Consider the following 111,580-nt stretch of genomic DNA (forward strand, 5'->3'; position numbering starts at 1 on the left):
CCCACGCTCGGCGTCTGCCACGACAACCCGACGTTCCGCCGCTACCACGCGAGCGTCGTCATCGGAGCCGACAGCCGTGCCGCCATGGACGACCTGCTCAAGTCCGAGCAGGTCGCCGGAATCGTGGCCGACCAGCAGACGGTGCTGACAGCCGTCCACGCCTACACCGTGGAGCGGAGTGTGCCGGTCATCCGCACCGGTTCCGCCCGGGGTACGGCCTAGAGCCCCGCACGACGAGCCTCCGCGCTGCCGGTCGGTCAGAGTCGTCTCGAGTTCCCCGATGCCATGCGCATGGCCGCCTCGTAGACCAGTTGCGCATGCAGTTCGAACATGGCCACCAGGTCGACGGCGTCGCCGCTGATCTCCCGCTGGACGAACAGCCCGTCGGCGCCGGCGACGGCATAGGTGGTGAGAGTGCGCACGGCGTCTTCGTCCAGGTCGGGAAGCAAGGTCCGGATGACTTCGGTGATCTTTTGGCTCGCGATCCCGCGGACCTGAAGGAACGCGGTCCGCCCCCGGGGCTCGGCGGGCCGCCGCTCCAGAGCGAGCATGAGGCCCAGGCGCAGGAAGTCGGGCGCGTCGACGAGGGACTTGGCCACGTTCGCTGCCATGGCCGTGACCCGCTCCAGGGGCGTACCGGTCTCCTCGTCGGGCAGCTCCACGGCCGTGAGCCAGGTCTCGAAGCTGCGCTCGATGACCGCGGCGATCAGGTCGTCCTTGTCCTTGAAGTGCCAGTAGATCGAGCTGGCGGGCAGTCCGCACTTGGCGCTGACCGCCGCGATGGACGTGCCCTCGTACCCGCGCTCGCCCGCGATCTCCACGGCTGCATCCAGGATCCGCTGCCGCGACTCCACCCCGTTCGCACGCTTCTTGCGCGTCGTCTGCGGCCTGGTCATGAAGGTGCCCTTCCTGTTGCTAACGGCACTTGACCGTATCTGCCCTTCAGCTTACCGTAGCGGCCATTCCAACTGGAATGAACGCTACAGCAAGAGTCGTCAGGGACGACGACAGTGAGGTGGCCTGGTGAGCGGTATCAGTGCCAAGGACAGAGCCGAGGGCAGCGAGAGCAATACGTACGACGTGGCGGTGATCGGCTACGGGCCGACGGGAGTGACCGCGGCAAACCTGCTCGGGGCGATGGGCCTCAGGGTCGTCGTGCTGGAGCGCGACGCCGAGGTGTTCGCCCGCGCCCGGGCGATCTCCACGGACGAGGAGGTCGTACGCGTCTGGCAGCGCGTCGGCCTGGCCGAACGGCTGAAGCGGGACATGCTGGCCGAGCGGCCGCTGGACTTCGTGGACGCGCGCGGCCGCGCCTTCATCAGCGCGCACCCCACCCCGCGCGGCCATGGCCATCCGCCGCAGATGTTCATCTACCAGCCGGCGTTGGAGCAGGTACTGCGTGAGGGAGTCGCCCGCTACCCGAACGTGGAGGTGCTGCTGCGGCATGAGTGCCTGCGGCTGCGCCAGGATGCCGACGGCGTCGAATTGACGGTGGTGGGCACCGCCGACGACTCGGTCCGACGGCTGCGTGCCGCGTACGTCATCGCGGCCGACGGCGGCTCCAGCCTCACCCGTGCGCAGCTGAACGTGGGCTACGAGGGACGGACGTACGAGGACCGGTGGGTGGTCATCGACACCAAGATGCTCAAGCCCTGGCCGGACCACGACCGGCTGCGCTTCCGCTGCGACCCGGACCGGCCCGCCGTGGACTGCCCGACGCCCCTCGGTCACCACCGCTTCGAGTTCCCGATCCTGTCGGGTGACGATGAGACGTATCTGACCACCGACGAGGCGATCTACTCGATGGTGGCGCGGTACGGGATCGGCCGGGACCAGATCAGGATCCTTCGGGCGACTGTCTACAGCCACCACGTCCGCTTCGCCGCCCGCTTCCGGGTGGGCCGGGTCTTCCTCGCCGGGGACGCAGCCCACGCGATGCCGCCGTGGATCGGCCAGGGCATGGCGGCCGGCGTGCGGGACGTGGCCAACCTGTGCTGGAAGCTGGATGCCGTGCTGCGCGGCGAGCTGCCAGAGAGCCTGCTGGACAGTTACGAGGCCGAACGCAAACCGCACGTCAAAGAGATCACCCAACGCGCGGTGTTCGTCGGGCGGATCATCACTGAACGACGCTCGGCCGTCGCCCGGGTCCGCGACTCCGTGCTGCCCGTCGTGAACCGAGTCCCACGCTTCAGCCAGTGGCTCCAGGACTCCAACTGGATCCCCATAGCCCACTACGCCGACGGCTTCCACGCCCGCCCTCGCACCAAGGCGACCGGGCACCAGATACCGCAGCCCTGGGTGACCACCCCCGACGGCAGCCGGGCCCGCCTGGACGACGCCCTGGATGGCCGGTGGATGCTCCTGCACGGGGGACTGCCCGCACCCCGGCCCGCATGGGAGCACCTCGGCATTCCCTCGCTCAGGGTCACTACCGCCGGCTCCCGCCCGGCCGGGGGCACCCTCGTCGACGATGACGGTGTCCTGCTGCCCTGGATGGCCAAACGCCGCGCCACCACCCTCGTCCTGCGCCCGGACGGCTACGTGTACGCCGCCGCGCCCGCGGGTGCCGAACTCCCTCCGCCTCCGGCCGGATTCACCCCCTCAGCGCGCAAATCCGCCTCGCTCACCCGGTAAGGACCGTCATGACCACGCACACCGAACTGCCGTCGATGCGGGAGTCCCTGCTCGACGTCGCAGGCAGGAAGATCTTCGTCGCGGAGACCGGGGACGGCCCTCCCGTCCTGCTGCTGCACGGCGGCGGCCCCGGCGCCTCCGGCGTCTCCAACTACAGCCGCAACATCACGGAGCTGGCCAAGGAACACCGGGTCATCGTCCCCGACCTGCCCGGCTACGGCCGCAGCTCCAAGGGCATCGACTCCGCCGACCCCTTCGGCAGCCTCGCCGCGGGCATCCGCGGCCTGCTCGACGAACTCGGTCTGGACAAGGCCCACCTGGTCGGCAACTCCTACGGCGGCGCCTGCGCCCTTCGCCTCGCCCTGGACACCCCGGACCGGGTCGACCGCATGGTCCTCATGGGCCCCGGAGGCATCGGAACCACCCGCGCCCTGCCCACCCCCGGCCTCAACAGCCTGCTCAACTACTACACCGGGGACGGGCCTTCGCGGCTCAAACTGGAGAAGTTCATCCGCCAGTACCTCGTCTTCAACGCCGCCGACCTCCCGGACAGCGTCATAGATACCCGCTACCGGGACAGTCTCGACCCGGAGGTCGTCGCCAACCCGCCGCTCAGGCGTCCGAAGTCGCTGCGGGCCCTGTGGAAGATGGACTTCACGCGCGACGCCCGCCTGTCCCGGCTGCCCGTGCCGACCCTGGTCCTGTGGGGTGCCGCCGACAAGGTCAACCGGCCCTCCGGCGCCCGGATGCTGGCCGATCGCCTGCCCAACTGCGACCTCTACATGGTCGCCAACACCGGCCACTGGGTGCAGTTCGAACGAGCCGACCTCTTCAACCGGCTGTGCGCCGACTTCCTGGCGGGCCGCCGATGAACACCGCTCCTTCTGTCTTCGGCGCCGTCCATCTCGGTTACATCGTCATCGAGAGCAACCGCTTCGCCGACTGGCGCCGCTTCGGAACCGACGCCATCGGCATGCACCATGACGCGGTGGACTCGCACCTGATGCGCTTCCGCCTCGACGACCAGGAGTGCCGATTCCTCGTTCGACGCGGCCCCGCCGAGGACGTCGTGGCCACCGGCTGGCACATCGACGACCACGCCGGTTTCGAGGAGATCGAGGCCCGGATACGAGCCCACGGCGTCCCCGTGGTCGAGGGCACGGCTGAGGAAGCGGCCCTGCGCGGCGTCGAACGCCTGCTGCGCTTCCCCGGCCCCAAGGGCATCACCCAGGAGATCTACACCACCCCGCGCATCGCCTCAGAACCGCTGCGCATGCTCGCATCCGGCTGGGTCACCGGCGACTCCGGCATGGGACACATCGCGATCACCTCCACCAAGCCGACGCAGCTGCGCGGCTACTTCGGTACCGTCTTCGACGCCCGTCTCTCCGACTACATCGACGAGGCCATCAGCGGCGTGAAACTCAAGGTCCGCTTCCTGCGGGTCAACGAACGCCACCATTCCATCGCGATCGCTGCCGTCCGCGGCCTGCCCATCGACCCGGTCCGCACCCGCGTTCAGCACCTCAACATCCAGGCCGCCTCGCTCGACGACCTGGCCCGCAGCTACGACCGCGTGCACGAACTCGGCTTCGACATGGCCCTGTCGGTGGGCCAGCATACGAACGACAAGGAACTGTCGTACTACGCCCGTACCCCGTCGGGCTTCGAGTGGGAGGTCGGCTGGAACCCCCTCGTCATCGACGAGGCCACCTGGCAGCCCAGCACCCACCAGGGCATCAGCATCTGGGGGCACACCCCGGTCGGTCGGACGATCATCGACAAGCTCGACCAGTTCCGGCTCGGAGGCCTCTCCCTCGCCCGCCGCGAGGACACCGTGCCCTCACTCAGCGGTGCAGGCACCCCCGACGACTGACCGGCCCCACGCGAAGGGCCCAATGCGGCGATCCGCATGGGGCCCTTCATCTGGTGCCAGATCACACCTCGGCGCGGGCGACCAGGTCCAGCGCAATGTCGGTGATCATGTCCTCCTGACCGCCGACCATGCCCCGACGGCCGACCTCGACGAGGATGCTGCGGGTGTCCAAACCGTAGCGGGCGGCAGCGGTCTCGGCGTGGCGGAGGAAGCTGGAGTACACGCCCGCGTAGCCGAGGCTGAGGGTCTCGCGGTCCACCCGTACCTCGCGGTCCTGCAGCGGTCGTACGAGATCGTCGGCGGCGTCCATAAGCGGGAACAGCTCGCTCGCGTGCTCCCAGCCCATCAGGTCGGCGACCGCGACGAACGCCTCCAGGGGACAGTTGCCCGCACCAGCGCCCTGGCCGGCGAGGGAGGCGTCGACGCGTACGGCGCCGCTCTCCACAGCGACCACGCTGTTGGCGACGCCGAGTCCGAGGTTGTGGTGGGCGTGGATGCCCAACTCCGTGGCCGGGTCGAGGATTTCGCGGTAGGCACGGAACCGGTCGCGGACGCCGTCCATGGTGAGCCGGCCGCCTGAGTCCGTGACGTAGACGCAGTGGGCGCCGTAGGACTCCATCAGCTTGGCCTGGCGGGCCAGTTCGGCCGGTTCGGCCATGTGGGACATCATCAGGAACCCGGCGACGTCCATGCCCAACTCCCGTGCCGCGGCGATGTGCTGGGCGGAGATGTCGGCCTCGGTGCAGTGCGTGGCGACGCGGACCGAGCGGATGCCAAGGCGGTGTGCCTGGCGGAGGTCGTACAGACTGCCGATGCCCGGCAGCAGGAGTGTGGTGGGTACGGCGTGGTGGGCGACGTCGGTGACGGCTTCGATCCACTCCCAGTCGGTGTGCGCGCCGATGCCGTAGTTGATGCTGGAGCCGGCCAGTCCGTCGCCGTGCGCGATCTCGATGGCGGCCACTCCCGCCGCGTCCAGGGCGGCGGCGATGGTGCGGGCCTGTTCGACGGTGTAGCGGTGCCGGACCGCGTGCATGCCGTCCCGCAGGGTGACGTCCTGGATGTACAGAGCGGTCACTTGGCCGCCTCCCTGCTGTGGGCGGCCATGCGCTCCGCGGTGCGCAGCGCGGCCGAGGTCATGATGTCGAGGTTTCCGGCGTAGGCGGGCAAGTAGTGGGCGGCGCCCTCGACTTCGAGGAAGACGGAGACCTTCAGCAGCTCGCCGGGGCCCAGGCCGCTCAGCGGGTCGTCCGCCGCCACCTTCTCGTACTGCACCTTCTGCTTGAGGCGGTAACCCGACACGTACGCCTGCACGCGCGCGACCATCTCCTCGACCGACGCCGTGACGGCCTCCGTGGCGCACTCGGAGACCAGGCAGTGCACGGTGTCCCGCATGATCAGCGGGGGTTCGGCCGGGTTGAGGACAATGATCGCCTTGCCGCGCGCGGCACCACCGACCCGCTCGATCGCGGAGGAGGTCGTCTCGGTGAACTCGTCGATGTTCGCCCGGGTACCCGGACCGGCGGAGCGGGAGGCGATGGACGCGACGATCTCGCCGTAGTGGACCTGCGATACGGCGTTGACCGCGGCGACGATCGGGATAGTGGCCTGGCCCCCGCAGGTGACCATGTTGACGTTGGGCGCGTCGAGGTGGGCGTCGCCGTTGACCGGCGGGACGACGTACGGGCCGAGCGCCGCCGGAGTGAGGTCGACCAGGGTGCGGCCGAGCGGGCGGAGCACCTCGTCGTGGTGGCGGTGGGCGCCGGCCGAGGTGGCGTCGAAGACGATGTCGATGTCGGCGAACTCGTCCAGCTTCACCAGGCCTTCGACACCCTCGTGGGTCGTGGCGACCTTGAGACGGCGGGCGCGGGCCAGGCCGTCGGAGTCCGGGTCGATACCGGCCATCGCGGTGATCTCCAGGCTCTCCGAGAGCCGCAGGACCTTGATCATGAGGTCGGTGCCGATGTTGCCGGAGCCGATGATGGCGACCTTGGTGGTCATGACTGCGCCCCTTCCTGGGCGAACCCGACCTGGACAGAGCCCAGGCCGAAGATATGGGCGTCGAAGACGTCACACGGGGCTGCGGGGGCCATCGGGCCCAGGGCCCCGGTCAGCACGAGGTCGCCGGCCCGCAGCGGGTCGCCGCGCTCCGCGAGGGCCTGGGCCAGCCAGACGGCCGCGTTGAGGGGGCTGCCGAGACAGTCGGCACCGGTGCCCTGGGAGACCGTCTCGCCGTTGCGGGTCATGGTCATCGACACCGAGCGCAGATCGAGCCCGCTGAGTGGCACGGGGGTGCCACCGAGGACGTACAGGCCGCAGGAGGCGTTGTCGGCGACGGTGTCGACGAGGGAGATGTCCCAGCCGGCGATCCGGCTGTCGACGATCTCCAGGGCGGGCAGAGCGAAGTCGACCGCGCGCAGCACGTCCACGACCGTGCACTCGCGGTGCGGCAGATCCTCGGCAAGAACGAGCGCGACCTCGGCCTCCACCTTCGGCTGGAGCAGCCGCCCGGCGGGCACCTCGCCGCCCTGCGGCACCGCCATGTCCGCGAACAACGCGCCGAAGTCGGGCTGGTCCACGCCTAGTTGCCGTTGCACGGCCGTGGAGGTCAGGCCGATCTTGCGGCCGACGATCCGGCGCCCGGCGTCCAGGGCACGGCGGACGTTGACCTGCTGCACGGCGTAAGCCGTCTCCAGGTCGCCGGCGTCGAACAGCGTCCGCACCGGCGGGCAGGCGGCCCGAGTGCGGGTGGCCTCCTCCAGTAGGTCGGCGGCCTTGACCACGGCCGGTGAGGCGGTGTGCGGCATGGATTCCTCCAGGGGTGCGAGTACTGCCATCGATATAGACACCTCTCCTCGGATGAGCCAAGCTTTGTTCCGTGTCACGGAATATTGCGAGCGGCAGCATGTTGGAAAAGGCCACTTTTATCTTGGAATGTTTCAGCCCAAGCGGTGGTCCGTTCCGTTTGTCAGAACTTTCGGAGCTCGCCGGACTGCCGAAGCCGACGGTCCACCGACTGGCCGCGGACCTCGTCCGGCTCGGCTGGCTGGAGCGGTCGGGCGCCCAGTACCGCCTCGGCGCGAAGCTGTTTGAGCTCGGCTCGCTGGTCCCGCACCGACTCGACCTGCGCGAGGCGGCCCTGCCGTTCCTCCAGGACCTGTTCGAGGCCACGCGGGAGACCGTCCATCTCGGCGTGCGCGACGGCATGGAGGTCGTCTACCTCGAACGCATCCACGGCCACGAGGCCCTCCAACTCCCCTCCCGCATCGGTGGCTCCCTCCCGCTGAGCTGCACCGGCGTCGGCAAGGCCCTGCTCGCCTTCTTGGGCGCCGAGCTCACCGAGGAGGTGCTGTCCCAGCCTCTGCCGAGCCTGACGCCGTACTCGATCACCGACCCGGTGCGGCTGCGGACGGCCCTGGAGAAGATCCGGGTCTCGGGGCTCGCCTACGAGGAGCAGGAGGCGGCGCTGGAGGTGAGTTGTATCGCGGCTCCCGTCTTCTCAGGTGGTACGGCAGTGGCGGCGCTCTCGGTGGCCGTACCGCGCTCCCGGTTCAGCCCCGCTCAGCTGGCTCCGGCGGTCCGGACGGCGGCGCTGGGGCTGTCGCGGGTGCTGCGCGCGGGCGCGTGAGACGTCATGTTGGCTGGACCAACTTGAAGACGAGCCGGGCAGCGGCCCGTTGGGCGGACTTCCGCAGTCCCGACCCGGACCTGGAAGGCGCGGAAGTCCCGCCGAAACGAGGGAAGAGCGCCTCGGCGTTGCCGCGGTCGACGGCCTTGAGCGACTCCGCATCGAGCGGGTGGCTGTCCAGGCCGTTAGCGAAGTACTGGCCCGCGGCAGTGGGGGCGAATGGCCAGTCGCTGCCGAACATGACGCGCCCGGGGCGGGCGAAGGCCAGCAGGGTGGGCAGGGCCGCCGGGCTGGAGGACAGGGCCGTGTCGAAGTAGAAGTCTCGGAAGTCGTCCAGGACGTCCAACGGGCTGCGCCCGGCATCAGCGGCGATGGCGACAGCCATCCGGTGCGAGGAGTAGGGGACGAAACCGCCGGCGTGACTGAGGATGAACCGGATGTTCGGATAGCGGCGCGGGATGCCGTTGCGAACGAGGAGATAGGCGGCCCGCGTGGTGTCGAGCAGGAAGTCGGCGGCGAACGGCGGGATGCCCTCGACCGGCGGCGCGGGAAGGTCGGCCGGGTGGACGAACACGACGGCCGCGTGCTCGTCGAGCGTCTGCCACAGGGAGTCCTGTCCCTCCGCGCCCAGATAGGTGCCCCGACTGTTGGCCAGCAGGGTGACCCCGTCGGCACCCAGCTCCGTCAGCGCCCGCCGGGCCTCGGCCGCGGAGGCGACGGCGTCCGGCATCGGCACGGTTGCGAACCAGCCGAACCGCCCCGCGTGACTTTCGGCCAGATCAGCGGAGAAGTCGTTGAGTCGCCGGGCCAGATGGGCGGCCTCGGCCGGATCGTCGAGGAATGCGGCGCCCGGCGTGGAGACGGAGACGATCCCCGTCTCTGTCCCCAGCAGGTCCATCAGCTCCAGCGCCGACTCGGGGTTCCAGTCCGGCAGCGCCCGGCCGCCGGCCTCGGCGATGCCCTCCTTGGCGAGGAGGTCCCGGTAGAAGGCGGGAATGAGGTGCTGGTGGACGTCGATACGGCGTGGGATGGCGGCCATGAGGTGACTTCCTTGCGGCTCTGACGCACGGTGACTGTAGCGGTCACTCCAATTGGAGTAAACGCTACAGCAGTGCTGGATCGCAAGAGAGTGTGCCGCCGGTCACCACCACGGATGGCCAGTACCGCATCCACCACGCGCGGCCACGGGGATCCGTATGGAAAGGTCAGGCGCGAACGCGCTTCAGACCTGGGTTCTGCCGCACGAGCGCAGGCAGCAGGAGGCACTGGGGAGCCCGACGACGGCGTAGGTGGTGATGGCACGCACCGCGCCCTCGTCCGGTTGGGATCAGAGTTCGGACGACTTCAGTGACCCGACCGAGGGTGTCCAGGCCAGGCCCTGCTGGGCCCCTGAGCCGGGGATCGCGAATGTGGCGTCGGTGTCCTCACCTTTTCTCCAAGCGTCAGGGCGATTTGGGCCGAGGGGGCCCGCCGCGCGGGTCCCCCAGAGAGCCGACGCGACCCGGTCAGGGGACAGAGAGCGCGCGGTCAGGCTGGCGAGGGTGAGAGCCGTGCGATCTGGGCCGTTTTCAGTACGGGCCGTTTCTCCCTCGCGCCGATCAACCTCGTCGACAACTGCATGATCCAGGCGAGCCCATCGCCACCACGCCGCACCGACTCCGTCCCCCCGGACGGCGCGAACGACTCGACCCCGAAATAGCCACCTCCGGTTTCCTCGCATCCAGCCAGCGTCCAGAATTCAGTGCCGAACTAGCCAGAGGAGCCATGTAGCGCAGCGTCACCCGCCATAAACTAGAACGTCCATGCAGGTCAGAGCCACGCGCACCACCGACGCCGGCAACGAGGCCGAACTCACGCGCAGCGGATTCAGTCCGTTCAGACAAAGTTGACGATCTGACAGGACAAATTGAAAGTTTCCGCAGGTCAGAGGCCTACAAACGTGGGGCGGGTGGGACTCGAACCCACGGCCGACGGATTATGAGTCCCTTGGGGATCTTGGCGGCCTTTGCCGATCAGCCCTCATCTTTGTCGTTTTCCCAGGTCAGATGTACTGATCAGTATCAGTCTCGCGTGGTGCTTGTCGGTCTGTTCCTGTCCTTGTGGCCCCTCGACGGCCCCTGAGGGCCTTCGAGACAGACGCTCGCCACAGAAGCCGCCGTGTCCGCCCGGTTCAGCCAAGAAGATGGAACCGTCGCGCAGCGGAGCCCCTTACCGGCGAGATGGTGCTCCACCCCTCGACCCGGGGCGGAGCACCATCCCGAGCCGAACACCGAGCCGTTGGCTCGACTGGAGGAGAAGGACGCGGAACTGGAGGCTGCCCGGCGTCCAACCGCGAGCCGACCCGAGGCCGGGCCAGAAAGAAGCCGCACACCGCCAGCCGGGGCCCGACCGGCCCGTCTTCCAGCTTCCAGTCGAGGTAGCCCGTGGCCGGGGAAGGTGCGCTCCGGCGGGGCGCCTCCCGCTTCGACCGCCGCCCCGAAGAGACCGACGCGACCATGACCGCTCTCGCCCAGCGCGAGCGACAGCAAATACTTGGCTAGCCACATGTTTGCTGTTACGGTAATTATGTGGCCAGCCACCTAAATGGGTGGGGGCACGAGAGGAGTCGTCATGAAAGCCATCCTGTTCGACCGTTTCGGAGGCACGGAAGTGCTGCACGGGGCGGACATCGAGGTCCCGCAGCCCGGCCCCGGGCAGGTCCGCGTCCGCGTCAAGGCGGCCGGGATGAACGCACTGGACGGCAAGATCCGCTCCGGGGCGCTGGAGGCCGTGTTCCCCACGCCGCTGCCCTCCGTCCCCGGTCACGAGCTCGCCGGCGTGGTGGATGCCCTGGGTGAGGGGGTGCAGGACGTGCAGGTGGATGACGAGGTGCTGGGCTGGTCGGACACCGGCTCGTACGCCGAGTACGCGCTGGCCACCACCGTGGCCCACAAGCCCGCCGGTCTCGACTGGCAGCACGCGGTCGCGCTGCCGGTGGCGGGCGAGACGGCCGAGCGGGTCCTGAACCTGCTGGGCGTCACCGCAGGGGAGACGGTGCTGATGCACGGCGCGGCCGGAGCGGTCGGAACCCTGGCGGTCCAGCTCGCCACGGCCCGCGGAGCGCGTGTCATCGGCACCGCCGGCCCCGCCAACCAGGACTACCTCACCTCGCTCGGCGCCACCGCGACTGTTTACGGCGAGGGCCTGGTCGAGCGGGTCCGTGCGCTCGCCCCCGACGGCGTGGACGCGGTGTTCGACCTGGCCGGGAAGGGAGCCCTGGAAGACTCCATCGCCCTGCGCGGCGGCACCGAGCGCATCGTCACCATCGCCGACTTCCGCGCGCACCAGCTCGGCATCACTTTCGCCAACGGTCCCCACGAACGCTCGGCCGCCCGCCTGGCCGCCCTGGCGCAGGATGCCGCGACCGGCAAGCTCGTCACCACCGTCACCGCCTACCCGCTCGACCAGGCCGCCACGGCCCAGCAGGTCAGCGACGCCGGGCATGTCCGGGGCAAGCTCGTCCTCACCCTCGACTGATCACGCCCCTCCTTCCGCCACGCCCTCCCGCTTGACCGATCACCACCTGTTCATCACCGCACTGAAGGACCCATTCATGCTGAACGCCCTGTGGACACCGACCACCGTCGGTGACATCTCCCTCCCGCACCGCCTGGTCATGGCGCCCATGACCCGTGACCGCTCCACCCCTGAAGGCGTCCCCACCGAGCTGAACGCCGAGTACTACGCCCAGCGGGCCTCGCACGCGCTCATCATCACCGAGGGCACCCAGCCAAACGCCGACGGCCAGGGCTATCTCCTCACTCCCGGCATCCACAATGACGAGCAGATCGCCGGGTGGCGCAAGGTCACCGACGCCGTGCACGCCGCCGACGGCCGGATCGTCATCCAGCTGATGCACACCGGACGCATCGCCCACCCCGACAACACCCCCCACGGGCGCCGGCCGGTCGCCCCTTCGCCGATCCGGCCGCAGGGCGCGATGTTCACCGCGTCCGGGCCCCAGGAGATGCCGACGCCCCGGGCTCTGTCGACGCAGGAGGTCGCAGCGACCGTCGACGACTTCCGCCGCGCCGCAGCGGCCGCGGTCGCGGCAGGCGCCGACGGCGTGGAGATCCACGGCGCCAACGGCTACCTGGTGCACCAGTTCCTGTCCGACAACACCAACCAGCGCACCGACCGCTACGGCGGTTCCCTCGAGGGCCGCATCCGCTTCGCCGCCGAGGTAGCCGCCGCGGTGGCCGAGGAGATCGGCGCCGAGCGCACCGGCCTGCGCATCTCCCCCGGCAATCCGTACAACGACATGGCCGAGTCCGACACCGCCGAGCTGTATCAGGCGCTCCTGCGCGCACTCAGCCCACTCGGTCTGGCCTACCTCCACGTGATGCACGCGGGCGACGAGGAACTGCTGGGCACCCTGCGTGAGCTGTGGCCGACCACGCTGATCCTCAACCGGGCCGGCGCCGACCTACCCACCCGCGCCAAGGACGTCGACCACGGCACGGCCGACCTCGTCTCCGTCGGCGCCCTCGCGCTCGCCAACCCGGACCTGGTCGAGCGGCTACGCTCTGACGCGCCGCTGAACACCCCCGACCCGGCGACCTTCTACGGCGGCGGAGTGGCCGGCTACACCGACTACCCCACCTACACCGTCTGAGGAACCGCATGTCCGTCCCCACACCCCGCATCCCCAGCACGGCCAGCGAGGGGCCGATGAGCTACGCGATCTTCCAGCTCGCCCGTGCTCACCGGGCCCGCGCCGCCGCCATGCTCCGCGAGATGGACCTGCATCCCGGACAGGAACTGCTGCTGATGCAACTGCTGGACCGGGACGGCCAGACCCAGTCCGAGCTGCTCGAAAGCGTCGGCCTGGACCACTCCACGGTCTCGAAGTCCCTGCGCCGCATGCAGGACGCCGGCCTGCTCGTCCGCGAGCCGGCCGAACACGACCGGCGCGTCATGGTCGTCCACCTCACCGACAAGGGCCGTGCCATGCGCGAGCCCCTGGCAGCCATGTGGCGGGCCCTGGAGGAGACCTCCGCGCTGAACGTGTCGGCGCAGCAGGCGGAATCCTTCGTCCGCACCGCCTACGCCATCGCCGACGCGATCAACAGCCGCGCTGTTCCGCGGGAACAGTCTGAGTAACTGGCAAGCACGCCGGCTTCGGCCTCGAGTGCGAATCGCTTCCGGTGTTCCTGCGAAGTGGACAGTTGCTGCAAGCGTAGTTGGCTCACGAAGGCCCGTGCTGAGCGGAGCCAGGCTCCCCCAACTGCCGGAAGCCCGGTGAGTCAGCCGGCGTATGTGGCGGGCCCCCCGCTCCCCCCGTACGTCAGGCAGAACGGGCTGAGCGGGGCCTCAGCGGCAGGGGCAGGCGAGCCATCCGGTGCAGGCAGGCGGGACTCGTCCGGGGGAAAGGGCAACACCTCTCCCACGGAAATGCCGATCCCTTCCCTGTGGCTGGCAGACCGCACATCGAGGACGGCCGCATCACCCGCGTCCGGGTCACCGTCGACTGCCGCAAGCTCCTGCAGGCCAGCGATGACCCGCGCCGCGGATCCACCCATCACAGGCCCGCCCGCCCCTTGAGCAACCCCGGCCGACGGCGCCCACGTCCGCGGCCACCTGATCCCCCGCACCTGACCTGATGGAAAGTGAGACCCCCATGACCACCACCCGCCCCGTCCTCGTCGTCGGCGCGACCGGCTCCCTCGGCGGCAAGGTCGTCGACGAACTGCTGGGGCGCGGTAAGAACGTCCGCGCCCTGGTCCGGCCGACCACCGACGCGAGCAGGCTCGAAACCCGGGGTGTCGAGATCGCCCGCGGCGACATGCTCGACCTCGACTCGCTCGTCGCCGCCATGAACGGCGCAGATGCCGTCATCACCACCGCTGCCGGCTGCACCCGCGGCGGCAAGAACGCGCACGACATCGACACCGTCGGCAACGCCAACCTCGCCGAGGCCGCCCACCGCACCGGCATCCGGCGGTTCGTCCTGACCAGCATCCTCACCAGCGACCAGACCCCCCAAGTCCCGCACTTCTGGCACAAGAAGATTACCGAGGACAAGCTCGAACAACTCGGCGTCCCGTTCGTCGCACTGCGGCCGGGGGCCTTCCTCGACCAGATCGCGACCATGGCGGGCAACCCGATCAACAAGGGCCGCCTGACGTGGATCGGCAAGACCACCGTCCCGCTGACCTTCGTCCACACCTCCGACCTCGCGGCGTACCTGGCGGCCGCCGTCGACGCCGAGGCCGACAACGGTGAGCGCATCGACATCGGCTGGGACCGTCCGGTCAGCATGCGCGAGATGGCCGACCTGATGGGCAACCGGGCCGGAAAGAAGATCAAGGTACGGGCCGTCCCCTCCGCCGTCGCCCGCGCCGCAGGAGCCGTCGCCGGCCGCTTCATGCCCCTGGTCAAGGACATGGCCGCGATGTTCAGCTGGTTCGACACCGGCCGCTACGTCGCCGACCCCCGCGGGACACGTAGTCGCAGTGGATGCGGCTTACTCAGCCTCGGCCGGTCCCGCGCACGAGCCGACCGCAGCACTCGGGCACTCGGCACCGCTTCCCTGCACTGGCGCGGCGATCAGGCACACGGTGATGAGAGCCCCGCCCGATGGCCGGTTGGCCAGGCTCAACCGGCCGCCGTGCGCCGCGGCGATCATCGCGACGATGGCGAGGCCGAGCCCACCGGCACTCCTGTCGGCCGACGGGCCAGGCGGTGGCCCGGCGAGCATGGCGGGCGGGAAGCCCTGGCCCTCGTCACCTACGCACAACTTCACGGCACTGTCCGCTCGTTCGGCGCTCAGGACGATGTGGCCAGGCCCCGACGAGCCGGAGTGGCGCAGGGCGTTGTCGAGGACGTTGTGCAGAACTTGGCGCAGCCGTACCGGATCGGCGTCCGCGGTTGCTTCGGGGGCTCCGGACGTCTCCACGGTGATCGTCGCACCGTCGGCGGTCGCGCGGGCGCGGAACGCCTCGGCCGCATCGGTGAGCAGTCGTGGCAGGGACACTGGCTCGCGGCGCAGCGGGAGTCGGCCCTCTCGAGTGCGGGCGAGGACGAGGATGTCCTCGGCGAGTCCAACGAGCCGGTCGGTCTCGGCGGCGGCGGAACGTAGAGCGGCCTCGAGTTCGACGCGCTCGCGCGGGCGCGCCGTGGCCAGTTCGAGCTCGGCCCGCAGCAGGGCCAGCGGGGTGCGCAGCTCGTGTCCAGCCGTGTCGACAAAATGGTGCTCGCGCTCCAGTGCTTCCTGGAGGCGCGCGAGCATGGCATTGAGGGTGAGCGCGAGACGGGCCAGTTCGTCTCCGGTCGGCGGGACGGTCAGGCGCCGTTCAGGCTCGGTCTCGGAGATCGCGGCCGCCTCCCGGCGGATCCGCTCGACCGGTCGCAGGGCCGCGCCCGCCAGCAGCCAGCCCGCGTACGAGGACACCGACAGGGCGAGCGGCCCGCCGATGAGCAGCAGGAGCAGCAGCCGGTCCAGTGCCTCCGCACGGTCGCCCAGCGGTGCGCCGACGACGAGGACGGCGGGCTGTTCGACCTTCCCCGGCAGACGAACGGGCAGGGCGAGCAGCCGGGCGGGGTCGTTGACGCCCACGACATGGCGGCTGAGGAAGACCGGCTTGGTGACGGTTCGTGCGGTGCCCGGCGGCAGCATGGGCGCCGCTGCGACGGCCGGAGTCGTCTCGACGACGTCACCCTGCGGCGTGAGGATCTGGCCGAACGACTCGTCGGGGTCGATGAGTCCACTGCCCGCGTCCAGCGGAGCCCGTTCACGCTGGGCCAGCGAGCCGACGGTGGCCGCGGCCCGTGCGCGCAGGTCGAGGTCGACGGCGCGGGTCAGTTCGGTGCCCATCCGGGTGTAGAGGAAGGCGCCCAGCGCGGTGAGCACCATCGCCATCGCCAGACAGAAGGCGAGGGTCAGGCGGAGCCGGACGGGGAGCCTAGCCAACCGAGCGCGCATGATCCGCACCGTCCCTGCGGTCGTCTCTCAGCCAGTAGCCGGCGCCTCGGCTGGTACGCAGTGACCGCCGCCCGAAGGGCCGGTCGATCTTCTGTCGCAGGTAGCCCACGTACACCTCCACGACGTTCGAGTCCGCGTCGAAGGTGAAGTCCCAGACGTGTTCGATGAGTTCGGCCTTGGAGAGCACCTGTCCGGGCCGTCGCATCAGGCACTCCAGAAGCGCGAACTCCTTGGCCGTCAAGGTGATCGGCGCACCCCCGCGGGCCACGGAGCGGGTCGCCGGATCGAGGGTGAGGTCGCCGACGGTGAGCACTGCGGGCCGTTCGCGGGCGCCCCGGCGCATCAGCGCGCGTAGCCGGGACAATAGTTCGGCGAGTGCGAACGGCTTGACGAGGTAGTCGTCCGCGCCCAGGTCCAGACCGCGCACCCGGTCCTCGACGGCGTCCCGTGCGGTGAGCAGCAGGACGGGCGCCCACCGGCCGGCGGCGCGGATCTCACGCAGCACAGCAAACCCGTCGGTGCCCGGCAGCATCACGTCCAGGACGATCACGTCGTAGTCGGACTCCCCGGCGTACCAGAGGCCGTCCTCGCCGGTGGCGGCCACGTCGACCGCGAAGCCGTTCTCCGTCAGGCAGCGCCGCAGCAGCTGGGCCATGGGCGCTTCGTCCTCGACCACGAGAATCCGCATGGCGCCTCCTCCCGCAAGGCCCTGCTGGTGTCCAGCGTAGTGGGGGGGGCTAAGGAGACGCTGAGTCGATCCGAGCGGACCCCTCAGGGGCTCGAGGGGACCGTTTCAGGGTCCCCTTAGCCACTCGCGAGCAGGCTCGAAGCCACAGTTCGACGAGGGAGTCCCGATGATCAGCAAAGGCATGAAACGCAGCGCACTGGTCCTCACCGTCGCCGCCGGCTGCACGGCCACGGTCGTGCTGACGGCCTGTTCCTCGGGTTCAGGAAGCTCGAGCCACCAGTCCGCGGCACGGACGACGACCAGCCCCGCTCCCCGCAGCTTCTCGGCGGCCGTCGACAACCCGTGGTTCCCGCTGCCGCCCGGCCGGACACTGGTCTACAGCGGCATCAAGGACGGTGTGAAGACCACGGAGTACCTCACCGCCACCCGCGAGACCGAGAAAATCACCGGCATCCCCTGCCGTGTCGTCTCGGACCGCCTCTACACCGGACGCACCCTCCACGAGACCACCCGTGACTACTACGCCCAGGACGCCGCCGGAAACGTCTGGTACTTCGGCGAGGACACCGCCGAACTCGACGCCCACGGCAACATGCTCTCCACCGAGGGCACCTGGCGCGCCGGCCGTGACGGCGCCCGTCCAGGCATCTTCCTGCCCGCGCATCCCGTGCCCGGCGCCGCCGGACAGCAGGAGTACTACCCCGGCCAGGCCGAGGACCGCTTCCAGGTCCTGGACCTGACCTCCCGCGTGTCCGTCCCGTACAACACCTTCACCGGGGCCCTGCACACGAAGGAGTGGACGCCCCTGGAACCCGGGGTCGTGGACAACAAGTACTACGTGAAGGGCATCGGCACGGTGAAGGAGGTCACGGTCAAGGGCAGCCCCTTCGAGGAGAACGTGTTGACGGCGGTCAGGGGTTAGGAGGCGCTGGACCAGGCCAGGCACGGGTGGGTCGTCACGGTCTACGGCTGGTTCTGGCGGGAGCAATGGCCATGGCAGCACGCACACGGACGTACGCGGTCGTCGGACTGGCCTTCGTGGCAACGGTGGCTGCGGGCTGTTCCGGGACGGGTTCGGGGTCAGGCTCCGGCTCGACGACGTCCCCGGCCGCTCCCGCGGCCGGATCCTCCTCCGGAGGGGGCGGCAGCAGCGGCAGCGGGCAGAACAGCGCGGCGCCCACCGAGTCGAACCCTCCCGGCGACATCCCCGATAACCAGGCGTTCGTCGCCTACCGGCCGACCGGCGGTTCCTTCACCGGCTTCACGGTCAAGGTGCCCGAGGGCTGGGCCCGCACCGGCCAGGGCAGCACCACCGTGTTCACGGACAAGCTCAACACTGTGAACTGCATGCCGCCGCTGCCCCGCGCACCGTTCAGGTTGCGTTCATGCTCGAAGTGCGATCGTGCGGATCATGACCGCAGAGCCTGTCCTCGATGAACGCCCCCTCCTCCCCGTACGCCAACTGGCGAACAAGGTGCCGGAGGTGACCGTCTATTTCTGGATCATCAAGGTGCTGACCACCGGCATGGGCGAGACTGCGTCGGACCTCCTGGCCCGCACGCTCGGCCCCATCCCTGCGGTGGCGCTCGGCGGCCTCGCCCTGGTGGCGTCCCTAGCCGTGCAGTTCTCGCTCCGCCGGTATGTCGCGTGGGCCTACTGGACCGCCGTCGTCATGGTCAGCGTTTTCGGCACGATGGCCGCCGATGTCCTGCACGTCGGCCTCGGCGTGCCGTACGCCGTCTCGACCCCGGCGTTCCTCGTCGTACTGGCCGCGGTCTTCGCCCTCTGGTACGTGAGCGAGCAGACCCTCTCCATCCATACGATCCGGACCCGGCGCCGCGAGGCGTTCTACTGGGCGGCCGTCCTCGCCACCTTCGCCCTCGGCACCGCCACGGGCGACCTCACAGCCACCGTCGGCTTCGGCTACCTGGGCTCGGTCGCCCTCTTCGCAGCCGCCATCTGCGTACCAGCCCTGGCCCACCGCTTCGGGGCCCTCGGCGCGGTCACCGCCTTCTGGACCGCTTACGTCATCACCCGCCCCCTCGGAGCCTCCCTCGCCGACTGGATGGCCCTCCCCCACACCCGCGGCGGCCTCGCCCTCGGCCTGGCACCAGTCACCCTCGCCTGGACGGCGGCGATCATCGGATTCGTCTGCTACCTGGCCGTGTCACAACGCGAGAGGGGCGCGCACGCTGCGGCATGAGACAAGGACGCGCTGGGCCGTTTCCTGTACGGACCGTTATCCCAGCACCCACGTCGGCCACAGTCCCCTCGCAGGGACCGCCGCGCCCACACGCCGCCCCGGACAGAAGGCCGACTCCTCGATGTCGGTGCTGCGGCCGGCTGACATCCCGTGCTGAAGATCACCAGGCGGCACTTGCGATTCCTCGCGTCCAGCCAGCGTTTGGTCGACCAGGACCAGCCGGTCGAACGGCTCGACCCCCGACACGTCCTGGACGTCGACTTCCAGCTGCGCCCCGTCGGGCTCCTCGGGTACGAGTCCGAGGTGGCCTCGGACGAACTCGGCGAGCACCTGCGTCACCAGCGTCGACTTTCCGGAACCGAACACGCCCGTCACCGCCGTCAGTACGCAGAGCGGTACGTCCACGGACAGGTCACGCAGATTGTGGCGGGAGACGCCGCGCAGGTGCAGCCAGCCGTGCGGTGTGCGCGGGCGGTGATCGACAGGTTGGGCGCGCCCCAACAGGTACTGGCTCGTGGCCGACTCCCCGACCTGCTCAAGACCGGCGACGGGGCCGCTGTACAGCACGCGTCCGCCGCCCTCGCCCGCGTCGGGCCCGATGTCGACCACCCAGTCCGCCCGCCGTACGACGTCCATGTCGTGCTCCACGACGAACAGTGAGTTGCCGCCGACCTACGGCGGGTTGCACCTGTGCTTCCCCACCTGGACCGGGGGCATCCGGCGAAAGGTCCAGCACCGCCGCCGCGGTCACTCCCCCGCTTCCCCGGACGGCACGACGGTCGAGCCGTCTCCCAGCGGGCCGGCCAGGTCCGCTCCAGCCGTCTCAACCACAGCAGGTGCAGCATCTGGGCCCGAGCGAACGGTTCACGGCCCGTCGCCGCCGCAGCCTCCTCGAACCCCCGCCCCGCCGACGGCCCCAGCAAGCAGCACCGGCCACGGACCGACAGGTCGGTCCGCGGCAAGCGTCGCGAGGCCAGCGCCTTCAACCCGCCGAAAGCATGCTCGCGCCAGCGGGCAGCGGTCGAGGGCATCGGGGGATCGGTTCCAGGTCAGTCCACCGTGGGCGGTGTCTTCGGTGCGCGCAGCAGGGCACCGATCGCCGCAGCGAGGACGACGGCGCAGACGGCGATCAGGGAGGCGGACAGGCCGTCCATGAACGCCGATTTGACGCCGTCGGCGAGGGCCGCGCCCTGTGCGCCGAGATGGTCGGCGACGTAGAGGCCGGAGGCTGCGGAGTCGCGTACGGACTCGGCGGCGTCGGAGGGGAGTTGGGCGACAGAATCGGGGAGGGAGGAGCGGTAGTGACTGCCGTAGATCGAGCCCATGAGGGCGATGCCGACCGCGGAGCCGACCTCCCGGGTGGTGTCGTTCATGGCGGAGGCGACGCCCTGCTGGCCCTGCCCGAGCGAGCCGGTGATGGCAGAGGTGCCGACCGCGCCGCTGAGACCGATGCCGAAGCCCGCCAGGACGAGACCGCCAAGGAAGGGCAAGTAGCCGGAGTCGACGTCGAGCAGGGAGATGACGAACAGTCCGGCACCGAGCAGCAGCAGGCCGACGCCCATCGTCACCTTCATGCCGACCCGGCGCACCAGGTTGGGGGTGATCGCGGAGACGGGCATGACCACCACGGCCACCGGAAGCAGGGCGACGGCGGCCTTCAACGGGCTGTAGCCCAGGATGAGTTGCAGATACTGCAGACCGACGAAGAAGAACCCGAAGACGGCCATGAACTGCACCAGAACCGTGATGGCACCCGCCCGGAAGCCGCGGATGCCGAACAGGGCGGGATCGAGCAGCGGGTGTTCGGTACGCCGGCCGAGGTAGGCGTAGACAGCGAAGGACAGCACGGTGACGACGAAGGAGCCGATCACCACAGGCTCCGTCCATCCCTTCTCGTTGCCCTCGATGATCCCGAACACGAGGGTGCCGATGCCCAGGGCAGTACTGATGGCTCCGGCCACATCGGGCCGGTGCGGGTGTGCGTCCTTGGTGTTGGGCGCCAGCAGTACCGCGGCGAGCGCGGCCACCAGAGCGACGGCGGCGCTGCTGACGAAGAGCGAGCGCCAGCTGAACCACTCCAGCAATACGCCCGCGGCCAGCATGCCGATGATGGCGCCTGCGGCCGCGAACCCCGACCACGTGGCCACCCCCTTGGCCCGCTGGTCCGGCGGGAAGGCCGCGGTGATCGTCGACAGTGTGCCCGGCATGATCATGGCGGCGCCGAGCCCCATGACCGCCCGCCAGGCGATCAGCGTGCTGGTCGAGTCGGCGAAGGAGGCGGCCAGGGACGCGGCACCGAAGACCACGGTGCCCACGACGAGGACGTTACGGCGCCCGACGCGGTCGCCGATCGCACCGAGCGGGAGCACGAGGGCCGCCAGCACCACGGTGTAGGCGTCGGCGATCCAGGTCAGTGCGCTGTTGGAAGCCGACAGGTCGATGGCCAGGTCGGGCAGGGCGAGATTCAGTGCGGAGACGGACGCAACGACCAAAACGAGTGCCAGGCACATCGCGAACAGCACGCCGCGGGTTCCGGCGCGACCGGTGGCGACGGACGGTGTCGTCTCCGTGTGGGGGGTGGTGGTCATGGGGCCTCAGTGTGCTGGGTCGGATGGCGTGCCCACGCGGGCACTCTGAGGAAAGTATCAAGTTTGACGCATCTGAGGTCAAGCGTCGGCGCAGCCGTCGCCCCTACACGAAGGCGGGGCTCGTGAATCCCGCGGAGTCGGTCAGCTCGGCCCACGCCGTCTTGCTGTGTCAGGCGTGGCGCGTGCCCCAGTGCTCGGCGAGTCGGGCGACGAGCAACAGACCGCGCCCGTCCTCGTCAAAGACACGGGCGCGGCGCAAGCGCGGAGTGGTGTTGCTGTCGTCACAGACCTCGACGAGGAGCAGGATGCGATCGTGGATGAGGCGGAGCCGGATGAGCGGGCAGCCGTAGCGGATGGCTTTGGTGACCAGTTCACTGACGACCAGTTCCGCGGAGAAGCCGAGTTCCTCCGAGCCCCAGGTGCTCAGTTGCTCGCAGACCTCGGCCCGAGCCGTCCGAACCACCCGGCGACCACACGCTCGGAGACGTTCTCCGACGTCATCCGTACGCTCCCTGCGTGTCCGCCTCGGGCCTCAGACCCCTTTCACCGAGTCGAGTGGCTCTCGGCCGAGGAGCAGCGTGGTCTGTGTCTCGGCATAGCGGTCCTGGCCGACGTGGGAGCGCCGGCCCAGCAGGCTGCCCGCCCAGCCGAGGAGGAACCCGACCGGGACGGATGCCAGAGCGATGTTCTGCAACGGGAACCAGTGGAAGTCCCGTGCGGGGAAGAGGGCGAGGGGGCCGCCGGAGACAGCGGGACCCAGGGCTTCCAGGACGGAGCACCACACGAGCGAGCCGTAGAGCGTCCAGAGCATTCCGGTCCTCGTGAAGCCCTTCCAGAACAGGCTGTACACGAGTGCGGGCAACACCGCCGAAGCGGTCAGGGCGGCGGCGAACGAGCTCAGGGCCACGATGCTCCAGTCATGCAGCATCACCGCCAGGCACACACAGGCCACGCCGAAGACCAGCACGGCTGCACGCGCCACGTTCACTTCGCGCGTTTCGCGGCCGGCCCCGCGACGGCCCACCTTGGCGTAGAGGTCGTGCGCCAGTGCCGCCGAGGAGGCGAGGGTGAGTCCGGCCACCGTGCTGAGGACGGTGATGAAGGCGGCGCAGGCGACCATGGTGAACAGCAGTCCGGTGCCGCCTCCCGCGAGGGTGCGGGCGAGGAGGAACAGCGCCGAGTTCCCCTGCGCGTCGTCCGAGGCGATGACGCCGGCGCCCAGCGTCGCCGCGGCGCCCAGTCCCGTGAGAACCATGGCACCGTGGAACAGCGTGATCATGACGACGGCGGCACCGGAGGCTCGTCTGGCCGCCGGCCCGCTGCGGGAAGCGCTCACCCGCAGGAGGATGTGCGGGAACACGGCAGACCCCGCGCCGCACATCGATACAGCTCCGCGCCCCTTCAGGGGGCTGCCGAACCGCAGCAGCCTCCTCCCGACCCGCTCAGCCGTGCCTCTGAGCCCGGCGTTCGGCGCCGAGGCGGGCATAGTGGTCGATCAGGTCCGGGTCGTCCACCGAGGCCGGGTTGACGACCTGGTCGGCGGAGGCGCCCTGGAGGAGGCGCTTGACGGGGACTTCGAGCTTCTTGCCGGTGCGGGTGTGCGGAATGGCCGGCACTTCGAGGATCTCGTCGGGGACGTGACGGGGCGAGGCACTGGTGCGGATGGCCTCCCGGATGCGGTCGCGCAGGGCGTCGTCCAGGTCGGCACCGGCCGCGAGCCCCACGAACAGCGGCATCCAGTAGCCGCCGTCCGGCTCCTCCGCGCCGATGACCAGGGCCTCGGTGATCTCGGGAAGGCGTTCGACGGCGTCGTGGATGTCGGCACTGCCCAGACGCACACCGTTGCGGTTCAGCGTGCTGTCGGAGCGGCCGTGGACGATTACCGAGCCGTGACCCGTGACGGTGATCCAGTCGCCGTGCCGCCAGACGCCGGGGTAGGAGGAGAAGTAGGCGTCGCGGTAGCGGCTGCCGTCGGGGTCGTTCCAGAAGAACAGCGGCATCGACGGCATCGGGCGGGTGACGACGAGCTCGCCGACCTGGTCCACCACCGCCGAGGCGTCGGCGTCGTACGCGGCCAGGGCCACGCCCAGGTGCGGTGCGGACAACTCCCCCGCCCAGACAGGGGTGTTGGGCGCGCTCCCGGCAAAGCCGGAGACGATGTCGGTGCCGCCGCTGATGGACGCGAGCAGGACATGGTCGCCGACGTTCGCGCGGACCCAGGGATAGGCGGAGGCCGGCAGCGCGGAGCCGGTGCAGCCGACCACACGGACACACGACAGGTCGTGCCCGGACGGGTCGATGCCGAACTTGGCCATGCCCAGCAGGTATTGAGGACTGGTGCCGAAGACGGTGACGCGGTGGCGCGCGGCCAGCTCCCACAGGACGTCGAGCTTGGCGAACGGCGCCGGGCTGCCGTCGTACGTGCACGTCGTGGCCCCGGTCAGCAGCGTCGAGGCGACCAGGTTCCACATCATCCAGTGGGTGGTGGTGTACCACAGGAGTCGGTCGCCGGGGCCGAGGTCGGACTGCAGGCCGAGGGTCTTCAGGTGTTCCAGGAGCACGCCGCCGTGGCCGTGGACGATGCCTTTGGGCAGGCCGGTGGTGCCGGAGGAGAAAACGACCCACAGGGGGTGGTCGAACGGTACCGCCGTGCAGGCGAGTTCCTCGGCGCGGGTGGCCGCGTCCTCCCACGGGACCACCAGGGAGGGGTAGTTGTCCGAAAGCCGGGGCAGGCCCACGTGGTCCACCAGCAGCGTGGCCTTCAGCGTGGGCAGCGCGCGGGCCAGTTCGAGTACGGCCTCGCGACGGTCATGCGTGGTGGCGTTGAAGAGGTAGCCGTCGGCGGCGATCAGCACGGTGGGTTCGAGCTGCGCGAACCGGTCGGCGGCAGCCTTGGGCGCGTAGTCCTGCCCGCACACCGACCACACGGCGCCCATGCTCGCGGCGGCGAGGAAGGAGACGATGGCGTGCGGGGTGTTGGGCAGATAGCCCACCACCCGGTCGCCCTCCCCCACCCCCAGATCGCGCAGGGTCGCGGCGACGGAGGCCACCTGGGCGCGCAGCCGCCCGCCGGTCACCTCGTACCCGGATCCGGTCTCGTCGAGGGCGATGATCGCCACGTCGTCGTCCGCGAGGTTGCGCAGCGCGTGGTGGGCGTAGTTGAGGGTCGCGCCCGGGAACCAGCGGGCACCCGGCATGGTCTCCTCGGCCAGGACCCGTTCGTAGGGGGTGTCCGCATCGATCGCGAAGTGCTCCCACACCGCGCCCCAGAAGCCTTCCAGGTCGGTGACCGACCAGCGGTGCAGAGCGGCGTAGTCGGTGAGGTCCGCCTCGACGCCCCAGTGCTGGGCGGCCCAGCGGCCGAACTTGACGATCCTGCTGTGCGCGGCGGATTGCGGGTCCGGCATCCAGAAGGGGGTGGCGTACGGCGTGGTCATCGAGCGGTGCTCCTCGACAGGGGGGCGGATACGGGGTGTTCGACGGGGCCGCAGGTGGTGCACAACAGAGGGGCCCAGGCGGCGGTGTCGGTGAAGTCGGCGCCACCGGCCGGGACGACGTCCAGGACGACGCGGTCGGGGCGCAGCAGGACGGCGTCGGCACGGCCCGCGCGCAGCCAGGCGGCGAGGGTGCCGTCGTCACCGGACTCGTGTACGTCGATGACGCGGGCGCCGAGTCCGTCGGTGAGCGCCAGCAGGGAAGGCGCCAGCGGCACCGCCGTCAGCACGGCCAAGGAATCTCCGAGCAGGTCGTCGAAACGGGCCGGTGGTGCGCCCTCGGTCGTCACCTGGGGCTGCGGGCAGAAGGTGCCGCCCAGCCGGCTGCGTCGTACCAGTGGGCCGACGGGAAGCGGGCGGGTGAGGCCCCGGCTCGCCAGACCTGTCACCCCGGGTATGCGGCAGGCCGCGGCGAGGCCGGCGCGGCGCAGGGCTGCCGCGCGGTCCTGGCCGCCGGTCATGGCCCAGCCGGTGATGACCGCGAGACGGATCACGTGCCGGGCGTGCGGCCTGCGTTCGCTCTCGTAGGTGTCCAGCAGACGCTCGTCGCCGCCCTGCTTCAGGACCCTGGCGAGCTTCCAGGCCAGGTTGTAGGCGTCCCGCAGTCCCGAGCACAGGCCCTGCCCGACGAACGGCGGGGTGAGATGGGCGGCGTCGCCGAGGAGGAAGACCCGGCCCTGGCGCCAGCGGTCGGCGATGCGGGCCCGGAAGGTGTACTGGGCCTGCCGTATGACATGGAAGTCGTCGACGTGGGAGATGTCCACCCAGGGGGCGACCAGCTCGCGCAGCCGTTCGTCGTCGGGGGTCTCCCCCTCACCCAGCCGGAACTCCCACCGGTAGCGGTCCTCGCCGATACGCATGAAGGTCGCCGGGTGGCGCGGGTCGCAGACCTGGTCGACGCCTTCCCAGCAGCGAACGGCCGCTTTCGTCGTCGCGTCGATGACCGTCCAGTGCTCCTCAAAGCGCAGGTCCTCCCAGCGCGCGCCGATCGCGTCGCGGGTGAGGCTGCCCGCGCCGTCGCAGCCGAGGACGGCCTCCGCGAGCAGCACATGCTCGCCGTCAACGTCCCGGTAGGCGACGCGGACCGGGCCGTCGGCTCGCTGTTCGACCGCGGTCACCTCCGCCCCGCCCCGCAGCTCGCACTCCGGGTGGCGGGCGAGTGCCTCGCGCAGCAGCCGCTCCAGTTCCGGCTGGTCGAACATGCTGGTCTGCGGGAAGCCGTGGTGACCCTGCTCCGACCGCCGGAACTCGGCCATCACGCGGTGCCGGGCGTCCAGCAGCCTGAGTCCGCGCGCGGGACGGGCGACGGCGGCGAACTCGTCGGCGATTTTGGCGGCTTGGAGGATCCTGCGGACCTCGTCGTCGGTGGCGACGGCGCGGGGCAGGGGGTAGACGTCGTGGTGGCGTTCGAGGACGACGCTCCGCACGCCATGGCGGGCCAGCAGGAGGGCGGCGGTCACTCCCACGGGCCCGGCACCGACGATCACCACGGGTACATCTGCCGAGTTGGGCTCGACGGTCATATGCGGCTCACTTCGGGTCTCAGTTCGCGTCGGCCACAGGCGTGCGCTGCTCGCCCAGGTCGATCCGGTCGTCCGGGGTGGCTATGGTCGCGGTGACGACGTCGCCCTGACGCAGGTAGTGCGGGTTCTTGGCCTGGCTCTTGAAGAACGCCTTCCACTTCACCGCGGGCGGCAGCAGCGCGCCGATCTTCTCGACGGCCTTCGGCGGGGCCTTCAGGGCCGTGCCACCGGGGGTTCCGGTCAGTAGCAGGTCGCCGGCGTCCAGGGTCTGGAACCGCGCGAGCAGGGTGAGCGCCTGCGCCGGGCGGACGATCATGTCGGCGAGGGTGCGGTCCTGCCGCAGCTCGCCGTTGACGCTCAGCTTCAGCCGCAGGTTGAGAAGATGGGCGAAGTCCTCCGGCTCCAGCAGGGCCAGGTACGGGCCGGTGGGCGTGAAGGTCGGATACGACTTGCTCTCGTAGAACTGCGTCTTGGTCAGCTGTACCTCACGGGCGCTGACGTCATTGGTGATCACGAGCCCGGCGACGTACGACGGCAGGTCCCGCTCCTCCACGACGGTGCCGACGCGGAGGGCCGCGCCCATGACCAGGCCGAGTTCGATCTCGTAGTCGAGGAACTTCACGTGCGCGGGTCGGACGATGGCCTCGCCGGGGCCGCTGATCGAGCCGGACGCCTTACGGAAGAAGGCGGGCGGGATATCACCCTTGAAGCCCGAATCACGGGCGTGGCTACGGTAGTTGACCATCTGGGCGACCACCCGGCAGGGGGTGGTCACCGGGGAGAGGGCGACCAGGTCGGCCACGGGGATGCCCGCCTCGCTCGAGGAGGCGGCCTCCGAGACCGCGGCCCGGTCAGCGAGCAACTCGGCGGTGGTGATCGCCTTGGTGTCGACGGCGACGGCGCGCTCGCCGCGCACCACCCACCAGCCGTCAGTAGTGCGTAGGACGTTGGTGCTCATGAGTTCATCGCTTTCATCAGGCCCAGCAGACGTGCGGGGTCGAGTTCGTTGTCGCCGCGCAGCGCGCGCAGCACCTCGCGGATCTTGGCGGGGGACGGGCTCGCGCCGAGGAAGTCACGGGTGGCGGGCGGCCCCCACTGGGCCAGGCCGCTCGCCGACATGGGCGCCCAGCCGGGTTCGACGTCACAGGAGAACAGGTCGCCGTCGGCGAAGTGCTCCAGCATGAAGTGGTCGGGGTCACGCCAGTAGTCGAAGAGCTGGCTGCCGTGGATGTGCCTGCCGATGCCCCAACTGCGCTGGTATCCCCGCTCGTTCAGATACTCGCCGCCGGCCGCGATCGAGTCGAGATCGGTCACCTGGTACGCCGAGTGGACATAGCCGTTGCCCGGTCCCAGGTGCATGGCGACGGTGTGATGGTCGACATACACGCTGCCGAGATCGCAGCGGAGGAACGCCATCGTCGGACCGCGACCGCGCTGCCCGTCCAGGAACAGGAAGTCGGACACGATCATGCCGAGCGTGTCCAGGTACCAGTCCAGAGCGCGGGCGAACACACGGGTCTCCAGCACCACATGACCCAGCCGCTGGATCCGGGACGGCTCTCGCGGCGGACGCTGCGTGGCGTTCGTACGGCGGTGATCGGTGCCGAAGTTCAGCAGCAGCGGCTGCTGCTCGGGCAGCGCGGTCAACTGTTCGGCGCCGTACACGACCCGCACCGGGAAGCCTGACGGGTCGAGCAGGCCGACCGCCTTGCCGCCGCCGGGGACGTCCGACTCCCCTACGGCCGTCCCCGTCGCCCGCGCCAGCCGGTCCAGGTCGGCCCGCTCGGCCGCCCGGAACGCCGGACCGATGAAGCGAGAGGTTCGCCCCCGCCGGATCACCATGCAGGGCAAGCCCGCGAAGGTGCCCCGCAGCCACAGTTCCTTCTCCGTGCGGGCGACGACGCCGAATCCGAAGTCACGGGCGAACACCTCCGCCCGGTCCAGGTCGGGCTTCTCGAACTCCAGCCAGGCCAGGTCCGCCACCTTGATCACAGGATTCCGGGACCGGCCCGAGTGCTCGCCACGCAGGGCGCCCTGTTCGCTGTGGAGATCCTGGTGGGGCGTCGTGACGGCAGCTGCGGCCACGCGTGATTCAGACATGGTGTGCCTCCGAGCAACATTGCCGTAATGAGGAAATCATCATCTTTGACAGTTGCATCGTCAATAGGTCGGCCGACACACGATGAGGTTTCCATCAAAACTGCGATGGTCATGGACACCCGGTTAGACTCGGCCCATGCCCACCTCAGCCCCGCCCAGCAACCGGTTCGAGCGACGCCGCGCCGAGACCCGCAGGGCGCTCGTCCGCGCCGCCCGGCAGATACTGGCCGAGACCGGTGACACCAGCGCCAGCATCCAGGCGATCGCCGAGCGCGCGGATGTCGGCTTCGGCTCCTTCTACAACCACTTCGAGTCCAAGACGGAGCTGTTCGAGGCAGCGGTGGTGGACGCTCTGGAGGAGTTCGGCGAGACCTTCGACGAGCGGCTCCACGGAATCGACGACCCCGCGGAACTCGTCGCGGCCGGCTTCCGGCTCAGCGCCCGGATGGCCACGTCCCACCCAGAGCTCATGCAGGTACTGCGCCGCCGCGGCCTGGGCCACCTCCACTCGGACAACGGCCTGACCTCCCGGGCGCTGCGCGATCTTCAGGTGGGCATCGGCTCCGGCCGCTTCACCACGATCGAGCCGGTCGTCGCCCTCACCGCACTGGGCGGGACCCTGCTCTCCCTGGTGGAGCTGCGGTTCGCTCGCCCCGATCTGGACGGCGACGAGGCAGCCTCGAACCTCGCCGAGATGGTCCTGCGCATGCTGGGCGTCCCGTCGAAGGAGGCCCACGAGGTCGCCCGGCGCCCGCTGCCCGACCTGGGCTGAGGAGTCGACACCAAAGGAAGGCACCTCTCACCTCCCATGCCCCAGCCGCAGACCACGCGCACCAAGCGCGCGAACCCGTGGGGCGCGACGGCGCATCCTCGACGCCATGGTGGAGATCGCGGTTACGAGAGCACGTCCCTCGCGGCGGTCAGCGCCAAGTGCGGCCTGCCCGCCGGCTCCTGACGCCTCAAGCGCTCCGGGCCGCGGCGTTGGACCCTGCGGCGTCGTCGGGCCGGAAGGTAACCCTCCGGCCCGAGAAGCGGGCCGTGAGACCGTCGGCCGTGGTGGTGACCGAGCGCAGCTGCAGACCGTCGGGGATGTTCCGCAGCTGGATCGGCTGGTTGAAGACCTTGTCGAGCAACGCACTCCCGGCGGCAGGCAGTGCACCGCCCGTGACCTCGAAGTCCCTGAAGGCGATGCGGTTGCCGGAGGCGGCCGTGACGGTTGTCGTCACAGTGGCCTGTTTCCCGAGGGGGAGGAGGAGCGCCGCGCTCACCTCACCCGGGCTGTTGCCCTGGGAGACCTCCAGGCCCAGAGCGCTCGACACGTCCGTGTACGACAGGAAGGCGGACGCCTCAGCGCTGCGCGCACGAGCCTCGCTGTCGTCGTCGGACTTCGTCAACCCTTTGAGCTGGAGGGAGAGTTCGGTCACCGGCAGCGGACGGTCGGTCCCGTGGGCCGGTATGTCGTGCGCGGTGATGTCCACGTGGCGCAGGGTGCCTGAGGCAGCCTGGGTCAGGACGGGGAAGCCACGGACATGGACCTGCGGTGGCAGGGGCGTGTCCATGCCCTCCTGGAACGCCTTGGCCGTGCGGGACTCGATGCGCGCCGCCACCACCCGGTCGACCGCGACGGGAACGAGGGCCAGCGCGACAAGGGCGGCGGCGAAGGAGCCATGTGCCCGCATGCCTCGATGATTTCGGTGCGCGTCGGCCGGACCAGGTCGCGCGCTCGGTCGAACCCGCTGATGGGGGTGACCTGGTCCTCGGTTCCCCACGCCAGCAGGATCGGAATGCCGAGGCTGCCGGTCCGCCGGTAGAGATCCTCGCGGCCGGAGATCGGGTAGTTCTGCAACGTGGAGAAGAAGCAGTACATCGACCCCTCGAACCGGTAGCAGTCCGAGATCATGCTGGTCAGGGGTTCGACGAGGGCGGGATCGGAGACATTGCGCCCGAGGTGGCCGAGCAGGATCTTGCGGCCGAAGCGCCGTGCGGCGAAGGAGGCGATCGGGTTGGCCTTCAGTGCACGCTGCTGCAGCGCGGTGTCGGTGGACAGGCCCGCCGGCCCGATGAGCGTGAGCGTCCGGACCGTCTCGGAACGGTCCAGGAGGTAGGCCATCGCGCCCAGCGCACCCATCGAGGTCCCCACCAGGTTCACGGGCGTGTCGATGCCGAGGAACGAGAGCAGCTCGCGGAGCTGGCGCACGAACATCGCCTCGTCGTACTGGCCCTGCGCGCGGTCGGAGTAGCCGCGACCGTATGCGCTGAAGGACATTGTCCGAAGCCCCGCGCATGCAGCGTCGGCGCCACGCCGTCCCAGTAGAACAGCGGAATGGTCAGTCCCGGCACCAGGACGGCGAGCTCGCCGGTCTCGGGACCGCGCAACTCGTAGTGCGTGTACCCGTCAGACAGCTCGGCGAAGTCGCCGCGCAGCGATTTCCGGGCGTTCGCGTCGAGTTGGAGAGTCTCGTCCGGCATCACGAAATACTTCATCGGGGTGTCTTTCCTTCGAATGTCTGGAGGGAGCCGGTCGGCAGCCCGACGCCCCGGTCGGGCTGCTCTGTGGAAGGAGGCGCCTGCGTTCGGCTTTGGTGCGGGTCGTCTCCGGACGAACTGCGCGGAACACCGGGATGGCGCGCGGGTGCGCGATGCGACCGCCCCGGTCGGCATGCGCCTGGTCGATGACTGCGGATCTGGATCCGGACGGACACCACCTGCGGCGAACTCGGCCCGACATGGCCCTTTCGACCGTCGTCAAGAACTGGTCGGCCGCGAACATGCAGTCGGATCGAGGTCAGTCCGGATTCATAACGGTTACAGTGTTACCGTTATCTGGCTCGTGTCAAGCGGGCATACTTTTCGGGTGCCAACATCACGAGATCAGACGCGAGGAGATGGGGCGCCGGTGCGACGCTCTCCAGGCCGTCCGCCCGTTCCGCTCGAGCGGATCGTCGACGCGGCGGTGCAGATCGTCGACGAGGAAGGGGCCGATGCCCTGTCGATGCGCACGCTCGCCCAGCGCCTGGGCTCCGGCACGGCCACGCTCTACCGGCACTTCGACAGCCGGGCCGCTCTGGTGGCCCACGTCGTGGACCGCATGTTCGGCGCGATCGAGATCAGCGACGACGAGCTCGCCGCCATGGGCTGGCGGGACGCCTGCCGCACCGTAGTGCAGGCCATGTTCGACGCCGTGAGCCGGCACGAGAACGTGGCACCCCTGCTCGTCGAGGGGATCCCCGTCGGCCCGAACGCGATGGCCGTTCGGGAGCGCTGCGTCGCCGTCCTGCTCGCCGACGGATTCGCGCCCCAGGTGGCGGCGCAGGCCTACGCCACCCTGTCCCGCTTTGTGCTCGGCTTCGCGATACAGATCCGGGGGCACCACGGCGCGGAACAGCCCTCCAGCGACGCCCAGGCGTCCGCCGTCCTCCACGCCGCGGATCCCTCCCTGTATCCCGCCACCGCGGCGGTCGCCGACTGGATGCCGGTGCCGCTGGAGGACGAGTTCCGCTTCGGACTGGACCTCGTCCTCGACGGGCTCAGTCGGCTGCGCGAGGCCGCCTGACCGTCAGTGAGACATGCGGCCGAAGCCGCCAGGGCCAGCGGTGAAGCCGACATAGGTGAGTCCTTCAGCCGCCACCGCCCCGGCAACTGGATGCTGTCGTCGGTGCCCGCCCTCGCAGTCGGAGAGCCAGGCACCGCCATCTCATCCGAGCTCGCGCTTAAGGATCTTGCCCGTCGCCGTCAGCGGGAGCACGTCGGCGAACTCGACGATGCGCGGGTACTTGTAGGCGGCGAGCCGCTCCTTCCCCCAGGCGATGAGTTCGCCTTCGGTGGCGGTGGCGCCGGCCATGGTGACGATCACGGCCTTGATCTCCTCACCGTGCGACTCGTGGGGAACTCCGATCACGGCGATCAGGGAGACAGCCGGATGCTCCATGAAGAGCTCCTCGATCTCGCGCGGGTAGACGTTGAAGCCGCCACGGATGATCATGTCCTTGGCCCGGTCGACGATGCAGTAGAAACCGTCGTCATCCCTCCGGGCCAGGTCGCCGGTGCGGAACCAGCCGTCGCGCAGGACTTCGGCGGTCGCCTCGGGCCGCTTGCAGTAGCCCTTCATCACATTGTGGCCCTTGATCGCTATCTCACCGATCGCGTCCGGGTGACTCTTCACATCGGACCAGTCCTCGTTGACCAGCTTCATCTCCACACCCGGTATGGGCACCCCGATCGACCCGACGCGCGGCAACTCGCCGAACACGGAGAACGCGGCCACCGGAGAGGTCTCCGACAGCCCGCAGCCCTCCAGGATCGTCACACCGAACCGCTCCTGGAAGTCCCGGTGCACCTCGCCCGGGAGGGCTGACCCACCGGCTAGGGCGACCCGGAGGTCGCCCGGCCAGGGCGGCGACGTCGACCGACTCGTCCAGTGCGCCGAGCAGCGCCCAGTACATCGTGGGGACGCCACCGAAGAGCGTCACCCGCTCCTCGGTCATGAGGCGTAGTGCCGCGCGGGGCTCGAACCGCGGCAGCATCACGATGGTGCCGCCGAAGGCGAGGGCGGCGTTCTGGAACACCGTCTGGCCGTAGGAGTGGAACAGCGGCAGCGCGCACAGATAGGTGTCCGGGCGATCCGCCGACGCGTCGAACAGCATCTCGTCGATGAGGGCGTTGTCCCGCATGTTCCGGTGCCGCAACTCCGCACCCTTGGGTACACCGGTAGTGCCGGACGTGTACAGGATGACGGCCGTGTCGTCCTCGTCCGTGAGCACCGTGTCGAATGTGGGCGGCTGTTCGGCCCAGGGCACCTCCCGTGCGGGATCGACGACGTACAGGCCGACCTCCGTCTCCTCGGTCGCCGCGCGCGCGGTGCCGCCAATGGGCAGGCCTGCGGTGAACTGCGGGTGCGGGTCGGTCAGCATCGTCCGGTCAGGTCCTGGATCGTGCCGACGAGCTCGGTCTCACGGGAGTTGTCCATGTGGGTGGCACCGCCGCGGCCGACTTCGCCGGTGTTGATCGCCGCGCCGATGCCGGCCATCACGCCGCAGCCCACTCCGGCGAAGACCATTTGTGACGACGACGTCCATCCAGAAGGCCGGCCTCAAGGGGTGACCGACCGCCCGGCCCGTCCATCCGATCAGTGGCCATGCTGAAGGCGCTCAGTGGATCCGGTCAGGTGGACTCCCTCACCACCAACCGGCACGGCACCGTGTGTACCCCCGGCGCCGCCTCCTCCGCGTCGATCGCCTCCAGCAGGCGCAGTGCCGCGATGCGGCCGATCTCGGCGAGGTTCATGTCGATCGTGGTGAGGGGCGGACGGGAGGCCAGTGCCATGGTGTCCCAGTTGTCGTAGCCGACGACGGCGATGTCGCCGGGGACGTTCACGCCGCGCTCACGCAGGGCGTCCGCGACGCCTCGGGCGATCTGGTCGTTGCCGCAGAAAAAGGCGTCCGTGTCGGGTGCCGTGCGCAGTACCGCGTCGGCGGCACGACGGCCCCACGCCTCGCTCCACTCGCCGAAGTGGACCCGGCCGGTCGAGAACCGCAGAGACGCTGCCTCCAGGTGTTCCACCGCGTGGCGGGCCCGGTCGCGGGCCGCCGCGTGGTGTTCCGGCCCGGTGACATGGGCGATCCGGGTGCGACCGCCGGCCAGCAGATGCTCGATCGCGAGCTCCGCGCCGCCCTGGTCGTCCGAGACGACCGACGTGTCCGTGGGGTCACCGGACGGGGAGAGGGCGTAGACCACGGGTATCGACTCCAGGCCGGTGATGCCCGTGAGCGGTGGACGCGGGTCCGTGCGTCGTCCGGTGACGATGATGCCGTCGACCCGGCGGTCCATGAGGTTGCGCAGGTGGTGCTGCTCGCGGATGGCGTCGCCGCGGGTGTCGCACAGCAGGACGGAGATCTTGCCTGCGCCGAGCGCGTCCTCGGCGCCCAGCAGCACCGGTGTGCTGAAGCGGCCGATGCCGTCGGTCGTCATCAGGCCGACGGTCCAGCTGCGGCCGGTGTGCAGGCTCTGGGCATGCTGGTTGGGGCGGAAACCCAGGGTCGCCACGGCGTCCATGACCCGCTGGCGGGTCTCCGGGCGCATCCGCCCGCCGCCGTTCAGCGCCTTCGACGCCGTGCCCACGCTGACGCCCGCCATTGCGGCCACGTCGGCGAGCCGGGCCCGGCCGGCGGGGAGGGAGTCTGGAGCACCTGCGGCTTGGGTCACGAGAAAACCTTTTTTCTAGGCGAGAGCGGCGCCCACCATCGTGGCAGCCTGCGCACTTGAGTTCCAGCCCAAGAGCAACTTGAAAAATCTCTTGTCGCATCTATTGACCGGACCAAGCCGCTCCCCTCTACTTTCGGGCAGGAAAACGGTTGCTCAAACACGCTTCCCACACCTTCGGAGAGCCATGCCCCGCCCCACCCCCGTCGCCCCTGTGGGCCCCGTCCACCCGGGACCCACCGCCCGCACCGCCCTGCGCCCCGCCACCGCCGGCATCACCGCGGGCTTCTGGCACACCCGGCGCGAGGTCAACGCCCGAACCTCCATCCCGCAGGGCCCGGCCCTGCTGGAGTCGGCCGGAAACCTGCACAATCTGCGGCTCGCGGCAGGCACGGCCGAGGGCGAGTTCGTGGGCGCCTACCCCTTCGTGGACACGGACGTCTACAAGTGGCTGGAGGCCGCCTCCTGGCAACTCGCCCAGGGCCCCGAAGAGGACCTCACCGCCCACGTCGACCGCATCATCGGCCTCGTCGCCGCCGCCCAGCAGCCGGACGGCTATCTCAACACCTGGTTCCAGCTCCGCGAAAAGGGCAAGCGCTACGAGGACCTGCGCTGGGGGCACGAGCTGTACTGCGCCGGCCATCTGATCCAGGCCGCCGTCGCCCACCACCGGGCCACCGGACGCGGCGAACTCCTCGATGTGGCCCGGCGGTTCGCCGATCACCTCGACACCGTCTTCGGCCTGCCGGACAGCGGAAAGCCCCTCGACGGCATCGACGGCCACCCCGAGGTCGAAACCGCACTGGTCGAGCTGTACCGGGAGACCGGCGAGCGCCGCTATCTCGACCTCGCCGAGTACTTCGTCGACCGGCACGGTCACGGCCTGCTCGGCGGTGAGGCCTACTGCCAGGACCGCGTCCCGGTGCGCGAGGCGGAGAACGTCGAGGGTCACGCCGTACGGCAGCTGTACCTGCTGGCCGCCGCGGCCGACCTCGCCACCGAGACCGGGGACGCCGAACTGCGCTCCGCCGCCGAGCGGTTGTGGCACGCCATGACCACCACGAAGACCCATGTCACCGGCGGGCTCGGCGCCCACCACGACGAGGAGGACTTCGGCGACCCCTACGAGCTGCCCAACGAGCGCGCCTACTGCGAGACCTGCGCGGCCATCGCCTCGATCCAGTGGAGCTGGCGCATGGCCCTGCTCACCGGCGAGGCCCACTACTCCGACCTGATCGAACGCACCCTGTTCAACGGCTTCCTCGCCGGGGTGTCGCTGGACGGCGAACGCTGGCTGTACGTCAACCCTCTCCAGGTCCGTGACGGCCACACCGACCCCGGCGGCGACCAGTCGGCCCGCCGCACCAACTGGTTCCGCTGCGCCTGCTGCCCGCCCAACGTCATGCGGCTGCTGGCCAGCCTGGAGCACTACCTGGCCAGCAGTGACGACGAGGGCCTACAGATCCACCAGTACGTCTCCGGCAGTTACAGCGGAGCGGGCGGCACCGTCCGCTGCGAGACCGACTACCCCTGGCACGGCACGATCGCCCTCACCGTCGAGGAAGTCCCGGACGACCGTCCCTGGACGCTGTCCCTGCGGATCCCGCAGTGGTGCCGTGAGTTCCGCGTCCGGTGCGAGGAGCAGACCTACGACCACACGGACGCCCTCGTCACCACGAACGGCTGGCTGCGGCTCACCCGCACCTGGGCCCCCGGCGACCAGGTCGTCCTCGAACTCGGCCTGGAGCCGCGGCTGATCGCGGCCGACCCGCGAGTGGACGCCGTACGCGGCTGTGTGGCGATCGAGCGCGGGCCGCTCGTGCACTGCCTGGAGGGGGTCGACCATCCCGGCGGCGGGCTGGACGACATCGTGCTCGACCTCACCCGCCCACTCGCCGTCAAGCACCGCCCGGACCTGCTCGGCGGGGTCACCACGGTGGTCGCCGCGGGCCACAGGCGCCGTATCCCCGACGCGGGCTGGTGGCCGTACGTCCCCGCCACCGACGCCACTGACAGCGCGCAGTCGGACGGCGATCCCATCGAGCTGACCGCCGTCCCCTACTACGCCTGGGCCAACCGCGACGACGGCAGCATGCGCGTCTGGCTGCCCACCTCCTGAGACTCCCTCCCCCCGTACGACCCGTACGACCCGTACGACCCCTCTACGACAACGAGGTCACCCCGTGATACCCACCCGCCGCACACTTGTCGCCGCCCTCGCCGCCGTCGGCACCCTCGCCTCCCTCACCGCATGCGGAGGCGGCTCCTCCGACTCATCCTCGTCCGGCGCGCCCAAGGGGACGTACACCTTCTGGGACCCGTACCCGCAGTTCGACGCGTCCTCGCCGTGGGGCAAGCGGGTCACCGCGTGCGGCAAGGAGGCCGGGGTCACGGTCAAGCGCACCGGCATGGACACCACGGACCTGGGCAACAAGGCGCTGCTCGCCGCCCAGCAGGGCAACGCGCCGGACGTCATGCTGGTGGACAACCCGGTCGTCTCCACCCTCGTCGAGGCGGGCATCCTCAACAAGACGAGCGACCTCGGCCTCGACACCAAGTCGATCCAGAAGAACATCATCGGCGCGGGCACCCTCGACGGATCGCCCTACGGGGTGCCGATCGGGGCCAACACCCTGGCCCTCTACTACAACAAGAAGGTCCTGGACGCGGCCAAGGTCGACCCCGCATCGATCAAGGACTGGGCCTCCCTCACCGAGGCCCTGAAGAAGGTCAAGTCGGCCGGGAAGAAGGGCATCACCTTCTCCGCGATCAACACCGAGGAGGGCAGCTTCCAGTTCCTGCCGTGGTTCTGGGGCGCGGGCGGGGATCTCACCGAGCTCAACTCGGCGAAGGGCGTGGCCGCCCTCGACCTGTGGAAGCAGTGGGTCGACTCGGGGTACGCACCCAAGGACGTGCTCCAGAACACGCAGACCACCAGCTGGCAGGAGTTCGCCACCGGGGACTACGCCTTCGGTGAGAACGGCACCTGGCAGCTCGGCAACGCCGAGAAGGCCGGCTTCGACTACGGCATCATCAACATCCCCGGGCAGAACGGCGGTTCGGCACCGGTGCCGACGGGCGGCGAGTTCGTCACCGTGCCCGTGCAGAAGGACACCGCGCGCTACGACGTCAGCAAGAAGATCGTCACCTGTCTGACCAGCGACGCGAACCTGCTGCCCACGGACACGGCCCTGACCTACGTCGCACCGACCGCCACGGTCCAGGCCGAGCAGGTGAAGGCCAACCCGAAGCTGAAGCCCTGGGTGAGTGCGGTCGCCGCGGCCCGCGGACGTACGAGCAACGGCCTGGGCACCAAGTACCCGACCATCTCCCAGCCGATGTGGACCGCCGTCCAGGCCGCTCTCTCGGGCGGCAAGAGCCCGCAGGACGCCATGGACACGGCGCAGGCGAGTGCGCAGAAGGGCTGACGCCTCCATGACCATCGCCCGCGTCGACCGTCCACGGCGAACCCAGGCGGTGTCGAAGGCGAGCGGTTCCGGTTCCGTGCCGTCGCGACAGCGACAGCGACGTCGGAGCCGGCTGACCGCATTCGCCTTCGTAGCACCGCTCATCGTCTATCTCGCCGCCTTCTACCTCTATCCCCTCTACCGCAACCTCGACCTGAGCCTGCGCGACTACACGGTCCGGTCGTTCGTGTCGGGGGACGCGCCCTTCAGCGGCTGGGACAACTTCCACAAGGTCCTGGACGACCCGACGTTCGGGCCGGCGATGCGGCACACGATGGTCTTCACCGCCGTGTCGATCGTGTTCCAATACGCCATCGGGCTCGCCCTCGCGGTCTTCTTCAACCGGCACTTCCGGCTGTCGACGGTGCTGCGCGCCCTGTTCCTGATCCCGTGGCTGCTGCCGCTGATCGTGTCGTCGTCGACGTGGTCGTGGATGTTCAACAGCGAGTCCGGGGTGGTGAACTACTTCCTGCACTTCTTCGGCGTCGACCCGGTCGGCTGGCTCACTTCGCCCGACTGGGCCCTGACCTCGGTCATCGTCGCCAACATCTGGATCGGCATCCCGTTCAACCTGGTCATCCTCTACAGCGGCCTGCAAAACATCCCGGCCGAACTGTACGAGGCCGCCTCCCTGGACGGAGCGAGCGCCTGGCAGCAGTTCCGCCGCATCACCTTTCCGCTGCTGCGGCCGGTGTCGGCGATCACGATCCTGCTCGGCCTCGTCTACACCCTCAAGGTGTTCGACCTGATCTGGATCATGACCAAGGGCGGCCCCGGCGACGCCTCCTCCACCCTGGCGACCTGGTCCTACCAACTCAGTTTCGGCACCCTCCTGCCCAAGTTCGGCCCGGGCGCCGCGGTCGGCAACATCCTCATCCTCATCGCCCTGCTCTTCGGCCTGCTGTACGTCCGCGTCCAAAGGAGGCAGGAAGCGTGAAGTCCCGTACGAGCGGCCGACGGCACACCGTCATCGGACTTGTCCTCACCGCGCTGATGCTGTTCCCGGTGTACTGGATGCTGAACGTGTCCCTCACCCCGCAGCAGAACATGCGCAAGAGCCCGCCCGACCTGTTCCCGCTGCACCCCACGTTCGAGGGCTACCGGGCCGTCCTCGACGACCAGTTGCCGTACCTCGGCACAAGTCTGCTGATCGGCCTCGGCACGGTCGCCCTCACCCTCGTCCTCGCCGCCCCCGCCGGCTACTCCCTGGCCAAGCTCCGCCCGCGCGGCGGCGGTGTGCTCAGTCTGGGCCTGCTGATCGCGCAGATGGTCCCCGGCATTGTCATGGCGATGGGCTTCTACGGCATCTTCCTCGACGTCGGCCTGCTCAACTCCTGGTGGGGGCTGATCATCGCCGACTCGACCATCGCCGTGCCGTTCGGCGTCATGATCTTCACGGCGTTCATGTCGGGCATCCCGGGCGAGTTGACAGCCGCCGCCCGCATCGACGGCGCGGGAACCTTCCGCACCTTCTGGTCCGTCGTGCTGCCGGTGAGCCGCAACGCCGTCGTCACCGTCTCACTCTTCAGCTTTCTGTGGGCCTGGTCCGACTTCGTCTTCGCCAACACCCTCGACGGAGGCGGCGACTGGAAGCCGATCACCCTCGGCATCTACCGCTACATCGGCAACAACAACCAGGAGTGGAACGCGATCATGGCCACCGCCGTCATCGCGTCGATCCCCGCAGCCGTCCTGCTGGTCCTCGCTCAGCGCTACGTGGCCGCGGGTGTGACCGCGGGCGCGGTGAAGGACTGAGGCGCCTGTAAAAGGACCTTCGCAAGCAGGCCGCCTCCGGCAGGACACCCCCACCCATCCCCTCTCTTCCGAGGAGAACCCCCTGTCATGAGCCGCACAAGACGCCCCCGAGCCGGGCGCCTCACCGCCGCGCTGGGTGCGACCGCCCTCACGGCCGCCGCACTGGCCACCGCGGTCCCGGCCGAAGCCGCCCCCACGTCCTCGACCACCCTGGTGGTGAACGCCAACCAGGTCCTGCGCCCCGTCACCCACGTGGCGACCGGCAGCCTCTACGGCCTCGCGGACAACAGCACGCCGTCCGACAGCCTGACCAACGCCCTCAAGCCGAACACCTTCGTACAGATGGCTCCGGGCGGCTCCCAGCTCCCCAACGGTGAGCCGAAGCCCGCCGGCGACGCACTCGTGGTCGCCGCCAAGGCGGCTCGCGCAGGCGCCAAGGTGGTCGTCCGCATGCCCGACTGGTACCCAAACTTCCCCTACAAGTGGGTGAGTTGGGGTGACTGGCTGTCGGCGGTCGACAAGCAGGTCGCGTCCGTGCAGTCCTCGGGTGCGACCAACATCTCCGCGTACGAGCTGTGGAACGAGCCCGACTGGACGTGGGACACCACCAACGCGGGCGCCTTCAACGCGGGTTGGGCACGGACGTACAAGGAAGTCAGGTCCAAGGACACGAAGACGCCGATCCAGGGCCCGAGCTACTCGGCGTGGAACCAGTCCTGGATGAGCTCCTTCCTCACCGACGCCAAGGCCAGCGGCACCGTTCCCAACATCATTGCCTGGCACGAACTACAGGGTTCGAAGGACATCGCGGCCCACGTCTCGGCGTACCGCGCACTGGAGTCGAGCCTCGGCATCAGCCCGCGCCCGATCGCGATCGAGGAGTACGGCACCCCCGACGAGATGGGCAACTCCGGCGCCCTCATCGGCTACGCCGCCAAGTTCGAGCGCACGGGAATCCAGGACGCCGAGCTCGCCTTCTGGAACCACTACGGCACCCTCGGCGACACCCTGACCGACACCGGCGGCTCGCCCAACGGCTCGTACTGGACGTACAAGTGGTACGGCGACATGTCCGGGAACATGCTCGTCACCACGCCGCCCGCACAGACCGGCATCGACGGTCTCGCATCCCGCAACAGCGCCGGCAACCAGATCAGCGTCATAGCCGGCGGCTGCACCGGCTCCTGCGCCGTGACGGTCAACGGCCTCAACTCCCTGTCGGCGTTCGGCAGCACGGTGCACGTGAAGCTGGAGTACAGCCCTCACACGGGCCGTACGACCGCCTCTCCCGGCCCGATCACGATCTCGGAGGCCGATTACACGGTCTCGGGCGGCTCGATCACCGTGCCGGCGACGATGAACGCCACCGACGGCTACCACCTGGTGATCACCCCGAGCGGCACGAACACCTCGCTGGCGGGGCGCTACCAGATCACCAACAAGAACAGCGGGCTCGCCCTCGACACCCTGAACGCAGGCACCGCCCAGGGCACCACGGTCGTCCAAGCCACGTCCACCTCCGGCACCGACCAGAACTGGACCCTGGTCGCGGCGGGCTCGGGCCTCTACAAGATCGTCAACCAGAAGAGCGGTCTGGTTCTCGGCATCCAGGACATGAGCACGGCGGACGGCGGCAAGGCCCTGATCTGGGGTGACAGCGGAACCGCCGACCACCTCTGGCAGGCCATCCCGGCCCGCGACGGCTACTACAAGATCGCCAACTACAACAGCGGTCTGCTGCTCGGCGTCAACCAGATGAGCACGTCGTCCGGTGCGCAGGTCCTGCAATGGTCGGACAACGGCACCGCCGACCACCTCTGGAAGCTCACCGCGCGCTAGGGTCCGTCTTCGAAGATCATCGGATGGTGGATCAGGGTGGGGGTGATACCCCGTCATGAACTCACCGACCAGGAGTGGGAGTTACTCGCTCCGCTGATACCGCAGGCCTCGACGGGCCGGCCGCGGGTGTCGGACCGGCAGGTCACCAACGGGACGGTCTACCAGATCAGGACCGGAATCTCGCGGCGTGACCTGCCGGAACGCGACGGGCCGTGGAAGACGGCCTACACCCGCTTCCGCCGTTATGCCCTGGCCGACGTGTTCGCCCCGGTCCTGCAACAGATCCAGGCCCGTGTGACGCGGCCGGTGACATCGACCGGCTCGTCGAGTCCAACCCCACCATCGTCCGTGCCCACCAGCCCACAACGCAGCGGTAGTTACCGGCGCCGTCTGCCTCGAGCCGCGTGGAGTCGTCGACTTGGCCCTGCTGATGCCGGGTAACCGCTAACCCCACGACCAGCGCCAGGGTCGCGGCATCGTCAACCAGGTGCGCCAGGACGGGATCTCCCGGCCCTGCGCGTCCTTGGTCTTCCGGCGGAAGTACTCGCGGTGGCGGTCAGACTTGCCCACCTCCCACACGGCTTCTCAGCCCGGATACGGCGGAAAGGCAGGGAGCTTCTGTCGGATCAGGAACGCGCTGAGCCCGTGTCGATGACGATCATCTTCTCCAGTGTGTATCTGTCCAGGTCCGGATGGTGCTCTTGCTGGCCGGCGCGGACGCGGTGGAAGCGAAAGGTCCCATTGGTGGTCCCCGCGCTGACGATGCATCGGATCTGGAGTGGAGGTTCGGCTGAACGGCCGAGACGGCAGATGTGCAAGGCCAGCGTGAGGCCCTGAGTCAGCAGTAGCCTTTGGTCGGCCTCGGCGATGACGGGCTCACCATCATCCAGGATCTCGACTGCCACGGGCACGAAATCCTCCAGGTGGAAGCTGTTCACGCTGCACTCCCACGCGGTGAGGTCGATGAAGCCTCCGGATCCGGTGCCGCGCAGGCGACGGGCGGTATCGGCCAGTACCACGGCGTCCCCGTGAAGCGCGATGCCGTTGGCGGTGAGATCGCGGAGGCCGACTGTCAGTCCCTGCGATGGCTGTGCCGGAGCGAGTCCTGTCCATACGCTGAGGAGGGCCGCCGCCGCATCGTTCATCTGCACTGTAAGCACGTGGGCAAGGATCCTCCGGAGGCCCCGGAGGATGGGAAGCAGGGCCGCTTCCACGGTCTTGGGTAGTGGTGAGCACCCCGATTCGGCCACCACCGGTTCGCCGCGTCGTCCAGCCGGATGGTGACGCGAGGATCAAGAGCCCCTCTGCGGCTCCCTTCACCGGGCCGCGCTGCGCCTCCGGAGCCGCAGACGCCTTCGTGAGGCCACGTCAGGGCCCGCGGAACCACCGGGACAGGAGGTCAACAGCGTGCAGTAGCCGGTGTGTGTGCCCCACGTCCACCACAGGTCGCCCGGAGCGAGACGGGAGCGTACCCAGGCCGTCAGGTGCGGCTCCCACATGCCACTGGCCGTCGGCGCTTCGGCGTCATACGCTCTCTCGCCACGCCTAGGCGGTGTCCGGCGGATCATGTGGCCGTGATGGCACCAAGCTAGTTCTCGCGGGCCGGACTGCGCCCGGTTGCGAGGCGTTTCTGCCCCTCGGACATGGGCAGGACCGCCAGTGCGGTGTCTGCAATGTTCCGCAGCGTCTCCGGGTCCAGGCCGGCCTTGCCTACCGCCTCGATACCGCGGACCACCGTCAGCAGCAGTGCCGCCAACCGCTCCGGATCCGCAGCACTGTCGATGTCGCCGTGGCGCTGGGCGGCGCTGATCTCCGTCCGCAGCAGGGTCAGCAGTGCCGTCATGGTCTCGGCCGACCGTCCGGCGACCGTCGGATCGTGCTGGGCCAGTTCCGCCGCGCCCTTGGCCAACAGGCACCCGCGGCGCTCGGTGTCGGAGGCGGTGTTCTCCGCCATGAGGTGCACGTATCCCGACAGCCGGGCCAGGGCCTCCGAGTCCGGGCCACCCGCCAGCCGCTCTTCGGCCACCTCGACGACGGCGGTGCACCATTCGTCGAACACGCGGTGGAACAGCTTGCCCTTGTCGCCGAACGCGCCGTACAGACTGCCCTTGCCCAGACCGGTGACCTGGGCGATGTCGTCCATCCGGGTTCCTGCGTAGCCGGTCGCCCAGAACTGTTCCCGCGCCTGCTCCAGGACTCGGCGTTCGTCGAATGCGCGTGGTCTCGCCATGACCTCACCGTACCCATTCTTGACTCGATCGTCCATTACCGCCTACGTTATGGACGATCCATTCCACAACTGAAGGGGTTCGACATGCCAGGCGTGCTGCAGGACAAGGTGGCCGTGATCACCGGAGGGACCAGCGGGATCGGGCTGGCCATCGCCCACCGCTTCGTCCGGGAGGGCGCGCAGGTCTTCGTGACCGGCCGGGACACCGACCGCCTCGAAGCCGCAGTCAAGGAGATAGGCCCTGCGGCCACCGGCGTACGAGCTGACGTCTCGGCCCTGACCGACCTGGACGCGCTCTACACGCGAGTCCGCGAGGAGGCCGGACGCATCGACGTGTTGGTGGCCAACGCGGGAATCGTCGCGGACGCCGCACTCGGCGCCCACACCGAGGCGAACGTGGACCTGACGCTCGCCGTCAACGTCAAGGGCCCACTGTTCACCGTTCAGAAGGCGCTTCCGCTTCTGGCGGAGAACGCCTCCATCCTGGTCGTCGGCTCGAGCAACAGCCTGCGGCCCAATGAGCACCTAGAGGTCTACAGCGCCTCGAAGGCGGCGGTGAGCAACCTCGTGCACAACTGGGCCCGGCAGTCACGGGAGCGCCGATTCCGGGTCAACGTCCTCAGCCCGGGACCCACGCGGACCCCTGCCCTGCTGCGCGCCGCGGGGCCGGACGCCGACCGGTTCGCCGAGGCCGTCGTGCCACTGGGGCGGCTGGCCGACGCCGAGGAAATCGCCGAGGCCGCCCTCTTCCTGGCTTCGGACGCCTCGTCGTTCGTCACCGGCGCCGAACTCTTCGCCGACGGCGGCTACTCCCGGGCCTGAACGACGGCCGGTGGTGCGCATCCGGTTTCCTCGACGCGATGGGGCGCACTCCGGGCCGTGCGTGTGCGTCGTACGAGGCCCAGTGCGTCCGAAGCAACGAGATCGTGGCCGCGGCCTCTTTGGATGACGTCGGCCGCCACCCCGACTACCGCTCCGGCACCGCCAATCTCTGCTGGATGCTCATCCATTTCGTTGAGGAGACCGGACGGCACGCGGACATCGTGAGGGAGCTGCTTGACGGGGCGAATGGGTACTACTAGCTCTCTCCGGTGGGTCGCGACCGGAGCCAAAGTCGGATCGAGGCAACGGTGACAGTGCCGTAGAAGATGTAGGCGCGTTTGTCGAACCTCGTCGCCACAGCCCGGAAGCTCTTGAGGGCATTGATCGTCCGCTCCACCTCGTTCCTGCGTTTGTAGATCGTCTTGTCGAAGCCGGCGGGCCGACCGCCCCCGCTGCCTTTGTTCTGTCGGTTGGCCCGCGGGTTCTTCGGTTCGGGGATCGTGTGCTTGATCTGGCGTCGCCGCAGGTAGCGGCGGTTGCGACGGGATGAGTAAGCCTTGTCTCCGGCGAGATGGTCAGGCCGAGTCCGCGGTCGCCCGCCATCCCGGCGGGCGACACGGACACGCTCCATGACCGGGATGAGCTGCGGAGCGTCGCCCCACTGACCCGGGGTGATCAGCAAGGCAAGTGGGCGGCGTCCGCCCTCACCGGCAAGGTGGATCTTGCAGGTCAGGCCGCCCCGTGAGCGTCCCAGGCCCCATCGGGGCGGTGGTGCAGGGGCGTGTGTCTTTTCCCCGGGAGCCGCGGGGGTGTCTTACGTGCTCCCGCCGCGTGTTGGTGGGCCCGGCAGGAGGTGGAGTCCACGCCCACCATGGACCAGTCGACGCCGCCTTCCACGTCAGCATCGGCGAGGACAGCCGCGAAGAGCTTGTCCCATGTGCCGTCCGCTGACCAGCGCCGATGCCGCTCGTACACGGTCTTCCACCGACCGAAACACGCAGGCAGATCCCGCCACGGTACCCCGGTGCGCTGCCGGAACAGAATTCCGTTGATCACCCTGCGATGACTCTCCCAACGGCCCCCGCGCTGACCGGACTTCGGTAGGTGCGGCTTCAGCCGGGCCCATTCTTCATTTGTGAAATCTCCCCGCCCCATGAGCATGCCAACGAACCAAGGCTGGGGCGGTCACAAGATCCGCCGGACAGCACCTAGTAGTGCTTCGTTAGGTCTGTTCGTTGATGCTGATCAAGAGCATGTTGGTCGTGTGGATTCACATGAAGTGAGCCGATTACGGGCGGCGTTGGCGATGTTTGTGGCGGATGTCTTCGCCTCGGTGCCGCGTACGGATCAGCGGGCCAAGGGCGAGTGTTATCTACGAGGCCTGATGCTCGACGGTCGGCGCAAGTCGATCCAGCCGATGGCCGAGCGTCTGCCGGACGGGAACATGCAAGCCCTGCAGCAGTTCGTGAACCAGTCACCGTGGGATCCGCTGCCGGTCAGGTCGCCGCATCACGGACCAAACGCTCAGTCAGTTGGCGGTATTCGCCACCTCAAGCGCTCAGCGCGCGAACGCCCGCCACAAAGGTCGGGTCAAGCCGTCGGCATCGGCTCTGCCGGCGTCGACCAGTGCCCGCCGACCCATTCCTTGAGCGAGGTCAGAGGTGTCCGGCCGGCTCGCAGTCCGGAGAGGTCGGCGCGGAAACCCACCGTGTTGAACCAGTCGAACATTGCAGCCATCTCCTCGCTGTGGGCGCGGATCTGATCGATCGGCTGGGAGGCGAAGGGCACCGGGCGGCCGGCCGGGCGGGCGAAGAGCCGGGCGGAGACTCATGGGACATGGCCCTGCACCCGGCTCAGGTTCCGGGGAGGATGCGGCGTGTTTCGTAGGCCCACATCGCGATCTCGACTCGGTTGCGGGCGCCGAGTTTGGCCATCAGGCTGGCCAGATGCGTCTTCACCGTGCTGAGGCTGATGTGCAGTGCGTCGGCGATCTCGGTGTTGGTCAGCCCGCGGGCGACGGCGAGGAGCACCTGCTCCTCGCGGGCGGTGACGGGGGCGACCGGCTGGACCACGGGCCGGCCTGCGGGCAGGTCCGCGAATGCCTGGAGCAGACGGACGGTGACGCTGGGCGCGATGAGCGCTTCACCGCCGGACGCCGACCGTACGGCCTGGGCCAGAAGGTCTGGTCCCGTGTCCTTGAGGAGGAATCCGCGGGCGCCGGCACGCAGCGCGCCGTAGACGTACTCGTCGAGGTCGAACGTGGTGATGACGACCACGGCCAGCGGGTCGGCGACGCCCGGGCCGGCGATCAGCCGGGTGGCTTCGAGCCCGTCGATCACGGGCATGCGGATGTCGAACAGGCAGACGTCGGGGCGCAGTTGGCGGGCCAGGCGTACCGCTTCCTGTCCGTCGGCGGCCTCGCCGACCACCTCGATGCCGGGCTGGGCGTTCAGTATGATCCGCAGCCCGGTACGGATGATCGTCTGGTCGTCAGCGACGAGGACGCGAATGGACACCGCTCTCGCTCCTCGCTCTCGGCAGTTCGGCTTCGACCTGCCAGCCCTGGTCGGCGCCGGGGCCGGCTTGTAGTTTGCCGCCGAGCAGGGTCGCGCGCTCGCGCAGTCCGGTAAGTCCGTATCCGTCGCGACCCCGGCCGGTGCGTCGGCCGTTGTCGTGCACGCTCACCCGTACCGTGTGCCGTTCCGCGGCGACCCGAACGACGAGCTCGGTCGCGTCGACCGCATGGCGCATGGCGTTGGTCACCGACTCCTGCACGATCCGGTAGACGGCCGCGTCCACGGCCGGAGGCAGCGTGTCCAGTTCGCCGTCGAGCCCCAGGTCGACCCTGAGGCGACCACCCGGGGTACGCACCAGGCGCTCCAGGTCCGCTACTCCGGCAGGGGGCGCCAGCTCGGCGCCGACCCCGCGGTCGCGCAGCGCGGCGACCATGGCGCGCATTTCCTCCAGCGTGCGCGCCCCTTCCTCCTCGACCCCCTCCAGCGCCTCGACGGCGGCGGACGGGTCGGTGGCCGCGAGCACCCGGCCCGCCTGGGCGATGATCACCATGGCCGACACGTGGTGGGCCACCGTGTCGTGCAGTTCCCGGGCGAGCTGCTCGCGTTCGCGGGAGCGCACCTGCTCCGACTGCCGTTGGCGAGCGGTCACCCGGAACCGCATGGCAACTCCGACCACGCCGGGCAGCAGCAGGAAGACGAAGCCCGCGACGTTTTCGACGATCGGGGTCTCGTCCGTGACGGAACACAGCGCGCCGGTCGCGAGGATCACCGCACCGCCCAGCACGATCTCGCGTCCCGACCCCCACCGGGGCAGCGCGTACACCAGCACAAGCACGACCGCGCCGGTGTCCAGGCCGACGGGCCCGCGCGGTGCGGCGACGAGCGAGGCCAGCTGGAGCAGGATCACCGAGCCGAACGCCAGCGTGACCATCGTCAGTGGGCGGGTCCGGCGCCACAGGGGCAGCAGGCACAGCCATACGGCGAACACCACCGTCACCGGCCGCCACACGACGTTCTCGCGCAGGCCGGCCTCCAGCGCCACAGCGGTAAGGCCCGCGACGAGCAGCGCCCAGTCCCGCCGCACCCGGGCGGGCGCGTCGGGCGGCCGGGGTTCGGTCCACAGGGTTCGCAGGTCGTCTCGGAGCACGGTTCTCAGCCTAGGGACCGCGCCGTGCCGCGCATCGGCCGAAAGGACGGGTCGTCTCTCAGCCCCGGGGCTGACGGATCCGCGGCCCGCGGGCCGATGCCGCGGAGCGCCATGGCGACGAGCCTCGGCATCGGCGGCCGTACAAGGACGGCCGCCGAGGTGGTTGGAGGACCCGATGCTCTCGAAAGCCCTGTTGCGCCTGGGCGCAAGCGCCGCCCGCCATCCCTGGCGGGTGATCGCGGCATGGGTGATCGCCGCCACGCTTGCCGTCCTCGCAGCCGTCGCCTTCGGCGGGCGGACCGCGGACTCGATGACCGCTCCGGGACTGGACTCCCAAGGGGCCGCGGAACTGATCGAGCGGGCAGGCACCGGCCAGGAGGGGATGACCGCCCAAGTGGTCGTCACCCCCCTCGACGACGGTGCCACGTTCTTCGACGACGACGGCGCGCGCACCGCTCTCACGCGGCTGCGGGCCGAGGTGCAGCGGCTGCCGCATGTGCTCGGCGCGAGCGACCCGGCGGGGGCGCTCGACGCGGGCGGGGAAACCGCCGTGCGCGGCGGCCTCGTCTCGGCCGACGGGCGGATCGCGGTCGTGCGGGTGCAGTACCCCGACCAGAGCCGGCTGTCGGCCGCAGACCTCGACGCCCTCGTCGATCTCGGCGACCGGCTGCGCGCCGAGCTGCCGCTGCGCATCGAGATGGGCGGGAACCTCTTCTACGTCTTCTCCGACCCCGACGGGGGCGTGAGCGAGCTGATCGGCCTCCTCGCCGCGGCCGCGATCCTGTTCCTGGCGTTCGGTTCGCTCGTCGCCGCCGCGCTGCCGATCGGCATGGCGGTCTTCGGTCTGACCGTCGGGGTTGCCACGATGACGGTACTGGCGGGGGTGACGGACGTCCCGACCTTCGCCCCTGTCCTGGGCAGCATGGTCGGGCTCGGAGTGGGCATCGACTACGCGCTGTTCGTGCTCGCCAGGCACCGGGAGTACCTCGCGCGCGGGCTCGATCCCCGCGAGGCGGCGGGCCGGGCGGTGGCCACGGCGGGCAGGCCCGTGGTCTTCGCCGGCGGCACCGTCGTGGTATCGATCCTCGGCCTGGCGGTCGCGAACGTACCGTTCATGACGGTGGGCGGGCTCGCCGTCTCGATCGTCGTTCTGATCATGGTGGTCGCGTCGGTGACGCTGCTGCCGGCCTTCCTCGGCGTGGCCGGCCCACTCCTGGCCCGGGCCGGCCGGATCGGCCGGGCACTTCAGGCCGGGTGGTCGGGCCGAATCGGCCGACGGCGTGACACGGCGGCGGGCGCCGCCCGCACCGCCGGGTGGCGTCGCTGGATCGGGCACGTCAGCCGGCACCCGGTGCCGTACGCGGTCGGCGCGGCGGGGCTGCTGCTGATCGCGACGCTGCCCGTGCTCGGCCTGCGCGTCGGTCTGCCCGACGACGGCTCACTCCCCCGCAGCCGTACCGAGCGCCGGGCCTACGATCTCGTCGCCGAGGGGTTCGGCCCGGGCACCAACGGTCCCCTCGTCATCGCCGCGGACCCCGCCGGTGATCCGGGAGTGCTGGACCGACTCGTCGGGGCGGTCGCGGCGGATCCGGGCATCGCATCCGTCGCGCCTACGCACATCGATCGGGCGACCGGCATCGCGACCCTCGTGGTGTTCCCGACCACCAGCCCTCAGGACAAGGCCACGGCCGACACCATCGCCCGGCTGCGTACCGACGTGCTGCCCACGGCGATCGGGCACGGCCCGGCCAGGGCCCACGTCGGCGGCGCCGCCGCGAGCCTGTCCGATGTGGGCCGACGCACCAGCCAACGCCTGCCGGTGTTCGTCGCCGCCGTGCTGGCGATGTCGTTCCTGCTGCTGATGCTGGTCTTCCGCTCGATCGTCGTACCGCTCAAGGCGGTACTGCTGAATCTGCTGAGCATCGGCGCGGCCTACGGCATCATGGTCGCGGTCTTCCAGTGGGGCTGGGGAGGCGCACTCATCGGGCTGGAAGCGACGGTTCCGATCGTGTCGTTCATCCCGATGTTCCTCTTCGCCATCCTGTTCGGCCTGTCGATGGACTACGAGGTGTTCCTCCTCTCCCGCGTACGCGAGGAGTACCTGCGCACCGGCGACAACGGCACGGCGATCGTCGAGGGCGTTTCGCGCACCGCCCGGATCATCACCTCGGCCGCCCTCATCATGGTGGCGGTCTTCCTGTCCTTCGCCGTCGCCGACGACCCCTCCGCCAAAATGTTCGGGCTCGGCCTGGCCACCGCGATCTTCATCGACGCCACGGTCGTACGCATGGTGCTGGTACCGGCGACGATGACGCTCCTCGGCCGGGCCAACTGGTGGCTGCCGAAGTGGCTGGACCGGATGCTTCCCCGCGGCCCGGTCGGCACCGACGACACCGACGCGGAATCCTCGGGTGAGGCCCTGCGTCCACGGCTGGTTGACCGTTGACTCAACTCCTGCCCGCCCTTGGCGTCCGCCACCTCAGCGCGTCACCCAGCCGCATCGCTGCGGTCAATTGCGACTGTCGACACCAGGCGGCAGGGAATGCGACCTCACCGCCGGGGGGGCCGTCCGCCTGATCCGCCCGGATCGCAGGCACCCCGCCGGGCGTGTGCTTATCGCTCAAGGTGCTGTCCGGCCGGACGGGGGGCCTCACCGAGTGAGCTGCACGGTGACAGAGGCCTCGCGAGGTTGGGACGAACTCAGGGCTGGCGACACATCGCTCGAATCCGAGGGGGCCGATACCCAGGTCCTCACGCATGAGGCGACGCATCTGCGCCATAGGCCTTGCGTCGCCGCTCTATCAGGGGTGCGTCGTCGGCGGAACATCTATCAGGAGCTTCTTCCGTCTGTCAGGCCAACTGTCCACCCATTGCAGGAGGTTGGGAAAGGCGCAGTGCTCGTCGATCGCGCCCTGACGCGGCACGGCGGATGGGCGGTAGCCCGTGATGTTCGTGCCTTTGGGTTGTCAGCCCTCAGACCAGGCGGGACAACCTGGCCTAGCCTCACCAGTATCCGGGGGCAGGGTGATCATCGGATGAGGGTGCACAGGACGGGGACGCTGGCGCCGGTGCTGGTGAGTCCAACAGCAACCGCACCGGCCACGGGGGCGCCAGCGAGGCCAGCGAGAATGCCCATGACGACCCCGATGACGAAGGCGATGAGCAGGACGACGGCGGTGCGCAGGGGTAGGAACGGCTGACTGTTCTGAGGTGTGGTCATGCCTCAACTGTCAGCTGTTCAGGGCCCTGATTGCGCTGATCGAACAACCTCGGAGAACCCCGATCAACAGGCCGCCGACGCTGCACAGCAGGCGTGTACGGCGGAACAGTCTCCCGTATCCGTTACCGTTCAGGAACGTTCCGCGAAGTTCAGTGCTGTGCGTCCGATGCGCCCTAACCTGGCACGTGACAGCGCGACTTGGGGGGCGGGCAATGGCGCGGCGGCGCGAGATACAGAACAGCACGCGCACCTACGAGGAGATGTTGCAGGAACAGGCTGCGGAGCTGAACTCGATGAGGGTGCAGGCGGGCAGCCCGTCGTATCGGGCAATCGAGAAACGCGCCGCAGCACTGTTCGCCGACGAGAAGGCGTCCCTGCCGCCGTCTACTCTGAGCGGCCTGTTCTCTGGCGACTACGCGGGGCGTGACAGGCTGCTGTGGCTCGTACGCACTCTCATGTCCTGGGACAGGTACGGCCAGGAATGCGAGCCACCGGCCAACGGTGCGACCGAACTCGACGAATGGCACGACCGTTGGACGCTTACCACCAGGGCCAGACCACCACGCCAGCGCGCACGTGGCGGTGACGACGGGACGGTCCGGCTGAGGCAGCAGCTCGAGCCACAGCGCGATAAGCGCGCCAAAACCCTTGCTCAACGAGCCCTGGCGCGCGTTCTTGAAGAGGACTTGTCACTGGCATTACCTGCGCTCGTGGCGGAAGCTTCCGTCTTCGCGGTCGCGTTCTCACCTGACGGCGAATTCCTTGCCACCGGCGGCTCGCGCGGGACGGTCCAGCTGTGGAACGCGGTCACCCGTCTGCCCGTCGGCGGACCCCTCACCGGTCATCAAGGCCGGATCTACGGTGTGGCGTTTTCGCACGACGGCTCTCTCATCGCGACCGGCGGTACCGACAAGATGGTCCGGCTGTGGGACACGGCCACCCGCCAGTCGGCTAGCGGACCCCTCGGCCATCCGGACGAGGTGAAGGGTTTAGCGTTCTCGCACGACGGCACCCTGCTAGCCACCAGCAGCGACGATGGAATAGTCCGGCTGTGGGACACGGCCACCCGCCAGCCCGTCGGCAGTCCCCTCAAAGGTCATCAAGGTGCGGTCCTCATGGTGGCGTTCTCGCATGACGACACCCTCATCGCCACCGGCAGTGCCGACGGTACGGCCCGGCTGTGGGACACGGCCACCCGCCAGCCCGTCGGTGAGCCCCTTACTGGCCACCAAGGCGGGGTCTGGGCAGTGGCGTTCTCAGCCGACGGCAACCTGCTGGCTACTGGCACCGCACAGGTAGAGGCGCGCGGGACCGTACGACTGTGGAACCTGGCTACCCACCAACTCGTCGACGAGCCTTTCGGTTCTGACGACCAAGTCTGGGCAGTGGCCTTCTCACCGGACAACACACTGCTTGCCACCACCAGCGCCACGGGCACGGTTCAGCTGTGGGATACGGTCACCCGACGACCGGCCGCCAGACCTCTTACCGGCCACCACGGCGACGTCAACGGTGTGGTGTTCGCGCCAGACGGCAGCCTATTGGCCACCGGCGGCCAGGACGGGACGGTGCGGCTATGGACAACACCCGCAGCCCGAGGAACATCAACCACGGTCTCTGAATTGAGCATTCCTCGATCACGTGGATAAATGCGGGATCAGCGCCTCTGGGTTCTGTACCACATGGCGAACATAAGCCAGATCAGCACGCTGATAGCTACGCCTATCCAGGCCCTGGTGAAGCCGGTGGCAGCAGCAATGACCCCCAAGACCAGGCCGATCGCCAACAGTGCCGTGGCGAATTGGAAGTAGCGGCGGATCGCCGCTTTCTGCCCTATGTTCGGTTCAAGTCCCGACATGTGCTCCCTCGCCGGTGATCAGCTGGGGCGCAGGCTTGCGCCGTACGCCCCAGCCAGCGGTCATCCCGAGATTGCGTTGCTGGTGATTGTTCCTGTTGCCCATCCGGCGGCGAAACACTCCAGGGATGCACCCACGGACGCACCCAGAGCGGGAGGAGCTGCGGCGGTGAGCAACGCTTCACAGCCCAAGGGGCATGCGGGTCACCGCGCGCGTCAGCACAGGCAGGGGTTCGTCTCCCGGCCCAGGCTCACGATGTCCTTGTCCCGCAGGGCACCGGCGTAGGCCTGCACCTCGTCCACGTCGCCATGAAGGTACTCGCCCCAGCCGTCGCCGACCTTTCCCCTGCCGATCTGTAGCGCACCGGAGCTGTGCCAGCCGTCGGGGAGGTCGGCGGTGGCCGTGGCGCTGGTGTATCCGTCCAGGTAGAGCTTGATGGTGTCGGTGGCGTCGTCGTAGACCACGGTGAGCTGGTGCCCCTGGCCCTCGCCGCCGTCGGCGCCCGTGATCCGGGAGACGACCTTCTCAGGCGCGCCGGCCTCGTCCCGTTCGGGCATCACCAGCTGCCAGCTGTAGGTGGACGGGTCGTAGCGCACCTTGAAGGCGTCGGTGTGCTCCCCGGCCTGGGAGAGGACGGTCATCGGGTGGGCGGGGGCGGCGTCGGCGAGGCGGACGACGGCACCGACGGTGAAGCTGTCGCCGGTGTCCACGACGGGCCCCTCAGCGGTGGCGTAGCCGCTGTCGCCGTCGAGGGAAAGGTGCCCGTCGCCGACCAGCGGCGGCGGTACGTAGGTGCAGTCCGGGTCGATCTCCGGAATGCAGGAGTCGTCCGAAGCGTGGTAGATCGAGGCGCCGTCGGCGAGGTGCAGCGGCGATCCGTCCGACTGCTCGGGGCTGGCGCCGTCCGTGGCGTTCGACAGAGACCAGTGGCCGAGCAACGTCGGCTTGCGCCAGGCCAGTTCGCTGACCTCGTCCGGTACGACGACGCGGTCGTGGACCCGTAGGTCGCCGACGTCACCGTGCCAGCGGTCGCGGTAGCCGGTGGTGCCGCGCGCACGTCCGATCTGGAAGGCACCGGCGGCTTCGGCGGGCGTCGCCGCCACCGCGTCTCCCACCTCGTGACCGTTGACGTACAGGTGGGCCTTTCCGGTCTCGGCGTCGTACTGCCCCAGCAGGTGGGCCCACTCCCCCGTCTCCGGGGCGCCGCCGGACACGCGCGCTCCTCCGATGGCGAACGACCACACGGGGCCGGAGTCCTTCGCGCGCAGCCCGAGAGTGAACCCGGGCCCCGCGTCCGCGTCCTGGCTGGCGACGGTCATGGTGCGGCCGGTCTCGGCGGGCCGTACCCAGGCGCTGACGGCGAACGTCTCGCGCAGGTCGCCGACCGGGACGTCCGGGGTGAGGAAGCCGTGTCCGCTGCCGTCCAGGGCGGCCGTGCCGGAGATCGCGGTGCCAGCGGGTGCCGGGCCACCGAAGGTGACGGCGCTGCCGGCGCGGGCAGGGGTACCCGGCTCGGCGGCTGCCGAACGGGACCCGACCGGGTCGTCCAGCTTCCAGCGGGCTACGGGCGCCCGGCCGGACTTCACGTTGAAGTCGTACCGGGCCTGGGAGCTGCTGCGGCCGGACCGGTCGACGGCGCGGACCGTCAGGTACTTGGGGCCGGCGGTGAGTGGCAGGTAGGGGATGGTTACGGCGGCGCCGTGAGGTTCGGCGGTGACGGTGCCGTTGGGGCCACCGAGAAAGCTGTAGGCGTACGACACCACGTCGTCGGAGGGCGAGTCGACGGTGAAGTGGCCGTAGACACCCACGCCGTCCACCCAGAACACCTCGTCGGGGGTGGGGTATTCGGGGGAGCTGATCGTGGGCGTCTCGGGGTTCGTGTCGTCGTAGATGAACGAGCAGACCGACCCTTCGCCCTCATCGCTCCAAGGGGAGGTGGCGAGGCCGTCGTTGGCGCGCACGTGCCAGGAGATGGGGGTGTTCGCGGGAAGATCGCTCGGCATCGTCCAGTACTGGCGCATTCCCGACGACAGGGTGATGGTGGTGTAGGAGCGGCGCTGGGCCGTGCCGTCCGCGTCCGTCCACCAGGCCTCGAACTCGCCAGTGAGGGGGCTGGATTCCGAGGGCTGGTTGTCCTCCTCCGGGTCGTACAGTACGGCGCTCAGCCTGGGAGGAGTCGGAACATACACGGTGTCGTCCCCCGTCGCGCAAGGCTTGCTGCCCGACTGGAGATCCTCGACGAGCGGCTGCTTGGGCGGCAGGTTGTCCACGGCGTGCGCTGTGCCGGCAAGGCTCGCGAGCAGCGCCCCCGCCAAGGCTCCCACCACCGCGGCTCTGTGTCTGCCGGTCTTCCTGGACAGCTTCAACTGACCCTCCCCTGTGGGTGTTTGATCCTCGTGGATCACACGAGCCCACAAAAGCTAACAGCCGCCACTGACAGTCCCGATGGGGGTTTCCCCGTCCACGGCACACGCGGTGCCATGCGCATGGGCGTCAGCCGCGAAGGCGGCTCTGTCCGCGGTTTCGTGAGGCTGCCGGTCAGTGGTGGCGAACTTCGACGACGTTGCCGTTGTCGTCAGAGAGTTCGAGGCTGTGCTGCCAGCCGAGTCTGGCAAGGAGCGTTGCCAGGTCGTCGATTCGCCGAGGGTCGATCACACCGTTGATCAGGGTTGTCCCGTCGTCGGTCTGGTCGATTTCGATGCGGCACCAAGCGGTCTCTGCTTCGTAGGAGTACCAGGAGGACGACCGGGTCCTCCAGCCAAGTGAGCCCAAGCGGAATGCCACCTGGGCGGGATCGATGCCCCCGTCTAGGCTGCCGCAGACATTGTTGGCCCTGTCGGCCAGGGTGGTATCGAGCGGTGTGTCACCGCCACCGCTGAGAGGTGTGCTCACCTGCGTAAGTATCGGGTATGCCAAGTCATGGCCCGGGGAGAATGCGGATTCGGAGGAGTTCGAACGAGGCCCGGCCATACGTCATTCTCGTCAGAGTCTTCTCGCCATTCATTTGTCCCTCCACGACGCCGGAACTCCAGAGCAGAGTGGGGCCGGCGGCGAACCTGCGGGCCAAGTCGCGAGCGCGACCAGGATGGAGAGGGTGGACAAGGCCGAGTAGGCCCGGAAAACAGGTGCGTTGATGGAGGAGGCCGTCTACGGTTGACGTTGTTCAGGTGCGCAGGTTGCGGCTACTTCTCCTGTCAAGAGGGTGACGCGGGTTCGAATCCCGCCGCCGGCCCCGGCCGGTGTCGTCCAGCGGCCCAGGACGCCAACGTCGCCGCCGCCGATCTCGATCTCTGAACACCACGGCGCGAGCCGCCCGCCAGGGGGACACCCGGCGGGCGGCTTCGACGCGTCACCTACTCGTACGCCTCCAGCAGCCAACCAAACCCCACCCGAGGAGTGCGAGGGATTCACCAACCAGCCTTGGCGGAACAACAGTTGGCGCGTCATCTGGACTGGGCCACCGCCGCGGGCAGTCCCAGTTCCGTTACTGCGCGATCGTGTCCACCGTGCCCACACATCACCAGCGGCACCACACGCACACACGACGGCTACTCCCCCAGGCATTCAGCTCGCTCACGTGACCGCTTCCCGCCTGGGAGATCTCCTAGCGCGGTGAGTTCGCTCGCTAATCCGCGAGGACCGATTTCTCCAAGCGCCCACAAGCCGCTGATACGCCGGGCGGACTGCCAGAGTCGACCCTCTACAGGGACGTGAAAGGGCAGCACGCGGATGCTGTGTGGATGGAACGGGCCGGTGTCGTGGTACCGCAGACCGCCGGTGCCGCACAGGTAGTGGGTACTGCGGGTAGCCGCCGCGAGATCGGCCAATCGCTGCGAGCGGCCGTCCCGCGCCTGGATCGTACTGCTGTCCACGACCTCGCCCTGCCAGCCAAGGACCGTGCAAGGCGAGAGTCGAGGACCTCGCGACGTCACAGGTGAGTTCGGTGCCGTCGAAAGCGTCGAGGACGATGTCGAGAACGCGTTGCAGGCCACTGACGGCTGCGCCCGTAGTACTGGCGAATCAGCAGGCTGACCACGCGGCGGGAGCGGCTGGGGTCGGCGAGCCGTGCCTGGTTGATCAGTGTGGGGCGTCCGTGGGGCAGGTGGGCGGGCAGGGTGAGCCATTGCTGCCGGTCGGGATCGGCCGGGGCGGCGAGGCGGGCGCGGTGTTGGTAGTCGCGGCGGGCGAACTGGACGTCGTCGAGGACGATCCACCGGTCGGCGGCGTAGAGCTTGGCCAGGGTGGACAGCCTCGGGAAGAGGTTTGGCTGGTGGATCGCGCACACTCCGCCGCGTGGCGGGTCAGGTGTTGATGAGGCGGCTGTCGAAGCCGGCCCGCAGGAGGCGCTCGTAGGCGTCATGGACATTCCCCGGTACGTCCTGCTCGACGGCGAAGCCGAGCTTCGGGTACTCGATCACCCGTTGCAGGTCGCCGACGAGCGTGTCGACGACGAGCTTCTCGTCGCCGATGGACTTGATGTAGTCGTCCAACTCCACTGGCTCGGAGGCGCAGACGACCTCCACCTCGGGCCACAGCTTGCGGCACGTCGCGTAACTACGGCGCTCCATGAGCTTCTTCAGCGTTGCTGCTCCAGGGTGAGGATGGCTTTGGCGATTGACGTCATGCGGTTGGGGCTGCATCGGGATCTGCGGAAGATCCGCCAGGACTTCAGCCTCGCGACGCCGCGTTCGACAGGTGCTCGCGCTGCGGCCAGTGCTTGATTGAGGGTCTTTTCGGTGGGGGTGAGTTCCTGCAGGGGCCTGCGCTTGATGCCGGTGGTCAGCCACGCGCCGGCACCCTGGTAGGCAAGATCGGCCAGAATGGGAACGCCCTGGCGTTCACAGATCCGGATGATGCGGTGGGTGCGGGCCGCGGTCAGGTCGTGGGTGCGGCCCGGCAGGGTGGGTGAGAGCCACAGCAGCTGGCCGTTGGGGTCGGTGACGACCTGCACGTTCACGCCGTGGCGTCGGTGTTTGTGGGAGTAGTCGGCCCGGCCGTCGCCGACTCGGTCGCACTCGGCGAGGGTGCCGTCGAGCAGGATGAAGTCGGGATCGTGCTCGCGCAGCGTCTTCAACAGCCCCGGTGCACGTGCGGCGAGCAGGTCGACGACCGCGTTGGTGTAGGCATGGGCGGTGGACTCGCTGATCCCGAATCCGGTGGCGATCTTCGCGAGAGTGGTGTGTTCGCGCAGGTACACCAGTGCCACCATCGCGCGCTGAGACGGACGGAGCTTGCAGCGCCGGTCGCCCTCATGGGTGACGATCAGCATGGTTACCCACTCCACGAGTGCATGTGGCAGGTCGAGTGCGGCAGGATGGATGACCAACGAGGCCCCCGAGCAGCGTGATTGAGACGTCAGACATCTCGATCAACAGCCCGGGGGCCTCGCTCGTTGCGTCTCACAGGCCATCACCCAATCGGTGGCCAACTCGAAGAAGCTCCATGTACGGCTTGGAGATCAGCAGCAGGAGGTCGACCTCGACGCCGGCCTCGGCCAGCAACTCCCGGGAGAGCGTGATGTTCTGGCCGGTGTTCGCGGCCTTCGGCTCGACCAGGATCGCCTCGTCCGGCACCCCCAGGCCTAGGGCATGCTCGCGATAGTGGACCGCCTCGCCGCGCGGGAAACGGGACCGGGTGGTGGGGCTGTTGCCGCCGCTGAACACCACGACCGGGAAGAGGCCGGCGCGGTAGAGGTCGGCTGCCGCGGTCGCCACCCCCAGGTCGTGACTGCCCAGGCCGATAGCCACCATCACCCGCCGCCTCGTCGAGAGATACGCCCGCCAGGCCGCGGCCTGCGAGATGCAGGTCCCACAGGCGCCGGTCTCCGAAACCGCGGCACTCCACCGAGACCTGACCCTGCTCACCCGCCGCGAACTCGAAGTCCTGCGCCTGCTCGCCCAGGGGCTGAGCAACGCCGAACTCGCCCACCGCCTCCACCTGGCCGAGACCACCGTCAAGACCCACGTCGGCCGCGTCCTCGCCAAACTCCAGCTCCGCGACCGGGTCCAGGCCGTGGTCCTCGCCTACGAGACGGGACTGGTCAGTCCCACCTCGCACCGGATCACGCCGATCGGCGCGGACGACTGGATGACCGGCGCCGACGAAACCCCATGACCTCGCGTCCAGCGCGACCGGTCCGAGGCACCTTTGACGAAGCCCTCTATGCTGGCGCTCGGCAGGACAGGGGGAGGTCAGTCGTGGACTGGTTCTGGTGGGTGCTCATCATCTTCTGGACGGGCGGCTTCGCATGGGTGGCCGACATCGGCCGGACCGCGCTGCGCAATCGGCATGAGCGGAAAATGCAGTTGCTGGAGGCGGCGAAGCAGGAACGTCTGGCCGTCGAGGCGGCGAACCGGCCGCCGGAGCCGGTGTGCGGGTGCACGCACCACCTCGCCAAGCATGACAAGCAGGGCCGATGCCACGAGCGCGTCGAGGTACCGACGGCCTGGGACGAGGACAAGAAGCCGCTGCGCTACGAGGCCGGAGAGTGCAACTGCCAGCAGTACGTGGGACCGCAGCCTCTGTCACAGGTCTTCGCGGAGGATCTGACGGACCGGTTTTGACCGGGCCGGCGGTGCGACCAGGTCGTTCGGCGTGGGTCCGGTGCTGTGTGGCGGCGTACGTCGTCGGTTTCCTGGAAGGCACAGGAGCACACGCGTACTTCCTGGCGACGGGCGGCCTGAGCACCTACAACTACGCGCCGTTGCCCGTCCAGCTGCTCTTCCATGCGCTGCTGCCACTGGATCTACTGGTCGCTCTGCGGATCGCGCGGGGCCGGCCGGGCGCACCGCTGCTGGCTGCCGCGGTCATGCTCGCAGACCTGGCCGCGAACTGGGGCATCCAGTGGAACGCGGTCCTGGCGCACCCGGTGGCCTACCTCCGCCCCGTCGGGCTGCTGCCCATCACCCTCTTCGGCCTCTTTGTCGTCGCCACCGCCCTGCCACTGCACCGGCGCCTGCAACCCGTAGCCGGACGTGGTGGCCGGGCTGGCTATGCTGCCGCGAATGACTGAAGTGGACATGAAGAAGTCGCAGGCCGGGGCCGTGAATCGGGGGACATATTTCCTGTTCACCCTCATCGTGGTGGGGATCGGCTGGGCCATCGCCGCGGTCAACACCGGGATCTCGTATCTCGCTCTGGGCATGGACGTGATCCCGATCATCACCGGCTTCGTCGGCTGCCTCGTCTTCGTGATCCTCATGCGCTTCCTCCACCACGCGTGGTGGCTCGCCGCCCTCTCCGTCCTGCCCGCGGTGTTCGTCCTCGTCGGCTCGGTCCAGTACGCCCCCGAGGCCGCACTCGACCACCGCGGCGTGCGCGAGAAAGTCCGCATCACGGCCGACAGCGCCGCGGCCGACGGCGGCTCGAACCACCGCTTCACCCTCACCGGCCCCTCGGGCGACGAGCTCAAAGAGACTCTCGACTACGACGGGAGCGACCCGGACTGGGAGGTCGGTGACCGGCTCACGGTCGTCAGCGACCCGGAGGGCGTCGTCCCCGTGGAGGCGGCCTCCGATGTCGACCCGGACAACCGACTCGCCACTCTCGCCATGGGCGTCGCCGGCTGGACGGGCCTCGCGCTGCTGGCCGGCCGACGCGGATTCGTACGACGCCGAGCGGGCCGACAGCCCGCCTTCGACGACCTCGCCTGAACCACCCCGGCCGCAGCACGATAGGCGGCCGGCCACCCATCAGCCATATGAACAACGCCGCTGCGACCGATGACGCCTAATCGCCTCCGCCTCCGCCGTCACCGCCACCATCGCCGCCGCTGTCGCCGCCGTCACCGCCATCCGAGCCCCAACCGTCGCCGCCGCCGGACTCGTTGTCATCGCTCCCCTTGCCAAGGTTGCTGAACCAGGCGCGGTCCCATCCGTCGTCGGCGGCGATCGGCTCACCACCGACCAGCCGGTGCCGCTCCGTCCGAAACCGTGCCAGGCCCGTCGTGTCCCCGAGCCCGAAGGCGACGGCGAAGACCTGCGCCATCACGGCATCCAGCGGGTCGAGGCTCTCGTACCTCACGGGGGACAACGGCAGCAGTACCGAGTCCGGCTCGGGTACCGGTCGGCGCGCAGGCCGCGTCAGGAGGGCGACCCGCCGTTCGTCACGCAGCAGCCAGGAACTCACCGCGTTCTCGCGCCGCAACACCCAGTGCTGCCCGGACAGCCGCACCTCCACCAGGCTCTTGGACTTGCGCAGCTTCTTCGTCAGTCCGAGCCGGGCCGTGGTGTCGCCGACCGTCAGGCGCAACCCCTTGGACGGATCGGGGGCGTCGCGGACGAAGCCCTGGGGCGCCCGGATTCGTACGACGGGAGCGTGCGGCCCCCACACATCCACGCGCACCAGGCGACGGTCCACGGCGACGGTGATCGGCCCGGCGGGGCCCGTCGCGAACCGCCGCGCGATCCACAACGGCACTCCCTCCGCCCTGGCCTGGGCCGCCAGGGACGCCACCTGATCGGTCCCCCCACACTGCCGAACCGCCAACTCCCCCAGCACGCGGGCGAACTCGGCCGCCTGCCGTGCCCTGACCGGCGTGCTGGTGCCCGTGACCCGTGTCACCGGCACCGTCCCTGTCCCCTGCGGCAGCCGCTCCAACGGGCGCTCCGCCCCGCCGCCCCCGAGCCAGTACCCGCGCTGGAACGCCTCAGCCATGGCAGCGAGGTTCAGCTCGCTCAAGGGAGTGGTCCTGCCGCCTCTCCGCAGCTGGTCCGGGGTCAACTCCACTGTTCGGGCGAGCGGATTCCACGACCGCTCGCCATAGAGCACCTCACTCACAGCCATCCCCCGCATCTCCATGACGTACTACTTGCTGACAGCGAAACGCATGAGGGCGTGCTCGTCCCCCTGCTTGATCTTCCCCGTCGTGTTGATCACTTCGAGCTTCCAAGTCCCGCCGACCCGCATCGCCTTGGCCACGGCGCAGCCGTTGTCCTGGGAGAGCAGGCTCGGCCAGATGTCGGCCACCTGCTGAGAGTTGCCACCGGTCGCGTCGTAGACCTTGAAGCTGATGTTGCGCGCCTTCTGGAAGGAGCTGCCCTTCTTGTACGCGGCGGCCACGAACACGATCGACGTGATGTTGGGCGGGATCCGGGCGAACTCGACGGTCACCGTCTCGTCGTCGCCGTCACCGCGTCCGGTCTGGTTGTCGCCGCTGTGGACCAGCGAGCCGTTGCCCATCGGGTCGAGCGAGTCGAGACCCGCGAGGCGCACCGGGTCCCCGCCCTGAAGGGCGATGGCGATCAGGTCGAGGTCGGTGCCGCTGTTGCGGCGCAGCTTGCCCAGTACTCCGCCGCTGCTTCCGGCGGTGGGGTCCCAGGAGACGCCGATGGACAGATGGGTCACTCCGTCCAGGTCTGCCGGACCGTCTTCCTTGGTGAGCGTGATCATGTGGGGCGCATCCTCGTGTCGAAGGGACTACAACACGCAGAGTCTGCCCGGCACCTTCGCGGTTCCATGTGACGGGTCCGTCGAACACGCATGAATCCCGCACCGACAACTCACGGGACACCCGTACACCCGTCTCCAACGCAACGGCACGCTGCGAGGCCGGCCGTGGTCGCTGCCGCTGGCCGAGCAGGTACGGATCGTGGCGGTGTATTAACGGACCAAGCGGCCAGTGTCACGTGTTCCGCCTCGCGGTCCGCAGAAAGTAGGCCGCGCCGGCCATCAGAGCCACTCCGGGCACCACGACGACGAGCCCACGGCCGGTGTTGCCCTTCACCAGGTCGTTGGCGCCTGCGGCCACCAAGAGGAGGCCGCATACCAGAGCGACCATGGAGAAAACTGCTATAGCCAGTGCACGCATTTCGCTCCATCGGAGGTTCCGGGCGGGGGGACTGCGCGGCCCCCGCCTACGACGTGGCGTGTGGGGAAGGTGCCCGCATCGCTCCCTGTGTGTCGCCTGTTGCCAGTCGGGGCGAGGTAGGCCACGGTGTATCGGAACGGCTGAGGGACGGCCTCGTCATGGAGTTCAACGTGCCCGCCGGGTCGCGGATGAATCCGGTGTCAAACGCCGTTGGTGGTCGTGGACCCGTGTGAACCAGGTCGTAGGTGGTCCGGCGACCGTGACGGCGGACATCTGGCTGTAGTCCGTCCACGTCTCGTTCGTGCGCGCGGAAGCCGTGACGCGTCCGTCGGCCGTCTGGTTGCCGAGTTTGTCGTAGGACCACTGCGTCACCGAGCCGGTCTGGCCGGTCAGTTGGCTGGCGTCGTTGTAGGTGAAGACCGCGCTGCCGTCCTGCGAGGTGAACTTGCCGGCCTTGTCGAAGCAGTACGGCCAGGACGCCTTGCGGGTGCCGGCGGAGTCGGCCTCCAGCGCGTTGGACAGCTGGTCCTGGGAGTCGTTGGGGTAACTGGTCCTGGACTTGGTGAGGTTGTCGGTGCGGGTGCGGATCTTTGTGGTGTGGATGCCCGTGTACGGCGGGGACGGATATCGGCGCGGGACTCCCTTACGGAAGGCGGGCTTGGTAGTTGGGCCGCCGCCGGAAAACTGTCGTAGGCGTCAGCTGTGGCCGAAGGCCGCCGCGGTGGCCACGCGCGAGAGCGATGTGCTCGACGAGGTCACCGAACGCGGGTTCCTGGCCAGGAACCCGCGGACTGTCTACGCCCTGACGGGCCCGATGGTCCTCGAGCCGGCGATCGACGGTGTGACCGCGGGCTCAAAGGGGCGGGCACAGTGTCGCCGGTCGGCGCCTGTCCATGGGTGAGTGGGGCTGCCGCATGGACAGGCGCTGACCGTGGGCCTCAGGCCGCTTCGAGGAAGGGGTAGTCGGTGTAGCCCTCGGCGCCCGGCCCGTAGAACAGTTCCGGCCGCGGCTCGTTCTCCGGGTGGCCGCCCTGCCAGCGTGCGACCAGGTCGGGGTTGGCGATGAGGGCCCGGCCCACGACCACGGCGTCGGCGTGGCCGGCCTCGATCTGCTGGAGCGCCTGCTCGCGGGTGGTCTGCCCCCCGAAGGGGCCGCTGTTGACGATCAGCTTGCCGTCGAAGCGTCGCCGCAGCTCCTGTACGAGGTCGCCGCCCGGCTCGGCGTGCAGGACGGAGAGGTAGGCCAGGCCCAGCGGGCGCAGTTGGTCGAGCAGGGTGCCGTAGGTGGCCAGGACGTCGTCCCGGTCGGTCTCGAAGACGTCCCCGAGGTCGACCTCCGGCGAGATTCGCAGCCCGACCCGGTCGGCACCGACGGCCTGGGCGACCGCCGTGACGACCTCGACGACGAAGCGGGCGCGGTTGTGCGGCGAGCCGCCGTATTCATCGGTGCGCTGGTTGGCCGCCGGGGAGAGGAACTCCTGGAGCAGGTAGCCGTTGGCGCCATGGATTTCCACGCCGTCCGCTCCCGCCTCGATGGCCCGGCGGGCCGCGGCGACGAAGTCCTCCAGGGCTGCCCGGATCTCTGCGGCGGTCATCGCTTCCGGTACGGGGTAGGGCTGCTCGCCCTTCTCGGTGAACGTCTTGTTGTCGATGGCGATCGCGCTGGGGGCGAGGATGCGGCGGCCGCCGTTGATGTCGGGGTGGGTGCCGCGGCCGGCGTGCATGATCTGCAGGACGATGCGGCCGCCCTCGGCGTGTACCGCCTCGAACACGCGCTGCCAGCCGGCGGCCTGCTCGTCGGTGGCGATGCCCGGCTCACCGACATACCCCTGCGACGCGTGGTCGGGGTAGGTGCCCTCGGTGATGATCATTCCGACGCTGGCCCGCTGCCGGTAGTACTCGACCATGAGGTCCCCGGGGATCCCGGAGGAACCGGCCCGGACCCGGGTCAGCGGTGCCATGACGATGCGGTTGGCGAGCTCGATCTTCCCGAGGGTGACCGAGGAGAAAAGCGATGGAACGGACAAAACGTCTGAAGTGTTGACAGTCATGGGTTTCTTTCTTTCTGCAATACGGAGGAAAACGGGATGAAGGTCTGCGACGCAGGTGGTGTTGGCGGCGAACGCGGGGGCGAACACGGTGAGAACCGCGCGCCGTCGGCGTCGGCGTCGACGCCGGTCAAGCGCAACTGCCCGCCGCAGTACAGGCGTTCGCTCCTTGCGCACGATCAGCAGTCAGCCAGGCGACGAAGTCATGGGTTCCGCCGCCGGAGTCGGTACGGATCGGTGTCCTCACCGCCCTGAGGCGCTTCCGTTGGCCGATCGCCCATCGGACGGCCTGCTTCACGAAAGTGCCGGCCTAGTTGAGCGGGACGTCCGCGACGGCCTTGAGGTGGCAGAACGTCTCGAGGGAGTAGCGGCCGTGGTATCGGCCCATGCCGCTTTCGCCGACGCCGCCGAAAGGCAGGCCGGGCATGATCAGCTGGATCACCGGCTGGCCCCAGGCGACGCCGCCGGAGGACGTTTCGTTCACCAGGCGCGCCTTGGTGGCCTCGGAGGTGGTGAAGGCGTAGAGCGCGAGGGGCTTTTCGCGCTCGTTGATGAAGGCGATAGCGGCGTCGAGGTCGGCGACTTCGACGACGGCGAGGATCGGACCGAAGATCTCCTCCTGCATGACCGGCGAAGCGGGGTCGACATCGGTGAGGACGGTGGGTGCGATGTACAGGTCGTCGCGGTCGTGCCGGCCGCCCACCGCTACCTTGCCGTAGTCCAGCAGAGCGGTGAGGCGGTCGAAGTGCCGCTCGTTGATGACGCGGCCGAAGCCGGCCGAGGTCTGCGGGTCGGTGCCGAACTGGGCTTCGACCGCGGTGCGCAGGGCGGGGCCCAGTTTGGCGGCGGTCGCGGGGTCGGCCAGGACGTAGTCGGGGGCTATGCACTGCTGCCCCGCGTTGCCGAACTTGGCGCCGACCAGCCGCTTCGCGGTCTCGTCCACGTCGGCGTCAGGCGCCACGAAGACCGGTGACTTGCCGCCGAGCTCAAGCGTGACCGGGGTGAGGTGCTTGGCTGCCGCCGCCATGACGATCCGGCCAACGGTGCCGTTGCCGGTGTAGAAGATGTGGTCGAAGCGCTGGGCCAGGAGGGCCGTGGTCTCCTCGGCGCCCCCCTCGACCACGGTGAGCACATCGGCGTCGAAGTACTCACGCAGGAGGCGTGAAGCGACCGCCGAGGTGTGCACCGACATCTCGCTCGGCTTGGCCACCACGGTGTTTCCGGCGGCCAGGGCGCCGATGATGGGGTCGATGAGAAGGTGCAGCGGGAAATTCCACGGAGCGATCACCAGGACGACCCCGAGCGGGTCGTACGTGGTGTAGGCCGTGGTCGTGGGACCGAAATGGGCGGGAACCTCCACCGGGCGGGGCTCAAGCCAGCTCTCGAGATTCGCCAGTGTCTCGTCGATGTCGGCAATGGTGAAGTCGATCTCCTGCATCTTCGCCTCGGCGGCGTTCTTCCTCAGATCCGCCCACAGCGCCTCGATCAGCTCCTGCTCGTTTTCCACCAGCAGGGCCCGCAGCCGCCGCAGCTGGTCGACGCGCCAGTCCAGTGGGCGGGTGACGCCGGTGTTGAACGTCGCGCGAAGGCGGCCGACCACCTCCGCGGCCGTTTCGCTCTGGTGCGTCCTCGACTCGATCCCCTGTGTTGCGGGCATGGGATGTACTCCGTTCTTGATGCAAGCCACACCCCGGCCGCCTTCCGGCCGGGGCACGGTCTCCAGAGTGTTGGACGATCCGGCATTCACCCAGGCCACGGGTCTACGTACGTGCGCTGTGCCTACCACTGATTGGGTCAGGAAGGTGTGCGTCCGACCGTGGATACTCGAGAGCATGAACGAATACCCCGAACCGGTGCACGAGCCCGCCGCCGGCGCTCTGGACCCGCGTGCCGAGCTCAGTGAGTTCCTGCGCTCCAGGCGGGCCCGGCTGAGGCCGGAGGACGTGGGGCTGCCGGACTACGGGCGGTACCGGCGGGTGCCGGGGCTGCGCCGCGAGGAGCTGGCCCAGCTGGCCGGGGTGTCGGTGGCGTACTACACGCGCCTGGAGCAGGGCAACGGGCGGACCGTGTCGGCGGAGGTCCTCGACGCCATCGCCCGCGCGCTGCGGCTGAGCGACGCCGAGCACGCCCACCTCACGCACCTGGCGAAGCCGAAACAGCGGAAGAAGAAGCCGGCCGGCCGCACCCAGCAGGTGCGCAGCACCCTGCTGACACTGCTGGACACCATGGACGGCGGCCCGGCGATCCTCGTGGGGCGGCGCTCGGACATCCTCGCCTGGAACCGGATGGCCGCAGCAGTCTTCGGCGACTGGGCGGAGCTGCCGGCGCACGAGCGGAACTGGGCGCGGCTGGTCTTTCTGCGGCCCGAGTACCGCGACCTGTTCGTGGACTGGGAGCACAAAGCGAGCGACATCGTCTCTCAGCTACGCCTGGACGCCGGCCGCCATCCGGACGACCCCCGCCTGTCCTCCCTGGTGGGCGAACTCTCCGTGAAGAGCGAGGAGTTCAGGCGACTGTGGGCAACCCACGACGTCAAGGAGAGGTGCCACGGCATCCAGCGCCTGCACCACCCGCTCGTCGGCGAACTCGATCTCCGCCTCGAGTCGTTCCACCAGGCCGACAACCACGACCAGATGCTGGCGATGTACCACGCCGAACCGGGTTCCCCGTCCGCGCAGGCACTGCGACTGCTGGCCAGCTGGGGCACCGACGCGACAACGGCGGGAGCCGGGATGCCGCCGACCCGCACGGCTTGATGAACAATTGATCATCGGTGGCCGGCTGCGCGCCACGCCCAGCGTCCCTTCGCACGCCGGACGCCTCCGGGGACGGTGTCGGATTCAGGGCGGCGCGGGCGTACTGCGGACAGGCGGTGGAAGAACGGTGCCGCCGCTGCGCTGGGCGTCGTTTTCGAGGGCACGGCCCGCGCAGGCTGTCTAGTGCCGCGTCAGAGAACCTTTGCCCCTGCTGATGCGACGCGCTGTTCGGGTGCCGCGATCTGCTGCGCGCTAATCTCAGGCCATAGCAGGGCATGGCGTGACCCGCGGGCCGGCTTCGGGTAACGGCGCTGTGGTGAAGGAGCGAGATGCAGGCACTGACCCTTGGTCCCACGAACGGTGAGCGTGTCGTGCTCTTCGCTGCTGGAGCAGGCGGCGACCCGGAGCGTTACCGGCCCCTCCTGGAGCATCTGGCAGCCCATGATTGCCAGGTCATTGCGCCTTACTTCGAGCGTTTCGCAGCTCGGGAGGCGACCACGGCCGAGTTGCTTGCACGCCCGGTCGGGCTGGTCGAGGCGCTCCGCCGCTGGGCATCCGAGGACGCTTCTGTTGTGGTGGTCGGCCACTCGATCGGTGGATGGGCCAGCCTCTGTCTCGCCGGTGCGACGCCCTGGGGGCGGGACGGCAGGCCGCTGGATGTCCCACGCGAACCACGTGTCGGCCGTCTCGTCTTGTACGCGCCCGCGGCCGGCTGGTTCGCCGCTCCGGGCGCCTTGGACGCGGTGAAAGCGCCGATGCTCGTCTATGCCGGGGAGATGGACACCGTCACGCCCGTCGAGCAGGCCGTCCGCTTGAAGAGCGCGTCAGCCCAGGTCGACCTTCGCGTCGTGCCGGGGGCCGGTCACTTCAGCTTCATGAATACGCCTCCGCCGGGCATGGTCGAAAGCGAGGGCTTCGACCGTGCTCGGTTCCTCACCGACCTCGCGCAAGCGACCCTGGAGTTTGCCAACCCGTCTTGAGATGACGTGACGCGCCGTTCGGACGCTGGTCCGGACGGCGCGGTATTGCCAGGCTGTGCGGGTGGCAGAACAAGTACAGGTCCGCGAGATCGATGACGACGAGGGGCAGCGCCTGTTGCGGATCATCCGCAGGGGCACCGGGTCGGTGGTGACCTGGCGGCGGGCCCAGATGGTGCTGCTGTCCGCACAGGGCATGCCGGTAGCGAAGATCGCCGAGGTGTCGTTCACCAGCCCGGACCGGGTCCGGGACGTGATCCACAACTTCAACGCCGACGGCTTCGACCGCAACAACCTCGCCCGACGCGGCTTGCCGGACGAGTGCCCTCCCTGGCAGACAGTGCTTGACCGGTTCACCCGTTGGGCCCGCGATCAGTCACCAGCGCCGAGGCCGCCGGCGACAACCAGTTCGCGACTGGTGAACTCGCCGGTGAGCATGGGCATGGCAGCAGCGATCGCTTCCCTGGCCTCGGGCAACCGCAGGGATGCGTCGTGGTGGTCCTTCGATTCCCAGACCTCCGTGACCACGATCGTGTCCGGGTCATCGGCGGCCAGACCGACCACATAGCTTGCGCAGCCAAGCTCGCGGAGACTATCGGCTCCGGAGAGCAGGATCGCAACCACGTCGTCGCGCTTGCCGGGCTGGGTCTTCATCGAGCCGATGTAGCCATAGGCCATGTCATGCCGCCTTCGTCGGAGTCGCTGCCGCTCGGCACCATCATGGCCTCCCCTTCAGACGACACGACCGGCACCCTGCCGCAACCCCCGGAGCGCACGAATCACTGATCTGTCAGGAGCCGGGAAGAGCGAGCAGACACGACCTTGCGCGGTGACCGCGGGTATCCAGGACGGTTCCGCTGCCGTGATCACTCCAGCCGCAGTGGGATCTCCTCAAGGCGAACCACGCCCTGACCGCTCGTATGGCCAGCGTGGGATGCCGCGTCGACGCGACGCTCAGGTCGTATCGCGCTTGGCGGGCGACGAAGAGGGCGGTTGCTCGTCTCGGCTCTCCGAGGTGAAGGCTTCGCGGCGGGCGAGGGTCACCGACAGCGGCAGGCCCAGCCGCTCGGCTGCGCGGCGCCGGACACGCACCTGAGCCCGGGTCCGAGGTCGGAAGGAGGGGAGCCTCGAGCAGCCGCAGCCAGGGCGGTGATCGTAGGTCAGCCCCTCGGCGAGCACGGTCGCGACGACGGACCAAGCCTTCCTGTCGCGTCGCCGGGGCGCGGCGAAGTCGTAGCCGGCGAAGACGAGTTGTTCACGACAGCCAGGACAGATGCGCTTCCGGATCGGCCATGTGCTGCCTTTGAAGGAGAGCCGGCACGCCACGCACACGTAGTGCCGGAAGGCGCCATTGAAAGCGTGGTAGCACATGGTCCGACAGGTTAGGCGTTGTCCGCGCGCGGGCCAATGGGATTCCTGGAGGCCAGGTCCTGCCGAGCGCCGGAAGCCAACTCCGCCGCCAGCGGTTCGCCGATATCCGCGTCACCCTCAATCGCCGGGGCATCTCCCGGTCGCCGGCCCCGGACTCGATCAAATCAGCACCAGCGCGCCGGACTTCCTCACGCCGAGCCCGTTCCCCGGCCGTCAGTCCACCGCCATCGGGACACCTCGTTCTCCCGGCATCGCGCCGCCCACGACAGCCGTCACGACCCACACGTAATCCGCGCCGTAAAGGTCTCCAGACGGCACTATAGGGCGGCGAAGTCGCTGCTGTGGCAGGACGTGAGCTGGTCAACGTGGTCGGCGATGAGCCTTCGGGATCACGGTGGTCGATGGTCGACGACACCGCGCTCGAACCTTACGGCCGCGGCCCTGACGCCGCCGATCACCTGGCCTCTGGATGGTTCCGTCTCCGTAACTCCGACTCGATCCCCGCGTCTCGCAGTCCCTCGGCGCCCCCCAATGAAACAGCGCTCAACCCCCACGCCAACCGCCGCGCGATTACTCCAGTGATGTGGGGGCCGTTACGATGCGATCTCCGCCTGGGGGATGATGCCGATGTCTGACGTGCGTGAACGCGCGATGCCTGCACCACTGCGAGCCGTCCGGATCCTGCTGTTGACGCTCACGCTCGCCGGCATCGTCTCGATGCTCGCGCTCTCCGACAGCCTCACCGCTTACGGACAGGGCGAGATGATGGCGCCCTGGCTGCTGGTGTGGGTCAGCGCGGCGCTGTGCCTCACCTATGACGGAAGCGCACGTGGTGGGGTGCGGCTGACGACCGTCGTGCTGATGACCCTCATGGTGCTGCCGACCATCACACGCCTGGGAGAGGCAGATTCGACCGGGCCGTTCCTCGACGCCGCGGTGCGGATCCTGCTCGGGGTACCCGTGGTCGTGCTGTTGTTCCTGCCCGAGTCGACGGCCTGGTTCGACCGTGAGCGGTGACACTCCGGGCGCGGCCGTCACCGCGAAACACACGACCGTCTTCCGCGAAGTCCAAGTCCACTGACCGTTGATCTGGGTGTGCTCGGCCCCCTCGGGCGCGGCAGCTCTGTGTGGGGCCCGAGGCACGATCCCCGCGGGCGCCCCCGTCCTGCCCCTCGCCCGCCCGAAGACCGACCGCCAGCGTCTGCTCGCCGAGGTTGGTGGCGGCGACCATGGTGCCGGAGGCTTCGCGGGCCCGGGCAAGCGGGCACAGTCGGCATTGCGCGGAAAGATCAACAAGATCGACGCGTATTTCGCCTTCCGCGAGCAACGCTGTGCGGGCAAGGTCATGCGCCTCTTCGGCGCCACCGTTGAGTCGATCGGCCCGTTCAACTCGCCACGCCACCGCGGGGATTTCGGGCTACGCATCCCGCCGTCCCGGACTGGACCGCGATATCCGGGTCGCGACCGACTCGGCACTGTCAATCGTTGTCGGGCACCATCGACACCACGACCTTGCCGGCCTTGGTGCGGCCCTGTTCGACGTATGCCATCGCCTCGAGCGTCTGGTCGAACGGGAAGGTCCGGTCAATGACCGGGCGGATCTTCCCGCTGTCGTAGAGAGCGGCGAGCTTGCGCAGCTGTGAGCCGTTGGCCCGCATGAAGAAGAACTGGTAGCGGACGCCCAGCGCCTTGGCCTGCTTGCGCACCTTGCGACTGAGGGTGCTCATCACCAGGCCCATGAACGAAGGCGCGCGGAGCTGCTTGGCGAATCCGGCGTCCGGCGGACCGACGACACTGATGGCCAGTCCGCCGGGCTTCAGCACGGTCAACGACTTCTCCAGGTTCGCCCCGCCCACGGAGTCCAGCACCAGGTCGTAGCCCGACAGCACCTTCGAGAAGTCCTCCTTGGTGTAGTCGATGACCACGTCGGCACCGAGGCTTCTGACCAACTTCTCGGAATCGGTCCCGGCAGTCGTCGCCACGGTGGCGCCGAGGTGCTTGGCGAGTTGGATGACCGTGGATCCGAGGCCACCGGCACCGGCGTGGATCAGCACCTTCTGGCCCGGCTTCACAGCGGCACGCTCGACAAGGACCTGCCAGGCCGCCAAAGCCACCAGCGGCACGGCGGCCGCCTCCTTGAGGGTGAGCGAGGCAGGCTTGGGCGCGACGTCGTCCTGGTCGATCGCGATGAACTCCGCGAAGCCTCCGATCCGCAGGTCACGCGGACGGGCGTAAACCTCGTCGCCGGCCTTGAAGCCGCGTACGGCGGAGCCGACCCGCGTCACGACCCCGGCCACGTCGTGGCCGAGCACGAACGGACGCTTGTACTTCAGGAGTTGCTTGAACTCTCCGTTGCGGACCATCTTGTCCAGCGGATTGATACTGCTGGCGCTCACTCGGACCAGCACGTCACGGTCCCCGACGATGGGATCGGGCACCTCCGCGGCGCGTGCGCCGTCCTTGCCGTACTTCTCGACGACGAATGCCTTCATGTCAGTCAGCTCTCTGCGTGATCTTCTTCAGCGGATTCTTCACGGTGGGTGCGCTTGTGCGGGCAGCTGTTGCGCTCAGTTGCCGAGGTGCCGGCGGAGCCACTGACCCATCTGCTGGATCGCCTGGTCCACCTCGGGAACACGTCCCGCGCCCAGGATGAAGGAGTGCTGTCCTTCAGGCATGGCGTGGACTTCGGAGGTGACCTTGAAGTCCGCGAGTCGGCGGCCGAGGGCGGCACCGTCGTCGGCGAGGGTTTCGTACGCGCCGTAGTGGACGGTGGTCGGGGGCAGACCGGTGAGGTCGGCGTTGGCGATGCTGATGTGGGGGTCGGTGAAGTCAACGCCGGGTTCCTGAAGCCAGGCGGCCCGGAAGAGTTCGAGCGTGGCCCTGCTGAGCATCTTGTCGTTGTCCTCGTTCTCGTCGACCGAGGGGTTCTGAAGGGTGAGGTCGGTCCAGGGCGAGACGCTGACGATCGCGCCAGGGGTGGGCTCCCCCTTGGCGAGGAGGCGGAGCGGCAGCAAAACGGCAAGGGTGCCGCCGATGGAGTGGCCAGTGCTGCCGATATTGCGGGGCTCGTATCCCTGGGCGAGCAGCCATCGGTAGGCCATCTCGGCGTCGTCGAGCTGAGCGGGGTAGGGGTGCTCGGGGGCGAGGCGGAAGTCGACGACCAGCGAGCGGACCCCGGCCGCCTTGGCGATGTGACCGGCGGCCTTGCGGTCGGAGTGCATAGAGGCGGTGACCGAGCCGCCGAAGTGGAAGTGGAGCAGTGCCTTGTCGGGGTCGGCGCCTTCGGGGATGGCCCACAGGGCGGGTACGCCGCCTGCGTCGACCTCGGCGTAGGAGACGCCCTCCGGTTCGGTGGAGGCCTTGTGGTGGGAGTCGACGATGTCGCGGATGACGGCCAGGTCGAGACCCGGCGTCGACGACTTCGCGCCCACGCCTGCGAGGAACTCTGCGAACTCGTGGGCTTGCCGGCTGACTGCCATGGTGGCGCTCCTCGCGAGGGGGGGCCGCGTCCGTGTTCGGTGCGCGGCGAGGTTCGTGTGCTGGTGATGACGCTACGCGCTGAGTATAGAAAAGTAAACTCAGGTGCGGTTAGTATCACCGCATGGATGCATTGAGCGAGGCACTGGCAGACACCGGCTTGGACCCCCGACTCGACCGGGACACGTCGAACTGCTCGATCGCCCGGACCCTGGAGATCGTGGGCGAGAAGTGGACGATCCTGATCCTGCGCGAGGTCTGGTACGGCTCGTCCCGCTTCAGTGACTTCGAACGCGTCCTGGGCTGTCCCCGCAACCTCCTCGCCACCCGGCTTCGCATGCTCGTGGAGGAAGGGATCCTGGCCACCGAGACCTACAAGGAACCCGGCGCGCGCAGCCGGCCCAAGTACGTGATCACGCCCAAGGGCATGGACCTCGTGCCCGCCGTGTTGGGGCTCCTCCAGTGGGGCGACCGTTACCGCGCGGACCCGGAAGGACCGGCCATGCTGACACGACATCGCGGATGCGGCGCCCACGTCCACGCCCAGATCCGCTGCTCAGAAGGCCACCCCGTCCAGGCCGCTGACGTCGAAAGCATCCCCGGCCCCGGGTTCCGCATGAAACAGGCCCAGTGAGACCTTTCCCCTGCGCCGACGGGGCGGGCAGGACCGCATCCCGAGGGCTGTGCACGACGAAGCCCCCGGTAGACGGTGCTCCCCCAGCCCGCACCGTGCGCCTGGGTGGGGAGACAGTCCCGCCCTCCGGCACATGGGAAGGCATGGCACCCCATCTCCGCCGCCTCGCGCACAGTGCGGGGGAACGGGCAGAGCACCCGGGCCGTACACACACCGTGGACCAGGTGTGCGCCGTCCCCCATATGTTGATCATGTGGCCGGCGAGGCCGTGGACCGCTTCCTTGACTGCCTCGCCCAGGACGGGGTGGGCGTCGACGTCGCGCGCGAGCTCGTGGAGGTGAGGTCCCACTGCTGGGCCAGGGTCAGGCCGCGGAGGAGTTCGTGACGCAGGGGCCGACGAGGTGGCCGCCAGGGAGCTCGCCGAACTTGGGCGTCACGGATCACCTCCAGTCCAGCCGCTTACAGCCAATACCGCTGTCCGAGACGCCCGAAAGGCTGTGTGGGTCTTCGTAGCTTCACCCGCGAGTGCCAGTCCTTCTGCCGGGAGGTAGCCACGGGATGTAACCCAGCTTCTTCTCAGGGGCCGTCGAGGACGTCATGGGCGCCGATGCGGCGCCACACGATGGAGTCACGACATGCACCGTTGCAGTACTAGCGTGACGGCACCGTGTCCAGTAGTTCGTGGGCCATGTGGCGTGCGGGGGTCGTGGTTTGTTCGGCGATGTGGTGGAAGGTTTTCTCGGCGGTGCGGGCCGGCCAGGTGGGTGGCAGGTGGCGGGTGGGGAGTCTGGGGTCGGTGCGGATGGTCCAGAGCCATTCGCTGACGAGCCGTAGCCGGGTGCCGATCGGGTCGTCGTCGGAGCCGGTGTCCAGGTGGGTGGTCCAGCGCTTGTCGAAGGTGACATAGCGGGCGGCGATGCTCTCCAGGTCCCAGGTGTCGCGGATCATCGACTCGATGTCGGTGGCGACGTCGGCCCGGGAGTGGAAGATCTTGACGTGGTCGGTGAGCCCGAGTTCCGCGACGACGCCGCTGATGTCGACGGCCCCGGGGGCGATCCACAGGCCGCTGTACAGGGCGCCGAATCCGGACCAGGTGAGCCGGGACCGCAGATCGTGGCGCTGGCGCTTCCAGGAGTCGGGGAGGGAGAAACCGAGGAGGGTCCAGGTGCCGTCCCAGTCGTCGTTCACGGCGCCCTGTTTCCAGATGCGGGTGCGGCCGTCCCACAGGACGCGGGTCGCTTGCGGGGTGAGGCCGAAGTACATCCTGCGCCCCTCGCGCCGGCGCCGCAGGAGCCCGCGGTTGACCATGCGGGTCAGCGTGGAGCGCACGGCCTGCTCACCTACTCCGACGCGGCCGAGTACGTCGATGATGCTGCCCGAGTAGACACAGAGATCACGGTCTTCCTCCTCCAGCACGTGGTTGCCGAAGAAGGCGAGCATGAGCGACTGCGGGCGCGCCTGAGGGCCGTCCGGCGTGTCACTGTCCGAGGTATCCAGGATGTCGTAGTCCTCCACGGGGCAAGAGTACGGCCGCACGCCGGCGCTCCGGCAGGCGGCCGTACCAGGTCACTGGCCGTCGGCGGGGTGGGCGAGGTCGTACGGCCGCAGGTAAGGAGTGGGGCGGTACGGCACATAGCGGGCCGGGGTCGTGGAATCGGCCACCGCGGCACGGGAGTTGAGGGACTCCGCGTCGGTGCCCTGCCACTTGCCGGTCGTGAGGCGGTCCTCCAGGGTGTGCAGGGCGGCGACTTGTTCGGCGGGGCTGAAGGTGCAGTGCCCGGCGTTGTCGACGTACGCCTGCCGGAGGAGGGACGCCGAACCGGCGGCGGTGACGGCCCGGCGCAGGGCGCTCTCCGTCTGCACGGGGACGAGGGCATCGCCGATGGTGTGGATGCTGAACTGAGGCTTGGACAGCTCGCCGGTGAAGGAACTGGTGCGGCTCGTCCACTCGACGGCGTCCGGGTCGGCGCTGATGCGCGGGGCGCGGTTCAGGGCGGTGAGATCGGCGCGCAGCGAGAGACCGGCCTTCTTGTACAGCTCGGTGACCTCCTTGCGCACGGAGGACTGTCCGAGCAGCTTCGCGTAGTCGACCCCGGTGTTCCAGGACATGTTGCCGCCCGCCCGGACCTCGGCCTCCTGCCGCCGGTGGAAGGCGGCGCTCCGCAGCAACCCCTTGACGGCCTCGTACTGGTTGGCCTGCTGAGCGTCCCAGTCGTCCGCGGCGGGCCGGGGCTGTGCGGGCTGGTTCCAGCCGGGGATGTTGTGCAGGGCAGCGGCCAGCGCGATCCGGGCGCGCCCCTCGGCCGTCGTCTGCGCCGAGTCGACCACGGCCGTCATCGCGTCCGCCGCCCCGGTGGCGGCCGCCTGGTCCGGTAGCCCGGTCAGGGGCACGTCGGAGTCGGGCGCGAGCAGCGCCTTGATGGCGAAGACCGGGTCGAGCGTGTTGTTCCAGTTGGCCACGCCACCGTGGACCAGGCCGCACATCGACAGCGAACCGTCGATCCGGTCCGCGTGCCGCTCCGCGATCGCGGTGGTGACCAGCCCGCCGTAGGACCGGCCCCAGGCGATGGTCCGACCGGCCGTTCCGAAGCGGTCGGTGAAGGCGGACAGGGTGGCGAGCTGATCGGGCACCGCATCCGTCACCGCCCAGCCCGTGGAGGCGTACGACGAACCGATCAGCGCGTACCCCTTCGCGAGCAGGAGCGTCTTGGTGGCGGCGTCCGGGCCGTTCTGTGCGGGGTTGGCCGAGCCGGCCTGGACGTAACCGTGGCTGAAGAGCAGGACGGTGCCGTTCCAGTTCGCGGGTACGTCCATCAAGTACGTCGCCCCGGACGGGAGTTGGCCCTCGACGTGCGTCGGCTCCGTCGTGGCGGCCATGGCCGACGTGGGGACGGCGCAGACGGCGAGAAGGAGAGCCGCCGCGCGGGCGGTACGTCGGGTGCGTGCGAGGGGTGTGCGAGGCATGCGGGTGCCGGTGCCGGTCTTCATGCGGAGATCTCCTGTGTCTGGGGGACGGTGGGGCGTTCGGCGGCATCGGCGAGGGATGCCTTGTTGCTCTCGCGTACGAAGCAGACGGTCACGGCGGTGATGGCGGCGCCGCCGCACAGCAGGAGTGAGATCGGTGTGCTCGATCCGCCGCTGGCGGCGACCAGGCTTCCGGCGATCATCGGGGAGAAGCCGGCGCCGATGAGGGTGGCGAGTTGGTAGCCGAGGGAGGCGCCGGTGTAGCGGACCTTGGTGCCGAACATCTCGGTGAGCAGCGCCCCCAGCGGCCCGTACATCACGGACTGGGCGATGCCGTGGCCCAGGACGACGGCGAGGATCAGCAGGCCAGGCGACTTGGAGTCGACCAGGGCGAGGACGGGGAAGGCGAGCGCGGCGGACGCCAGAGCTCCGGCGAGGACGACCGGGCGGCGGCCGATCCGGTCGGAGAGCGCGGAGGCGCAGGGCAGGACGACCAAGGCCACGGACGCCGAGACCGTCAGCGCGGTGAGCACCTGGGGGCGGGGGTAGCCGATGCCGGTGGCGTAGGCGACGAGGTAGCTGGTGAGCAGGGACTGGGCGGTGAAGGCGCCGATGCCGACGCAGGCGGCCAGGATCACGGCGCGCGGCCGGCGCAGCACCTCGACGATCGGCGACCGGGACTCCGCGCGGTCTTTCTTGACCGCGGTGAAGAGGGGGCTCTCGACGATCTTGAGGCGGACGAAGAGGCCTACTCCTAGCAGGACGACGCTGAGGAGGAAGGGGACGCGCCAGCCCCAGGCGGCGAACTGGTCACGGGGCATGGCGACGATGAACGTGACGACGAGGGAGGAGAGCAGGGAACCGAGCGGTGCTCCCATCTGGGTGAAGCTGGACCACAGGCCGCGTCGTTTGTCGCCGGCGTGTTCGACGACCATGAGGGTGGCGCCGCCCCATTCGCCGCCGATGGCGACGCCCTGGATGACGCGCAGGGCGATCAGCAGGACCGGAGCCCACACACCGATCGTGTCGTATGTCGGCAGCAGGCCGATGAGGAAGCTGGCGCCGCCCATCAGACCCATGGTGAGCAGCAGCATCGACTTCCGGCCGAGCCGGTCGCCGAAGTGGCCGAAGAGGACGCCGCCGAGCGGACGGGCGACATAACCGGCGGCGAAGGTGCCGAACGCGGCGATCGTACCGACGGCCGGATCGGCGCCGGGGAAGAACAGTTCGCCGAAGACGAGCGCGGCGACCGTGCCGTAGACGAGGAAGTCGTAGAACTCCACGGCCGTACCGAGCAGACCGGACAGCGCGACACGACGCAACTGCCTTGTGCGTTCGCCTTGTTGAGGGATGGGGGGTGGTGATGCGACGGGGGACGAGGGCATCGCGCTCTCCCTTGAGCGAGGGAAGGACACGGCGAACTTAGGCGCCCTAGTAACCATCGTCAAGAAAGTGCCCAACATTGACAGGAGGAAGACAGGTGCGGTCGGCCCCCTGCCTGCGGGTGCTGGACAACTGGTCGTCTACCGCGCCGAATCCGGCAGCCCCTCCGAATACGCCCTGCCCCTCGCGGTCAGACTTTCGGTGTCTGCCGGAGCTCGGCGAGGGCCAGTACGTCGCCGCCGATTCCCCAGCCGCCGTCGGCGATGGCCGATGCGCAGCGGGTCGACGGCGGCCGGGATGTACGCGATCAGCTCGATGGCACGTGCGGTGGGCAGCGGCAGGGCCCGCAACTCCTCGTCCGTGACCAGGATGACCCGGCCGTCCGGCAGTTCGTAGCCGCGCAGGACCGTGATCGGGACGCTGACAAGCCCGAACGACATAGCGCCGTTGAAGATGCTCGCGGGCGTGGGGCACACCTCCAGGGCCCCGAGCACTCCCAGCCTGGACGAGTAAGAGAGCCCGGCAGTAGGCGTCACTTCAGGCGTTCGGTGGCGGGACGGTCGTTTCAGCGGTAGAGCGGCGTTGCGCGGCGGATGAGCATACGCAGCGTGAAGACCGCGGTAGCCAGGTAGAGGTAGAGGTCCACGGCGCGGCTGCGCTTCTCGGTGCAGCGCCGCCGCTTACGGTCGCCCACGATGGGCGGCAGGCGCCTTCGATCTTGCCGGTGGCGATCGGCCAGCCCGGTCCGGTCGGCCTGAGCGGTGATCTCGGTGGCGGTGTGAGTGGCCTGGCCGTGGAGGATGGTGGTGAGGCGGCCGACAACCCAGGCTTCGGCTGCCGAAGTGCCGGGCTTGTGGAAGCAGTGAGCGGCGTCCCAGATGTACTCACTCACGTGGACGAAGTCGAGCAGGATGTGCACCTTGATGCCTCGTCTGCCGGCTTCGGCCTGGATCAGGCCGAGTTGATGGCGGGTTCCGTCGACCAGGACAACCCAGTCGCGCGGATGGTCCCGGTCGTGGGCGGCAGCCTGGTCGAACGCGGCGGCGATGACCTGCTCAGGTGGATGGACCAGGGAAACGGTGAGCCACCAGCGGTGCGCTCTCGGTCTGAGCGGGGCGTCCGGGCAATGGTGCTGCGGCCTTCGGGCGGGGCGATCACATCGTGCGGTCGGCACGGGTCGGGATCGGTATCGAAGGCACAGGCCAGGGCGGCCATCCGCTCGCGGTGCGGCTTCTCGCCCAGGGCCAGACGGCTCCGCAGGGCACGCTGGCTGTTCAGGTGTGTTTTTAGCCTCGCGGGCCGCAGGGCCTCGGGCCTCATCACGACGCCCTTGCCGTCGACCTGCATCGCGAGCGCCGTGGCGACGGTCGAGGGGGAGGAACCGTGCACCGGTAGAAGTCGTCGACGTCCACCGCCGCGGCAACGACCAGTTCCTCGGCCTGCCTTTTGCCCAGCGCCTTCCCGCAACGGTCCTCAATCGCGACTGTCGCCTGGTCGTATGAGCCGAGGAGCGCCTCGATGTCAACGACTTCGCTGGCAAGGGTGCGCCTGGCGCGCACCCAGGCGGCTGTCGAGACCACGGCCAGAGACATCGCCGTCATCGGATACAACGACATGTCGCCGGCCGGCGACCTGCCCCTGCCGCTGGGCTTGGTCAGATCGCCGCTTCACGAAATGGGGACCGAGGCCCTGAGGCTTCCGCACGCGTGCATCGACGGAGCGGAGATGACCTCGAGAACTCTCAAGCCAGTCCGCCTGGCCGAGGATCACCTCCCGGTGCGGGCGAGGACCTGTTCGATGGTCTCCGCAGGTCGTAGCGGCAGAAACGCGATATTCCCCTGGGGATCGATGCGCACGCCATGGACGGCGGGGTCGGGCAGGCTGTTGTAGTGGAAGGGGGTGGAGGAGTAGTACGCGCCGGTGTCTAGGAGAGAGACGATGTCGCCGGGCGCGAGCAGGGGGAGCGGACGTGCCCGGGCCAGCAGGTCGCCGGCGAAGCAGCAGGGGCCGGCGATGTCCTGGGGTACCGGCTCGCCCGCCTTGATGCTCCCGTCGGGGCCGTGGGCGGTGATCCGTAGAGGCCAGGACGACGGCATGAACACCGTGCGGGTCGCCACCTGGGCGCCGGCGTGGGTGATGGCGATGGGGCGTCCGCCGGAGGTCTTCGTGTATTCGACGCAGGCTGCGGTGAACCCGTTCTTGGCGAGGAGGGACCTGCCGAACTCGGTGACGATCTGGTACTCGCCGCTGAACAGGGCGGGCGCACGGTCCTGAAGACACTTGACGTACTCGTCGAAGCCGGGACTGGTCTCGTCGTCCAGGAAGTTGACGGGGAGTCCGCCGCCGATGTCGATGCCGGTCACCTGGCGACGGCCGAGCAGGAGGTTGACCTCGTCGGCGAAGGCCACGGCCTTGGCGACTCCCTCGGCGATCAGCTCCAGCGGGCAGCCCTGCGAGCCGACATGTGCGTGGACCCAGGTCAGCCAGGGGTGCGCGCGGTATGCGTCCAGGAGACGCCGACGGCTTCCGTCGTCTTCCAGTGCGATGCCGAACTTCGAGGTCGTCGTGGCGGTGCTCATCTCGGCTATCTCGCCGCCTCCGACCTGGGGGTTGAGGCGTATGCCGATCCGGGAGGCGGAGGGACGGAACGCGAGGATCTCGTCGATGCGGGTGAGTTCCTGGAAGTTGTCGGCGTTCACCGCGACACCCAGCTCAAGAGCATGCGCCAGCTCGGAACGGGTCTTGGCCGGAGAGTCGAAGACGATCTGCTCCGGCGTGAATCCTGCGGCCAGGGCCTGGGCGAGTTCGCCGGCGCTGGCCACCTCGCAGCCCATGCCGAGAGTAAGCAGTTCCTCCAGGACTGGGACCAGGCAGTTCGCCTTCGCAGCGAAGGTGTGCAGAACGCTCGGTGTCTCGGGGAATGCCGCTTGTAGTGCCGCGACGCTCGTCGCGACGCCGTCGAGGTCGACGAACGCTGCCAGGACGGCGTGGTCGGGCTCGACGAGCCCCTGCCGTACGGCGGCGCGCAGGATTCGTTCGCGTCGGTCGGCCGCGGAGGAGTTCACGTCGGTCATGGGGTCCACTTCCTGGCGAGGTCGTGCCGGATCTGCTGTCGTTGGGCCGCGTACCGGGCGCAGTGGGTGACGAAGTCGTCGAAGAGCCGGTGGTGTGCCGGGCGGTCGGTCAACTCCTCCGGGTGGTACTGGACGCCGACGATCCACCGGTCGGGGTCGGTCGCCTCGACTGCCTCCACGACGCCGTCCTCGGCCATGCCGACCACCCTCAGGGCCGGGGCTGTGTCGGCGATGGCCTGATGGTGCAGGCTGTTCACCCGAAGCCGTTGTGTGCCGGACAGTTCGGCGAGGCGGGAGCCCGGTTCGAGTCGTAGTTCGTGGGCCTCTGGATGTGACCGCAGATCCTGTAGGTGGTTCACCCGGCCCGGCTCCAGATGCTGGATCAGGCTGCCGCCGAGGGCGACGTTGAGGATCTGGCAGCCTCGGCAGACACCGAGTACGGGCATCCCCGAGGTGGTGGCGTAGTCGATCGCGGCGATCTCGAGAGCGTCGAGGTTGTCGTCGACGACGGTCTCGGGCCGTACGTCCTCACCGAAATGCCGGGGATGCGGGTCGGGCGCGTCCACTCCGCCGGGCAGAAACAGACCGTCGACGTTTTCCATCACCTGCTGAACCGCGGCAGCGTCGAGGCTGGGCACGAGCACTACCGGCACAGCGCCGGCATTCGTCAGTGTGTGTACACAGCTCTCGGTCAGCCTCAGCGAGGACGGACGGAGGGGAAGATCCCTTCCGACCGTGACCGCGATCACCGGCCGTTGGACGAGGTCAAGCACGGGGTTGGGCCCTCTCGGTGTGGTACGGGGTGTGCGGGTGCGGGAGTTCACAGGACGCTGTCGAGGAAGGCCCTCGTCCGTTCGTGCTGCGGATCGCTGATGACACGGGACGGTGCGCCGGCTTCGACGACGACGCCGTCGTCCATGAAGACGACCTGGTCCGCGACCTCTCGGGCGAAGCCGATCTCGTGGGTCACCACGATCATCGTCATTCCGCTCCTCGCCAGGTCGCGCATCACCTCGAGGACGTCACCGACGAGTTCGGGGTCCAGCGCGGAGGTCGGTTCGTCGAAGAGCATCAGTTTCGGTTCCATCGCGAGCGCGCGGGCGATGGCGACGCGTTGCTGCTGACCACCCGACAGATGCGCGGGATAGGCTCCCGCGTGCTCGGCGAGGCCGACCTGCCGCAGCAGTTCCATGCCGCGCGAGCGTGCGTCGGCCCGGTTGCGGTGTGCTACGCCGACCGGTGCCTCGGTGATGTTCTCCAGGGCGGTGAGGTGGGGGAACAGGTTGAACCGCTGGAAGACCATGCCGATGTTCCGGCGTTGGACGGCGATCTCCTTCGGTTTCATCTCCCTGGCACGAGAGCCGTGTTCCTGGTAGCCCATCAGTTCGCCGTCGACGTAGATGCGTCCGCCGTCGAGCTTTTCGAGGTGGTTGATGCAGCGCAGGAAGGTCGACTTGCCCGAGCCCGAGGGTCCGAGCAGGCACATGACCTCCCCGCGCATGACCTCGAGGTCGATGCCCTTGAGGACCTGGAGTGCACCGAACTGCTTGCGCACGCCTCGTGCTTCCACCAGCGGCCGTCGGCTGTCGCGGCTCTCGAGGGTCATGAGCCTGTCTCCGTCCTGGTGGTGCGGGGGTCGGTGTGGGCGACCTGCGCGAGCCGGGTCCGGAGTCGGCCGACCGCCTCGCGGGCCTGTTGCCACGGTGTCATCGGCAGGTTGCGGTGGGAGCCGCGGCCGTACCGGCGTTCGAGGTAGTACTGCGGTATGGAGAGAACCGAGGTGAGAACCAGGTACCAGGCGCTGGCGACGATCAGCAGCTCCACCTGGCTCAGGTTCTGCGCCGAGATCCAGCTGGCCCGTGTGTAGAGCTCCGGCACCGCGATCAGCTGTAGCAGGGCGGTGTTCTTGAGCATCGAGATCGTCTCGTTGCCCATGGGCGGGATGATCACCCGCATGGCCTGGGGTACGACGATGCGCCGCAGGGTGTAGGCGGGTGACATGCCCAGCGAGTGGGCTGCTTCGACCTGGCCGTGATCGACGGAGAGCAGGCCCGCGCGGACGATCTCGGACGCGTAGGCGGCCTCGTTCATGCCCAGGGCCAGCAGGCCGGCGACGAAGGGCGTCACGATCACGTTGGTGTCCGCGGAGAAGAACTGGATCGAGGTGAAGGGGATGCCGAGGCTGATCTTCTCGTACAGCAGGCCGAGGTATCCCCAGAACACGATCTGCACCAGTAGTGGCGTGCCTCTGAAGAACCAGGTGTACGCCCAGGACACCACCCGCAGCACAGGGTTCGCTGACAGCCGCATCACCGCCAGCGTGATGGCGAGAGCCGTGGCCAGCAGCATCGAACAGGCGGTCAACGCCACGGTGAGCAGGACGCCCTGGACGATCCGCCCGTCGAAGAGGAAGTCGGCGATCGTGGCGTGATCGATGTTGTGGTTGCCCCAGAGCGAGAGCACCCAGCCCGCGCACAGCAGGCCGAGGGTCGCGGCGGCGATCCACCGTCCAGGGTGGCGGCGAGGTGCGGCGGCCACGTCGTGCTGCCTGGCGACGCCGGTGGCCGCGGGGTCGGTCCTGTCGGAAAGGGCGGCCGTCATCCGGCGTTCACCTGCGCGGAGGCGACGCCGTAGGACGTCAGGCCGTACTTCTTGAGGATCTGCTGGTAGGTGCCGTCCTTGACGAGCGAGTCAAGTGCCCCCTGGAGCGCGAGGACGAGGTCGTGGTTCTTGCGGAGCACTCCGATGCCCGTGTAGACGGGTGCGTATCCCGTGGGGTGCGCGGGGTCGCGTACGACCTCGAACTCCTTGCCGTTGCCCGCCGTCCGGGCGTTGTACTCGGCGACGGCGGCGTCCAGGACATCGGCGGTGGCCTTCCCGGCGCGGACGGCGATCAGGGCGTCGCCCTCGCTGGGCAGTTCGACCACCGTGACTGGCTTCTTCCCGGCGGCCTTGCAGGTCGGTGCCTGGGCCCGCATAAGATCGGCCTGCGTGGTGGCCTTGGCGACCGCCACGGACTTGCCGCACAGGTCGAGCACGCTGTCGATCTTCTCCGGGTTGCCCTTCTTCACAAGAATGTCCATGCCGGCGTGGAAGTAGTCGACGAAGTAGAGACTCTTCTGCCGTTCCGGCGTGTCGTTCATCCCGTACATGATGATGTCGTGCTTGCCGGACTGGAGTGACGGGATGATGCTGTCGAACGCCTGATTGGTGAAGGTGAACGACACGCCCAGCTTCGCGCCGAGCGCCTGCCCCAGGTCGTAGTCGAACCCGGTGAACTTCTGCTGGGAATCCAGCATTTCCATCGGCGCGTAGACACCGCTGGCCACGTTGACTCCGCTCTTGAAGCGCGCGGGCAGCAGCTGTGCCGCCTTGGCGTCGCGTGCGACCTTCGCCGTGGGCCGGGTCTGGTCGGTGGCGGTGTCCGATGTGCCGCTACAGGCGGTGAGAAGCATCCCCGCGGTGGCTGCCGCGATCGCTGCTGCAAGGCGAATTCTGACCATCTCGGTCTCCGTTCGGATGGGGCGGGACATGAGGTGACCCGGCACGGGACGCGCAGGGCAGCCGCATGCGTCGGCCAGGAGGAGCTGGGGACGGAGGCCGGGTGTCGGATCCCGGTCCGTTGCCGGAATTCTTCAGTTCGCGCACACTGGCCGTCATGGTCCGATTGACCTAGGATTTGGCCATGTCATCGTCGGATCGGACAAACTCCGCGGCGGTCACCATCGGTCACCTGGTCGGGACCGTCGGAGCACCGGTCCTCATGGCACTCACCGCGCCACGCGACCTGGACCGGCCCGTGCGGGGCACCGCCCTGCACGACCCCGCCGATCCCCTGCCCAAGGGAGTCGACCAGCTTCTGCTGGTCCCAGGACTCCAAGCCGATGAGCCCGCGGCGACGGACCTCGTACAGGAGGCGGCCGGCCGCGGATACTGCGGCATGGTGTTCAAGGTCCGGGGAAGGAACGCCACCGAGCTCGTCGACGCCGCGTCGCGCGGCGACTTCACCCTCCTCGCGGCGGCGGACGAGATTTCCTGGCGCCACCTCGACGCCCTGCTCCTTTCGGTGCTGGGCTCGCAAGGCGTCGGCGGCGAACCGACGGCCACCACCGAGGAGGGGCTGTTCACCCTGGCGAACGCCGCCAGCGCCGTCATCGGCGGATCAGTGGCGATCGAGGATCTGGACCGCCGGGTCATGGCCTACTCATCATCGCCCGACCAGCGCATCGACTCCTTGCGCCGCGAGGGGATTCTGAGCCGCAGGGTCCCGGAGATCGATCACAACCTCGAGCGCTACCGGATCGTGCTCGACTCCGGAGGGGTGGTCCGCTTCCCCGAAGCGCTCGGTGCCCTGCCGCGAGCGGCCGTCGCCATCAAGGCGGGCACGCAACCCCTGGGCACGGTCTGGGCGATCGAGAGCCCCCACGGCATCAGCGCCGACGGGGAGCGCGCACTCGTCGACTGCGCACGTCTGGCCGCCCTGCACATTCTGCGAAACCGCAACGCGAACGAACTGGAACTCCAGAAGCGTGAGAGTGCGCTGTTGGGCGCGCTGGAGGGGCTGTGGGCCACGCACGAGACGAACTTCCGGCTGTCCATCCCCCCGGGTGCCGAGCTCGGCCTTCTCGCTTTCGCCGCCTCCACCGACGCGGCGGGGCTCCTCGCGCTGACCGCCCGCCTCGGCCATGTGCTGTCACGCCACGTAGTGCCGTTCCGTCCCGACGCGAGCATCGCCACCACCTCACGAGCGATCTACGTCCTGCTGCCCAGTGGCGGGGCGCCCGCCGCGATGCGGCTCGCCCACAGCGCGCTCGCCGCGATCCGTGACTCCTTCGGCGACTTCGTACGGGCGGCCGTCGCCCCCACCGAGACTGATCCGGCGGCGCTTCCCTCGATGCGCCGGGAAGTGGACGACATCCTGCGGGTGACCACCGCCCACCCGGACGCGCCCTCCGCGGCGACCCTGACCGACGTGCGCGCCCGGCTTCTGCTCACCCGCGTGGGCGACCAGCTCACCGGCGAGCCGCGCCTGCGCCATCCAGGGATCGCCGCCCTGGCCGCCCACGACACCGAACACGGCACGGACTTCGCCGCCTCCTTGCTCGCCTGGCTGGAGGCAGTGGGCAATGTGGCGGAGGCGGCCGCGCGACTGGGCGTCCACACCAACACCCTGCGATACCGCCTCCGCCGCATCACCGAACTCTTCGGCCTCTCGCTCGAAGAGCCCGACGACCGACTCTCCGTCTGGCTGCAACTACGCCTGCTCGACGGCGGCGGCCACGCGTAGCCCCGCCGCCGATCACGGTGACCGGCACGGTCACATCGGCTACGCGTTCCCGGTGGTCCACACCGCTCCAGCGAGGGGACTCGGAGTCGTGGGCGAGGATGTCCTGGATGACGTCGTCGCGCTTGCCGGTGGCCGCCAGGTCCGACCGGCAGGGCGCTCATGGCCCGGCGGTTCGCCGGGGTTCCGGCCGGCGCGCGCACGAACACCCCGGCACCGTGTCCGGCCAGTGGGGGAAGCTTAGGGAGCCGTGGGCCAGGTCAGTGGGTTCGGATGGGCAGGCTGATGGTGGAAGGGTGCTGGGGGTCGTGGAATACCTGCTGGTCCGCGGCATTCAGCCGGCTGGCGGTCGAGCGGGGTTCGCCGGTGCCGGGATTGTCCTGGATGAGGTCGTAGCCCCGGCCGGCCTGTGCGAGGGCAGCCAGATCATCGCCACTGCGGCAGCTCGAGAAGACGCGCTGAGCAGTACGTTCCGGGCGATCACGTTGCCGAAGGGTGCGGGGCCCGGCGGCCGACGGCGTCGGCACCTTCGGCCGGCCCGAACCGGGACCTCGTGGGCGGTGCCGCCGCGTCGCCGCCCTCCCCGGCGGGACGGTCGTGTCGCTAGCGCGCCGCCTCGGCCTCGATGTCGCGGACCAGTTGGATGGCCCGGCCCAGCGTGGCGACTCGGGCATCGAGGGTCTCTCCGGCGGGATAGAAGCGAACGGTGTCGACTCCGGCTTCGCGCCACACGCGCAACCGCTCGCGCACCATGTCCTCGGTTCCGATCAGCGTGGTCGCCAGCACCATCTCGTCGGTGACCAGACCTGCCGCGCCGTCCCGGTCCCCGGCCTGCCAACGTGTCCGGACCTCGGCCGCCACTTCGGCCCAACCCTGGCGGCTGTAGGCGCTGTTGTAGTAGTTCGTGGTCGCGGAGCCCATGCCGCCGAGGCTGAAGGCCAGCTCCTTCTTGCGTCCGGCCACCGTCACGCGCAGCTCGTCCTCGTCGTCGACGAAGGCGACCTCGGCGCCCTGGCAGACGTCGAGGTCCGCACGCTTGCGACCGGCCGCGGCGAGCCCCGCGTCCAGGTGATCGAAGTACGCCTCCTTGGCGCCCTCGGGCACGAAGCTGGTGCCCAGCCAGCCGTCGGCGATCTCCCCGGTCAGCTGGAGCATCTTCGGCGAGAGGGTCGCCAGGTAGACGGGGATGTCGTGCTCGGCACGCATCGACAGGCGCATCGGCTTCGCCTCCCCGGGCAGCGGGATCTGGAACTCCCGTCCCAGGTGGGAGACCTTCTCCCCCGAGGCGGCCTGTCGCACGATCTCGACGGTCTCGCGCATCCGGGACAACGGCCGGGCGAACGGTACGCCGTGCAGTCCTTCGATCACCTGCGGCCCGGAGGGGCCGAGCCCGAGGAGGAAACGCCCCTGGGAGATCTGCGACAGCGTGATCGCCGCGCGGGCGATGGCCATGGGTGTGCGGGTGCCGAGCTGGATGATTCCGGAGCCGAGCAGCATGCGCTCGGTCTTCGCGGCGAGGTAGCCCAGCGGTGACGGCGCCTCGGAGCCCCATGCCTCCGCGACCCAGCAGATGTCCAGACCGAGTTTCTCCGCCTCGGTGACGTAGTCGACGATCTCTCGCCAGTCGCCGCCAGAGGCTTCGATCGTGGTGGACGTACGCATCAGGGGCTCGCCTTTCCCGACGTCTGAGTGCTCTCGGCCAGTTTCTTGATCGCTTCGATGGTGGCGGCCATGCCGGCCTCGAACTCCCGCATCCGCACGAAGACGATCTTCTGTTCCTTGTCCGGCATGCGGTCAATGGCGAAGGAGAGGCCCGAGCGGGCCGGCCCCATCTGCATCCATTCGCCGAGCAGCGTGCCGCCGTCCTTCGGCTCCAGGGTGAACCGCCAGATGGCCGTGGGGTGTTGAGGGTCCTCGACCGCCCAGGCCAGCACTCTCGGCGGGTCGTACTCGACGATGTGCGAGGTGGTGGCCCACTCGCCCAACGCTTCGTGCTTGCTGCGGCCGATGAACCGGGCGCCGAGAGCGGGGCCGCTGCGGCCGTCCAGCCATTCCACCGATTGCAGTTCGGCGCTCAACCGCGGCATCAGCTCGATGTCGGCCACCAGCGTCCACACCCGGGCCGGCGGGGCGGCAATCCAGGTGCTGACCTCGGCCGTCGGCTTGTCCGCATAGCGCGCACCCGTCCACTCCATACCCTGCCGCCTCTCCCGCCGGTAGCGACCCCCACTCACGCTCAAGGGTTCTGACCAGTAAAGTTGCGTAGATAGACTCACTTGTCAAGGACAGCCGGGGTCACCCCGGACCGTCGGGTCAGCCGGCGAACCGTTCTCGTACGTCAGGCCGTTCGGCCAGGTGCGGCGGATAGCCGGGGCCCATCCGGGATGTGGTGTTGTCCGCGGTCATCGGCTCGCCGCAGGCGGCGCACACCACCTCGGCGTGGCTCTCCTGCCCGCACGCGTCGTGGTGCACGACCACCGGCGGGCCCGCCTCGCCCGCCAGCCAGCGGTCTCCCCACCGGTTCATCACCAGCAGTACGCCGTAGAAGTCGCGCCCCTTCTCGGTGAGCACATAGTCGTACCGAACCGGCTCCGTCTGATAGAGCCGCTTCTCCAGCAGCCCCTCATCCACCAGCCGCCGCAACCGGTCCGTCAGGGTGTTTCGGGCGATCCCGAGCGAGTGCTGGAACGCGTCGAAGCGCCGGATTCCGTAGAACGCCTCACGCAGCACCAACGGCGTCCACCAGTCCCCGAGCAGGTCCATGGTCCGCGCGATCGAGCAGGGCCACTGTGCAAAGGATGTCCGCCTCATGGCGGCCAGCATACGTTCGTCCGATCGTGAGACCCAGCAGGTGAAACACCTCGAAGACCGGGCGAGGTGCCCGAGGCCGCCATGGCCAAGCACCACGCCACCCGCCTGTCCGTCGACATGGCCCGCGACGCCGTCCAAGCCTTCGGCGGCCTCGGATTCGCCCGCGAACTCGGCGCCGACGACCGCCCCTGTCCCATCGAGGCCCTCTACCGCGACAGCAAGATCGGCGAAATCTACGAAGGCACCAACGAGATCCAGAAATGGGTCATCGCCCGCCAGATCTTCGGCCGCGACATCACCGGGTAGGTAGCACCTGCCCCCGACACCAATCGCCGGCCCCCTCGAGGAAGCCCGCTCAGCCTGCCACCGCTCGACGCGGCGCGCCACACCTTCGAACGACCGGCTGCTGCGCCGCCGACCACGCACACCCCGGCCACCGCACAAAGAGGCCGTCTGCAATGGACGTCTCCGTTGAAACGACGGAACAGGTCGGTACCGCGCTTCCCCGGCGCTAAGCCCTGCACGGCCCGAACGGGACTGTCCGCCAGGTCACCGACTGGATCATGCGCCCGCCCGAACACCTCACCGACACCGAGCGCAAGTCCCTCGAAGTGCCGTGCGAACGGAGCCCCGCACCGGCCACAACCACTGAGCAGCTCGGCGCCTGGACTCGATGGTGCGGGAACGCCGCAGCGAGCACCTGGCCCTCGACGTCTCGCTCGCCGACTTCCGCCTCGACGGACTCAGTTCGCTGAAGAGACAGTTGTACGGCCGGGCCAACTTCGACCTCCTACGACGCCACATCCTCCTGTCACCTTGATCAACCGAACTGGCACCCCAAATCAGCGACACAGCCCGGAACTTGTGCCAGACCCCTGATCTGGCCCCGGGTTCCGACCTGCGATGGCCCCATGACGACCTCGTTGAAGCATGGCCTGGTCGGATCCTTGTGGAGGTCACGAAAGTTCGCTCTGTCCGCCGGGGGCCTGCGGCGGGTAAGGGGCGATCTCGGCGGTCCACTCCGTCGTGGCCCTCAGCAGCGCCTCTGGCGTGATCCGACACGCGACTGTGAAGGGGTCTCCTGGATGATTCCGCTTCCGCCAGGGCGGCGAGAACTCGAGGTCCAAGCGGATCTCGAGGGTGATGTGCCGTGCATCGGCCTGGTCGGCCGTGAAGGCCAAGTTCGCCTCGATGAACTCAAGGCTGCGATCCGCTGGTTGACCACCGTCGGGCGCGCGAGCAACGTCGCGGAGCCAGGTGGCCAACACGACCGCGTCCTCCGGAGTCAGCGCCTGCCAACGGAACGTCCACGCTCCCTGTGGGCAATTCGTAGTACCTTCGATGATCAGCCAGCTCCGACGTTTCCCCTCATGAGCGGCATCGGGGAACTGGTAGTTCACAACCCCCAGTTCAATGCCGTGCCCGTCACAGCCGATCAATCGCATTGACCCACCATGTCAGTCGCGCGGCGTTCCCTCACAGAATCGATCTGGGCCTCGTAGCCGGTCAGCCCCTCTTGTCCTTGTCGGCGCTGGCACGGGTCTGGGCGAGTCGGTAGAACTCGGTGCCGGTTTCGATGATCGCGCCGAAGAGAATTACGGCGCCGCGGCGGTCAAGCGGAGCGGACCCGATAGTCGGCCTTCGCCGCCGGGGCGCCCAAGCCGATCAGCAGGTCGGACTTGCCCGTGCCGGAATCACCGATCAGGCAGAGCGGCTCGCTGGCACCAGAGCGTGCACCGTGCGCAGCGAACCCACTCCCGGGCCTGTTGTGACGGTGGCGGTAGCTGCTCTGTGAGGAGTGCTGATGCGGCTGGCTGCTACCTTCCGGAGCCATGACCGACAGCGTGTATGTGGGCAATGCGGGCAGCGATGCGGCGCTGGACCGGGGATGGCTGCTGGGGCATTTCAAGGACGCCTCCGATCCTCGGCACAGCGAGGACGTGGAGATCAAGTGGGGCGTCCATCCGCAGGGCGATGAGCGGGCCCAGTGGGTGACCGGCGAAGAGCGCACCGCCCTGCTGGTCCTGATCAGCGGGCGTTTCCGGGTGGAACTGCCCGGGCGCAGTGTCCTCCTGGCCCGGCAGGGGGACTACGTCGTGTGGGGCCAAGGCGTCGATCACTCCTGGTTCGCGGAGGAGGAGTCCGTGGTGCTGACGGTTCGCTGGCCCTCCGTCCCCGGCTACAAAGCCACCGATCACGCTGATTCCGCTGCTGGTCACAGCCGTTCATTCAAGACCGCGACCAACACAGTGACCCCGTAATTGGACGGCACCGCCGGGGCGGGTGTGGTCGTCGCACTGCCCCAAGACGTCCTCGATGAACCACCGAAGTGTCCGGTCAGCGCCGCTGATCAGCTTGCCGAACCGGCTCCGGTCCGACTTGACGTCGTCCAGGTCGAGCCCGCACACCTCACCGACTCGCAGTCCAACGTGGGACTTCGGCTTCGAGGCGGTGAAGTTCCGCGTGGCGGGGCGAACGTGCGGCACGTGGCCGGTTCACGGGCCCACCCGGTCAACAGCGTTCCGACCTCAGGCTCGCTCCCCTTGCCGCCGAGCCTGAGAGATCGTCTGACGGCCGCCGGGGCTCGGGGTGGGCGGCCACTCATTCAGTTTGGGCCGCCCAAGCGTGGTCACATACTGAGGTAGAAGCGCAGGGTCGTGCCGTCGTCACCGGTGTGCTGCCGTACAAGGTCGGCCACGTAGTGGACCAGCACCAGGCCCCGGCCCCCGAGTTGGCCATGCTCCGGTGGGCGGCGTCCGGCCAGTGGATCGGTCAGTCGGCCTGCATCGCGTACCTCACACACCAGCTGACCGTGCTCGGCCCAGACCGCGAGTGTCCCGCGGCCTCCGCCGTGGACCACACTGTTCGTCGTCAGCTCCGCGACCGCCAGCTCCACATCCATCAGCCGTTCCCCGGCCAGACCCAGCCGCGTCGCCTGAGAGAGAGCGAACTGGCGGATCGCCGGGAGGTCCTCAGCACCGTAGGACAGGAATGCGGCGTCTGGTGCGGGCGCCAGCACCTGGTTGTACCGGTCGACGACCGCCCGCCAGTCGTAAGTGTCGCTGACCGACTCCCGTCCGTCCCCGGTGATGAGGGTCGGGTGGGTAACCCGTGCATCGGCGATCACCCCGGGGTCCAGCCGCCCCTCGTCGTAGGGACACAGGATCGTCACCGCCCGACCCTCGAACGCGGCGTTGATCAGTGCCTCGTGCTGCGCGCACGCCGGGTACTCCACCGTGCTGCGCCCCGCCCAGATCGGCTCGCCGATGATCCGCACACGCTCGTTCGGGTGGGCGTCGGCAAATCCACGCAACACTTTGGGGATGATCCGCCCCGGGTTGCGGCCCGCCTCGGTCATGTCCAGGAACAGGATGCCCTCAGCGTCCCCGCCCAGACCTGCCTTGATCAGCTCCAGGTTGGGGCCGGGCACCGCCACGGCCATCGGCTCGCCGCCGGCCAGGCCCTCACGCAGAAAGGACACCGTCTGCTGCGTGTACTCCTGCTCGGTGCGGTAGAACAGGGCAGGGTGCACGAACGCCTCATGGGTGGTCACTGTGCTCATCACAGAGCCACCTTGATCCGGTCCAGGTCCGGCCAGAACAACTCCAAAACCCGCTGCACCTGCGGCGGGGGGTTCTCGACCACAACCCTCCCCTCAGGCAGGTTCATGGCGGTGAGAGCCAGCGCGGTCACCCCGGCCACGTCGACGAACGCCACATCCGACAGCTCCACATACGACACGCCCGTGTGCCCCCGGGCCAGTTCGGACAGTGCCCGCTCCCACGGCGCACGCGTGAGGACGCTGATCTCACCACGGACACGGATCCCGGCACGACCGCTGGGCAACGGGCTCACCTCCAACGCGGCACCCCCGGACGCCGCCCGGGGGCCGCCCACCGCATGTGGGGCTTCCACGCTCGGACTCCTTCACATCAAGCCGTCCGCCGACACTTCCGGCACGGGCGCACCAAGAGCCCCGCTCCATGCGGCAGTGTAGCCAGAGAGCTTCACGCGCACCCGAGGCTCAGCGTCTACGCGGAATGCCCCGCGAGTTGATGACGTCTCGTCCTTCAGTGGGGTCGGGAAGCGAGCCCCCGCGGGTCCTGCGGAAAGGTCCCCACCGCAGGACTCACGCTGGCCAGGGTGTTGAGGTGGTCGCCGCCGTAGAGGCGCCGACGGCGGGTGAGGGTGTCTTCGTGCAAGGCGAGGGCGCGCTCGTGGTCCTGGGTCCCGTCGTAGGCGCGGGCCAGGTAGTGGGCGGTCCACAAGGCGCCTTCGTGGTCCGGACTGAGTTGCTGGGACCAGGCGTCGTGCCAGTGCTTCAGTCGATCCCGCACGGCGTGGGCCTGGCCGCGGTCGGCCAGATACCAACACGCCTCACGCAGGATGTTTCGGCCTGCCTCAGTGGTGAGCAGCGCCGGGTGGGCGGCAAGGAGGTGAGGCAGGAGTACCTGCCGGCCGGGGCAGGTCGAGGGCTCGCCGACGTCGCCGGGATCGGCTCCGGTCAGGAGGGCTTCGGCGCCCCGGGCTGTCTGCTGCGTTGGTCAGGAGTAAGCGGGCACGCAGCAGGGTCTGGGGCAGGCGGGGCGCCTGCACGGCACCGTCCCAAATCCGGGCCAGACTCTGCCGCGCCTCCGGCGACCGGGCCGAGCATCCCCGGTCTGACCATCGTGAAGGTCCAGGTGGCGCCTTCGGTCAGGACCGTTTCCAGCTCGGACACATTCAGCTCGTCCACGGTGTGGGCGTAGTTCGCCGCCGCCTGCTGGAGTTCGGCGATCACGAGGCCACCGTCAGCACGATCTTGCCTTGGATGTGGCCCTGCGCGGCTCGCGTGTGTGCGCTGACCGCCTCGGACAGCGGGTAGGTGCTGTCCACCCCGACCTTGAGTCTGCCCTCGTCGAACAGGCGCCCGATCTCGGCGAGCTGGGGGCCGTTGGAACGTACTTGAATGTTCGAGACCGTGATGTCCAGACGCGCCGTCTCTTCCGGGTCGTACTGGGCGAAGAACACCGGAAGCATGGTGCCTCCGCGCTTGAGCACGGTCAGGAAGCGTGAACCGTCCGGGCCACCGACGGTGTCGATCACCAGGTCGACGCCGTTGACCACGTCCGTGGCCCTCGTCGTGGTGTAGTCGATGAACTCATCGGCGCCGAGCTTGCGCAGGAACTGCTCGTGCCGGCTTGAGGCCACCGCGATGACGTGTGCCCCCTTCCATTTCGCCAACTGCACCGCGAAGTGACCCACTCCACCAGCGGCCCCGTTGACCAGCACGGTCATCCCTGGCGTGATCGGCACCGGCTGGTGCACCTCGCCGGTGAAAGGAGACGGCACGCCGTGGCCGAGATCAACCAGGTACTGCCAGGCTGTCAGCAGCGCCATCGGCGCACCGGCCGCCTCGACATGGTCAATACCGGCCGGCTTGTGAGCCAGGTCAGAAGCCGGCGCGGCCACGTACTCGGCGTACGTCCGGCCGTCGAATCCGGGGAACCGCAGCATGCCGAAGACCTCGTCACCGACGGCGAACCCGCGGACGTCCGGAGCGACCGCCTTCACCACGCCCGACATGTCCGTTCCCGGGACCAGGGGGAACTCCAGCACCGGCCTCATCTCGGCCGGCATGACCTTCATCCCCTCACGCAGGTACCAGTCCGGCGGGTTGATGCCTGCCGCGTGCACCTGGACGAGCACCTCGCCCGGGCCGATCTCGGGAACCGGCACCTCGTCGTACCGCAGAACTTCCGGCCCGCCGGCTTCGTGGAACTGGATCGCCTTCATCGTGCCTATCGCTTTCTCGGGGAAACGTTGCTCCTTCAGTCAAGGCCCCGGACGGCACGGCCGTCCAAGACTCCTTCGGCAACCGGTCATTCCGAAACAGCATGACACGTACGCTGCAACGGTGAACGATCTCGGACAGGACCTGGAACTGCGGCTGGTGCGCTACTTCACCGTGGTGGCGGCGCACCAGCATTTCGGCCGGGCCGCCGCCGACCTGCACGTGGCCCAGCCGGCGCTGAGCCGCCAGATCCAGCGGCTCGAGAGGTATCTCGGCACGCGACTGCTGGACCGCACACCTCAGGGCACCCGGCTCACTCCGGCCGGCCAGACGTTCCTCCCCCGGGCCCAAGCCCTGCTGGAGGCCGCCCGCCAGGCCGAACTGGCCGTGCGTGAGCAAGCCCAGACCGAACGAATCACCATCGGCTACGTCGAAGACCTGGTGATCACTGCCGCCGTACGGGAACTGCGCCACCGTCACCCGGAGGCCGAGATCGCCACCCGGTACCTGAGTTGCGGCGACGTCGGGGCGCTGTCCGACAGGCGCGTTGACGCCCTGATCGCGCGGGCCCCGCTGCCGTTCGTCCCCGACGACGTGTTCGCCACCCCGTTGTACGAGGAGCCCCGGATGCTCGCGGTCCCGCTCGGCCATCCCTGGGCCGGCCGCGCGTCGGTGACCGCGCATGAACTGGCCGGCGAGACGCCGGCGCCGTGCGCGTTCGAGACCGCGGACTGGACTTCCTACCGACTCCTCGGGGCTGACCTGCCGCCGGTCGAAGGCTACGAGGACAAGCTCGAGCTCGTGGCAAGTGGCCGAGCGATCGCCGTCCTACCGGTCGGCGATCGGCGTAGCTCACTGCGTCCCGACCTCGTCACTGTCCCGATCGAGGACGCTCCACCCAGCAAGGTCGTCCTGGTCAGCCGCAACGGCGACCCGAACCCGATGATCAGCAAGTTCCGGCTGGCGGCCCAGGCCGTCCTGAGCGCCCCGGCAGCTTGACCACGACCAGCCGACCCCTTGGCCCTCAACTCGACCCTGCGGGACTCACACGCGTTCACCGCGTATCTGCCGTACCGTTCGGGGCTGCCCTGCGCCGGCTGAAACTCCGGCCCTTGGGAACGGCGGTCAGACCTCGATCACGACCGCAAGCACGACTACCTGGTGCCCGGCGAGTACGGCGGCCGTGATCGGGAGTTACATCCTTTGTCACTGTGCCCGACATTTCCATCGTCATCGAAATCATTGCCGGTCGCCGAACGGTCACGCGAGTATCTGTTGGTGCTACCGGAGTGACACTTTCGTGCCGGAACGGGCGACCTACCGGTATGGGACAAAAGGGGGCGCAATTGATGGCGGCATTTCGGCGAACTCCCGGCGCAGGCCGCCGCTTTGTGGGCGTCGGCGTCCTGTGCGCGGCCTTGGTGGCCGTGGCAGGCGGCATTCACTCGGCCACCGATTCCCCGCCGGCCTCCTCGGCTGCTGCGGCGGGACAAGAACCGCGTGAGCCGTCACGGCAGGAGTTGAGCCTTTTGCATGAAGCCGGTCAGATCTTGCTGCGTGACTGCATGCAGCGGAAGGGCTTTGCATACCAGCCGGTCAAGGAGAACCCGGTTCCGGAGGCTCGGGAGTTTCCTTACGTGCTCGACGACGTGGCGTGGGCCCGCGAACACGGTTACGGGACGGATATACAGCACGAGCTGTCCGAGCTGAGGAAAACAGATGCCAATCAACGGTATTTTCGTGGGCTGCCGGCCAAGCAGCGGGCAGCGGCTCTGACTGCGGCCAACGGTTCTCGCCCGCTGACTGTGACGGCCAGGACCCCCGACGGCATGTTGTTCCAACGCAGCCCCAAGGGCTGCCAGTCGGAGGCCGACGCGACACTCTACGGAAACCTGCGGCAATGGTTCCAGGCGAAAGTCACCGCGGACGCACTCACGGAGCTCCGCCGTGCCAGGGTCACCGAGGATCCGCGGTTCGCCGAGGCGGTCAAGCCCTGGTCCGCGTGTATGCGGGCAGCCGGTCACCCCTCTACGAGCCCGGCCGACTTGCGGGCGGCGACCAGTTCGCGAAGGTCCCCGCTTCCCAGGAACGAGGAAATCGCACTTGCCGTGACCGAGGCGCGGTGCGCCCACACTTCAGGCCTGGCCAAGACCGCACGGGCCTTGGACCAGCAGTACGCCCGCAGCCTTGCCCGGCAATACCACCCGGCCGTGCGCACCTACCGGGAACTGCAACTGAACGCGCTCCCCCGCGCCCGCGATCTCACACAGAAGGCCGACACATCCTCATGAACCCGAAATCCGCAACGAGAGGAAAGAACATGGGCACCGTACGCAGCACTCTGATCGGCGCGGCTCTCGCCGCTCTGACGGTGGCAGCCACACCGCTCGCCGCCCAGGCATCAGAATCCGTTCCCCGGCCCTCAGCCAGCCAGGTCGCCGACGGTTATCTCCATGTCTACTACAACACGAATTACTCGGGGTGGTGCGACGACTGGTCAGGAGAAGCCCCGGACTGGGGCAGCTGCCGCAACCAGGTGAGTTCGCTCTGGAACAACGGCTACCCCGGCAACCTGGACGACATCTGGGTGTACTGGGGCCTGAACTACACAGGCGCACGCCGGGGCGTCTACAACGGCGTAGGACTCAGCGACCTGCGCCAGTGGACCTTCGACGCGAACACGGGCCCTGGGTCAGGGGAATGGCTCAACGACAACATCTCCTCACATCGGTGGACGAACCTGCCCTGAGTGAAGGCGCCCAGAGTTCAAGGAGCCTGGAGGCCAGCGCGGGCAGGGGCGGGCCGGCTCTTCGTCATCGTCCTGCTCTGAGGGCCGCTGTCGGGGCTCCTGTTCGGCATCCGCCGCAAGATCGGTGTAGACAACGCCAACGACACGGCCAGCGGTCGTACGTGACTTCAAAGAAGAGGCGGCCCGAGGATGCCCGAGCTCTTGTCGGCGTTCGCGGGCCGCCTCCAGGGGATCTCGGGGGAACCCGCCAATTTCCAGCCGGTATCGGCCACTCCCACAACCCTCGTCCCAGCATGGCGCTCCTACTCTTGCGGAACCATTTCCAGGCCTTTGACCAGGGCCTGCCTCGCATTTCGGGGGATGACATGTTGACGTTCCATTTCACGAGCGCGGACATCGCACGCGTACGGGTGGCGACCAGACCGGATCCGATGTGGGAGCTGCTGCTGAGCCTGCATCTGGTCAGAGGCGACGACGGCGCGGTCGTCTTCGGCCCGTGGAGGAGACAGGTGCGGTCGCGGCTCTCCGCCGCCGTCCATATGCTCTTCGACCTCGCTCCGCCCCGGGGCTACTCGGCCGACTTCCTCACCCCGGCCCCCGGCGGGGACGGGCTGGAGGCGGGACTCGACGCCGTTCTGTCCACTCCCCGCCAAGTGCTGTGCCGTGACATCGAGGGCCTGACCGCCGCCCAGCGTCCCGGTACCTGGATCCGGCCCCTGGCCGAGGGCGACCTTGGCACCCTGCGCCGCCTCGACCGGACCCTGCGCGAATACTTCGCCATCGCCCTGCGGCCGCACTGGACCCGGGTGCGCACGGCCTTCGACCGAGACCGTGCACTGCGGATGCGGGCCGTGACGGACGGGGGCGTCGAGGGCATGCTGGCCACCGTGCACCCGGACCTGCGCTGGCGGTCCGGTCAGCTCACCATGACCAGCGCCTGCGACCGCGACATCCACCTCGACGGGCGGGGCCTGCTCCTGCTGCCGTCGTTCTTCTGCTGGCGCGCTCCGATCACCCTGCGCGATCCCGGTCTGCCTCCGGTGATCGTCCACCCGATAGCCCACGACCTGGGCTGGGCGCAGCCGGACGCCGAGCTGCTCCGCGACCCGCGGGAGGCCCTGCGCACCCTCCTGGGCCGGACCCGCGCCGATCTGCTCGCCGCCCTCACCACGGGCGGCGGGTCGACCGGGGAGCTCGCCCAGCGGCTCATCGTCTCCCCCGCCTCGGTGTCGCAGCACACCGCCGCTCTGCGTGACTCCGGGCTGATCGTCACCCGGCGCCGCGGACCGGCCGTCCACCACAGCGCGACCCCGCTGGGGGAGGCGCTGGTGGACGGCCGCCGTGGCATTCCACCGGTCACGTCCGGGTGACACAGGCCTGATCAGGCGCCCAGGGTGAGCACTCCCGCGCCCTGCCCCGGGGCCTGGGTCCAGCCCTTGATCCGCTGGGCGAGGCTGCGGAGCCGGGTATCACCGGGGTGTACGGCGATCTGGAAGTGCGCCGCGTGCGGTCGGCGGAGGTGGCCTCCCCAGGCCACCACTCCCCCGCACTCCTTGAGGATGTCGCGCACCACGGCCAGCTGTTGGGGGAACAGCACACCGGTCGCGGCCAGGGGGTAGGCGGCCGGGCGTATCTCGACGGCCGTGCCGGAGGCGTAGTTCGTGGTGTGTCCCGTCAGCCCCGCGGCGGGGCGGTGTCCAGCGAGTTCGTGGCGTGCGACCTCCTCGACCTCGTAGTGGAAGCGGCGGATGACGTGGACGAGCACCGTGGAGACGTCTCCTTCCAGCAGTGCGACGGAGGCCGGGGTGCCCGGCACCGGCAGGGCGCTGATGCCGGTGGTGGTGATCGGCCAGCCGTTGGTACTGGTGGTACGGGCCGCGGCCGAGGCGGGGGTGGCCGTCGGCAAGGAGATGCCGGCCGCCACCGCCCCCGCGAGTCCGGTGAGCAGCAGGGCCCGCCGGGGCAGGCCTCTGCCGCCCGGTCTGTCCGTGTCTCTGATCTGCATGCCGGTTCCCCCTTCAGCCGCGCAGGGCCGCGTTGTAAGTCTCGAAAATGCTGTAGAGGTCGCGAGCTCGGCGACCGTATTCCCCGGCGCCGTTGTACAGGGTGAGCACCTTGACGATGTCGGCGTCGGAGTAGCTCAGCCGGTCGGCGGTGACGCCGGCGAGGGCGGCGGACCAGATGTGGATCAACGGAACGGTGCCCACGTTGTAGTCGTCGTCGTTGCGCAGCTGGTCCCAGACCGCCCGACGCGCCCGCCAGTCCTCCGTGTCCTGGATCGGGCCCGAGATCACGTCCGCGCGGATGCAGTGGTTACGGGCCCTGATCGCGGTCCTGCCGAAGATCTGGGCGACGCCGGTGCTGGAGTCGTCCTTGATCACGGCCGGCGGGGTGGGCGGTTCCCCGACGGGGGTCTGCTCCCAGGCGGCCTGCGCCTCCTCCCAGGCGAAATAGGCGGCGACCAGCACATCCACGGCCTCGTCGGTGAAGTCGGCCTGGTACTCCCAGAAGACCACGGCCTGGATCAGCGACTTGCGCATCCGGAAGGACCGGGCGAGACCTGTGATCAGCGCGTCCATGTCGAGGACCTTGCCGATGCATTCCGCGGGGGTGCGGTCCCGGTACCAGTCGTCGTGGCCGTTGGCCACGATGTAGGTGCCGAGATCCGAGGTCAGGGCACCCCGACGGCTCATGTCGAAGGGCACGTCCAGCGCGGTGTCCGGCCCCCTGGGTGTGAACTGGGTCTGCCCGGTGTCGCGTCCGGACGCGACATCCTTGTCGATCTCGATGAACCCGGTACCCGAGCCCACCGTGATCGTCGCGATCTGGTCGAAGGCCCAGTCCTTCGGCAGCGGGAAACCCAGGTTGCCGCTGTAGCCGGTCGACATGTCCGACACGAAACTGGCCGTCGTCAGACCGGCCTTGGCGAGCCGGCTACAGATGTTGCGGGGCGCGTAGACACCGACGCGGTACTCGCTGCCGTAGGCGGCCATACGGCCCGTCAGTCCGCGGAAGTGCGGGATGACCCGGCTGGTGATCTCCTCGTCGACGGCGTCATAGTCGACGGAGAAGTAGATGATGGTCCCGGCACGGAAGCCGTGCCCGCGGGCCGCCTCCAGGGCCGCCAGGGCGTCCGTGGCACCCTGATGCGCGTTGAAGTACTCCGGATCGCCGCCGTTGGTCTGGTAGATGGGGAAGACAGTCAGGTCGCCCGCGACGATGTTGGCGAGTTCACCGGGCTGGATCTTCTTGTTCTTCGGGTTCGTGACGTTCGCGTTGGTCAAGTACCGCCCCACCGTGGTGTATCCGGCGGCGCGCAGCGCCTGGGCCCGGGCCGGAGTGATCTCGGTGATGCAGTCCGCCGCGGTGCCGGGCCGGCTCGGGTCGCCGGTACTGACCAGCAGCGAGGCCCAGGTGCGGAAGTCCGCGGTGCCGGTGGTGGGCAGCAGCTGGGCGAAGCGCTGGAAGTCCACGACGGAGCTGAGCAGCGACCCCGAGTAGAAGCCGTCGAACGCGACGTCCCAGCCGTTGAACCGCATCGCCGCCTGGAACAGGTGCACGAACTGCTTGGTGCCGTCGGCCGAGCCGAGGCCGAGCATCGCCTGCGCCCTGATGCCGTCCTGAGTGCCCGGACCGAAACGCCCGTTGGCGACGTCGTCGCTCATGCCGATCTCGTACTGGAGGGCGAAGACCAGCGCCTTCTGCACGTCCCGGGAGAAGTTCCCGTCGGCCGGGCAGATGAAGAACTCCCGTCGCTGAACGTACCGCCCGTTGAGCCACTGCTGGATCTGGCGAACCTGCTCAGTGCCGTTGCCCACCCGCACGTACGGGTCCATCGTGAGGAGAGCCTTGAACACCTTCGGCTGCAACCCGCTGCCCGGATAGGCCCCGCCCACGCCCATGTTGGACTTGAGCTCGGCGACCGAGTCCCCGGTCCTGCCGTTGTAGGTGCCGTCCATGCCGCCGCCGTCGTAGCCCTTGCAGTACAGGCCCGCCTGGATGATCCGGTAGATGTTCTCGTGCCGGGTCCGGTCGTCGATCTGCGCCCCGTACCGGGACTGGAGCTGGCTCAGCGTCGTCGGACCGAAGGAGTCCGACAGCGAGGTGATGCCCAGCTCGTACTGGAGCGCCCGGGTCAGGGCGTACATCACCGTCCAGCTGGTGCGCCCGTTCACCTCCACCTTCGGAATGCCGGGCACGTTGTAGGAGTTGATGAACTGCTGCGCGCGTTCCACCATCTCGTCGGCCATGTGCGCCTCTTCTCCCTGTGGTGGGGCGTCAGACCCAGTCCTGGTAGATGCCGCCGTTGCAGCCGGTGGTGCGGAATCCGCTGTCGTCGCTGTCGTCGATGCAGTCGTCGGTGTACTGGTTGCGGAAGGTGAGGCGCACCGAGTGGTGGCGGACGACGTACCAGCTCACGTACTCGGAGCTGTCGCAGTACTGCGCGCTGAACCCGGCCGGGCCGTCGTAGAGGCAGCGTCCCGTGACCTTGTTCTGGAAGCGGCGCGTTCCGTCGTTGAAGACGTGGACGTCCCACTGCTGGTAGGCGCCGCTGTTGCAGGGGTACGTACGGAACCCGTATTCCCAGCTGTCGTCCATGCAGCGCTGCGTGCCGAGGCTCTGGAAGGTGTTCACGACCAGGACGGTGCTGCCGCCGTCCTGGGACTCCTGCGCGGCCTCGGCGCTGCCGGTCGCGGTGACCAGTGCGCCCGCGCAGAGCAGGGCCGCCGCGGCGGTCTTGAGTGACTTCATGTCATCCCCCGGATAGCTGAGTGGTCGGACTCGCACGCCAAGACTGGAACCGGGGTCCCACAGCCACCAGACGTTTCAGCTATATCCGAAAGGAGGTTCACGACGGTGCAGTCCGTGACGGACGGACGTTGCCGGTGCGGCAGCCGGAACTCGGCGCACCGCTCCTCTCCATCGGCCACGCCCAGCGCTGTGCGCGTTGCTGCTTCTACGGGCCTGCGGACAGGGTCTCTTGGTGGAGGCGGCGCAGCGCGATCGCAGCGGAGACGGTCCGGGCCAGACCTCACCTCACCCCGCCGGTGGACCCCGGAATGTCGGGGACGGCCGGCCAGTTCTGGTGCCCGCGCAGTCCCTTGCGCACGACCCTCCCGCGCACACCGACACCGGCCCCCTCCCGCGCCTGCGGCGTAGCGAGGTCGTGTCGGACATTCGGCAGGACCCGCCGTCGTCAGCAACCCTCGAAGTCCGCCGAGTGCAAGGTCTTCGGCCTCGCCGCCGCAGGCGTCCGTCTCGATCGGCCTCTTGCGCGTCAGTCCGGCAGCCAGTGCAGCTCGTGCGCCAGGGTTTTGGCGACGGCACGGATGCGGCGGTGCAGCGGCGCCTGCTCGCGTGGGAGGACCAGGTGGATCGTCAGGCTGGGTGCGCCCCGCAGCGGTCGCCAGGTGAGACCGGCCGGTTGTGCCGTGAGCGCGGCTTCTCCGGCCGGGGCGAGGGTGATCCCGTCGCGCAGGTCGCGCTGAGACATGTCGAAAGAGACCGCGGGCGTGTGGAATCGGGGGTGTGGCCTGGTGTCTCGGAACAGTGCGGACAGCTGATCGTGGATCACGGGGTTGGCCGCGCGGTCCGGGAGTCGCAGCGGATACGCGGCCGCGTCGGCGATCTCGATCTCCGGGTGTTCGGCCAGGGGATGGTGCTGCGCCAGCTGGACCCCGATGCGCGCTCGCCGCAGCAGGTACCGGCGCACGCCACGGCCCGGCTGTTCGCCGCGGGTGATCCCGGCATCGATGCGGCCGTCGGCGACCGCGGGGGAGATCTCCGGTGTCGCCATCGGGACCGCTCCGACCTCGAGTCCGCTGTTGCCGCGCATCAGCCTGTCCACCAGGGCCGGTGCCGTCTCGGCCCCGGCGCTGAGGCTGTATCCGATGCGCAGCGTGCCCAGTTCACCGGCCGCCGCGCTCCGGGCGGTGTCCCATGCGCGGTCCAGCGCCGCCAGCGCGGATGGCGCGGACTCCGCCAAAGCCGCACCGGCCGTGGTCAATACGACGCTACGCGTGGTGCGGACCAGTAGGGCCGTACCGAGTTCCGCCTCCAATCGGCGCATCCGGGCGCTGAGTGCGGGCTGTGCGATACCGATCCGTGCGGCCGCGCGGGTGAAGTTCAACTCCTGCGCCAGCACCAGGAAGTACCGCAGGCTCACCGTATCGGGCGCCACGCACCCTCCCTGCCGATTGATAACGATCCGTTCTGAGCCTATCCCCAACCGGTCTTTCCCTCGACCGCATAACCAGCCCTAGCCTGCGCCTATGGCGATTCAACTGACCGCAGTACTCATCGCCGGGATCGAACGATCTGAGTGTCAATTCTACGTCGGACATGTCCGGCCGAACACAGGAGGTTTCCATGGCCAAGGGCTACTGGGTCAGTGTCTACCCCGCCCTTTCCGACCCTGAGAGGCTGACTGCCTACGACAAGCTGGCCGGTCCGGCTGTCCGGGCTGGGGGCGGGCGCGTCCTGTCCCGGATCCCATCCCGTGGCGGTCGAGTCGTCGCCCGCGAGGCCGGAATCACGCAACGCGTCGTTCTGATCGAGTTCGACAGCCATGAACAGGCCGTCGCGGCATACGAGAGCGAGGCATACCAGAAGGCTCTGGTGGCCCTCCCCGACGGCTTCGAGCGCGACTTCCGCATCATCGAAGGCATCGACTGACCTGCGGGCCCGGCCCTCGCTGAGCGTCCGTCACCTGGTGCGCACACGGTGCTGGCCGACGACTCGCGGGGCTCACGGATCGTCGTACGCCACCGGATCGGGCCTTTCGGGGTGAAGCATCTCGGACACAGCGCCGCAGCCCCGCCTCGCCGGATCCGCCGGCCGCGGCCATCCATGACAGGGCTTCCATGGCGTGGGGCGGTTCGTCAATGAGGTGGGCCCGTTCGTGGCGGGACACCTGGAACTCGCGCTCGCGCAGCCGCCGTTCATCGGTTCCGTGTCGACAGCGGACGCTTGACGCTGTCCGTGGGGCCGGGTCACCCGTACGCACTGTCGACGCTCACGCTCGCTGCGTCGTCAGAGGCGGTTGGCCATTACGTGGGCAAGACGCAACAGGTCGCGCACGGCCGGGTTGTCTCCGTCGGCCTGGGCCAACGCCGCGCGTTCGGCGTCGCTCAAGCCGGGCAACGGCCGCCGCAGCAGTGAACCGGGATGGTGCAGATCGTGCACCCGGGTCACGAACGCGAAGGAGCGGCGCCGTGGCGGCGCGTCCACGTCGAGTTGCCCGGAGTAGATGACGTGGCGTCCGCCCGGCGCTGCCAGCACCGCGCGCAGGCGGTGGGCGGCGCCGATGATCGCGGGTGGGGCGTCGACCGGGGCGAGATCGCGCGACGGGTCGAAGAAGCGGATCCGGCCCTCGGATCCGGCGTGACCGGCGACCACGCCCCAGGCCGGGACCGCGGACAGCTGCGACAGCATCGGGGTGTCGCGCGACGCCACCGGCCGCATCCCGTCGGCGGCGAGCTGCCACAGCACCAGGCCACCGTGGAGTCCCGCTGTCACGAGCGAGTCTTCGCCGGTGAAGACCAGGTCCCGTACCGGTGCGTGCTCCGCCGGTGCCGTGGCCGCGTCCAGCGCGTGGCCGAGTGCGGCGTGGACGGCGATCAGGCGGTAGCCGTCGCACAGCACCATGCGGTCGCCCCTGGGGGTCACCGCCATCGGACCGCCGGTGCCCAACGCCCACTGGCCGAGGTCGACCTGCCGCAACTCCCCGGTCGTCGCAAGGACCAGGGCCGTCGGCGTGAGGGGCAGCGAAACCACGCATCCGTACGCCGTGACCGCCAGGCGCGCCCCGGTCAGCGTGCGGCCCTGCGCCAGCACCCGCGTCTCGAACGACGTGTGCCGAACCAGCTCAGCCCGCCCGTCGTACCCTTCGCTGCGGCGCAGCGCGACCACGTCCCCGGGGCCAAGGACGGCGAGCGACTCGTGGCGCACGGAGCCGCGGTGGAGCACGGTCCGCGTGCCGGACTCCGGCTCAAGGATTTCGATCACCTCGCGCGACTGCTCGTCCGGGGCGTCCGTCACGCGCGCGATGGCCAGCACCTCGCCGCCGTGGCTGAAAGCGCTGTGCACCGCGGAGAACACGCCGAAGTCCTCGGGCAGCGTCCGGGTGGCCGCGTCGGCCGCCTCCTCCACGAGGGCCCGGGCCCGGCGCGGGGAGAGGGATCGCAGCCAGTCGAACAGTTCCGCGTCCAGCGGATGGTCCGGCGCCCCGGCGCGCCGCGGGATCCGGTGCGCGAGGCGCACCGCGTCGGCGAGGGGAGCGGAGCAGACGAGCTCCCAGTACGCCGTCCAGTCCCGCCGACGCGCGAGTCCGCTCGCCGTGTCCTCCATCGCCGCCGCCGACACGTGCGGCACGGGCAGCAACTCCGGGAGCCACCCTTCCACCGTGATCCGGGCCTCCGGCATGTGCCGGCCCAGGGAGTCGGGGTCGAGCACCCGCCGCGGAACGTCGACCTGCGGTTCTGGCGGCAGGCCCGCCGCCCGGAGCGCGCTGTTCTGCCGCGACACCGCGTCGCCCAGGGACGACAAGTAGGTGGCGGGCGCGCGGTCGGCCAGCCTGCGCAGCCACGTCACCGCCTCCTCGCCGACCTCCACGGCCTCCTGAGGACGGCCTGCGTCGAGCAGGATCCCGTGCAGCCGCATCAGCGCAGTCGTCCACGCCGAGGTGTACCGGTGCGGGTCGGCTTCGGCGAGGTGCTGGTTGAGCTCGGCCACCTCCCGTGCCGGCGCGACGGCCTCGGCATGCCGGCCGCGCGCGGACAGGTGTTCGCGCAGCCGCTCCAGCGACGGGACCAGCGGTGTGTCCTCGACCAGCGCCCCCTCGCGCACCAACTCCCGGCTCAACTCCACCGCTTCGCGCAGAGCGACATCCTCCGCAGGCGGACGGAACGTGAGGGCCGCCGCGTTGGACAGCGCGATCGCCAACCCCCTGCGCTGCGCCGGGTCGTGGACGGCGGCCCTGCGGTACGCGCTCGCCGCTTCCTGGTTGGCCCGATATGCCTCCTCCCACCGACCGGCCGACTCCAGATGCACACTCACATTGGCCAGCGCGGTCGCCCGGTACGGTTCGTAACGGCGCCGATCGTCCCGGGCGAGACGGGTGAAGAGGTCCACGACGCGCTGCTGAGTCGCCACCGCTTCGTCGACGTCGCCGGTGCGGTGCAGCAGACCGGCGACGTTGGTCAAGGTGCGGCCGACGTGCTCCTCGTACGTGTCCGGATCATCGGCGGCCAGCTCCTGGAAGAGTTCGGCCCCGCGCTGCGCCGCCCGCAGCGCCTCCTGTGTGCGCCCCAGTTCGTGCAGGTTGTTGCCGTGCCCGGCGTACAGCCAGGCGCGTTCGTGCCGGTCCGGTGCCGCCGCGATCCGGGACGCGAACAGGCGGACGTTGACGGCGGCCTGTCCCATCACGAGGTTCGCGGGGGTCGGGCGCGGCACGGCGTCCACCACCTCTTCCAGGAGCGCCGTCGTGATGTCGGGCAGCTCGGCCAGAGCGATGAGGGCGGCGCCCCCGGCGGCTACGCCGAGTGCGGGATCGGCGGCCAGCAGCGGGTACAGGCAGGCGGGCCCGAGGTGCGGCCAGCGGCCCGCCGCCGCGATGAGCGTCGACACCCCGCGGGCGGGACCGGAGCCGTGCCGCAGCACGGTGCCCGCGGTGTCCGCCGCCCACGCCTGCGCCGGGTAGTCGGCAGCGTGGCCCGGCACAGTCAGCGCGGTGAAGTCCTCGGCCAACCGGTCCGGATAGAGCGGTTCCAGGACGATGCCGTCCACACCGTCGGGCGGCGGATAGCAGACGCTGTGGTCCGCCAGCACGGTGGGCGTCGGCTCTCCGATCTCCAGCGCGTCCACCAGCGATGCCCCCTGCTCTTCAGGCTGCGCGCCGCTCAGGGTGGCGGCGAAGACCACCCGGTTCATGACCGCGGGAGGCAGGGTGATCCCTCCGGCGCCCCGCCGTTCGTACAGCAGCACCCAGCCCAGGTGCTCGCGGTCGAGGAGGTAGAGGGTGAGCCCCGCCAGATCGGGCGGGGCACGCCGCCCCGACGCCTGGGCGTCGACGGCGACCAGGGCGGCCATGTGCACGGCGAGCACCAGCCCGAAGTCGTCGGCGGCGAGGTCGGGTTCACCCGCCGGCGCTGTGATTGCGTACCGTTGCGCGAAGGCGGCGCGTGCCGCACGGAACATCGCCCCTCGCTCGCCCTGCCCGGCCGCCGGGCCGCTCGGCTCGTCCAACGGCCCAAGACTCTGTGTCGACACGTCGATCTGCTCACTGGCGAGCGCCCCGCGCAGCGCCGGCCACGGATCGGTGCCGCGCGCCAGCAGCAGGACGCGGGCGCGCACGTCCGGCCGGTGCAGCAGAGCGTTGCTGAACAGCCAGGTGAGGGTGGTCAGCGGCCAGCGATCCGCGTAGTCGACCAGGAGCAGGAGCCCGGCCGCACTGTCCGGCGTCAGGTCCTGGCTGCCGGGCGGCGGCAGCACGGTCCCGGGCCCCTCGACCGCGCTGACCACCTTCCAGCCCTGCCCGGACAACTCGGCGGCCAACTGCTGGGCCAGCCGCGTCTTGCCCTGCCCGCCCGGCGCGTGCAGCCAGCGCGCCGCCCGCTGCGGACCGTCCGCGCACCAGGCATGCAGCGCCGCCAGCTCGTCCTGCCGACCGGTGAACGGCGCCACGGCGAACCGCGCGTGGAGCATCCGGCTGGGCTGCTGCCGCAGCCACTGCGGATCCGCCTCAGGGGCCGGCGCCCACCGGCGCAGCACGTACAACGGCGTGCCGTCGCCGAACACATGGATGTCCGCGCCGACGACACCGTAGGCGAACCCGCCCGTCGCGCTGACGTGCTGCTCGCTCACGTCGCGCGGTCACCGCGGCCGGCGCCGGGCTCCTGATGGACGATCACATTCCCGCCCTGCGCGCCGAACGCCTGCCCGTGGTCGCGCGCCTCGACGTGCTGCACCCAGTGGCGCTGCTGGGCGGGCAGTTCGTCTTGCAGACGCCGGGTCAGCTCACGTACCTCGTCGGCCACCTCCGGGTGCGCGCGCAGGAACTGCTCGAGCCGCAACTGCCACGCCGGCGCCAACTGCCGCCGCGCCGCCTCCGGATCCTCCGCCCCGGACACCAGCGCGGCCTCACTCTCCAACAACGCGACCAGCGAACCCTGCCCGGACGCGTCGTCCCGCCCGAACAGCCGCAGCAACCCGGAGCGCGCGGCGCCCCAGGCGTCCGTCGCCATCGCGGCGACGAGCGTCGTCGAAGCGGCCGTCGCGACCGCCGCCAATGACTCGATCATGAATCTCCTCCCGTTGCCGTGCCCGCCCCATCGTGACACCGCGGCCCGCGCCCGCACCCTCCCCGATCAACATGCCGCAGTTATACGGTGGTCGACCGCACCACCGGAACAACGACTCGGCGAGGGGGTCGTCATGTGGCGTCGCAAGGGCCCGAACCGCACCGGCCTGCGCCGGCAACTCCGCACGGCGCGCGTCCTGTTCGACACCGGTGACTTCGCCGCGGCGGAGGTGCTCCTGCGCCGCCTGCTGCCCGACTGCGAGGCGGAGCTGGGAGCGCACCACGAGGAGACCATCGGCCTGCTCAACCTGCTCGGCTCCACCCTCTACCAGCAGCGCAAAGCGGCTGCGTCCGCGCAGATCGCCCGCGAGGCCACCGACCGTGCGGCCCGTGCCTGGGGCCCCGACGACCCCGCGACCCTCGACTGCGCTCACAACCTCGGCGGGGCTCTGGCCATCCAGGGCGACGTCTCCGCGGCCGTCACGGTTCTCGACGACACCTGGCAGCGCCGCGCCCGGCGCCTCGGAGCCGCCCATGAATCCACCCTCACCACCGCCAACACCCTCGGCGCGACGCTCTTCGCCGCAGGCCTGCGCCGCGACGGCCTCACCGTCCTGCGCAACGCCTTTGCCCAGTGCATGACGCTGCCGGCCGGGCATCCGGTGCGTGTGGACATCGCCAACAATCTGCGGATCGCGGAACGGAACGCGGGCGGCTGACCGAGGGCGGGCCCTGATGTCTCGTCAAGGTTTCTGTCGCACTTGATGTTTGGCCCTGTTTGAATTCGTGACTTTCTCGCTCCTCCTGATTGACAGTCATGAACACGCCCGAGAAACTGCGTGATGCGCCTCACGGCTCAGCCTGGGAGCGTTCACATTCGGATGACCACCGATTCATGACTGTGAACATCTTCGACTCCCGAGGCGCAGTCTCAACTTCGCCTCCCTTTGGGAGCGTTCACACGTCGATTGAGTGATCACGTTCGTTTCGGACTGCCCAGTGCTCCACGGTCACGTACGACCACCGGACAGAAGGGAACAACCATGCCGTCGAACAACACCCTTGGCCCCGCTCCGATCAGCCGCCGGACCCTGCTCAAGGCCACCACCGCCACCGCCGGCGCGGTCGCCATGGCCGCCGCGTTCGCCGAACTCGAGACCCCGGCCGCGGCCGCGGCGGCGTTCGTCAAGGGCGTCGACATCAGCTGGGTGCCGCAGATGGAGGCCCAGGGCTACTCATGGCGGAACGCGAGCGGGCAGACCCAGGACCTGCTGGCCATCCTCAAGGGGTACGGCATCACCGCCGTACGGCTGCGCACCTTCGCCAACCCCTCCGGCAGCGCCACCGACGGGCACTGCGGCATCAACGAGGTCGCCGCCTTCGCCAAGCGGGTCAAGGCCGCCGGAATGTCGATCATGCTCGACTACA

At 69.2% G+C, this 111,580-nt stretch carries 106 protein-coding genes and 13 pseudogenes (2 of these 119 running past the window's edge); 46 read left to right on the top strand and 73 right to left on the bottom strand.

Features of this window, described 5'->3' with window-relative positions; genetic code table 11:
• Window positions 1-222, top strand: partial view of a hypothetical protein gene (locus tag OG866_RS01025; protein WP_329331343.1) — the end only. It extends 315 nt beyond the left edge of the window; the window shows 222 of its 537 coding nt (coding positions 316-537); its start codon lies beyond the left edge, outside the window; its stop codon occupies window positions 220-222.
• Window positions 223-257: 35 nt separating this feature from the next.
• Here OG866_RS01025 and OG866_RS01030 read toward each other — a convergent pair whose 3' ends face one another.
• Window positions 258-896, bottom strand: a complete 639-nt coding sequence (locus tag OG866_RS01030; protein WP_329331344.1) for a TetR/AcrR family transcriptional regulator — start codon at window positions 894-896, stop codon at window positions 258-260.
• A 127-nt stretch (window positions 897-1,023) separates the two neighbouring features.
• Here OG866_RS01030 and OG866_RS01035 point away from each other — a divergent pair, with 127 nt between their 5' ends.
• The 3 genes from OG866_RS01035 to OG866_RS01045 are packed head-to-tail and all read left to right on the top strand — an operon-like array spanning window position 1,024 to window position 4,510.
• On the top strand, window positions 1,024-2,634 hold the full coding sequence (locus OG866_RS01035) for a bifunctional 3-(3-hydroxy-phenyl)propionate/3-hydroxycinnamic acid hydroxylase (RefSeq protein WP_329331345.1): 1,611 nt from the start codon (window positions 1,024-1,026) through the stop codon (window positions 2,632-2,634).
• An 8-nt stretch (window positions 2,635-2,642) separates the two neighbouring features.
• Window positions 2,643-3,506: an alpha/beta fold hydrolase gene (locus OG866_RS01040; RefSeq protein WP_329331346.1), complete on the top strand. Its 864-nt coding sequence runs from the start codon at window positions 2,643-2,645 to the stop codon at window positions 3,504-3,506.
• Window positions 3,503-4,510, top strand: coding sequence for a VOC family protein (locus tag OG866_RS01045; RefSeq protein ID WP_329331347.1), 1,008 nt, complete (start codon window positions 3,503-3,505; stop codon window positions 4,508-4,510). Before OG866_RS01040 ends, OG866_RS01045 begins: the two co-directional genes overlap by 4 nt.
• A 61-nt stretch (window positions 4,511-4,571) precedes the next feature.
• On the opposite strand, the gene dmpG is transcribed toward OG866_RS01045, so the two are convergent.
• From dmpG to mhpD, 3 genes are read right to left on the bottom strand one after another with little or no spacing between them, the layout of a single operon-like run.
• Window positions 4,572-5,585, bottom strand: coding sequence for a 4-hydroxy-2-oxovalerate aldolase (dmpG, locus tag OG866_RS01050; protein WP_329331348.1), 1,014 nt, complete (start codon window positions 5,583-5,585; stop codon window positions 4,572-4,574).
• Entirely contained in the window at window positions 5,582-6,508 is a 927-nt protein-coding gene (locus OG866_RS01055) for an acetaldehyde dehydrogenase (acetylating) (protein WP_329331349.1), read from the bottom strand. The genes dmpG and OG866_RS01055 overlap by 4 nt, the downstream gene beginning before the upstream one ends.
• Window positions 6,505-7,344: a 2-keto-4-pentenoate hydratase gene (gene mhpD, locus OG866_RS01060; protein ID WP_329331350.1), complete on the bottom strand. Its 840-nt coding sequence runs from the start codon at window positions 7,342-7,344 to the stop codon at window positions 6,505-6,507. The genes OG866_RS01055 and mhpD overlap by 4 nt, the downstream gene beginning before the upstream one ends.
• A 68-nt stretch (window positions 7,345-7,412) precedes the next feature.
• Between mhpD and OG866_RS01065 the strand changes: the two genes are divergently transcribed.
• On the top strand, window positions 7,413-8,135 hold the full coding sequence (locus tag OG866_RS01065; protein ID WP_329343863.1) for an IclR family transcriptional regulator: 723 nt from the start codon (window positions 7,413-7,415) through the stop codon (window positions 8,133-8,135).
• Between the two features lie 4 nt (window positions 8,136-8,139).
• Here the strand turns inward: OG866_RS01065 and OG866_RS01070 are convergent, their stop codons facing one another.
• A complete protein-coding gene (locus OG866_RS01070; RefSeq protein ID WP_329331352.1) occupies window positions 8,140-9,174 on the bottom strand; it encodes an amidohydrolase family protein in 1,035 nt (344 codons plus the stop codon).
• 1,571 nt (window positions 9,175-10,745) lie between these two features.
• On the opposite strand from OG866_RS01070, the gene OG866_RS01075 reads away from it, so the two are divergent.
• The 4 genes and pseudogenes from OG866_RS01075 to OG866_RS01090 all read left to right on the top strand — a co-directional run.
• Window positions 10,746-11,651: an NADP-dependent oxidoreductase gene (locus tag OG866_RS01075; protein ID WP_329331353.1), complete on the top strand. Its 906-nt coding sequence runs from the start codon at window positions 10,746-10,748 to the stop codon at window positions 11,649-11,651.
• A 76-nt stretch (window positions 11,652-11,727) separates the two neighbouring features.
• The gene (locus OG866_RS01080) at window positions 11,728-12,789 is read left to right on the top strand and encodes an alkene reductase (protein WP_329331354.1); all 1,062 of its coding nucleotides are present in this window, start codon (window positions 11,728-11,730) and stop codon (window positions 12,787-12,789) included.
• An 8-nt stretch (window positions 12,790-12,797) separates the two neighbouring features.
• Window positions 12,798-13,277 (top strand): MarR family winged helix-turn-helix transcriptional regulator, encoded by a 480-nt coding sequence (locus OG866_RS01085; RefSeq protein WP_329331355.1) that lies wholly within the window; start codon window positions 12,798-12,800, stop codon window positions 13,275-13,277.
• Window positions 13,278-13,794: 517 nt separating this feature from the next.
• Window positions 13,795-14,541: pseudogene (locus tag OG866_RS01090) on the top strand (SDR family oxidoreductase); the annotation flags it as partial.
• A 99-nt stretch (window positions 14,542-14,640) separates the two neighbouring features.
• Here the strand turns inward: OG866_RS01090 and OG866_RS01095 are convergent.
• Both OG866_RS01095 and OG866_RS01100 read right to left on the bottom strand, forming a co-directional pair.
• Window positions 14,641-16,086 (bottom strand): sensor histidine kinase, encoded by a 1,446-nt coding sequence (locus OG866_RS01095; protein WP_329331356.1) that lies wholly within the window; start codon window positions 16,084-16,086, stop codon window positions 14,641-14,643.
• Window positions 16,079-16,786: a response regulator transcription factor gene (locus OG866_RS01100; RefSeq protein WP_329331357.1), complete on the bottom strand. Its 708-nt coding sequence runs from the start codon at window positions 16,784-16,786 to the stop codon at window positions 16,079-16,081. Before OG866_RS01100 ends, OG866_RS01095 begins: the two co-directional genes overlap by 8 nt.
• 166 nt (window positions 16,787-16,952) lie before the next feature.
• On the opposite strand from OG866_RS01100, the gene OG866_RS01105 reads away from it, so the two are divergent.
• The 3 genes from OG866_RS01105 (at window position 16,953) to OG866_RS01115 (ending at window position 18,989) form a co-directional block, all read left to right on the top strand.
• A complete protein-coding gene (locus tag OG866_RS01105) occupies window positions 16,953-17,708 on the top strand; it encodes a hypothetical protein (RefSeq protein WP_329331358.1) in 756 nt (251 codons plus the stop codon).
• 71 nt (window positions 17,709-17,779) lie between these two features.
• Window positions 17,780-18,223, top strand: coding sequence for a hypothetical protein (locus OG866_RS01110; protein ID WP_329331359.1), 444 nt, complete (start codon window positions 17,780-17,782; stop codon window positions 18,221-18,223).
• Entirely contained in the window at window positions 18,198-18,989 is a 792-nt protein-coding gene (locus tag OG866_RS01115) for a COG4705 family protein (RefSeq protein ID WP_329331360.1), read from the top strand. Before OG866_RS01110 ends, OG866_RS01115 begins: the two co-directional genes overlap by 26 nt.
• A 186-nt stretch (window positions 18,990-19,175) precedes the next feature.
• On the opposite strand, the pseudogene OG866_RS01120 reads toward OG866_RS01115, so the two are convergent.
• From OG866_RS01120 to OG866_RS01155, 8 genes and pseudogenes are all read right to left on the bottom strand, one after another.
• Window positions 19,176-19,655, bottom strand: a pseudogene (locus tag OG866_RS01120) (ABC transporter); the annotation flags it as partial.
• A gap of 383 nt (window positions 19,656-20,038) precedes the next feature.
• Window positions 20,039-21,577 carry an MFS transporter gene (locus OG866_RS01125; RefSeq protein ID WP_329331361.1) on the bottom strand — a complete coding sequence of 513 codons (1,539 nt, stop codon included), beginning with the start codon at window positions 21,575-21,577 and terminating at the stop codon, window positions 20,039-20,041.
• A 169-nt stretch (window positions 21,578-21,746) separates the two neighbouring features.
• Window positions 21,747-22,040: an ATP-binding protein gene (locus tag OG866_RS01130; RefSeq protein ID WP_443063484.1), complete on the bottom strand. Its 294-nt coding sequence runs from the start codon at window positions 22,038-22,040 to the stop codon at window positions 21,747-21,749.
• A gap of 69 nt (window positions 22,041-22,109) precedes the next feature.
• Window positions 22,110-23,063 (bottom strand): sodium:solute symporter family transporter, encoded by a 954-nt coding sequence (locus OG866_RS01135; RefSeq protein ID WP_329331362.1) that lies wholly within the window; start codon window positions 23,061-23,063, stop codon window positions 22,110-22,112.
• Window positions 23,020-25,014 carry an acetoacetate--CoA ligase gene (locus OG866_RS01140; RefSeq protein ID WP_329331363.1) on the bottom strand — a complete coding sequence of 665 codons (1,995 nt, stop codon included), beginning with the start codon at window positions 25,012-25,014 and terminating at the stop codon, window positions 23,020-23,022. Before OG866_RS01140 ends, OG866_RS01135 begins: the two co-directional genes overlap by 44 nt.
• A complete protein-coding gene (gene mhpA, locus OG866_RS01145) occupies window positions 25,011-26,594 on the bottom strand; it encodes a bifunctional 3-(3-hydroxy-phenyl)propionate/3-hydroxycinnamic acid hydroxylase MhpA (RefSeq protein WP_329331364.1) in 1,584 nt (527 codons plus the stop codon). The genes OG866_RS01140 and mhpA overlap by 4 nt, the downstream gene beginning before the upstream one ends.
• A gap of 19 nt (window positions 26,595-26,613) precedes the next feature.
• Complete coding sequence (locus tag OG866_RS01150) at window positions 26,614-27,552, bottom strand: fumarylacetoacetate hydrolase family protein (RefSeq protein WP_329331365.1); 939 nt, start codon at window positions 27,550-27,552, stop codon at window positions 26,614-26,616.
• Entirely contained in the window at window positions 27,549-28,694 is a 1,146-nt protein-coding gene (locus OG866_RS01155) for a VOC family protein (protein ID WP_329331366.1), read from the bottom strand. The genes OG866_RS01150 and OG866_RS01155 overlap by 4 nt, the downstream gene beginning before the upstream one ends.
• Before the next feature lie 136 nt (window positions 28,695-28,830).
• Here OG866_RS01155 and OG866_RS01160 point away from each other — a divergent pair, with 136 nt between their 5' ends.
• A complete protein-coding gene (locus OG866_RS01160) occupies window positions 28,831-29,466 on the top strand; it encodes a TetR/AcrR family transcriptional regulator (RefSeq protein WP_329331367.1) in 636 nt (211 codons plus the stop codon).
• A 187-nt stretch (window positions 29,467-29,653) separates the two neighbouring features.
• Here OG866_RS01160 and OG866_RS01165 read toward each other — a convergent pair whose 3' ends face one another.
• The gene (locus tag OG866_RS01165) at window positions 29,654-30,304 is read right to left on the bottom strand and encodes an LmeA family phospholipid-binding protein (RefSeq protein ID WP_329331368.1); all 651 of its coding nucleotides are present in this window, start codon (window positions 30,302-30,304) and stop codon (window positions 29,654-29,656) included.
• Window positions 30,202-31,005 carry an alpha/beta fold hydrolase gene (locus OG866_RS01170; protein ID WP_329343864.1) on the bottom strand — a complete coding sequence of 268 codons (804 nt, stop codon included), beginning with the start codon at window positions 31,003-31,005 and terminating at the stop codon, window positions 30,202-30,204. Before OG866_RS01170 ends, OG866_RS01165 begins: the two co-directional genes overlap by 103 nt.
• Window positions 31,006-31,590: 585 nt before the next feature.
• Between OG866_RS01170 and OG866_RS01175 the strand changes: the two genes are divergently transcribed.
• The gene (locus tag OG866_RS01175; RefSeq protein ID WP_329331369.1) at window positions 31,591-32,247 is read left to right on the top strand and encodes a TetR/AcrR family transcriptional regulator; all 657 of its coding nucleotides are present in this window, start codon (window positions 31,591-31,593) and stop codon (window positions 32,245-32,247) included.
• A gap of 141 nt (window positions 32,248-32,388) precedes the next feature.
• Here the strand turns inward: OG866_RS01175 and OG866_RS45175 are convergent, their stop codons facing one another.
• The 4 genes and pseudogenes from OG866_RS45175 to OG866_RS01190 form a co-directional block, all read right to left on the bottom strand.
• Window positions 32,389-32,802: an AMP-binding enzyme gene (locus OG866_RS45175; protein ID WP_443063632.1), complete on the bottom strand. Its 414-nt coding sequence runs from the start codon at window positions 32,800-32,802 to the stop codon at window positions 32,389-32,391.
• Between the two features lie 48 nt (window positions 32,803-32,850).
• A pseudogene (locus OG866_RS45180) lies at window positions 32,851-33,604 on the bottom strand (AMP-binding protein); the annotation flags it as partial.
• Window positions 33,598-33,750 carry a hypothetical protein gene (locus OG866_RS01185; RefSeq protein ID WP_329344594.1) on the bottom strand — a complete coding sequence of 51 codons (153 nt, stop codon included), beginning with the start codon at window positions 33,748-33,750 and terminating at the stop codon, window positions 33,598-33,600. The pseudogene OG866_RS45180 and the gene OG866_RS01185, both read right to left, overlap by 7 nt.
• A 104-nt stretch (window positions 33,751-33,854) precedes the next feature.
• Complete coding sequence (locus OG866_RS01190; protein WP_329331371.1) at window positions 33,855-34,895, bottom strand: LacI family DNA-binding transcriptional regulator; 1,041 nt, start codon at window positions 34,893-34,895, stop codon at window positions 33,855-33,857.
• Between the two features lie 184 nt (window positions 34,896-35,079).
• On the opposite strand from OG866_RS01190, the gene OG866_RS01195 reads away from it, so the two are divergent.
• The 6 genes from OG866_RS01195 (at window position 35,080) to OG866_RS45185 (ending at window position 42,394) form a co-directional block, all read left to right on the top strand.
• Window positions 35,080-37,011 carry a glycoside hydrolase family 127 protein gene (locus tag OG866_RS01195; protein ID WP_329331372.1) on the top strand — a complete coding sequence of 644 codons (1,932 nt, stop codon included), beginning with the start codon at window positions 35,080-35,082 and terminating at the stop codon, window positions 37,009-37,011.
• Between the two features lie 64 nt (window positions 37,012-37,075).
• Window positions 37,076-38,320: a sugar ABC transporter substrate-binding protein gene (locus OG866_RS01200; RefSeq protein WP_329331373.1), complete on the top strand. Its 1,245-nt coding sequence runs from the start codon at window positions 37,076-37,078 to the stop codon at window positions 38,318-38,320.
• 7 nt (window positions 38,321-38,327) lie between these two features.
• Complete coding sequence (locus OG866_RS01205; protein ID WP_329331374.1) at window positions 38,328-39,296, top strand: carbohydrate ABC transporter permease; 969 nt, start codon at window positions 38,328-38,330, stop codon at window positions 39,294-39,296.
• Window positions 39,293-40,114 carry a carbohydrate ABC transporter permease gene (locus OG866_RS01210; RefSeq protein WP_329331375.1) on the top strand — a complete coding sequence of 274 codons (822 nt, stop codon included), beginning with the start codon at window positions 39,293-39,295 and terminating at the stop codon, window positions 40,112-40,114. The genes OG866_RS01205 and OG866_RS01210 overlap by 4 nt, the downstream gene beginning before the upstream one ends.
• A gap of 87 nt (window positions 40,115-40,201) precedes the next feature.
• On the top strand, window positions 40,202-41,953 hold the full coding sequence (locus OG866_RS01215; protein ID WP_329331376.1) for an RICIN domain-containing protein: 1,752 nt from the start codon (window positions 40,202-40,204) through the stop codon (window positions 41,951-41,953).
• Window positions 41,954-41,995: 42 nt separating this feature from the next.
• A complete protein-coding gene (locus OG866_RS45185; protein WP_443063633.1) occupies window positions 41,996-42,394 on the top strand; it encodes a transposase in 399 nt (132 codons plus the stop codon).
• Window positions 42,395-42,397: 3 nt separating this feature from the next.
• Here OG866_RS45185 and OG866_RS01220 read toward each other — a convergent pair whose 3' ends face one another.
• The 3 genes from OG866_RS01220 to OG866_RS01230 form a co-directional block, all read right to left on the bottom strand.
• The gene (locus OG866_RS01220; RefSeq protein ID WP_329331377.1) at window positions 42,398-42,523 is read right to left on the bottom strand and encodes a hypothetical protein; all 126 of its coding nucleotides are present in this window, start codon (window positions 42,521-42,523) and stop codon (window positions 42,398-42,400) included.
• Window positions 42,524-42,579: 56 nt separating this feature from the next.
• Window positions 42,580-43,113 (bottom strand): hypothetical protein, encoded by a 534-nt coding sequence (locus OG866_RS01225; protein WP_329331378.1) that lies wholly within the window; start codon window positions 43,111-43,113, stop codon window positions 42,580-42,582.
• Between the two features lie 428 nt (window positions 43,114-43,541).
• Window positions 43,542-44,183: a TetR/AcrR family transcriptional regulator gene (locus OG866_RS01230; protein ID WP_329331379.1), complete on the bottom strand. Its 642-nt coding sequence runs from the start codon at window positions 44,181-44,183 to the stop codon at window positions 43,542-43,544.
• Window positions 44,184-44,267: 84 nt separating this feature from the next.
• Here OG866_RS01230 and OG866_RS01235 point away from each other — a divergent pair, with 84 nt between their 5' ends.
• Both OG866_RS01235 and OG866_RS01240 read left to right on the top strand, forming a co-directional pair.
• Window positions 44,268-45,005: an SDR family NAD(P)-dependent oxidoreductase gene (locus OG866_RS01235; RefSeq protein ID WP_329331380.1), complete on the top strand. Its 738-nt coding sequence runs from the start codon at window positions 44,268-44,270 to the stop codon at window positions 45,003-45,005.
• Between the two features lie 38 nt (window positions 45,006-45,043).
• Window positions 45,044-45,265 carry a mycothiol transferase gene (locus tag OG866_RS01240; protein WP_443063485.1) on the top strand — a complete coding sequence of 74 codons (222 nt, stop codon included), beginning with the start codon at window positions 45,044-45,046 and terminating at the stop codon, window positions 45,263-45,265.
• Here OG866_RS01240 and OG866_RS01245 read toward each other — a convergent pair.
• Window positions 45,262-46,160 (bottom strand): IS5 family transposase gene (locus OG866_RS01245; RefSeq protein WP_329343867.1). Its coding sequence is split into 2 segments (ribosomal slippage): window positions 45,262-45,764 and window positions 45,764-46,160, totalling 900 coding nucleotides; the frame shifts between segments, so codons are not numbered across the junction. The genes OG866_RS01240 and OG866_RS01245 overlap by 4 nt on opposite strands.
• A gap of 109 nt (window positions 46,161-46,269) precedes the next feature.
• Between OG866_RS01245 and OG866_RS01250 the strand changes: the two are divergent.
• Window positions 46,270-46,540 (top strand): annotated as a pseudogene (locus tag OG866_RS01250) (transposase); the annotation flags it as partial.
• A gap of 318 nt (window positions 46,541-46,858) precedes the next feature.
• Here OG866_RS01250 and OG866_RS01255 read toward each other — a convergent pair.
• Together OG866_RS01255 and OG866_RS01260 are read right to left on the bottom strand one after the other, a co-directional pair.
• Window positions 46,859-47,521, bottom strand: a complete 663-nt coding sequence (locus OG866_RS01255) for a response regulator transcription factor (protein WP_329331381.1) — start codon at window positions 47,519-47,521, stop codon at window positions 46,859-46,861.
• Window positions 47,496-48,668 (bottom strand): sensor histidine kinase, encoded by a 1,173-nt coding sequence (locus OG866_RS01260; protein ID WP_329331382.1) that lies wholly within the window; start codon window positions 48,666-48,668, stop codon window positions 47,496-47,498. The genes OG866_RS01255 and OG866_RS01260 overlap by 26 nt, the downstream gene beginning before the upstream one ends.
• Window positions 48,669-48,843: 175 nt before the next feature.
• Between OG866_RS01260 and OG866_RS01265 the strand changes: the two genes are divergently transcribed.
• The gene (locus OG866_RS01265; protein WP_329331383.1) at window positions 48,844-51,114 is read left to right on the top strand and encodes an MMPL family transporter; all 2,271 of its coding nucleotides are present in this window, start codon (window positions 48,844-48,846) and stop codon (window positions 51,112-51,114) included.
• Window positions 51,115-51,696: 582 nt separating this feature from the next.
• Here the strand turns inward: OG866_RS01265 and OG866_RS01270 are convergent.
• Entirely contained in the window at window positions 51,697-51,888 is a 192-nt protein-coding gene (locus tag OG866_RS01270; RefSeq protein WP_329331384.1) for a hypothetical protein, read from the bottom strand.
• 212 nt (window positions 51,889-52,100) lie between these two features.
• On the opposite strand from OG866_RS01270, the gene OG866_RS01275 reads away from it, so the two are divergent.
• The gene (locus tag OG866_RS01275) at window positions 52,101-53,537 is read left to right on the top strand and encodes a WD40 repeat domain-containing protein (protein ID WP_329331386.1); all 1,437 of its coding nucleotides are present in this window, start codon (window positions 52,101-52,103) and stop codon (window positions 53,535-53,537) included.
• 8 nt (window positions 53,538-53,545) lie between these two features.
• Here the strand turns inward: OG866_RS01275 and OG866_RS01280 are convergent, their stop codons facing one another.
• The 8 genes and pseudogenes from OG866_RS01280 to OG866_RS01315 form a co-directional block, all read right to left on the bottom strand.
• The gene (locus tag OG866_RS01280) at window positions 53,546-53,746 is read right to left on the bottom strand and encodes a hypothetical protein (protein ID WP_329331387.1); all 201 of its coding nucleotides are present in this window, start codon (window positions 53,744-53,746) and stop codon (window positions 53,546-53,548) included.
• Between the two features lie 213 nt (window positions 53,747-53,959).
• Window positions 53,960-56,071 carry a LamG domain-containing protein gene (locus OG866_RS01285; protein WP_329331388.1) on the bottom strand — a complete coding sequence of 704 codons (2,112 nt, stop codon included), beginning with the start codon at window positions 56,069-56,071 and terminating at the stop codon, window positions 53,960-53,962.
• Window positions 56,072-56,282: 211 nt separating this feature from the next.
• Entirely contained in the window at window positions 56,283-56,636 is a 354-nt protein-coding gene (locus OG866_RS01290; protein ID WP_329331389.1) for a hypothetical protein, read from the bottom strand.
• 656 nt (window positions 56,637-57,292) lie between these two features.
• A complete protein-coding gene (locus tag OG866_RS01295; protein WP_329331390.1) occupies window positions 57,293-57,736 on the bottom strand; it encodes a WbqC family protein in 444 nt (147 codons plus the stop codon).
• Window positions 57,673-58,029, bottom strand: a complete 357-nt coding sequence (locus OG866_RS01300; protein ID WP_329331391.1) for a WbqC family protein — start codon at window positions 58,027-58,029, stop codon at window positions 57,673-57,675. The genes OG866_RS01295 and OG866_RS01300 overlap by 64 nt, the downstream gene beginning before the upstream one ends.
• A gap of 16 nt (window positions 58,030-58,045) precedes the next feature.
• Window positions 58,046-58,321, bottom strand: a pseudogene (locus OG866_RS01305) (YdcF family protein); the annotation flags it as partial.
• Window positions 58,321-59,070, bottom strand: a complete 750-nt coding sequence (locus OG866_RS01310) for a transposase family protein (protein WP_329331392.1) — start codon at window positions 59,068-59,070, stop codon at window positions 58,321-58,323. The pseudogene OG866_RS01305 and the gene OG866_RS01310, both read right to left, overlap by 1 nt.
• A 112-nt stretch (window positions 59,071-59,182) precedes the next feature.
• Window positions 59,183-59,494: pseudogene (locus OG866_RS01315) on the bottom strand (YdcF family protein); the annotation flags it as partial.
• Here OG866_RS01315 and OG866_RS01320 point away from each other — a divergent pair.
• The 4 genes and pseudogenes from OG866_RS01320 to OG866_RS01335 form a co-directional block, all read left to right on the top strand.
• A pseudogene (locus OG866_RS01320) lies at window positions 59,493-59,858 on the top strand (response regulator transcription factor); the annotation flags it as partial. The pseudogenes OG866_RS01315 and OG866_RS01320 overlap by 2 nt on opposite strands.
• Window positions 59,859-59,941: 83 nt before the next feature.
• Window positions 59,942-60,307: a hypothetical protein gene (locus tag OG866_RS01325; RefSeq protein ID WP_329331393.1), complete on the top strand. Its 366-nt coding sequence runs from the start codon at window positions 59,942-59,944 to the stop codon at window positions 60,305-60,307.
• Window positions 60,308-60,318: 11 nt separating this feature from the next.
• A complete protein-coding gene (locus OG866_RS01330; protein WP_329331394.1) occupies window positions 60,319-60,756 on the top strand; it encodes a hypothetical protein in 438 nt (145 codons plus the stop codon).
• The gene (locus OG866_RS01335) at window positions 60,749-61,396 is read left to right on the top strand and encodes a hypothetical protein (protein WP_329331395.1); all 648 of its coding nucleotides are present in this window, start codon (window positions 60,749-60,751) and stop codon (window positions 61,394-61,396) included. Before OG866_RS01330 ends, OG866_RS01335 begins: the two co-directional genes overlap by 8 nt.
• A gap of 76 nt (window positions 61,397-61,472) precedes the next feature.
• On the opposite strand, the gene OG866_RS01340 is transcribed toward OG866_RS01335, so the two are convergent.
• From OG866_RS01340 to OG866_RS01360, 5 genes are all read right to left on the bottom strand, one after another.
• Complete coding sequence (locus OG866_RS01340) at window positions 61,473-62,423, bottom strand: hypothetical protein (RefSeq protein ID WP_329331396.1); 951 nt, start codon at window positions 62,421-62,423, stop codon at window positions 61,473-61,475.
• Between the two features lie 126 nt (window positions 62,424-62,549).
• The gene (locus OG866_RS01345; RefSeq protein WP_329331397.1) at window positions 62,550-63,134 is read right to left on the bottom strand and encodes a TerD family protein; all 585 of its coding nucleotides are present in this window, start codon (window positions 63,132-63,134) and stop codon (window positions 62,550-62,552) included.
• Between the two features lie 232 nt (window positions 63,135-63,366).
• On the bottom strand, window positions 63,367-63,522 hold the full coding sequence (locus OG866_RS01350; protein WP_329331398.1) for a hypothetical protein: 156 nt from the start codon (window positions 63,520-63,522) through the stop codon (window positions 63,367-63,369).
• Window positions 63,523-64,490: 968 nt separating this feature from the next.
• Window positions 64,491-65,603, bottom strand: a complete 1,113-nt coding sequence (locus OG866_RS01355; RefSeq protein WP_329331399.1) for an alkene reductase — start codon at window positions 65,601-65,603, stop codon at window positions 64,491-64,493.
• A gap of 307 nt (window positions 65,604-65,910) precedes the next feature.
• Window positions 65,911-67,257, bottom strand: coding sequence for an aldehyde dehydrogenase family protein (locus OG866_RS01360; RefSeq protein WP_329331401.1), 1,347 nt, complete (start codon window positions 67,255-67,257; stop codon window positions 65,911-65,913).
• A 175-nt stretch (window positions 67,258-67,432) separates the two neighbouring features.
• On the opposite strand from OG866_RS01360, the gene OG866_RS01365 reads away from it, so the two are divergent.
• The 3 genes and pseudogenes from OG866_RS01365 to OG866_RS01375 all read left to right on the top strand — a co-directional run.
• A complete protein-coding gene (locus OG866_RS01365) occupies window positions 67,433-68,356 on the top strand; it encodes a helix-turn-helix domain-containing protein (RefSeq protein ID WP_329331402.1) in 924 nt (307 codons plus the stop codon).
• A 329-nt stretch (window positions 68,357-68,685) separates the two neighbouring features.
• Window positions 68,686-69,336: an alpha/beta hydrolase family protein gene (locus OG866_RS01370; protein WP_329331403.1), complete on the top strand. Its 651-nt coding sequence runs from the start codon at window positions 68,686-68,688 to the stop codon at window positions 69,334-69,336.
• A gap of 61 nt (window positions 69,337-69,397) precedes the next feature.
• Window positions 69,398-69,619: pseudogene (locus OG866_RS01375) on the top strand (helix-turn-helix domain-containing protein); the annotation flags it as partial.
• 86 nt (window positions 69,620-69,705) lie between these two features.
• Here the strand turns inward: OG866_RS01375 and OG866_RS01380 are convergent.
• The 3 genes and pseudogenes from OG866_RS01380 to OG866_RS45190 form a co-directional block, all read right to left on the bottom strand.
• Window positions 69,706-70,011, bottom strand: coding sequence for a putative quinol monooxygenase (locus tag OG866_RS01380; RefSeq protein ID WP_329331404.1), 306 nt, complete (start codon window positions 70,009-70,011; stop codon window positions 69,706-69,708).
• A gap of 276 nt (window positions 70,012-70,287) precedes the next feature.
• Complete coding sequence (locus tag OG866_RS01385) at window positions 70,288-70,704, bottom strand: hypothetical protein (RefSeq protein WP_329331405.1); 417 nt, start codon at window positions 70,702-70,704, stop codon at window positions 70,288-70,290.
• A 26-nt stretch (window positions 70,705-70,730) separates the two neighbouring features.
• A pseudogene (locus tag OG866_RS45190) lies at window positions 70,731-70,987 on the bottom strand (hypothetical protein); the annotation flags it as partial.
• Between the two features lie 344 nt (window positions 70,988-71,331).
• Between OG866_RS45190 and OG866_RS01390 the strand changes: the two are divergent.
• Complete coding sequence (locus tag OG866_RS01390; RefSeq protein ID WP_329331406.1) at window positions 71,332-71,721, top strand: hypothetical protein; 390 nt, start codon at window positions 71,332-71,334, stop codon at window positions 71,719-71,721.
• Window positions 71,722-71,947: 226 nt separating this feature from the next.
• A pseudogene (locus OG866_RS01395) lies at window positions 71,948-72,154 on the top strand (site-specific integrase); the annotation flags it as partial.
• 28 nt (window positions 72,155-72,182) lie between these two features.
• On the opposite strand, the gene OG866_RS01400 reads toward OG866_RS01395, so the two are convergent.
• Window positions 72,183-73,196, bottom strand: coding sequence for an NADP-dependent oxidoreductase (locus OG866_RS01400; RefSeq protein WP_329331407.1), 1,014 nt, complete (start codon window positions 73,194-73,196; stop codon window positions 72,183-72,185).
• Window positions 73,197-73,271: 75 nt separating this feature from the next.
• Window positions 73,272-74,183, bottom strand: coding sequence for an alpha/beta hydrolase (locus tag OG866_RS01405; RefSeq protein WP_329331408.1), 912 nt, complete (start codon window positions 74,181-74,183; stop codon window positions 73,272-73,274).
• Between the two features lie 122 nt (window positions 74,184-74,305).
• Here OG866_RS01405 and OG866_RS01410 point away from each other — a divergent pair, with 122 nt between their 5' ends.
• Window positions 74,306-74,815 (top strand): winged helix-turn-helix transcriptional regulator, encoded by a 510-nt coding sequence (locus OG866_RS01410; RefSeq protein WP_329331409.1) that lies wholly within the window; start codon window positions 74,306-74,308, stop codon window positions 74,813-74,815.
• Between the two features lie 241 nt (window positions 74,816-75,056).
• Here OG866_RS01410 and OG866_RS01415 read toward each other — a convergent pair.
• The 12 genes and pseudogenes from OG866_RS01415 to OG866_RS01470 form a co-directional block, all read right to left on the bottom strand.
• Window positions 75,057-75,243: pseudogene (locus tag OG866_RS01415) on the bottom strand (dihydrolipoyl dehydrogenase); the annotation flags it as partial.
• Window positions 75,244-75,466: 223 nt separating this feature from the next.
• Window positions 75,467-76,330, bottom strand: a complete 864-nt coding sequence (locus OG866_RS01420) for a PaaX family transcriptional regulator (protein WP_329331410.1) — start codon at window positions 76,328-76,330, stop codon at window positions 75,467-75,469.
• Window positions 76,331-76,381: 51 nt separating this feature from the next.
• The gene (locus OG866_RS01425) at window positions 76,382-77,803 is read right to left on the bottom strand and encodes a hypothetical protein (protein ID WP_329331411.1); all 1,422 of its coding nucleotides are present in this window, start codon (window positions 77,801-77,803) and stop codon (window positions 76,382-76,384) included.
• Window positions 77,800-79,164, bottom strand: a complete 1,365-nt coding sequence (locus OG866_RS01430; RefSeq protein WP_329331412.1) for an MFS transporter — start codon at window positions 79,162-79,164, stop codon at window positions 77,800-77,802. Before OG866_RS01430 ends, OG866_RS01425 begins: the two co-directional genes overlap by 4 nt.
• A gap of 138 nt (window positions 79,165-79,302) precedes the next feature.
• Window positions 79,303-79,602 carry a hypothetical protein gene (locus OG866_RS01435; protein ID WP_329331413.1) on the bottom strand — a complete coding sequence of 100 codons (300 nt, stop codon included), beginning with the start codon at window positions 79,600-79,602 and terminating at the stop codon, window positions 79,303-79,305.
• A 125-nt stretch (window positions 79,603-79,727) separates the two neighbouring features.
• A pseudogene (locus tag OG866_RS01440) lies at window positions 79,728-79,853 on the bottom strand (IS5/IS1182 family transposase); the annotation flags it as partial.
• Between the two features lie 628 nt (window positions 79,854-80,481).
• On the bottom strand, window positions 80,482-80,754 hold the full coding sequence (locus tag OG866_RS01445; RefSeq protein WP_329331414.1) for a hypothetical protein: 273 nt from the start codon (window positions 80,752-80,754) through the stop codon (window positions 80,482-80,484).
• 174 nt (window positions 80,755-80,928) lie between these two features.
• Window positions 80,929-82,236: a diaminopimelate decarboxylase gene (locus OG866_RS01450; RefSeq protein ID WP_329331415.1), complete on the bottom strand. Its 1,308-nt coding sequence runs from the start codon at window positions 82,234-82,236 to the stop codon at window positions 80,929-80,931.
• Entirely contained in the window at window positions 82,233-83,060 is an 828-nt protein-coding gene (locus OG866_RS01455; RefSeq protein WP_329331416.1) for a gamma-glutamyl-gamma-aminobutyrate hydrolase family protein, read from the bottom strand. The genes OG866_RS01450 and OG866_RS01455 overlap by 4 nt, the downstream gene beginning before the upstream one ends.
• Window positions 83,057-83,842: an amino acid ABC transporter ATP-binding protein gene (locus OG866_RS01460; protein WP_329331417.1), complete on the bottom strand. Its 786-nt coding sequence runs from the start codon at window positions 83,840-83,842 to the stop codon at window positions 83,057-83,059. The genes OG866_RS01455 and OG866_RS01460 overlap by 4 nt, the downstream gene beginning before the upstream one ends.
• Entirely contained in the window at window positions 83,839-84,837 is a 999-nt protein-coding gene (locus OG866_RS01465) for an amino acid ABC transporter permease (RefSeq protein WP_329331418.1), read from the bottom strand. The genes OG866_RS01460 and OG866_RS01465 overlap by 4 nt, the downstream gene beginning before the upstream one ends.
• Window positions 84,834-85,739 carry an ABC transporter substrate-binding protein gene (locus OG866_RS01470; RefSeq protein ID WP_329331419.1) on the bottom strand — a complete coding sequence of 302 codons (906 nt, stop codon included), beginning with the start codon at window positions 85,737-85,739 and terminating at the stop codon, window positions 84,834-84,836. The genes OG866_RS01465 and OG866_RS01470 overlap by 4 nt, the downstream gene beginning before the upstream one ends.
• 182 nt (window positions 85,740-85,921) lie before the next feature.
• Between OG866_RS01470 and OG866_RS01475 the strand changes: the two genes are divergently transcribed.
• Entirely contained in the window at window positions 85,922-87,523 is a 1,602-nt protein-coding gene (locus tag OG866_RS01475) for a helix-turn-helix domain-containing protein (protein ID WP_329331420.1), read from the top strand.
• A gap of 600 nt (window positions 87,524-88,123) precedes the next feature.
• Here OG866_RS01475 and OG866_RS01480 read toward each other — a convergent pair.
• The 3 genes from OG866_RS01480 to OG866_RS01490 all read right to left on the bottom strand — a co-directional run bounded on the left by OG866_RS01480 (window position 88,124) and on the right by OG866_RS01490 (window position 90,331).
• Window positions 88,124-89,182, bottom strand: a complete 1,059-nt coding sequence (locus tag OG866_RS01480; RefSeq protein ID WP_329331421.1) for an LLM class flavin-dependent oxidoreductase — start codon at window positions 89,180-89,182, stop codon at window positions 88,124-88,126.
• The gene (locus OG866_RS01485; protein WP_329331422.1) at window positions 89,182-89,715 is read right to left on the bottom strand and encodes an SRPBCC family protein; all 534 of its coding nucleotides are present in this window, start codon (window positions 89,713-89,715) and stop codon (window positions 89,182-89,184) included. Before OG866_RS01485 ends, OG866_RS01480 begins: the two co-directional genes overlap by 1 nt.
• A 118-nt stretch (window positions 89,716-89,833) precedes the next feature.
• Window positions 89,834-90,331 (bottom strand): winged helix-turn-helix transcriptional regulator, encoded by a 498-nt coding sequence (locus OG866_RS01490; protein ID WP_329331423.1) that lies wholly within the window; start codon window positions 90,329-90,331, stop codon window positions 89,834-89,836.
• A 66-nt stretch (window positions 90,332-90,397) separates the two neighbouring features.
• Between OG866_RS01490 and OG866_RS01495 the strand changes: the two genes are divergently transcribed.
• Together OG866_RS01495 and OG866_RS01500 are read left to right on the top strand one after the other, a co-directional pair.
• Window positions 90,398-90,637 carry an acyl-CoA dehydrogenase family protein gene (locus tag OG866_RS01495; protein ID WP_329331424.1) on the top strand — a complete coding sequence of 80 codons (240 nt, stop codon included), beginning with the start codon at window positions 90,398-90,400 and terminating at the stop codon, window positions 90,635-90,637.
• 367 nt (window positions 90,638-91,004) lie between these two features.
• On the top strand, window positions 91,005-91,151 hold the full coding sequence (locus tag OG866_RS01500) for a hypothetical protein (protein WP_329331425.1): 147 nt from the start codon (window positions 91,005-91,007) through the stop codon (window positions 91,149-91,151).
• A 136-nt stretch (window positions 91,152-91,287) separates the two neighbouring features.
• Here OG866_RS01500 and OG866_RS01505 read toward each other — a convergent pair whose 3' ends face one another.
• Together OG866_RS01505 and OG866_RS45195 are read right to left on the bottom strand one after the other, a co-directional pair.
• Entirely contained in the window at window positions 91,288-91,776 is a 489-nt protein-coding gene (locus OG866_RS01505; protein WP_329331426.1) for a WapI family immunity protein, read from the bottom strand.
• A gap of 176 nt (window positions 91,777-91,952) precedes the next feature.
• Window positions 91,953-92,048 (bottom strand): annotated as a pseudogene (locus tag OG866_RS45195) (IS21-like element helper ATPase IstB); the annotation flags it as partial.
• A gap of 115 nt (window positions 92,049-92,163) precedes the next feature.
• On the opposite strand from OG866_RS45195, the gene OG866_RS01515 reads away from it, so the two are divergent.
• A complete protein-coding gene (locus OG866_RS01515) occupies window positions 92,164-92,592 on the top strand; it encodes a signal peptidase I (protein ID WP_329331428.1) in 429 nt (142 codons plus the stop codon).
• Between the two features lie 368 nt (window positions 92,593-92,960).
• Here the strand turns inward: OG866_RS01515 and OG866_RS01520 are convergent, their stop codons facing one another.
• The 4 genes from OG866_RS01520 to OG866_RS01535 all read right to left on the bottom strand — a co-directional run bounded on the left by OG866_RS01520 (window position 92,961) and on the right by OG866_RS01535 (window position 96,106).
• Window positions 92,961-93,893, bottom strand: a complete 933-nt coding sequence (locus OG866_RS01520) for an anti-sigma factor RsbA family regulatory protein (protein WP_329331429.1) — start codon at window positions 93,891-93,893, stop codon at window positions 92,961-92,963.
• Window positions 93,893-94,246 carry an STAS domain-containing protein gene (locus OG866_RS01525; protein ID WP_329331430.1) on the bottom strand — a complete coding sequence of 118 codons (354 nt, stop codon included), beginning with the start codon at window positions 94,244-94,246 and terminating at the stop codon, window positions 93,893-93,895. The genes OG866_RS01520 and OG866_RS01525 overlap by 1 nt, the downstream gene beginning before the upstream one ends.
• 155 nt (window positions 94,247-94,401) lie before the next feature.
• Window positions 94,402-94,839: a tetratricopeptide repeat protein gene (locus tag OG866_RS01530; RefSeq protein WP_329343868.1), complete on the bottom strand. Its 438-nt coding sequence runs from the start codon at window positions 94,837-94,839 to the stop codon at window positions 94,402-94,404.
• 268 nt (window positions 94,840-95,107) lie between these two features.
• Window positions 95,108-96,106: an NADP-dependent oxidoreductase gene (locus OG866_RS01535; RefSeq protein ID WP_329331431.1), complete on the bottom strand. Its 999-nt coding sequence runs from the start codon at window positions 96,104-96,106 to the stop codon at window positions 95,108-95,110.
• A 121-nt stretch (window positions 96,107-96,227) separates the two neighbouring features.
• Between OG866_RS01535 and OG866_RS01540 the strand changes: the two genes are divergently transcribed.
• The 4 genes from OG866_RS01540 (at window position 96,228) to OG866_RS01555 (ending at window position 100,223) form a co-directional block, all read left to right on the top strand.
• A complete protein-coding gene (locus OG866_RS01540; protein ID WP_329331432.1) occupies window positions 96,228-97,103 on the top strand; it encodes a LysR family transcriptional regulator in 876 nt (291 codons plus the stop codon).
• Window positions 97,104-97,315: 212 nt separating this feature from the next.
• Window positions 97,316-98,395 (top strand): hypothetical protein, encoded by a 1,080-nt coding sequence (locus tag OG866_RS01545; protein ID WP_329331433.1) that lies wholly within the window; start codon window positions 97,316-97,318, stop codon window positions 98,393-98,395.
• Between the two features lie 29 nt (window positions 98,396-98,424).
• Window positions 98,425-98,853 carry a hypothetical protein gene (locus OG866_RS01550; RefSeq protein ID WP_329331434.1) on the top strand — a complete coding sequence of 143 codons (429 nt, stop codon included), beginning with the start codon at window positions 98,425-98,427 and terminating at the stop codon, window positions 98,851-98,853.
• A gap of 365 nt (window positions 98,854-99,218) precedes the next feature.
• Window positions 99,219-100,223 (top strand): ArsR/SmtB family transcription factor, encoded by a 1,005-nt coding sequence (locus tag OG866_RS01555; protein WP_329331435.1) that lies wholly within the window; start codon window positions 99,219-99,221, stop codon window positions 100,221-100,223.
• Window positions 100,224-100,234: 11 nt separating this feature from the next.
• Here OG866_RS01555 and OG866_RS01560 read toward each other — a convergent pair whose 3' ends face one another.
• The 4 genes from OG866_RS01560 to OG866_RS01575 all read right to left on the bottom strand — a co-directional run bounded on the left by OG866_RS01560 (window position 100,235) and on the right by OG866_RS01575 (window position 105,034).
• Window positions 100,235-100,858 (bottom strand): hypothetical protein, encoded by a 624-nt coding sequence (locus OG866_RS01560; protein WP_329331436.1) that lies wholly within the window; start codon window positions 100,856-100,858, stop codon window positions 100,235-100,237.
• Between the two features lie 13 nt (window positions 100,859-100,871).
• The gene (locus OG866_RS01565; RefSeq protein WP_329331437.1) at window positions 100,872-103,103 is read right to left on the bottom strand and encodes a glycoside hydrolase domain-containing protein; all 2,232 of its coding nucleotides are present in this window, start codon (window positions 103,101-103,103) and stop codon (window positions 100,872-100,874) included.
• A gap of 28 nt (window positions 103,104-103,131) precedes the next feature.
• On the bottom strand, window positions 103,132-103,605 hold the full coding sequence (locus tag OG866_RS01570; protein ID WP_329331438.1) for an RICIN domain-containing protein: 474 nt from the start codon (window positions 103,603-103,605) through the stop codon (window positions 103,132-103,134).
• A 526-nt stretch (window positions 103,606-104,131) separates the two neighbouring features.
• Window positions 104,132-105,034 carry a LysR family transcriptional regulator gene (locus OG866_RS01575; RefSeq protein WP_329331439.1) on the bottom strand — a complete coding sequence of 301 codons (903 nt, stop codon included), beginning with the start codon at window positions 105,032-105,034 and terminating at the stop codon, window positions 104,132-104,134.
• A 188-nt stretch (window positions 105,035-105,222) separates the two neighbouring features.
• Here OG866_RS01575 and OG866_RS01580 point away from each other — a divergent pair, with 188 nt between their 5' ends.
• On the top strand, window positions 105,223-105,528 hold the full coding sequence (locus OG866_RS01580) for a DUF1330 domain-containing protein (protein WP_329331440.1): 306 nt from the start codon (window positions 105,223-105,225) through the stop codon (window positions 105,526-105,528).
• A gap of 357 nt (window positions 105,529-105,885) precedes the next feature.
• Here the strand turns inward: OG866_RS01580 and OG866_RS01585 are convergent, their stop codons facing one another.
• Together OG866_RS01585 and OG866_RS01590 are read right to left on the bottom strand one after the other, a co-directional pair.
• Complete coding sequence (locus tag OG866_RS01585; protein ID WP_329331441.1) at window positions 105,886-109,716, bottom strand: tetratricopeptide repeat protein; 3,831 nt, start codon at window positions 109,714-109,716, stop codon at window positions 105,886-105,888.
• Complete coding sequence (locus OG866_RS01590; RefSeq protein WP_329331444.1) at window positions 109,713-110,153, bottom strand: hypothetical protein; 441 nt, start codon at window positions 110,151-110,153, stop codon at window positions 109,713-109,715. The genes OG866_RS01585 and OG866_RS01590 overlap by 4 nt, the downstream gene beginning before the upstream one ends.
• 133 nt (window positions 110,154-110,286) lie before the next feature.
• Here OG866_RS01590 and OG866_RS01595 point away from each other — a divergent pair, with 133 nt between their 5' ends.
• Entirely contained in the window at window positions 110,287-110,871 is a 585-nt protein-coding gene (locus OG866_RS01595; RefSeq protein ID WP_329331445.1) for a tetratricopeptide repeat protein, read from the top strand.
• 324 nt (window positions 110,872-111,195) lie between these two features.
• Window positions 111,196-111,580, top strand: the 5' end (the start) of a protein-coding gene (locus tag OG866_RS01600) for a glycosyl hydrolase 53 family protein (RefSeq protein ID WP_329331446.1). 671 nt of this gene lie beyond the right edge of the window; the window shows 385 of its 1,056 coding nt (coding positions 1-385); its start codon is at window positions 111,196-111,198; its stop codon lies beyond the right edge, outside the window.

It is taken from the genome of Streptomyces sp. NBC_00663, from assembly GCF_036226885.1.
GTDB lineage: Bacteria > Actinomycetota > Actinomycetes > Streptomycetales > Streptomycetaceae > Streptomyces.

Bases quoted from the DNA above. Each gene is read 5' to 3' on its own strand.
- OG866_RS01135 (WP_329331362.1), bottom strand. From the start codon at position 23,063: ATGCCCGCCTCGGCGCCGAACGCCGGGCTCAGAGGCACGGCTGAGCGG.
- OG866_RS01065 (WP_329343863.1), top strand. From the start codon at position 7,413: ATGTTGGAAAAGGCCACTTTTATCTTGGAATGTTTCAGCCCAAGCGGT.
- OG866_RS01390 (WP_329331406.1), top strand. From the start codon at position 71,332: ATGTCTGACGTGCGTGAACGCGCGATGCCTGCACCACTGCGAGCCGTC.
- OG866_RS01070 (WP_329331352.1), bottom strand. From the start codon at position 9,174: ATGGCCGCCATCCCACGCCGTATCGACGTCCACCAGCACCTCATTCCC.
- OG866_RS01595 (WP_329331445.1), top strand. From the start codon at position 110,287: ATGTGGCGTCGCAAGGGCCCGAACCGCACCGGCCTGCGCCGGCAACTC.
- OG866_RS01275 (WP_329331386.1), top strand. From the start codon at position 52,101: ATGGCGCGGCGGCGCGAGATACAGAACAGCACGCGCACCTACGAGGAG.
- OG866_RS01535 (WP_329331431.1), bottom strand. From the start codon at position 96,106: ATGAAGGCGATCCAGTTCCACGAAGCCGGCGGGCCGGAAGTTCTGCGG.
- OG866_RS01445 (WP_329331414.1), bottom strand. From the start codon at position 80,754: ATGTCTCTGGCCGTGGTCTCGACAGCCGCCTGGGTGCGCGCCAGGCGC.
- OG866_RS01160 (WP_329331367.1), top strand. From the start codon at position 28,831: ATGCCCACCTCAGCCCCGCCCAGCAACCGGTTCGAGCGACGCCGCGCC.
- OG866_RS01335 (WP_329331395.1), top strand. From the start codon at position 60,749: ATGACTGAAGTGGACATGAAGAAGTCGCAGGCCGGGGCCGTGAATCGG.
- OG866_RS01125 (WP_329331361.1), bottom strand. From the start codon at position 21,577: ATGACCACCACCCCCCACACGGAGACGACACCGTCCGTCGCCACCGGT.
- OG866_RS01155 (WP_329331366.1), bottom strand. From the start codon at position 28,694: ATGTCTGAATCACGCGTGGCCGCAGCTGCCGTCACGACGCCCCACCAG.
- OG866_RS01030 (WP_329331344.1), bottom strand. From the start codon at position 896: ATGACCAGGCCGCAGACGACGCGCAAGAAGCGTGCGAACGGGGTGGAG.
- OG866_RS01450 (WP_329331415.1), bottom strand. From the start codon at position 82,236: ATGACCGACGTGAACTCCTCCGCGGCCGACCGACGCGAACGAATCCTG.
- OG866_RS01475 (WP_329331420.1), top strand. From the start codon at position 85,922: ATGTCATCGTCGGATCGGACAAACTCCGCGGCGGTCACCATCGGTCAC.
- OG866_RS01075 (WP_329331353.1), top strand. From the start codon at position 10,746: ATGAAAGCCATCCTGTTCGACCGTTTCGGAGGCACGGAAGTGCTGCAC.
- OG866_RS01365 (WP_329331402.1), top strand. From the start codon at position 67,433: ATGAACGAATACCCCGAACCGGTGCACGAGCCCGCCGCCGGCGCTCTG.
- OG866_RS01405 (WP_329331408.1), bottom strand. From the start codon at position 74,183: ATGGCAGTCAGCCGGCAAGCCCACGAGTTCGCAGAGTTCCTCGCAGGC.
- OG866_RS01085 (WP_329331355.1), top strand. From the start codon at position 12,798: ATGTCCGTCCCCACACCCCGCATCCCCAGCACGGCCAGCGAGGGGCCG.
- OG866_RS01360 (WP_329331401.1), bottom strand. From the start codon at position 67,257: ATGCCCGCAACACAGGGGATCGAGTCGAGGACGCACCAGAGCGAAACG.
- OG866_RS01280 (WP_329331387.1), bottom strand. From the start codon at position 53,746: ATGTCGGGACTTGAACCGAACATAGGGCAGAAAGCGGCGATCCGCCGC.
- OG866_RS01430 (WP_329331412.1), bottom strand. From the start codon at position 79,164: ATGCCCTCGTCCCCCGTCGCATCACCACCCCCCATCCCTCAACAAGGC.
- OG866_RS01100 (WP_329331357.1), bottom strand. From the start codon at position 16,786: ATGCGGATTCTCGTGGTCGAGGACGAAGCGCCCATGGCCCAGCTGCTG.
- mhpA (WP_329331364.1), bottom strand. From the start codon at position 26,594: ATGACCGTCGAGCCCAACTCGGCAGATGTACCCGTGGTGATCGTCGGT.
- OG866_RS01380 (WP_329331404.1), bottom strand. From the start codon at position 70,011: ATGGCCTATGGCTACATCGGCTCGATGAAGACCCAGCCCGGCAAGCGC.
- OG866_RS01115 (WP_329331360.1), top strand. From the start codon at position 18,198: ATGACCGCAGAGCCTGTCCTCGATGAACGCCCCCTCCTCCCCGTACGC.
- OG866_RS01555 (WP_329331435.1), top strand. From the start codon at position 99,219: ATGTTGACGTTCCATTTCACGAGCGCGGACATCGCACGCGTACGGGTG.
- OG866_RS01560 (WP_329331436.1), bottom strand. From the start codon at position 100,858: ATGCAGATCAGAGACACGGACAGACCGGGCGGCAGAGGCCTGCCCCGG.
- OG866_RS01500 (WP_329331425.1), top strand. From the start codon at position 91,005: ATGGTGCGGGAACGCCGCAGCGAGCACCTGGCCCTCGACGTCTCGCTC.
- OG866_RS45175 (WP_443063632.1), bottom strand. From the start codon at position 32,802: ATGAAGGGCTACTGCAAGCGGCCCGAGGCGACCGCCGAAGTCCTGCGC.
- OG866_RS01195 (WP_329331372.1), top strand. From the start codon at position 35,080: ATGCCCCGCCCCACCCCCGTCGCCCCTGTGGGCCCCGTCCACCCGGGA.
- OG866_RS01480 (WP_329331421.1), bottom strand. From the start codon at position 89,182: ATGCGTACGTCCACCACGATCGAAGCCTCTGGCGGCGACTGGCGAGAG.
- OG866_RS01385 (WP_329331405.1), bottom strand. From the start codon at position 70,704: ATGTGCTACCACGCTTTCAATGGCGCCTTCCGGCACTACGTGTGCGTG.
- OG866_RS01410 (WP_329331409.1), top strand. From the start codon at position 74,306: ATGGATGCATTGAGCGAGGCACTGGCAGACACCGGCTTGGACCCCCGA.
- OG866_RS01465 (WP_329331418.1), bottom strand. From the start codon at position 84,837: ATGACGGCCGCCCTTTCCGACAGGACCGACCCCGCGGCCACCGGCGTC.
- OG866_RS01270 (WP_329331384.1), bottom strand. From the start codon at position 51,888: ATGACCACACCTCAGAACAGTCAGCCGTTCCTACCCCTGCGCACCGCC.
- OG866_RS01045 (WP_329331347.1), top strand. From the start codon at position 3,503: ATGAACACCGCTCCTTCTGTCTTCGGCGCCGTCCATCTCGGTTACATC.
- OG866_RS01565 (WP_329331437.1), bottom strand. From the start codon at position 103,103: ATGGCCGACGAGATGGTGGAACGCGCGCAGCAGTTCATCAACTCCTAC.
- OG866_RS01505 (WP_329331426.1), bottom strand. From the start codon at position 91,776: ATGCGATTGATCGGCTGTGACGGGCACGGCATTGAACTGGGGGTTGTG.
- OG866_RS01590 (WP_329331444.1), bottom strand. From the start codon at position 110,153: ATGATCGAGTCATTGGCGGCGGTCGCGACGGCCGCTTCGACGACGCTC.
- OG866_RS01460 (WP_329331417.1), bottom strand. From the start codon at position 83,842: ATGACCCTCGAGAGCCGCGACAGCCGACGGCCGCTGGTGGAAGCACGA.
- OG866_RS01515 (WP_329331428.1), top strand. From the start codon at position 92,164: ATGACCGACAGCGTGTATGTGGGCAATGCGGGCAGCGATGCGGCGCTG.
- OG866_RS01370 (WP_329331403.1), top strand. From the start codon at position 68,686: ATGCAGGCACTGACCCTTGGTCCCACGAACGGTGAGCGTGTCGTGCTC.
- OG866_RS01435 (WP_329331413.1), bottom strand. From the start codon at position 79,602: ATGTCGTTCGGGCTTGTCAGCGTCCCGATCACGGTCCTGCGCGGCTAC.
- OG866_RS01215 (WP_329331376.1), top strand. From the start codon at position 40,202: ATGAGCCGCACAAGACGCCCCCGAGCCGGGCGCCTCACCGCCGCGCTG.
- OG866_RS01040 (WP_329331346.1), top strand. From the start codon at position 2,643: ATGACCACGCACACCGAACTGCCGTCGATGCGGGAGTCCCTGCTCGAC.
- OG866_RS01105 (WP_329331358.1), top strand. From the start codon at position 16,953: ATGATCAGCAAAGGCATGAAACGCAGCGCACTGGTCCTCACCGTCGCC.
- OG866_RS01425 (WP_329331411.1), bottom strand. From the start codon at position 77,803: ATGAAGACCGGCACCGGCACCCGCATGCCTCGCACACCCCTCGCACGC.
- OG866_RS01485 (WP_329331422.1), bottom strand. From the start codon at position 89,715: ATGGAGTGGACGGGTGCGCGCTATGCGGACAAGCCGACGGCCGAGGTC.
- OG866_RS01520 (WP_329331429.1), bottom strand. From the start codon at position 93,893: ATGAGCACAGTGACCACCCATGAGGCGTTCGTGCACCCTGCCCTGTTC.
- OG866_RS01205 (WP_329331374.1), top strand. From the start codon at position 38,328: ATGACCATCGCCCGCGTCGACCGTCCACGGCGAACCCAGGCGGTGTCG.
- OG866_RS01570 (WP_329331438.1), bottom strand. From the start codon at position 103,605: ATGAAGTCACTCAAGACCGCCGCGGCGGCCCTGCTCTGCGCGGGCGCA.
- OG866_RS01080 (WP_329331354.1), top strand. From the start codon at position 11,728: ATGCTGAACGCCCTGTGGACACCGACCACCGTCGGTGACATCTCCCTC.
- OG866_RS01230 (WP_329331379.1), bottom strand. From the start codon at position 44,183: ATGGCGAGACCACGCGCATTCGACGAACGCCGAGTCCTGGAGCAGGCG.
- OG866_RS01140 (WP_329331363.1), bottom strand. From the start codon at position 25,014: ATGACCACGCCGTACGCCACCCCCTTCTGGATGCCGGACCCGCAATCC.
- OG866_RS01490 (WP_329331423.1), bottom strand. From the start codon at position 90,331: ATGAGGCGGACATCCTTTGCACAGTGGCCCTGCTCGATCGCGCGGACC.
- OG866_RS01350 (WP_329331398.1), bottom strand. From the start codon at position 63,522: ATGGTCGCTCTGGTATGCGGCCTCCTCTTGGTGGCCGCAGGCGCCAAC.
- OG866_RS01400 (WP_329331407.1), bottom strand. From the start codon at position 73,196: ATGAAGGCATTCGTCGTCGAGAAGTACGGCAAGGACGGCGCACGCGCC.
- OG866_RS01550 (WP_329331434.1), top strand. From the start codon at position 98,425: ATGGGCACCGTACGCAGCACTCTGATCGGCGCGGCTCTCGCCGCTCTG.
- OG866_RS01355 (WP_329331399.1), bottom strand. From the start codon at position 65,603: ATGACTGTCAACACTTCAGACGTTTTGTCCGTTCCATCGCTTTTCTCC.
- OG866_RS01470 (WP_329331419.1), bottom strand. From the start codon at position 85,739: ATGGTCAGAATTCGCCTTGCAGCAGCGATCGCGGCAGCCACCGCGGGG.
- OG866_RS01265 (WP_329331383.1), top strand. From the start codon at position 48,844: ATGCTCTCGAAAGCCCTGTTGCGCCTGGGCGCAAGCGCCGCCCGCCAT.
- OG866_RS01185 (WP_329344594.1), bottom strand. From the start codon at position 33,750: ATGGTCTTCGCCGGAGTGGGCTGCGGCGTGATGGCCGGCATCGGCGCG.
- OG866_RS01345 (WP_329331397.1), bottom strand. From the start codon at position 63,134: ATGATCACGCTCACCAAGGAAGACGGTCCGGCAGACCTGGACGGAGTG.
- OG866_RS01055 (WP_329331349.1), bottom strand. From the start codon at position 6,508: ATGACCACCAAGGTCGCCATCATCGGCTCCGGCAACATCGGCACCGAC.
- OG866_RS01580 (WP_329331440.1), top strand. From the start codon at position 105,223: ATGGCCAAGGGCTACTGGGTCAGTGTCTACCCCGCCCTTTCCGACCCT.
- OG866_RS01110 (WP_329331359.1), top strand. From the start codon at position 17,780: ATGGCAGCACGCACACGGACGTACGCGGTCGTCGGACTGGCCTTCGTG.
- OG866_RS01240 (WP_443063485.1), top strand. From the start codon at position 45,044: ATGGGGCGCACTCCGGGCCGTGCGTGTGCGTCGTACGAGGCCCAGTGC.
- OG866_RS01150 (WP_329331365.1), bottom strand. From the start codon at position 27,552: ATGAGCACCAACGTCCTACGCACTACTGACGGCTGGTGGGTGGTGCGC.
- mhpD (WP_329331350.1), bottom strand. From the start codon at position 7,344: ATGGCAGTACTCGCACCCCTGGAGGAATCCATGCCGCACACCGCCTCA.
- OG866_RS01235 (WP_329331380.1), top strand. From the start codon at position 44,268: ATGCCAGGCGTGCTGCAGGACAAGGTGGCCGTGATCACCGGAGGGACC.